The 112416-nt window shown below is 66.9% G+C and carries 114 protein-coding genes (2 of these 114 cut by a window edge); 57 read left to right on the top strand and 57 right to left on the bottom strand.

What is annotated here, in order from left to right:
- Together ACFVBH_RS26130 and ACFVBH_RS26135 are read right to left on the bottom strand one after the other, a co-directional pair.
- Window positions 1-187 carry the beginning of an enoyl-CoA hydratase/isomerase family protein gene (locus tag ACFVBH_RS26130; RefSeq protein WP_379005374.1) on the bottom strand. 611 nt of this gene lie to the left of the window's left edge, so the window shows 187 of its 798 coding nt (coding positions 1-187); the start codon lies at window positions 185-187; its stop codon lies off the left edge, out of view.
- Window positions 188-200: 13 nt separating this feature from the next.
- Complete coding sequence (locus tag ACFVBH_RS26135; RefSeq protein WP_379005376.1) at window positions 201-1016, bottom strand: enoyl-CoA hydratase/isomerase family protein; 816 nt, start codon at window positions 1014-1016, stop codon at window positions 201-203.
- A 112-nt stretch (window positions 1017-1128) separates the two neighbouring features.
- Between ACFVBH_RS26135 and ACFVBH_RS26140 the strand changes: the two genes are divergently transcribed.
- Window positions 1129-1776, top strand: a complete 648-nt coding sequence (locus ACFVBH_RS26140) for a PaaI family thioesterase (RefSeq protein WP_379005378.1) — start codon at window positions 1129-1131, stop codon at window positions 1774-1776.
- A 9-nt stretch (window positions 1777-1785) separates the two neighbouring features.
- On the opposite strand, the gene ACFVBH_RS26145 is transcribed toward ACFVBH_RS26140, so the two are convergent.
- The 11 genes from ACFVBH_RS26145 to fabG all read right to left on the bottom strand — a co-directional run bounded on the left by ACFVBH_RS26145 (window position 1786) and on the right by fabG (window position 12053).
- On the bottom strand, window positions 1786-2685 hold the full coding sequence (locus tag ACFVBH_RS26145; RefSeq protein WP_379005380.1) for a TetR/AcrR family transcriptional regulator: 900 nt from the start codon (window positions 2683-2685) through the stop codon (window positions 1786-1788).
- A gap of 236 nt (window positions 2686-2921) precedes the next feature.
- A complete protein-coding gene (locus ACFVBH_RS26150; RefSeq protein WP_379005382.1) occupies window positions 2922-3356 on the bottom strand; it encodes a hypothetical protein in 435 nt (144 codons plus the stop codon).
- A gap of 36 nt (window positions 3357-3392) precedes the next feature.
- Complete coding sequence (locus ACFVBH_RS26155; RefSeq protein ID WP_379005894.1) at window positions 3393-4115, bottom strand: hypothetical protein; 723 nt, start codon at window positions 4113-4115, stop codon at window positions 3393-3395.
- A gap of 154 nt (window positions 4116-4269) precedes the next feature.
- Window positions 4270-5064: a CbbQ/NirQ/NorQ/GpvN family protein gene (locus ACFVBH_RS26160; protein WP_379005384.1), complete on the bottom strand. Its 795-nt coding sequence runs from the start codon at window positions 5062-5064 to the stop codon at window positions 4270-4272.
- Window positions 5061-6584: a nitric oxide reductase activation protein NorD gene (locus ACFVBH_RS26165; protein WP_379005386.1), complete on the bottom strand. Its 1524-nt coding sequence runs from the start codon at window positions 6582-6584 to the stop codon at window positions 5061-5063. The genes ACFVBH_RS26160 and ACFVBH_RS26165 overlap by 4 nt, the downstream gene beginning before the upstream one ends.
- A gap of 190 nt (window positions 6585-6774) precedes the next feature.
- Window positions 6775-7383, bottom strand: coding sequence for a TetR/AcrR family transcriptional regulator (locus ACFVBH_RS26170; protein ID WP_379005388.1), 609 nt, complete (start codon window positions 7381-7383; stop codon window positions 6775-6777).
- Between the two features lie 193 nt (window positions 7384-7576).
- A complete protein-coding gene (locus tag ACFVBH_RS26175) occupies window positions 7577-8767 on the bottom strand; it encodes an acyl-CoA dehydrogenase family protein (RefSeq protein ID WP_379005390.1) in 1191 nt (396 codons plus the stop codon).
- Window positions 8764-9222, bottom strand: coding sequence for a MaoC family dehydratase (locus tag ACFVBH_RS26180; protein WP_379005392.1), 459 nt, complete (start codon window positions 9220-9222; stop codon window positions 8764-8766). The genes ACFVBH_RS26175 and ACFVBH_RS26180 overlap by 4 nt, the downstream gene beginning before the upstream one ends.
- A complete protein-coding gene (locus ACFVBH_RS26185) occupies window positions 9219-10430 on the bottom strand; it encodes an acetyl-CoA C-acetyltransferase (protein ID WP_379005394.1) in 1212 nt (403 codons plus the stop codon). The genes ACFVBH_RS26180 and ACFVBH_RS26185 overlap by 4 nt, the downstream gene beginning before the upstream one ends.
- Window positions 10423-11310 (bottom strand): MaoC family dehydratase N-terminal domain-containing protein, encoded by an 888-nt coding sequence (locus tag ACFVBH_RS26190; protein WP_379005396.1) that lies wholly within the window; start codon window positions 11308-11310, stop codon window positions 10423-10425. Before ACFVBH_RS26190 ends, ACFVBH_RS26185 begins: the two co-directional genes overlap by 8 nt.
- Window positions 11307-12053 carry a 3-oxoacyl-ACP reductase FabG gene (fabG, locus tag ACFVBH_RS26195; protein WP_379005398.1) on the bottom strand — a complete coding sequence of 249 codons (747 nt, stop codon included), beginning with the start codon at window positions 12051-12053 and terminating at the stop codon, window positions 11307-11309. Before fabG ends, ACFVBH_RS26190 begins: the two co-directional genes overlap by 4 nt.
- Before the next feature lie 220 nt (window positions 12054-12273).
- Between fabG and ACFVBH_RS26200 the strand changes: the two genes are divergently transcribed.
- Both ACFVBH_RS26200 and ACFVBH_RS26205 read left to right on the top strand, forming a co-directional pair.
- Window positions 12274-13083: an NAD(P)-dependent oxidoreductase gene (locus tag ACFVBH_RS26200; protein WP_379005400.1), complete on the top strand. Its 810-nt coding sequence runs from the start codon at window positions 12274-12276 to the stop codon at window positions 13081-13083.
- A 16-nt stretch (window positions 13084-13099) separates the two neighbouring features.
- A complete protein-coding gene (locus ACFVBH_RS26205; protein ID WP_379005402.1) occupies window positions 13100-14632 on the top strand; it encodes an aldehyde dehydrogenase family protein in 1533 nt (510 codons plus the stop codon).
- Between the two features lie 42 nt (window positions 14633-14674).
- On the opposite strand, the gene ACFVBH_RS26210 is transcribed toward ACFVBH_RS26205, so the two are convergent.
- The 6 genes from ACFVBH_RS26210 to ACFVBH_RS26235 form a co-directional block, all read right to left on the bottom strand.
- Window positions 14675-15115 (bottom strand): PaaI family thioesterase, encoded by a 441-nt coding sequence (locus ACFVBH_RS26210; RefSeq protein WP_379005404.1) that lies wholly within the window; start codon window positions 15113-15115, stop codon window positions 14675-14677.
- Complete coding sequence (locus ACFVBH_RS26215) at window positions 15112-16614, bottom strand: class I adenylate-forming enzyme family protein (RefSeq protein WP_379005406.1); 1503 nt, start codon at window positions 16612-16614, stop codon at window positions 15112-15114. Before ACFVBH_RS26215 ends, ACFVBH_RS26210 begins: the two co-directional genes overlap by 4 nt.
- 8 nt (window positions 16615-16622) lie before the next feature.
- The gene (locus ACFVBH_RS26220) at window positions 16623-17342 is read right to left on the bottom strand and encodes a TetR/AcrR family transcriptional regulator (protein WP_379005408.1); all 720 of its coding nucleotides are present in this window, start codon (window positions 17340-17342) and stop codon (window positions 16623-16625) included.
- 42 nt (window positions 17343-17384) lie between these two features.
- A complete protein-coding gene (locus tag ACFVBH_RS26225) occupies window positions 17385-18149 on the bottom strand; it encodes an SDR family NAD(P)-dependent oxidoreductase (RefSeq protein ID WP_379005410.1) in 765 nt (254 codons plus the stop codon).
- Window positions 18150-18186: 37 nt separating this feature from the next.
- Window positions 18187-19398, bottom strand: coding sequence for a cytochrome P450 (locus ACFVBH_RS26230; RefSeq protein WP_379005413.1), 1212 nt, complete (start codon window positions 19396-19398; stop codon window positions 18187-18189).
- Window positions 19399-19510: 112 nt separating this feature from the next.
- Window positions 19511-20302, bottom strand: coding sequence for an SDR family oxidoreductase (locus tag ACFVBH_RS26235; RefSeq protein WP_379005415.1), 792 nt, complete (start codon window positions 20300-20302; stop codon window positions 19511-19513).
- Window positions 20303-20454: 152 nt separating this feature from the next.
- Here ACFVBH_RS26235 and ACFVBH_RS26240 point away from each other — a divergent pair, with 152 nt between their 5' ends.
- From ACFVBH_RS26240 to ACFVBH_RS26285, 10 genes are all read left to right on the top strand, one after another.
- Window positions 20455-21690: a cytochrome P450 gene (locus ACFVBH_RS26240; RefSeq protein WP_379005417.1), complete on the top strand. Its 1236-nt coding sequence runs from the start codon at window positions 20455-20457 to the stop codon at window positions 21688-21690.
- 106 nt (window positions 21691-21796) lie between these two features.
- Entirely contained in the window at window positions 21797-23422 is a 1626-nt protein-coding gene (locus tag ACFVBH_RS26245; RefSeq protein WP_379005419.1) for an AMP-binding protein, read from the top strand.
- Entirely contained in the window at window positions 23423-24250 is an 828-nt protein-coding gene (locus ACFVBH_RS26250) for an amidohydrolase family protein (RefSeq protein WP_379005895.1), read from the top strand.
- Between the two features lie 2 nt (window positions 24251-24252).
- On the top strand, window positions 24253-25305 hold the full coding sequence (locus ACFVBH_RS26255; RefSeq protein WP_379005421.1) for an acyl-CoA dehydrogenase family protein: 1053 nt from the start codon (window positions 24253-24255) through the stop codon (window positions 25303-25305).
- 11 nt (window positions 25306-25316) lie between these two features.
- Complete coding sequence (locus ACFVBH_RS26260) at window positions 25317-26513, top strand: acyl-CoA dehydrogenase family protein (protein ID WP_379005423.1); 1197 nt, start codon at window positions 25317-25319, stop codon at window positions 26511-26513.
- Window positions 26514-26541: 28 nt separating this feature from the next.
- Window positions 26542-28083 (top strand): aldehyde dehydrogenase family protein, encoded by a 1542-nt coding sequence (locus tag ACFVBH_RS26265; protein ID WP_379005425.1) that lies wholly within the window; start codon window positions 26542-26544, stop codon window positions 28081-28083.
- Between the two features lie 17 nt (window positions 28084-28100).
- Window positions 28101-28952, top strand: coding sequence for a mycofactocin-coupled SDR family oxidoreductase (locus tag ACFVBH_RS26270; protein WP_379005427.1), 852 nt, complete (start codon window positions 28101-28103; stop codon window positions 28950-28952).
- On the top strand, window positions 28949-29140 hold the full coding sequence (locus tag ACFVBH_RS26275; protein WP_379005429.1) for a rubredoxin: 192 nt from the start codon (window positions 28949-28951) through the stop codon (window positions 29138-29140). Before ACFVBH_RS26270 ends, ACFVBH_RS26275 begins: the two co-directional genes overlap by 4 nt.
- Window positions 29141-29275: 135 nt before the next feature.
- Entirely contained in the window at window positions 29276-30451 is a 1176-nt protein-coding gene (locus tag ACFVBH_RS26280; protein ID WP_379005431.1) for a thiolase family protein, read from the top strand.
- A gap of 37 nt (window positions 30452-30488) precedes the next feature.
- Window positions 30489-31331 carry an HpcH/HpaI aldolase/citrate lyase family protein gene (locus ACFVBH_RS26285; RefSeq protein ID WP_379005433.1) on the top strand — a complete coding sequence of 281 codons (843 nt, stop codon included), beginning with the start codon at window positions 30489-30491 and terminating at the stop codon, window positions 31329-31331.
- Between the two features lie 15 nt (window positions 31332-31346).
- Here ACFVBH_RS26285 and ACFVBH_RS26290 read toward each other — a convergent pair whose 3' ends face one another.
- Both ACFVBH_RS26290 and ACFVBH_RS26295 read right to left on the bottom strand, forming a co-directional pair.
- Window positions 31347-31793 (bottom strand): hypothetical protein, encoded by a 447-nt coding sequence (locus ACFVBH_RS26290; RefSeq protein WP_379005435.1) that lies wholly within the window; start codon window positions 31791-31793, stop codon window positions 31347-31349.
- Window positions 31794-31929: 136 nt separating this feature from the next.
- A complete protein-coding gene (locus ACFVBH_RS26295; protein ID WP_379005437.1) occupies window positions 31930-32985 on the bottom strand; it encodes a dihydrodipicolinate reductase in 1056 nt (351 codons plus the stop codon).
- A gap of 142 nt (window positions 32986-33127) precedes the next feature.
- On the opposite strand from ACFVBH_RS26295, the gene ACFVBH_RS26300 reads away from it, so the two are divergent.
- The 5 genes from ACFVBH_RS26300 to ACFVBH_RS26320 all read left to right on the top strand — a co-directional run bounded on the left by ACFVBH_RS26300 (window position 33128) and on the right by ACFVBH_RS26320 (window position 37453).
- Complete coding sequence (locus tag ACFVBH_RS26300) at window positions 33128-33706, top strand: TetR/AcrR family transcriptional regulator (protein WP_379005439.1); 579 nt, start codon at window positions 33128-33130, stop codon at window positions 33704-33706.
- 11 nt (window positions 33707-33717) lie between these two features.
- A complete protein-coding gene (locus ACFVBH_RS26305; RefSeq protein ID WP_379005441.1) occupies window positions 33718-34191 on the top strand; it encodes a DUF6640 family protein in 474 nt (157 codons plus the stop codon).
- 231 nt (window positions 34192-34422) lie between these two features.
- Window positions 34423-36042 carry an ATP-binding protein gene (locus tag ACFVBH_RS26310; RefSeq protein WP_379005443.1) on the top strand — a complete coding sequence of 540 codons (1620 nt, stop codon included), beginning with the start codon at window positions 34423-34425 and terminating at the stop codon, window positions 36040-36042.
- The gene (locus ACFVBH_RS26315) at window positions 36042-36494 is read left to right on the top strand and encodes a response regulator (protein WP_379005445.1); all 453 of its coding nucleotides are present in this window, start codon (window positions 36042-36044) and stop codon (window positions 36492-36494) included. The genes ACFVBH_RS26310 and ACFVBH_RS26315 overlap by 1 nt, the downstream gene beginning before the upstream one ends.
- A 119-nt stretch (window positions 36495-36613) precedes the next feature.
- On the top strand, window positions 36614-37453 hold the full coding sequence (locus ACFVBH_RS26320) for a SigB/SigF/SigG family RNA polymerase sigma factor (RefSeq protein ID WP_379005447.1): 840 nt from the start codon (window positions 36614-36616) through the stop codon (window positions 37451-37453).
- A 157-nt stretch (window positions 37454-37610) separates the two neighbouring features.
- Here the strand turns inward: ACFVBH_RS26320 and ACFVBH_RS26325 are convergent, their stop codons facing one another.
- The gene (locus ACFVBH_RS26325) at window positions 37611-37754 is read right to left on the bottom strand and encodes a hypothetical protein (protein ID WP_379005449.1); all 144 of its coding nucleotides are present in this window, start codon (window positions 37752-37754) and stop codon (window positions 37611-37613) included.
- A 193-nt stretch (window positions 37755-37947) separates the two neighbouring features.
- Between ACFVBH_RS26325 and ACFVBH_RS26330 the strand changes: the two genes are divergently transcribed.
- From ACFVBH_RS26330 to ACFVBH_RS26345, 4 genes are read left to right on the top strand one after another with little or no spacing between them, the layout of a single operon-like run.
- Window positions 37948-38385: a phage holin family protein gene (locus tag ACFVBH_RS26330; protein WP_379005451.1), complete on the top strand. Its 438-nt coding sequence runs from the start codon at window positions 37948-37950 to the stop codon at window positions 38383-38385.
- Window positions 38382-38780: a DUF3618 domain-containing protein gene (locus ACFVBH_RS26335; protein ID WP_379005453.1), complete on the top strand. Its 399-nt coding sequence runs from the start codon at window positions 38382-38384 to the stop codon at window positions 38778-38780. Before ACFVBH_RS26330 ends, ACFVBH_RS26335 begins: the two co-directional genes overlap by 4 nt.
- Window positions 38777-39037 (top strand): DUF4235 domain-containing protein, encoded by a 261-nt coding sequence (locus ACFVBH_RS26340; RefSeq protein WP_379005455.1) that lies wholly within the window; start codon window positions 38777-38779, stop codon window positions 39035-39037. The genes ACFVBH_RS26335 and ACFVBH_RS26340 overlap by 4 nt, the downstream gene beginning before the upstream one ends.
- Window positions 39038-39044: 7 nt before the next feature.
- Window positions 39045-40076, top strand: a complete 1032-nt coding sequence (locus ACFVBH_RS26345; protein ID WP_379005457.1) for a YihY/virulence factor BrkB family protein — start codon at window positions 39045-39047, stop codon at window positions 40074-40076.
- A gap of 108 nt (window positions 40077-40184) precedes the next feature.
- Here the strand turns inward: ACFVBH_RS26345 and ACFVBH_RS26350 are convergent, their stop codons facing one another.
- A complete protein-coding gene (locus ACFVBH_RS26350; RefSeq protein ID WP_379005459.1) occupies window positions 40185-40943 on the bottom strand; it encodes a PRC and DUF2382 domain-containing protein in 759 nt (252 codons plus the stop codon).
- 303 nt (window positions 40944-41246) lie between these two features.
- Window positions 41247-41522, bottom strand: a complete 276-nt coding sequence (locus ACFVBH_RS26355) for a GlsB/YeaQ/YmgE family stress response membrane protein (protein WP_354987859.1) — start codon at window positions 41520-41522, stop codon at window positions 41247-41249.
- 136 nt (window positions 41523-41658) lie between these two features.
- Between ACFVBH_RS26355 and ACFVBH_RS26360 the strand changes: the two genes are divergently transcribed.
- Window positions 41659-42561: an alpha/beta hydrolase gene (locus ACFVBH_RS26360; protein ID WP_379005461.1), complete on the top strand. Its 903-nt coding sequence runs from the start codon at window positions 41659-41661 to the stop codon at window positions 42559-42561.
- Window positions 42562-42615: 54 nt separating this feature from the next.
- On the opposite strand, the gene ACFVBH_RS26365 is transcribed toward ACFVBH_RS26360, so the two are convergent.
- On the bottom strand, window positions 42616-42873 hold the full coding sequence (locus ACFVBH_RS26365; RefSeq protein WP_379005463.1) for a hypothetical protein: 258 nt from the start codon (window positions 42871-42873) through the stop codon (window positions 42616-42618).
- Between the two features lie 318 nt (window positions 42874-43191).
- Between ACFVBH_RS26365 and ACFVBH_RS26370 the strand changes: the two genes are divergently transcribed.
- From ACFVBH_RS26370 to ACFVBH_RS26380, 3 genes are all read left to right on the top strand, one after another.
- Window positions 43192-44031, top strand: coding sequence for an MEDS domain-containing protein (locus ACFVBH_RS26370; RefSeq protein WP_379005465.1), 840 nt, complete (start codon window positions 43192-43194; stop codon window positions 44029-44031).
- Entirely contained in the window at window positions 44028-44936 is a 909-nt protein-coding gene (locus ACFVBH_RS26375; RefSeq protein ID WP_379005467.1) for an anti-sigma factor RsbA family regulatory protein, read from the top strand. The genes ACFVBH_RS26370 and ACFVBH_RS26375 overlap by 4 nt, the downstream gene beginning before the upstream one ends.
- Before the next feature lie 240 nt (window positions 44937-45176).
- Window positions 45177-45611, top strand: coding sequence for a response regulator (locus ACFVBH_RS26380; RefSeq protein ID WP_379005896.1), 435 nt, complete (start codon window positions 45177-45179; stop codon window positions 45609-45611).
- A 216-nt stretch (window positions 45612-45827) separates the two neighbouring features.
- On the opposite strand, the gene ACFVBH_RS26385 is transcribed toward ACFVBH_RS26380, so the two are convergent.
- From ACFVBH_RS26385 to ACFVBH_RS26395, 3 genes are all read right to left on the bottom strand, one after another.
- Entirely contained in the window at window positions 45828-46124 is a 297-nt protein-coding gene (locus ACFVBH_RS26385) for an STAS domain-containing protein (RefSeq protein ID WP_379005469.1), read from the bottom strand.
- Entirely contained in the window at window positions 46121-50302 is a 4182-nt protein-coding gene (locus ACFVBH_RS26390) for a SpoIIE family protein phosphatase (protein WP_379005898.1), read from the bottom strand. The genes ACFVBH_RS26385 and ACFVBH_RS26390 overlap by 4 nt, the downstream gene beginning before the upstream one ends.
- 179 nt (window positions 50303-50481) lie before the next feature.
- Window positions 50482-50787 (bottom strand): hypothetical protein, encoded by a 306-nt coding sequence (locus ACFVBH_RS26395; protein ID WP_379005471.1) that lies wholly within the window; start codon window positions 50785-50787, stop codon window positions 50482-50484.
- Between the two features lie 430 nt (window positions 50788-51217).
- Between ACFVBH_RS26395 and ACFVBH_RS26400 the strand changes: the two genes are divergently transcribed.
- On the top strand, window positions 51218-51859 hold the full coding sequence (locus ACFVBH_RS26400) for an LppP/LprE family lipoprotein (RefSeq protein WP_354987867.1): 642 nt from the start codon (window positions 51218-51220) through the stop codon (window positions 51857-51859).
- A 137-nt stretch (window positions 51860-51996) separates the two neighbouring features.
- Here ACFVBH_RS26400 and ACFVBH_RS26405 read toward each other — a convergent pair whose 3' ends face one another.
- Entirely contained in the window at window positions 51997-52917 is a 921-nt protein-coding gene (locus ACFVBH_RS26405; RefSeq protein ID WP_379005473.1) for a LysR family transcriptional regulator, read from the bottom strand.
- Between the two features lie 71 nt (window positions 52918-52988).
- Here ACFVBH_RS26405 and ACFVBH_RS26410 point away from each other — a divergent pair, with 71 nt between their 5' ends.
- A complete protein-coding gene (locus tag ACFVBH_RS26410) occupies window positions 52989-53402 on the top strand; it encodes a nuclear transport factor 2 family protein (protein ID WP_379005475.1) in 414 nt (137 codons plus the stop codon).
- Window positions 53403-53565: 163 nt separating this feature from the next.
- Here the strand turns inward: ACFVBH_RS26410 and ACFVBH_RS26415 are convergent, their stop codons facing one another.
- Complete coding sequence (locus tag ACFVBH_RS26415) at window positions 53566-54801, bottom strand: amidohydrolase family protein (protein WP_379005478.1); 1236 nt, start codon at window positions 54799-54801, stop codon at window positions 53566-53568.
- Window positions 54802-54992: 191 nt separating this feature from the next.
- Between ACFVBH_RS26415 and ACFVBH_RS26420 the strand changes: the two genes are divergently transcribed.
- The 3 genes from ACFVBH_RS26420 to ACFVBH_RS26430 all read left to right on the top strand — a co-directional run bounded on the left by ACFVBH_RS26420 (window position 54993) and on the right by ACFVBH_RS26430 (window position 57246).
- The gene (locus ACFVBH_RS26420) at window positions 54993-56102 is read left to right on the top strand and encodes a hypothetical protein (RefSeq protein WP_379005480.1); all 1110 of its coding nucleotides are present in this window, start codon (window positions 54993-54995) and stop codon (window positions 56100-56102) included.
- Window positions 56103-56314: 212 nt separating this feature from the next.
- Window positions 56315-56455, top strand: a complete 141-nt coding sequence (locus tag ACFVBH_RS26425; RefSeq protein ID WP_379005482.1) for a hypothetical protein — start codon at window positions 56315-56317, stop codon at window positions 56453-56455.
- 383 nt (window positions 56456-56838) lie between these two features.
- On the top strand, window positions 56839-57246 hold the full coding sequence (locus tag ACFVBH_RS26430; RefSeq protein ID WP_379005484.1) for a DUF4333 domain-containing protein: 408 nt from the start codon (window positions 56839-56841) through the stop codon (window positions 57244-57246).
- Window positions 57247-57400: 154 nt separating this feature from the next.
- Here the strand turns inward: ACFVBH_RS26430 and ACFVBH_RS26435 are convergent, their stop codons facing one another.
- The gene (locus ACFVBH_RS26435) at window positions 57401-58228 is read right to left on the bottom strand and encodes an alpha/beta hydrolase (RefSeq protein ID WP_354987873.1); all 828 of its coding nucleotides are present in this window, start codon (window positions 58226-58228) and stop codon (window positions 57401-57403) included.
- A gap of 130 nt (window positions 58229-58358) precedes the next feature.
- On the opposite strand from ACFVBH_RS26435, the gene ACFVBH_RS26440 reads away from it, so the two are divergent.
- A complete protein-coding gene (locus tag ACFVBH_RS26440) occupies window positions 58359-58832 on the top strand; it encodes an adenylate kinase (RefSeq protein WP_379005486.1) in 474 nt (157 codons plus the stop codon).
- A gap of 242 nt (window positions 58833-59074) precedes the next feature.
- Here ACFVBH_RS26440 and ACFVBH_RS26445 read toward each other — a convergent pair whose 3' ends face one another.
- Together ACFVBH_RS26445 and ACFVBH_RS26450 are read right to left on the bottom strand one after the other, a co-directional pair.
- On the bottom strand, window positions 59075-60094 hold the full coding sequence (locus ACFVBH_RS26445; RefSeq protein WP_379005488.1) for a hypothetical protein: 1020 nt from the start codon (window positions 60092-60094) through the stop codon (window positions 59075-59077).
- Window positions 60095-60564: 470 nt separating this feature from the next.
- A complete protein-coding gene (locus ACFVBH_RS26450) occupies window positions 60565-61410 on the bottom strand; it encodes an oxygenase MpaB family protein (RefSeq protein WP_379005490.1) in 846 nt (281 codons plus the stop codon).
- Window positions 61411-61593: 183 nt separating this feature from the next.
- Between ACFVBH_RS26450 and ACFVBH_RS26455 the strand changes: the two genes are divergently transcribed.
- The 4 genes from ACFVBH_RS26455 (at window position 61594) to ACFVBH_RS26470 (ending at window position 68257) form a co-directional block, all read left to right on the top strand.
- A complete protein-coding gene (locus ACFVBH_RS26455; RefSeq protein WP_379005492.1) occupies window positions 61594-63243 on the top strand; it encodes an acyl-CoA synthetase in 1650 nt (549 codons plus the stop codon).
- A 115-nt stretch (window positions 63244-63358) separates the two neighbouring features.
- Window positions 63359-65425 (top strand): nitrate- and nitrite sensing domain-containing protein, encoded by a 2067-nt coding sequence (locus ACFVBH_RS26460; protein WP_379005494.1) that lies wholly within the window; start codon window positions 63359-63361, stop codon window positions 65423-65425.
- Between the two features lie 241 nt (window positions 65426-65666).
- Window positions 65667-66983 (top strand): hypothetical protein, encoded by a 1317-nt coding sequence (locus ACFVBH_RS26465; RefSeq protein WP_379005496.1) that lies wholly within the window; start codon window positions 65667-65669, stop codon window positions 66981-66983.
- A 56-nt stretch (window positions 66984-67039) separates the two neighbouring features.
- Window positions 67040-68257: a helix-turn-helix domain-containing protein gene (locus tag ACFVBH_RS26470; protein ID WP_354987882.1), complete on the top strand. Its 1218-nt coding sequence runs from the start codon at window positions 67040-67042 to the stop codon at window positions 68255-68257.
- Window positions 68258-68388: 131 nt separating this feature from the next.
- On the opposite strand, the gene ACFVBH_RS26475 is transcribed toward ACFVBH_RS26470, so the two are convergent.
- Together ACFVBH_RS26475 and ACFVBH_RS26480 are read right to left on the bottom strand one after the other, a co-directional pair.
- Window positions 68389-69069 carry a helix-turn-helix domain-containing protein gene (locus tag ACFVBH_RS26475; protein WP_354987883.1) on the bottom strand — a complete coding sequence of 227 codons (681 nt, stop codon included), beginning with the start codon at window positions 69067-69069 and terminating at the stop codon, window positions 68389-68391.
- A gap of 206 nt (window positions 69070-69275) precedes the next feature.
- Window positions 69276-70499, bottom strand: coding sequence for an oxygenase MpaB family protein (locus ACFVBH_RS26480; RefSeq protein WP_354987884.1), 1224 nt, complete (start codon window positions 70497-70499; stop codon window positions 69276-69278).
- Between the two features lie 360 nt (window positions 70500-70859).
- On the opposite strand from ACFVBH_RS26480, the gene ACFVBH_RS26485 reads away from it, so the two are divergent.
- On the top strand, window positions 70860-71636 hold the full coding sequence (locus tag ACFVBH_RS26485) for an alpha/beta hydrolase (protein ID WP_354987885.1): 777 nt from the start codon (window positions 70860-70862) through the stop codon (window positions 71634-71636).
- A gap of 15 nt (window positions 71637-71651) precedes the next feature.
- Here ACFVBH_RS26485 and ACFVBH_RS26490 read toward each other — a convergent pair whose 3' ends face one another.
- From ACFVBH_RS26490 to ACFVBH_RS26500, 3 genes are all read right to left on the bottom strand, one after another.
- The gene (locus ACFVBH_RS26490) at window positions 71652-72053 is read right to left on the bottom strand and encodes a hypothetical protein (protein ID WP_354987886.1); all 402 of its coding nucleotides are present in this window, start codon (window positions 72051-72053) and stop codon (window positions 71652-71654) included.
- A 137-nt stretch (window positions 72054-72190) separates the two neighbouring features.
- The gene (locus ACFVBH_RS26495) at window positions 72191-72682 is read right to left on the bottom strand and encodes a hypothetical protein (protein ID WP_379005500.1); all 492 of its coding nucleotides are present in this window, start codon (window positions 72680-72682) and stop codon (window positions 72191-72193) included.
- 80 nt (window positions 72683-72762) lie between these two features.
- Window positions 72763-73614 (bottom strand): SDR family NAD(P)-dependent oxidoreductase, encoded by an 852-nt coding sequence (locus ACFVBH_RS26500; RefSeq protein ID WP_379005502.1) that lies wholly within the window; start codon window positions 73612-73614, stop codon window positions 72763-72765.
- 81 nt (window positions 73615-73695) lie between these two features.
- Between ACFVBH_RS26500 and ACFVBH_RS26505 the strand changes: the two genes are divergently transcribed.
- Genes ACFVBH_RS26505 through ACFVBH_RS26520 form a run of 4 tightly spaced genes read left to right on the top strand, consistent with a single transcriptional unit; the run spans window position 73696 to window position 76270 of the window.
- A complete protein-coding gene (locus ACFVBH_RS26505; protein ID WP_379005504.1) occupies window positions 73696-74106 on the top strand; it encodes a winged helix-turn-helix transcriptional regulator in 411 nt (136 codons plus the stop codon).
- Between the two features lie 29 nt (window positions 74107-74135).
- A complete protein-coding gene (locus ACFVBH_RS26510; protein WP_379005506.1) occupies window positions 74136-74828 on the top strand; it encodes a hypothetical protein in 693 nt (230 codons plus the stop codon).
- A gap of 37 nt (window positions 74829-74865) precedes the next feature.
- Window positions 74866-75672: a serine hydrolase domain-containing protein gene (locus ACFVBH_RS26515; protein WP_379005508.1), complete on the top strand. Its 807-nt coding sequence runs from the start codon at window positions 74866-74868 to the stop codon at window positions 75670-75672.
- A gap of 49 nt (window positions 75673-75721) precedes the next feature.
- Window positions 75722-76270, top strand: coding sequence for a ferritin (locus ACFVBH_RS26520; protein ID WP_354987892.1), 549 nt, complete (start codon window positions 75722-75724; stop codon window positions 76268-76270).
- A 74-nt stretch (window positions 76271-76344) separates the two neighbouring features.
- On the opposite strand, the gene ygiD is transcribed toward ACFVBH_RS26520, so the two are convergent.
- Both ygiD and ACFVBH_RS26530 read right to left on the bottom strand, forming a co-directional pair.
- Window positions 76345-77187 (bottom strand): 4,5-DOPA dioxygenase extradiol, encoded by an 843-nt coding sequence (ygiD, locus tag ACFVBH_RS26525; protein WP_379005510.1) that lies wholly within the window; start codon window positions 77185-77187, stop codon window positions 76345-76347.
- Window positions 77188-77203: 16 nt separating this feature from the next.
- A complete protein-coding gene (locus ACFVBH_RS26530) occupies window positions 77204-78229 on the bottom strand; it encodes a hypothetical protein (protein WP_354987894.1) in 1026 nt (341 codons plus the stop codon).
- A gap of 323 nt (window positions 78230-78552) precedes the next feature.
- Between ACFVBH_RS26530 and ACFVBH_RS26535 the strand changes: the two genes are divergently transcribed.
- The 5 genes from ACFVBH_RS26535 to ACFVBH_RS26555 all read left to right on the top strand — a co-directional run bounded on the left by ACFVBH_RS26535 (window position 78553) and on the right by ACFVBH_RS26555 (window position 82456).
- On the top strand, window positions 78553-79404 hold the full coding sequence (locus ACFVBH_RS26535; RefSeq protein WP_379005513.1) for an NAD(P)-dependent oxidoreductase: 852 nt from the start codon (window positions 78553-78555) through the stop codon (window positions 79402-79404).
- Window positions 79405-80419: 1015 nt separating this feature from the next.
- Entirely contained in the window at window positions 80420-80572 is a 153-nt protein-coding gene (locus ACFVBH_RS26540; RefSeq protein WP_379005515.1) for a hypothetical protein, read from the top strand.
- Window positions 80573-80714: 142 nt separating this feature from the next.
- Window positions 80715-81164, top strand: a complete 450-nt coding sequence (locus ACFVBH_RS26545; protein ID WP_379005517.1) for a hypothetical protein — start codon at window positions 80715-80717, stop codon at window positions 81162-81164.
- A gap of 125 nt (window positions 81165-81289) precedes the next feature.
- Window positions 81290-81520, top strand: coding sequence for a hypothetical protein (locus ACFVBH_RS26550; protein WP_379005519.1), 231 nt, complete (start codon window positions 81290-81292; stop codon window positions 81518-81520).
- Window positions 81521-81568: 48 nt separating this feature from the next.
- Window positions 81569-82456 carry an NAD(P)-dependent oxidoreductase gene (locus ACFVBH_RS26555; protein WP_379005521.1) on the top strand — a complete coding sequence of 296 codons (888 nt, stop codon included), beginning with the start codon at window positions 81569-81571 and terminating at the stop codon, window positions 82454-82456.
- A gap of 25 nt (window positions 82457-82481) precedes the next feature.
- Here ACFVBH_RS26555 and ACFVBH_RS26560 read toward each other — a convergent pair whose 3' ends face one another.
- Together ACFVBH_RS26560 and ACFVBH_RS26565 are read right to left on the bottom strand one after the other, a co-directional pair.
- Window positions 82482-82988 carry an HIT family protein gene (locus tag ACFVBH_RS26560; protein WP_379005523.1) on the bottom strand — a complete coding sequence of 169 codons (507 nt, stop codon included), beginning with the start codon at window positions 82986-82988 and terminating at the stop codon, window positions 82482-82484.
- A gap of 92 nt (window positions 82989-83080) precedes the next feature.
- Window positions 83081-83713: a TetR/AcrR family transcriptional regulator gene (locus tag ACFVBH_RS26565; RefSeq protein WP_379005525.1), complete on the bottom strand. Its 633-nt coding sequence runs from the start codon at window positions 83711-83713 to the stop codon at window positions 83081-83083.
- Between the two features lie 165 nt (window positions 83714-83878).
- On the opposite strand from ACFVBH_RS26565, the gene ACFVBH_RS26570 reads away from it, so the two are divergent.
- From ACFVBH_RS26570 to ACFVBH_RS26580, 3 genes are all read left to right on the top strand, one after another.
- Window positions 83879-85696 carry a multicopper oxidase family protein gene (locus ACFVBH_RS26570; protein WP_379005527.1) on the top strand — a complete coding sequence of 606 codons (1818 nt, stop codon included), beginning with the start codon at window positions 83879-83881 and terminating at the stop codon, window positions 85694-85696.
- A 119-nt stretch (window positions 85697-85815) separates the two neighbouring features.
- The gene (locus ACFVBH_RS26575; RefSeq protein WP_379005529.1) at window positions 85816-87093 is read left to right on the top strand and encodes an oxygenase MpaB family protein; all 1278 of its coding nucleotides are present in this window, start codon (window positions 85816-85818) and stop codon (window positions 87091-87093) included.
- A 42-nt stretch (window positions 87094-87135) separates the two neighbouring features.
- Window positions 87136-88200 (top strand): lipocalin-like domain-containing protein, encoded by a 1065-nt coding sequence (locus tag ACFVBH_RS26580; protein WP_379005531.1) that lies wholly within the window; start codon window positions 87136-87138, stop codon window positions 88198-88200.
- A gap of 447 nt (window positions 88201-88647) precedes the next feature.
- Here ACFVBH_RS26580 and ACFVBH_RS26585 read toward each other — a convergent pair whose 3' ends face one another.
- A complete protein-coding gene (locus tag ACFVBH_RS26585; RefSeq protein WP_379005533.1) occupies window positions 88648-89487 on the bottom strand; it encodes a hypothetical protein in 840 nt (279 codons plus the stop codon).
- 1060 nt (window positions 89488-90547) lie between these two features.
- On the opposite strand from ACFVBH_RS26585, the gene ACFVBH_RS26590 reads away from it, so the two are divergent.
- A complete protein-coding gene (locus ACFVBH_RS26590; RefSeq protein WP_379005535.1) occupies window positions 90548-91462 on the top strand; it encodes a helix-turn-helix domain-containing protein in 915 nt (304 codons plus the stop codon).
- Between the two features lie 560 nt (window positions 91463-92022).
- Here ACFVBH_RS26590 and ACFVBH_RS26595 read toward each other — a convergent pair.
- Window positions 92023-92697, bottom strand: coding sequence for a TetR/AcrR family transcriptional regulator (locus tag ACFVBH_RS26595; RefSeq protein WP_379005537.1), 675 nt, complete (start codon window positions 92695-92697; stop codon window positions 92023-92025).
- A 345-nt stretch (window positions 92698-93042) separates the two neighbouring features.
- Between ACFVBH_RS26595 and ACFVBH_RS26600 the strand changes: the two genes are divergently transcribed.
- Complete coding sequence (locus tag ACFVBH_RS26600) at window positions 93043-93876, top strand: methyltransferase domain-containing protein (RefSeq protein ID WP_379005539.1); 834 nt, start codon at window positions 93043-93045, stop codon at window positions 93874-93876.
- A 177-nt stretch (window positions 93877-94053) separates the two neighbouring features.
- On the opposite strand, the gene ACFVBH_RS26605 is transcribed toward ACFVBH_RS26600, so the two are convergent.
- Complete coding sequence (locus ACFVBH_RS26605) at window positions 94054-95397, bottom strand: hypothetical protein (RefSeq protein ID WP_379005541.1); 1344 nt, start codon at window positions 95395-95397, stop codon at window positions 94054-94056.
- Window positions 95398-95812: 415 nt separating this feature from the next.
- Between ACFVBH_RS26605 and ACFVBH_RS26610 the strand changes: the two genes are divergently transcribed.
- The gene (locus tag ACFVBH_RS26610; protein ID WP_354987910.1) at window positions 95813-97054 is read left to right on the top strand and encodes a hypothetical protein; all 1242 of its coding nucleotides are present in this window, start codon (window positions 95813-95815) and stop codon (window positions 97052-97054) included.
- Between the two features lie 719 nt (window positions 97055-97773).
- Here the strand turns inward: ACFVBH_RS26610 and ACFVBH_RS26615 are convergent.
- Entirely contained in the window at window positions 97774-98118 is a 345-nt protein-coding gene (locus ACFVBH_RS26615) for a hypothetical protein (RefSeq protein WP_379005544.1), read from the bottom strand.
- A gap of 12 nt (window positions 98119-98130) precedes the next feature.
- Between ACFVBH_RS26615 and ACFVBH_RS26620 the strand changes: the two genes are divergently transcribed.
- On the top strand, window positions 98131-98970 hold the full coding sequence (locus tag ACFVBH_RS26620) for a hypothetical protein (protein WP_379005546.1): 840 nt from the start codon (window positions 98131-98133) through the stop codon (window positions 98968-98970).
- Window positions 98971-99096: 126 nt separating this feature from the next.
- On the opposite strand, the gene ACFVBH_RS26625 is transcribed toward ACFVBH_RS26620, so the two are convergent.
- Window positions 99097-100542, bottom strand: coding sequence for an MFS transporter (locus ACFVBH_RS26625; protein WP_379005548.1), 1446 nt, complete (start codon window positions 100540-100542; stop codon window positions 99097-99099).
- 126 nt (window positions 100543-100668) lie between these two features.
- On the opposite strand from ACFVBH_RS26625, the gene ACFVBH_RS26630 reads away from it, so the two are divergent.
- The gene (locus ACFVBH_RS26630) at window positions 100669-101253 is read left to right on the top strand and encodes a TetR/AcrR family transcriptional regulator (RefSeq protein WP_379005550.1); all 585 of its coding nucleotides are present in this window, start codon (window positions 100669-100671) and stop codon (window positions 101251-101253) included.
- Between the two features lie 291 nt (window positions 101254-101544).
- On the opposite strand, the gene cynR is transcribed toward ACFVBH_RS26630, so the two are convergent.
- Window positions 101545-102441, bottom strand: a complete 897-nt coding sequence (cynR, locus tag ACFVBH_RS26635) for a transcriptional regulator CynR (protein ID WP_379005552.1) — start codon at window positions 102439-102441, stop codon at window positions 101545-101547.
- A 110-nt stretch (window positions 102442-102551) separates the two neighbouring features.
- Between cynR and ACFVBH_RS26640 the strand changes: the two genes are divergently transcribed.
- Entirely contained in the window at window positions 102552-103130 is a 579-nt protein-coding gene (locus ACFVBH_RS26640) for a carbonic anhydrase (RefSeq protein WP_379005554.1), read from the top strand.
- A 29-nt stretch (window positions 103131-103159) separates the two neighbouring features.
- Window positions 103160-103630, top strand: coding sequence for a cyanase (gene cynS / locus ACFVBH_RS26645; protein WP_354987917.1), 471 nt, complete (start codon window positions 103160-103162; stop codon window positions 103628-103630).
- A 27-nt stretch (window positions 103631-103657) separates the two neighbouring features.
- On the opposite strand, the gene ACFVBH_RS26650 is transcribed toward cynS, so the two are convergent.
- The 3 genes from ACFVBH_RS26650 to ACFVBH_RS26660 form a co-directional block, all read right to left on the bottom strand.
- On the bottom strand, window positions 103658-105274 hold the full coding sequence (locus ACFVBH_RS26650) for an ATP-binding protein (protein WP_379005556.1): 1617 nt from the start codon (window positions 105272-105274) through the stop codon (window positions 103658-103660).
- 342 nt (window positions 105275-105616) lie between these two features.
- On the bottom strand, window positions 105617-106057 hold the full coding sequence (locus tag ACFVBH_RS26655; RefSeq protein ID WP_354987919.1) for a BLUF domain-containing protein: 441 nt from the start codon (window positions 106055-106057) through the stop codon (window positions 105617-105619).
- 47 nt (window positions 106058-106104) lie between these two features.
- Window positions 106105-106992, bottom strand: coding sequence for a MerR family transcriptional regulator (locus ACFVBH_RS26660; protein ID WP_354987920.1), 888 nt, complete (start codon window positions 106990-106992; stop codon window positions 106105-106107).
- Window positions 106993-107323: 331 nt separating this feature from the next.
- Between ACFVBH_RS26660 and ACFVBH_RS26665 the strand changes: the two genes are divergently transcribed.
- Window positions 107324-107818, top strand: a complete 495-nt coding sequence (locus tag ACFVBH_RS26665) for a DUF6764 family protein (RefSeq protein WP_379005559.1) — start codon at window positions 107324-107326, stop codon at window positions 107816-107818.
- 48 nt (window positions 107819-107866) lie between these two features.
- Here ACFVBH_RS26665 and ACFVBH_RS26670 read toward each other — a convergent pair whose 3' ends face one another.
- The 6 genes in view from ACFVBH_RS26670 to crtI are tightly spaced (at most 4 nt apart) and all read right to left on the bottom strand, a layout consistent with a single transcriptional unit that may run on beyond the window.
- Complete coding sequence (locus ACFVBH_RS26670) at window positions 107867-108880, bottom strand: DUF5914 domain-containing protein (protein ID WP_354987171.1); 1014 nt, start codon at window positions 108878-108880, stop codon at window positions 107867-107869.
- Window positions 108877-110466, bottom strand: coding sequence for an FAD-dependent oxidoreductase (locus ACFVBH_RS26675; RefSeq protein WP_379005562.1), 1590 nt, complete (start codon window positions 110464-110466; stop codon window positions 108877-108879). Before ACFVBH_RS26675 ends, ACFVBH_RS26670 begins: the two co-directional genes overlap by 4 nt.
- Window positions 110463-110795 (bottom strand): lycopene cyclase domain-containing protein, encoded by a 333-nt coding sequence (locus ACFVBH_RS26680; RefSeq protein WP_379005564.1) that lies wholly within the window; start codon window positions 110793-110795, stop codon window positions 110463-110465. The genes ACFVBH_RS26675 and ACFVBH_RS26680 overlap by 4 nt, the downstream gene beginning before the upstream one ends.
- Entirely contained in the window at window positions 110792-111142 is a 351-nt protein-coding gene (locus tag ACFVBH_RS26685; protein WP_354987174.1) for a lycopene cyclase domain-containing protein, read from the bottom strand. The genes ACFVBH_RS26680 and ACFVBH_RS26685 overlap by 4 nt, the downstream gene beginning before the upstream one ends.
- Window positions 111143-111146: 4 nt before the next feature.
- The gene (locus ACFVBH_RS26690) at window positions 111147-112136 is read right to left on the bottom strand and encodes a phytoene/squalene synthase family protein (RefSeq protein WP_379005567.1); all 990 of its coding nucleotides are present in this window, start codon (window positions 112134-112136) and stop codon (window positions 111147-111149) included.
- Window positions 112133-112416, bottom strand: the final stretch of a protein-coding gene (gene crtI, locus ACFVBH_RS26695; protein ID WP_379005569.1) for a phytoene desaturase family protein. Its footprint extends 1237 nt past the window's final position; 284 of the gene's 1521 nt are visible here — the last part of the coding sequence; its start codon lies beyond the right edge, outside the window; its stop codon occupies window positions 112133-112135. Before crtI ends, ACFVBH_RS26690 begins: the two co-directional genes overlap by 4 nt.

Below are 112416 nucleotides of genomic sequence, written 5' to 3' on the forward strand. Positions count from 1 at the left end.
GGCCGGCCGCGCGCAGCACCACCGCGTTGACCGAGTCGTCCAGTTTGACCGTGCGCCATGCCCGGGCCATCTCCTCGCACATCGTGCGATTGAAGGCATTGAGCCGGTCGGGACGGTTCAGCGTGATCGTCGCGACCCGATCCGTGGGATCGATCGCCAGCAGGATGGTCTCGAACTCGGTGCTCATTCGCCTTCTCCGATCATCGGCCGTGGAAGTCCGGTGCGCGCCGTTCCCGGAATGCGGCCAGTCCCTCTTTGAAATCCTGAGTGCGACAAGCCAGTTCGAGATCGAAGAGCTCCTGGTTCAGCGCCTGGGGCAGCGTCGCATGCTGACCGTAGGCCAGGGCCTGTTTGGCGAGTCCGATCGCGATCGTGGGGCCCGAGGCCAACCGGGCGAGCAGATCGGCGGTGGCGGCGTCGAGATCGCCGGCGGGGACCTGGTCGTGAATCAGTCCCCAGTCGGCCGCCCGTGCGCCCGGCACCTTCTCCCCGAGCAGCAGCATCCGTCGTGCCCGGGGGAGCCCGATCAGCCTGGGCAGCAGCCAGGTCGATCCCGAGTCGGGGCTGAAGCCGCGACTCAGGAACGGCTCCCAGAACACGCTGTCCGACGCGGCGATCGTGAAATCCGCGGCCAGGGCCAGGTTGCAGCCCAGTCCCGCGGCCCAGCCGCGCACGCTGCACACGACGGGCAGGTGGATGGTGTGCAGCAACTCCACCACCCGGTGGGCGGTGAGCGGGATACGGCGGACCAGGTCCCCGGTGCGCGGGCGCCGGGCGCGGGAGTTCGAAGCGACCCAGTCGACGCCGGCACAGAAGTCATCGCCCGCGCCGGTCAGATGAATCGCACGCAGCGAGTCGTCGGTGGCCGCATCCGTCAGAGACGCGACGAGCGTCTCGATCATGCTTTGGCTCAGGCTGTTTCGCTGCGCACGGCGATCCAGGGTGAGATGCAGGACTGCTCCGTCCCGAGACGCCGTCACCGATCCAGCTGTTGCGGATTCGGATTCTTCGGACATCTGGCCCCCGTTTCGCGCTCACATAGATGCTCATACTGTTTGACATACGGTAGCCAATACCGTTGTCTTAAGCACAAGATAGCAAGCGGGCGCGGGTGACGAAAGAGGATCTATGGCGAAGAGCGGATTCGGCGCGGAACCCCTCGCGGAGACCGTCGCCGCGGCGAGTGTGCTGCGCCGGCTGACCGGACTGCTACTGGCGCAGGAGCGCCCGCACGCGGGCATGGACGCGATGCTGGCGACATTGGCGGAGTGGGAACGCGATCTCCGGGCGACCGCCCCGGGCGACGACCGGCCCCGCATAGGCGACGAGGCCGATGACACACGGCGGATCTACCTCGGGCACGCCTTCGACATCGGGGCGTACAACCCGGTCTTCCCCGAATACGAGTTCGACCGGATCGAGGACGGGACCGCCTGCGGCAGGGTCACTTTCCCGCTCGCCTACGAAGGGCCACCCGGGTTGGTGCACGGCGGGTTCATCGCGGTGTTCGTCGACTGCGCGACCCAGCACCAGAACTGTGCGGTGGGCCTGTCGGGGAAGACCCGGTCGATGACGGTCACCTATCGCCATCCCACGCCGCTGCTGACCGAGCTGCGCTTCGAGATCGAGCGATCGGTGGGCGAGCGCGGGGTGGACTCGACGCTACGGCTCCACCGGGGGGACGAGTTGCTGTGTGTCGGCGAGGTCAGTGCGGTCGGACTGCGGCCCGCCGAGCTGTCCGGGGCGAGCTTCGGCACCCGCCGGCTCGCCCCGTGAGCATGCGAATCAGTCCGCGGCGACCGTGCGGGCGCGAGTGGTCGTCTTCTTGGCGACGGTCTTGGCGCCGGCCGTCTTCTTGGCGGCGACCTTCTTCGCCGCGGCCTTGACCGGAGCGGCTGCGGCGGGGACCCGCTTGGCCGCAGCCCGTTTCGCCGGAGCCTTCGCGGGGGCGGCCTTCCCGGCCTTCGACTTCGACCCCGTCTCGATCAGGCGACTCGCGTTGTCCAGCACGCAATCCAGGCCGAACTGGAAGTTCCGGTCGTCGGGCGCACCGCTCTGATGCCCCTGCGCCCGGGCCCGGGCGAGCAGCGGGGTGGTCTCGGTCGAGATGGTGAGGTTCTCGTAGTACGCGCTCGGACCCTCGCCGGATTCCTGATTTTTGTCGTGAAGACGTTGCAGCACAACGGATCCGCGGACGTGCAGCTGGACGGCGGAGTAGGTGTCGACCGCGTCCCCGAGCGACAGTCCCGCCTCCATCAGGCTCGCGATCACGCCCTCGGTCTGGGTGGCGCCGACCTGGGCGGCCTCGGCACTCAGGGACGACCTGATCAGGATCAGATCGCAGAGGATGGGGCTGGCCAGGAAGGCCCTGCGCATCGTCCAGGCGTGTTCGGTGAGGGTCTCTCGCCAGTTGCCCGCCTCGATGAAGGGCGGTGGCGCGGAGATATCGTCGACGAGCTGGCCCAGCGCGCGGTCGGTCATCGCGTTGAGCAGGTCGTCCTTCTTGCGGAAATACCAGTAGATACTGGTGACTCCCACATCGAGGTGCTTCCCCAGCATGGGCATGCTCAGGTTGTCCAGACCCACCTCCGCGGCGAGTTCGAACGCGCCCTCGAGGATGTCGTCGGGATTGAGAGACCCTCGCTCGCGACGCGGCCGCTTCTCCACGGTTGCCCGCTTCGCCATGTTTCCGCCACCTTCGTGAAGTTCGATCCCGTGCAACGGTTTGCTGTGCCGGTGCCGCGGGTGCGACTTCGATCGAAGTCACCACAGTAAATGATACCGCGAGTACAACTACATCCTCGCCGGAGCCCGGCCCCGCCGTGTCGCGAACGGCGATCGGGGCGGTGTCCGGGCCCGGTGGTGGTCGCGCAACGTCCTACAGTACGAGCCTCACTGGATCTCAGGGCCGGGAATCGAAATCACTTACCCGCCTTCGCCGCTTCCTCCCGTGCGATCCGCTCCTCGTGGTTGCGCACCAGCTCCCGGAAACCGACGGGCTTCCAGCCGGGTTTGGGCTGCACGCCCCACTCGTCGCGGGCCGTGGTCTGTCCCGCGCCTTCGGCCTTGCCGCCCAGCGGCGGGGCGTTGAAGTCGGTGGGCTGCTCGCATTCGAGGGTGTCGTCGGAATAGCGGACCTTCATCATCTCGCTACAGATCTCGGTCAGAGACAGCGTCGGCCACCCCAACCACAGCGCGAGCGCGGGAACGGTGAACGCGCCCTCGATGACCAGAACGAACAGGCAGACGAACACGCCGCGCTGGACCCACTTGTGAATGCCGGCGGCGGCGGGTGTCGTTCCGAGCGGCAGGCTTTCGGGCGCGGCGCCCTCGGACGGTGATGCTGAAATGCTCATGGTTTCCTCTCGGGGCCGAGGAGTCGGCGGCCGGGTCTAGTCGGAGAAGATCTCGCGATTGACCGTGTGCAGGTAGGGGATCGCCAGGAAGGGTGAGATGTAGAAGATGTCGTAGAGCCACCAGCCGATGACCGGCAGCACCACACCGGCGAACCGGACATCGGCATATACGGTCATGTTCGCGACGTAGCCGACCCAGATCACGACCCCGAACCAGCAGGTGACGATCAGCCACTGGTGTCCCCAGCGCTTCATCTGCAGGAAGGCGATCGCGGCGGCCACGCGCATCGGGAAGACGACCAGAATCAGCGCGACCTCCCAGCCCTTCTCGCCGGGCGCGGACGATCCGCCCACCCACAGCTCGTTGTAGTGCCACCAGTAGCCGCCGTCGAAGAAGTTGCCCCACCCGGCGAAGAACACGCGGGTGACGAGGGTGTGACTGGCGAACAGGTCCAGTACCCAGCCGATGCTGTTGAGGAAGGCGTCGATGAGGATCAGATAGCCGAGCAGCGTCACCAGAATCGGCCGGACCGACAGCCCCGCCTGTTGCGCCCGGCGTTGCAACCAGATGCCGCGCAGGAACAGTGGCAGCCCGGCCAGGCCCAGCACATAGGTGCCCATCAACGCGGTACCGGCGATGAGCCAGCGGTCCGCGCGGCGCTGCGCGTCCCTGCTTTCCGCGTCGTGTTGATCGAGGGCTCCGCCGGATGCGACTCCGGATGACGCGTCGCCGCGGCGGAGGAAGGAGAACGTCGGCATATTCATGGGCGACTACCAGTCTCTGGTGAGGAACATGCGCATCTGAATGACGAACATCAGCAGCAGGTATCCGTAGATGGTGAGTTGGAAGACGATCAGCGCGCGACGGCGCCGGCGGTCCTGTTCGTTCATGGTGGTGTTCTCCCGGGTTGTGCTACAGGGTCGAGCCGTCGGCGAGCAGGCTGGCCGCGGCGATTTCGCGGAGCCCGTCGTGAATGGCGCCGTCGCTGCTCAGTGGTGCGAGGACGCACGCCCGCGCCGCGTCGAGCTCGGTCGCTCCGGCGACGATCAGGCGGGCGGCGGTGACCAGCGTCCGGGTGGACGGGGGCTCGAAGTGGAACACCTCGTCCGCCGCGCGAATAGTGTTGGCGCAGTGCACCAGTCGCTGGGCGACGGGGTGCTCGACGCCGGTCTCCGCGACCACCACGCCGGCCTCGCGATCGGGCGGGAGATAGTCCATCGTGACGGTCACGAAGCGTTGCCGGAACGACGGTTTGAGCTCTTTGAGCGAGCTGCGGAAGGCGGGGTTGTAGGAGCAGACGAGCATGAAGGACTCGGGCGCGTGCACCACTTCGTCGGCGCGGTCGAGAAACAGGGTGCGGCGATGATCGGTGAGCGAGTGCAGGATGGCCAGTGAATCGTGCCGCGCCTCGACTACCTCGTCCAGGTAGCAGATCGCCCCGGCCTTCACGGCACGGGTGAGCGGACCGTCGTTCCAGACCACGTCGCCGCCGGTCACCAGGAATCGACCGACCAGATCCGAGCTGGTGAGATCGTCGTGGCAGCTGATGGTGACCACCGGGCGGCTCAGCAGCCGCCCCATGTGCTCGACGAACCTGGTCTTTCCGCAGCCGGTGGGTCCGTTGAGCATGACCGGAACCTGTTGCGCGAAAGCCTGCTCGAACAGCTGAACCTCGGGTCCGCCGGCGTAGTAGATATCGGATGTCATCTGGCGACCAACTCTCGATGGATATGTGCGAGGACGCGGGGCAACTCGTCCACTCGCCGAATGCGCTGTGAGCGATGGATTCCGAATACCTCGGGCAGCGGATCGACGCGGACGGGCCCGACGCCGATGTAGTAGATCGACACGCCCGCTTCCTCGGCTTCCTCGAGTGCGTGCGCGACATCCGCCCAGGCATAGCGGCCCTCGTACCCCTCGTCGGACATGAGGCCGTCGCCGATGACGATGAGCTGACGCCGCTCGGCGGGTTGTTCCAGCAGCCGCCGGGTCAGGTGGCGCAGGGGCGCGCCGAGCCGGGTGTAGCCGGCGGTGGACAGTCCCGCGGCGCTCGGGTCGAGAAAGTGACCGTCGTGGAAGTCCTTGAGGCAGCGCACATCGACGTGGTGCCGGGTGTTTCCGGTGAACGTGAACAGGGCGTGGCGTTCGCGCGCGAGGGTCATGGCACGCGAGAGCGCGTCGGCGCAGGCGAGTTCCACCTGGAAAACGCGGCCGCCGTGCACACCGAGCGAGGAACTGGCGTCCAGCAGCACGGCGGTGGCGACATCGCGGGAACTGGGCAGCAGTTCGCGAAATACCCGCGCCTCGGTGGGATGCCCGGTGGCGCGGTCGACGAAATGGCTCACGTAGCGGTCGATATCGAGGTCGGACCCGTCCTCGAGACCGACGCGCATGGATCGGTGCGTGTGTTGCTCGAACCAGCGGCGGATGTCCGGGGCGACCGCGGCGACGGGCCGGGCGTGTTTCGCGCGGGCGCGCTCGAGGACCGCCACGTGGTCCCGCAGAAAGTCCGAGGTCCAGAGGTTCCACTCCGGATAGGGAATACCCGCACGCTGATCGGGCCGAATCTCGATGTCGTCGTTCTCGGGGCGGCTCGGCGGCGGGAGGTTGACCGCCCGTGCGCCGCCTTCGCCGCCCACGGGTACCGACGCCGGGCGGCGCGTGTCACTGCGCTGGGATGTCCAGGGCATTCGGCCGTGGACGCGGCGGACCGTCGCGGCCAGCCGGCCGCGAGCGCGCCCGGCCAGCGGCAGTTCGCCGAGTAGCGGATGCTTGGGAAGTTGCTCTCGGGATCGAGCCAAACGCACTGCCCGGGAAATGATTTCGTCGCCGCTCAAATCTTGACCGGAGAGCTCGAGGCCGGGCAGCCGGTGCCGTAGTTCGGGCAGCAGGCCGGGTAGCCGGTCGGCGATCCAGCCCGCCGCGACCCCGCCCTCGACGATCGAGACGGCGCCGCGCTCGCGCGGCGAGAGTTCGTGCAGGGCATAGTCCGCGATGCGTTCCTTCGACGGTGCGCACTGCAGCGCCACCCCGCAGGTCAGGGTGCTCCGGGTCCAGTCGGCGGCGACCGCCGGGTAGGGGACGTGCACGACGGTGTGATCGGCGTTCAGCCCGAATCCGCGCCGTTCCCCGGTCACCAGCCGGACCCCGGTCCGCCGGCGTTCGGAGAACGCGACGGCCGTCAGCGCACAGCTGCGCTCGACCGCCGAGGCATGGGCGTCGGTCATGGCGGATCACCCGAGCAGCGTTGGGCGACAATTGCTTCCACCATGATCAGAAGGTTCCGATATTGCTCATGACCCAGTACCAGAAGGCGATGATCGCGATCACCGCGCCCCAGGCCAGAAGCAGTCGCAGGAGGTCCAGCAGCATGGTCGTGTCTCCGCATCGGTTGGTGTGCGCGTCCGGCCCGGGTGCTCATCGGGGCTCCAGGCTGCGCAGGGTGGTGAGGATGTAGCTGTCCAGGGCGGCCGTTCGGACCGCCTTGGAGCCGGTGGTGGTGGTGAGCAGGGCGTACAGGCCGAGCAGGAAGAACACGGCGCTGTAGTAGGGCTCGACCGCGTTCTGGGCCTCGCCGCGCTCGCCCGCCCGGGCGATCTCCTCGGCCACCAGGGCGATCACGGGATGTTCACGCCAGGTGTCATCGAGTGGTCTGGTCGGCGAGAAGTGCACCGAGAGAAGGTCTTTGAAGAGCAGAGGACCCAATCGGCGTTCGAGGGAGACGATCAACCTGATCGCCTCGGTCAAAGCCGCGGGAAGGTCGTGCGGCGAGGCGAGGAATCGGCCCAGCTCCTTGGCGATCCGGGCTTCCTCGCGCTGCTCCAATTCGAGCAGCACGTGTTCTTTGGTGGGGAAATGGAAGTAGAAGGTTCCGCGCGCCACCCCCGCGGCCTCGACGATGACGGCTATATCGCCGTCGGTGGCGCCGGTCTTCTTGAATTCGGCCACGGCCGCGTCCAGGATCCGGCGCCGAGTCTGCAGGCGCTGAGCCGCTCGGCTCTGTGGCTGTTCCTGAGTTCTGCTCATGGCCGGTTCTTACTTGCGCCGACGACCGGTGTCAAACCAGTGCCGAACTGGCGTTGCTGTATTGCATCGAAAGTGCTTCTGCGACAGTCGATTCAAGTGCTCGTAGTGTCCGTTCGTACTCCCTTATGTTGACAGATGTCAGTGAATCGAGTCAATAGCCGGTTCCCTGTCGGGTGGTAGATCTGCCCGGCGATCACAGCCGGTACTCGGGCAGCACCCCTTTGCCGATGATTCGTTTCTGGATCTCACTGGTGCCCTCGCCGATCAACATGAACGGGGCCTCGCGCATGAGGCGCTCGATCTCGTACTCGGTGGAGTAGCCGTACCCGCCGTGAATGCGGAAGCTGGCACGGGTCACCTCGTTGCAGTATTCGCTGGCAAGGTATTTGGCCATCCCGGCGGCGACGTCGCTGCGCGCCCCGGAGTCCTTCAGACGGGCGGCGTTGACCATCATCAGGTGCGCGGCCTCGACCTTGGTTGCCATCTCCGCCAGGGCGAAGGCGATGGCCTGGTGATCGATGATCGGGCGGCCGAAGGCGGCGCGCTGCTGCGCGTAGCGGGCGCCGAGTTCGAACGCGCGCAGCGCGATTCCGCAGGCGCGCGCCGCGACATTGACTCGCCCGACCTCGACGCCACTCATCATCTGTTTGAAACCCGCGCCGGGGCGGCCCCCGAGTACCGTCGCCGCCGGCGTGCGGTAGTCGTCGAAGAGCAGCTCGGTGGTGTCGATGCCCCGGTACCCCATTTTGGGGATCTTCCCGGGAATGGTCAGGCCCGGGGCGACCGTGCCGAGGCCGGTCGGCTTCTCGACCAGGAAGGCGGTGAGGTTCTCGTGCGGGCGTTCGCTGCCCTCCTCGGTCCGCACGAGCACCGCGACCAGATTGGCGGTGGATCCGTTGGTGAGCCACATCTTCCGGCCGTTGATCGTGTAGTCGCCGGTCTCGTCGCGCACCGCTTTGGTCTTGATGGCGGCGACGTCGGATCCGAGTTCGGGTTCGGACATCGAGAACGCGCCGCGCACCTCGCCCGTGGCCATGCGGGGCAGGTAGCGGCGCTTCTGATCGTCGGTGCCGTGGTGCTGGATCAGGTGCGCCACGATGAAGTGCGTGTTGATCACGCCAGAGACGCTCATCCAGCCGCGAGCGATCTCCTCCACGCACAGCGCGTAGGTCAGCAGGGACTCGCCCAGCCCCCCGTACTCCTCGGCGATGGTGAGCCCGAACAGGCCCATCTCCGCCATGCGGTCGACGATGGCCCCGGGATAGGTGTCGGAGTGTTCGAGGTCCTGGGCGACGGGGATGATCTGCCGGTCCACGAAAGTGCGCACGGCCGCGAGGATCTCGGTCTGTGCGTCGGTCAGGCCCGGGGTCTGCGCCAGCTTCACGACAGCACCACCGTCAGGGTTTCGGCGATACACACAGGTTTGACCTGCCCTTCATTCTCGATGGTCCAGCGGACCGTGAGCACCGTGCGGGTGTCCTGCACCGTGACCTGCGCGATGGTGGCGACGGCTCGAATCGCGGTGCCGGAGCGCACCGGAGCGGGGAAGCGATAGGTGTTGCCGCCGTAATTGATTCGCGCGGAGCCGAAGTCGAGCGCATAGAGCTCCGCGCCCAGTACGGGTAGCAGCGAGAGGGTGAGGTAGCCGTGGGCGATGGTCGCGCCGTACGGGCCGGTGCGCGCCCGATCGGGATCGGTGTGAATCCACTGACCGTCGCCCGTCGTGGCGGCGAAGGAGTCGATCTGCGCCTGGGAGATGGTGCGCCACGGACCGGGTCCGATGGATTCGCCCTGCGCGGCCAGCAATTCGGCCGCCGAACCGAAGACCCGCATGTTCATGCCACCCGCTCGAAGATCGCGGCCAGACCCTGGCCGCCGCCGATGCACATGGTCTCCAAGCCGTATCGCAGTTCGCGCCGGTGCATTTCCCGGGCCAGCGTCGCGAGCATGCGCCCGCCCGTGGCGCCGACCGGATGGCCCAGTGAGATGCCGGAGCCGTGCACGTTGACGCGGTCGAGGTCGTCCGCGCCGAACTTCCACTCACGCAGGACCGCCAGGGCCTGCGCGGCGAACGCTTCGTTGAGCTCGATCAGGTCGATGTCGGACAGAGCGAGCCCGGCGCGGGCCAGGGCGGCATCGGTGGCGGGAACCGGGCCGATGCCCATGATGCCGGGCAGGACCCCCGACACCGCCCAGGATTTGAGCGCCACCAGGGGAGTCAGACCCAGTTCGTGCGCCTTCGCCCGGGTGGTGACCAGGCACATGGCTGCCGCGTCGTTCTGACCGCTGGAGTTGCCCGCCGTCACGGTGGATTCGGGATCCTGCCGGACGCGCATCGGGGTGAGGGCGGCCAGGGCGTCCACGGTGGTGTCGGCGCGGGGGTGTTCGTCGGTGTCGAACACGCTCTTCCTGCCTCGCACGGTGATCGTGGCCGGGATGATCTGTTGCGCGCACGCGCCGCCGGTGATGGCGGCCACGGCACGCTGATGGGAGCGCACCGCGAGCGCGTCCTGCTCCGCGCGCGAGATCTCGTAGGTGCGGCGCAGGTTCTCCGCGGTCTCCACCATGCCGCCGGGTACCGGATAGTGTTGCCCGCCCGCGGTTTCGCGGCCGCGCGCCAGCCCGTCGTGCATACGCACACCGGTGCGGGCGCCACCCCAGCGCATGTCCAGGGAGTAGAACGCGGTGTTGCTCATGCTCTCCGCACCGCCCGCCACGACGACCTCGTTCGCGCCGCCGGCGACCTGCAGGCACGCCTGGATCACCGACTGCAGTCCCGATCCGCAGCGCCGGTCGATCTGCATGCCGCCCACGGTGATCGGCAAGCCGCTGTCGAGGGCCACGACCCGGCCGATGGCCGGGGCCTCGCTGGTGGGGTAGCAGTGTCCGAGGATGACGTCCTCGATGAGTTCCGGGTCGATCCCGGTGCGGTCCAGGAGCCCGCGCAGGGCGATGACGCCGAGTTCCACGGCGGTCTGCTCGCGGAACATCCCGCCGTAGCGGCCGATGGGGGTGCGAACGGGTTCGCAGATCACTGCTTCACGCATGGAATCGCTTTCCGGGAGAGGGGAAGTCGGCGGTCAGGACCGCGTGGACGATGCCGGGGGACGCGTCCGCGGCGGCCAGCTCGAGCGTGACCCCATCGCCGGGTTCGTTCCGACGTCGCACGCGTGCCGGATCCGCGCAGAACAGCGGGGCCAGATTGCGATGTCGCAGTCGCGCCGGGCTCGTGCCGGGGCGTTCGAGCCGGATCACCTCGGCCAGCGCGAGGGTGATGAGCGGGCCGTGCACGACCAGATTCGGGTAGCCCTCCACGGCGGTGGCGTAGGGCCAGTCGTAGTGGATGCGATGGGCATTGGCGGTGGCGGCGCTGAAGCGCATCAACACGGTGGGGTCCGTGCGCAGTTCCCAGTCCCAGCGTCCGGATCTGCGCAGCGGAGCGCCGACGGGCTCCACGGCACGGGGGAGTGCGGACGCCCTCGGTTCGGCGTCGGCGTCGCGGTACAGCAGCTGCTGCCGCTCGACCACCGCCGGGGCATCGCCGTCGGCGAACAGCCGAATCTCCACCTCGACGATCACGAGCGGTCCGCTGCGACCGGACTTGGGCGTCACCGAGGCGACCCTGGCCTCGCGGCGGACGGTCGCGCCGACGTGGATGACACCGTGCCGCTCGACCGTGCCACCGGCGAACATGCGGCGCGGCAGTTCCACGGGCGGCAGGAAATCGCCGCGGGCGGGGTGACCGTCGGGGCCGATCAGCGTGGATACCGGCCAGCGCGCGAGCGCGACCCAGTGCCACAGCGGCGGCAGCGGATCACCGGCCTTCGGTGCGGGCGTGCCGGTGTCGAGCAGAGCGGACAGGGCGGACACCGCGGCCGGGTCGATCACTTCCTCGGACACGACCGTGGACGGCTGCCAGGGGGTCACATGAACCGCCCGCCGGTCACTTCCAGGGTCGTTCCGGTCATGTAGGAGGACATGGCCGAGGCCAGGAAGAGGGCGACCTGGGCGACCTCTTCGGGCTCACCGGCGCGGGACATGGGTATCTCGGCCAGCTTGGAGTCCCACACCTGCTGCGGCATAGCGGTTGTCATCGGCGAGCGGATCAGGCCCGGCGCGATCGCGTTGACGCGCACGCCGTGGCGTGCCGTCTCCTTGGCCGCGGCCTTGGTCAGTCCGATGATGCCCGCTTTGGCGGCGGAGTAGTTGGTCTGCCCGGCCATGCCGACCTTGCCCGAGAGCGAGGAGATGTTGATGATGCTGCCGCCGCCGGGGTTTTCCCGCATGATCTCCGCCGCGGCCCGGGTGCCGTTCCAGGTGCCCTTCAGATGCACCCCGATCACCCGGTCGAAGTCGACCTCGGTCATCTTGCGCATCGAGGCGTCGCGGGTGATGCCCGCGTTGTTCACCATGATGTCCAGGGAGCCGAATTCCGCACGCGCGGTGTCGATCAGGCGGGTGATGTCCGCGGCGTCGGTGACGTCGCAACGCACCGCCCGGACCGCGCCGGGCATCGTCGCGACGGTCTGCAGTCCGGAGGTCACGGCACCGGGATTCAGGTCACCGACCACGACGCGAGCGCCGGCATGCAGGAAAGCGGCGGCGATGGCGTAGCCGATGCCCTGCGCACCGCCGGTGACGACGGCGACGCGATCTGCGAGTAACGACATGTTCGGATCTCTCTTCGGGACTTGCGGATTCGGGCAGAGGGAGTGGCGGACTCGGGGCGGCCGCGATGCGAGGGAGAGCGGGCACGCTTTCCGGCATTGCTATTGAAGCCATTATCGTAAGCGCGACGGGATGATTCCGGAAGACCTCTTCCGGCAGTTGCGGACGGTGTTACGGTTGCCATTACTGGAGTGGATTCGCACAAGTTGCCGGGAGACAGTGATGCCGCAGGTCGTAGGGTTCATCGGGGCCGGGCGAATGGGTGAACCCATGGTCGTGCGGCTGATCGGGGCCGGTCATCGGGTGGTGGTGCTGGCCCGGCGCGCGGAGGTGCGGGAACGCCTGGGCGCGTGCGGAGCCGAGGTCGTGCGGACGATCGCCGAGGTGGCCGAGGCCGCCGATGTGGTCGTCGTGTGCGTGTTCTCGGACCCGCAGCTGATAGACGTACTGGGCGGGCCGTCGGGCCTGCTGGCGACGGCGAAACCGAGCACGATCGTGGTCTCGCACACCACCGGCTCGGTGGGGACGGTGCGCGAGCTGGCCGCGGCCCATCCGGATGGACCGGTGCTACTGGACGGACCGGTGAGCGGCTCCGCGCAGGACATCGCGGCGGGCAGGCTCACGGTGCTGCTGGGCGGTCCCGGCGAGTCGGCCGAGGCCGTGCGCCCGGTGCTCGAGAGCTACTCCGCGCAGATCATCGCGACCGGCGCGCTCGGGACCGCGCTGAACGTGAAACTGGTGAACAACGCCTTGTTCGCGGCGAATTCGCAACTGGTCGCCGAAGCCGCGCGGGTGGGACGTCAGCTCGGCATCGACGATCGCGATCTGCTGCGGGCGCTGAGCGCGTGCAGCGGCGCGAGTCACGCCGCGGAGTCGATTCGGCGCACCGGGGGCCTGGCCGCGTTCGAGAAGGCGGCCGCACCGTTCCTGCGCAAAGACGTCGCCGCGTGCCTCGCCGCGACCGCCGACGCCGGCGCCGACCTCGGTCGCTTGGCCGCGGTGATCCACAACGGCCCGCTCGAGCTCGGCTGAGACCGGGAGGGATCACATGAACCGATCGACAACCGAACCATCCGGTGCGGGAACCGAACCGCACACGCGCGTCATCGCCGTCCCCGCCGACGACGACCCGGATACCCTGGCGGACATCCTGGCCCGCCAGCGCGCGGCGTTCCTGCGGCAGGGCCCGCCGTCCGCGCGGGTGCGCCGCGACCGGATCGATCGCCTGATCTCGATGGTGCTGGACAATCGCGAGGCGTTCACCGACGCGCTCTCCCGGGACTTCGGCACCCGTTCGCGCACCGGCATCCTGTTCGCGGAGATCATGGGGATGCTCTCCTCGCTCGAGCACACCCGGGCGAATCTGGATCGGTGGATGCGCCCGCACAACCCGAGCCGAGCCGCGCGACTCATCGGGGTCCGCGCCGAGGTGCAGCCTTCCCCCCTGGGCGTGGTGGGGATCATCGGTCCCTGGAACTTCCCGCTCGGACTGGTCGTCTGGCCCGCGGTCTCGGCCTTCGCGGCCGGCAATCGGGTCATGATCAAGATGTCCGAAGTCACCTCGCACACGGCACGATTGACCAAAGCCCTGGCGGACGACTACTTCGACCGGGACGTGCTGGCGGTCGTGACCGGCGGCCCCGACGTCGCCGCGGCCTTCGCGAACCTGCGCCTGGACCACATCTTCTTCACGGGGTCCACCCGGGTGGGCCGACTCGTCATGCAGGCCGCCGCGGCGAACCTCGTCCCGGTCACCCTGGAACTCGGCGGGAAGAACCCGGTGGTGGTGGCGCCCGACGCCGACATCGCGCGAGCGGCCCGCCGAATCGCGCGCTCGCGCATGGTCAACGGCGGTCAGGTGTGCGTGTGTCCCGACTACGTCCTGGTGCCCGAGCACCTGATCGAGGAGTTCACCGCGGCCGTGCGGGCCGCGCTGGCGGAGACGTTCCCGGACATCATCGCCAATGACGACTACACCTCGAGTGTCGACGACGCGAACTACGACCGCGTGCTCGCGCTGGTGGACGACGCACGGGCGCGGGGTGCGCGCGTGGAGTCGGTGGAACCCGCCGGGGAGGTCTTGCCGGACAGGCGAACCCGCAAGATCGCGCCCACGGTGGTGCGAGATGTCACCGACGACATGGCGATCACGCGGGAGGAGATATTCGGGCCGGTGCTGGTCATCCGGCCGTACTTGGGCCTGGGTGCGGCGATCGATCATGTGAACGAGCGCCCCGCGCCCCTGGTCGCCTATTGGTTCGGCCCCGACGGCCCCGACTTCCGCACCTTCGTCCGGCACACCCGCAGCGGTGGCGTATCTCGAAACGACTTCGGCATGAACATGTTTCCCGTCGACGCGCCCTTCGGCGGCGTGGGCCACAGCGGGATGGGCGCCTATCACGGCAAGGCGGGCTTCGACACCTTCAGTCACCGCCGCACCGTCGTCGGCAGTGACCTGCCCTGGCCGATCACCAGCGTGGCCGCGCCGCCGTTCAGCGGCGCGCTGCGCGCCCTGGTGGACTTCACCCTGCGCACCGCGCACCGGCGGAGCCGCTCCCGAATAGCGAAGAGCACGTACTGACTCGAACCCGCACCGGCGCGGTTCGCATACGCCGGTGCGGGGTTACGCGTTGGCCGCTCCGGTCGAGGCCGGTGTCTCGATATCCACCGTCGCGAAGCTGACGGTGGCGACGGCCGCAAGTTCGCCGGCGGGCAGGGTCAGCACGTCCACCTGGACGACCACCGATCGTTTGCCCGCGTGGATGATTCGGGTCACGGCTCGGGCCGTGCCGGTGGTGATCGCCCGCAGGTATCGGATGTTCAGGTCGGAGGTCACCACTCCGCCGCGGGGCGGGCGGGTCTCGAGAGCCACGGTGCCCGCCGCGATGTCGGCGAGCATGGCGATCAGGCCGCCCTGGAGGCCGCCCGCGGTATTGACCACGTGCGGCGCGATGGGAATCTCCCAGACCAGCGAGCCGTCCGCGGCGCGCTGCTTGCGAAATCCGATGTGGGACACGAGTTCGCCGATGGCACGGATATCGGTGCGGGCGGTGTCGATGGTCATGCGGGCCTCCCGGGCACGGAATCGGAGCTGTGGAAGTGCCGCCGCACCGCGGCCAGGTCTGGCTTTCCGGACGGGGTGCGCGGGATAGTGTCGACGATCGCCATCTCGGCCGGAATCTCATAGGGCGCGAGCATGTCTCGCAGAAACTCGGCCAGGTCCCGCGCGGTGGCGCGCGCACCGCCGCGCAACTCCACCATCGCCACCGGCGTCTCGCCCAGGCGCGGATCGGGGCGGGCCACCACCGCCGCGCCCAGTACGGCGGGATGGCCCTCGAGCGCGCCGCGCACATCATCGGGCATGATCTTGAACCCGCCGCGGATGATGGCCTGATCGGCGCGGCCCAGGATCCAGAGGAAGCCGTCGGCATCGATACGGGCGAAATCGGTGGTCCGCATCCATTCGGCGTCCGGTCCGAGCTGACCGGGAATGACCTCGAGGAGCCCGGTCTGCCCGGCCTCGAGCACCGAGCCGTCCTCGTCCACCACCCGGAGCCGCGCACCGCCGGTGGCCCGGCCGACACTGCCGCGCTTGGCAGCCCAGTGGCGCTGATGATCGGGCAGCGTCCAGCCGGCCACGCCGCCGCCGAACTCGGTCGCCGCGTAGGAGGTGAGCACCGGAATACCGAACTTCTCGTAGAACGCCTCGGCATCCTCCGCGGACAGCGGCGCGGTGCCCGAGGTTGCGACGCGGACCCCCGCCAGGTCCGCACGGCTCAGCTCCGAGTGCAGCACCATACGCAGGGCGGCGGGCACCAGCGACACCGCTTTCGGGCGATGGGCGCGCACGGCCCGCGCCCAACTGCCGAGCTCGAACCGGGGCAGCAGCACGAACGGCCTTGCCGCGGTGACGCATTGCAGCACACGGAAGATCCCGCCGATATGGACGAGCGGCGCGTTGACGATCGCCACGCCCCGACGGTGTTCGGTCGGTGCGCTCGCACGCTCGGGTTCGGGACCGATCACACTGCGCGCGAGCGTGTCGTAGGTGATGTCGACGCGCTTGGGTGGCCCGGTGGTGCCGCTGGTCAGCATGTGCACGGCCACCCCCGAAGGGGCCGGGCTCGACTGTTGCCACGGCCCGGCGTCGGCGATCTCGATCTCGTCGCCCAGGCCCGCGATGGCGAGCCGGGCGCTGTCGGACCCGGGGGCTACCAGCGCGGTCAGATCCGCTGCCAGGCCGATGACGAGGGGCAGGTGCAGCGCGGCGACATCGGCGCGGGCGCGATCATCGCCGCGAGCCGGGTTGAGCACGACCACGCTGCCCCCGCCGAGCAGGACACCGAGGAAGGCCGCGACGTGCTCCGGGCGATTGCGCAGCAGAATGCCGACCTGTCGCCGGCCGGCCGGATACGCGGCCACCGCCCGGCGAACGCGCTGCGTCAACCCGTCGAGCTGCCGCCAGGAATACCACCGGTCCTCGAACTCTATTGCGCGCGAATCGGGTTCCAGCCGCAGGACATCGGCGATTCGCCTGCTCAGGGCATGGTCTGCGTAGCTCACAGGGTTCCTCACTGGTTCTGCGGACCGGCTTCGATGAGCCGGCTCGCGCGATCGAGAATGCACCGCAGGCCGATCTCGAAGTTGTGCTCGTCGGGCGCGCCCGAGCGGTGCCCCAGGGCCATGGCCGCCGCCAGCAGGGGAGTCGTGTCCGGGTCGATTCGAATCGTGTCGTAGTACGCGCCGACCGAGGTGTGCTGCTCCTTGTTCCTGTCGTAGAGCCGTTGCAGCACAACCGATCCCTGAACGTGCAGATTCACCGCAGAATACGTTCCGAACGCGTCCTCGACCGAGAGTCCGGCCTGCACCAGGCTGGCCACGGTGCGCTCGACCTGCTCGGCGCCCAGCTGGGCGGCGTGCTGGCTCAGCGCGGAGCGGACGAGAATCAGATCGCACATGATGGGATTGGCCAGGAAGGTGCGGCGCATCGCCCGCGCGTGATTGCCCAGGGTGGCGCGCCAATCGGCCGCGTCGACGAAGGGGAAGGGCAGCGCGAAGATGTAACGCCGGACCGCGCGGTCGGTCATGGCGTTGAGCAGATCGTCCTTGCGGCGGAAGTACCAGTAGATGCTGGTGACGCCCACGTCGAGATGCTTGCCGAGCAAGGGCATGCTCAAGCCGTCGATCGAGACCTGTTCGGCGAGTTCGAACGCGCCGTCGATGATGTCGTCGGGGTTGAGGGAGCCGCGCTCGCGTCGTCGCCGCTTGTCACGGTTCGGGGCCGCCATCATCGCTGTTCCACGCGGGCGTCGTTCACCGGGTGATCCTTTCGTTCACATCACCAGGCCGCCGTCGACCGGCAGTACCTGCCCGGTGACGAACGACCCGGCGTCGGAGGCCAGAAATACGAACGCGCCGGCGACCTCATCGGGTTCGGCCCAGCGCCGCAGCGGAATTCGCGCGAGCATCTGTTCGGCGAACCTTGGATCGGTGCGGATGGTCTCGGTCATCGAGGTCGCGGCCGCGGGCGCCAGCGCGTTGACGGTGATCTGCTTGCGCGCCAATTCCTTGGCCAGCGATTTCGTCAGACCGACGATTCCGGCCTTCGCGGTCGAGTAGTTCACCTGCCCCAGCGCGCCGGTCAGGCCCGCGGAGGACGTGACGTTGATGATGCGGCCGGTGCCGTCCACCGGCAGGTGTTCCAGGCTCGCCCGAGCACAGCGGAAAGCGCCCAGGACATGGATATCGAGCATCCGCAGCACCGATTCCTCGGTGGTTTCCCGGAACATCGCGGGCGCGATCGCCCCGGCGTTGTTGACGACGATATGCAATGTGCCGCCGGTCAATCGAGCCGCGGCGGCAGCGGCTTCGGTCGCCGCGCCCGCGTCGCACACATCCAGTGCCGCACCGATGGCCCGGCCACCGCCGGCGGTGATCCGTGCGGCGGTGGCCGCCGCGGCATCGGCGTCGACGTCGGTCACCAGCACCGAAGCGCCATGGGCGGCCAGCGCGGCGGAGACCGCCGCGCCGATGCCGCCGCCCGCGCCGGTGACCAGGGCCGAACGGCCGGACAGGTCGAACAGATTTCGGGCCACCACGGCCGTCTCCTCGAATTGTGTTGGTGTGCGGTGCTGTTCAGGACGCAACGGTGAACGTCACCGGGAGCGACGGGGGAGAGCGGAACGGCTGCCCGAAGATGTGGGGGTCACTGCCGGGCCGCACCTCGATATCCGTCAGCCGGTCGAGCAGGCATTCGATCGCGACCCGCGTCTCCATGCGGGCCAGATGCAGCCCAAGGCAGGTGTGCGCACCCGCGGTGAAACTGATGTGCGGCAGATGGTTACGGGAGATGTCGAACTCCTCGGGCCGCTCCCAGCGCTGCTCGTCGCGATTGGCCGAGCCCAGGCACAGGTCGAGCACCGCGCCCTGCGGGATGTCAACTCCGGCCAGCTCGGTGTCCTCGGTGACGTACCGCTGCACCAGGGTCAGGGGCGTCTCGAATCGCAGGCCCTCTTCGATCGCCATCGGAATCAGATCGCGGTTCTCCCGCAGCGCGCGGAACTGATCCGGATGCCGCAGCAGCAGGTGGAGCAGATTCCCGGAGGACCGGTACGTGGTCTCCAGCCCGGCGGGCAGCAGCAGCCGCAGGAACGAGTAGATGGCTTTGTCGCTCAGTCGTTCACCCTCGATCTCGGCGTTCATCAGATCGGTGATGATGTCGTCGGTCGGATTCGAACGCCGCTGTTCCATCTGGTCGAGGAAGTAGTTCTTCAGATCCTTGGACGCTTCGAGGGCGCGCGGCACCTTGTCCGCGTAGCTGATGATCGCCACCGCGGCCTTGCGAAAGAAGGGCAGGTCCCGCTCCGGCAGGCCGAGCAGGCGCGCGATGACCCGGGTCGGAAACTCGAAGGTGAACTCCCGGATCAGATCGGCGCTGCCGCGGTCGGCGAACTCGTCGATGAGACCGTCGCAGATCGGGCGAACGACCTCGGGTTCCCAGTCCAGCAGCGAATGCGGTTTGAACGCCGTGGCCACCAGTCCCCGATGGGCGCGATGCGCCGGGCCGTTCATGGCCAGGATCGTCGGGCCCATGAAGACGCCGATGGTGGAATCGTAGAGCTGGGAACTGAATACGCGGTTGTTGCGCAGCGCGGCGCTGACCGCCCCGTAGGACACCGCGGCATAGCTGTTCTGCGGCCGCAGCGACTCCGGGGTCCGCGAATAGTCCATGACCGTGCCGCGGAACACCTCTCCTTCGCGCCGGCGGGCGGCGAAATAGGGGTAGGGATCGCGCAGGTCGAGGATGCTCCCGACCGCTGCCGATTTGTCCTGAACAGGGCTGTCCACAGTTCACCTCTGACGTCGTCGAGCCGGAGGGGCTCGCGTACTAGTTCTTACTGTAAGGCATACAGTATATGGGATGAGCAGTCCGGACGCCCGCGCCTCGATGTCGTGTGCGCTACAGCTGGATCGGCGCGCCGGCCGACAGCGGCATGATGAAACCGCCGTCCACGTGGATGTCCTGGCCGTTGACCCAGCCCGCGGCGGGTGAGGACAGGAACTCGATCACCGGCACGACGTCCTCGACGGTGCCGTGCCGCCCGACCGTCGCCTCGACCGAGTCGAGCATGTCCTTGCCCATCGAGGTCTCGAAGTCGACCAGGATCGGGGTCCGGGTCGGCCCGGGGCTCACCGTGTTCACCCGGACGCCGAACTTCTGCCACGCCGGGCCCGCGAGTCTCTTGCTGTAGATGATCGCGGCCTGCTTGGACGTGCTGTACACCGGATACGCGGGATCCTGGCCCGCCTGCCAGGCATCCACCGCGGCGGCGTCGGTCGCCTCGAGCAGGCCGGTCAGATCCGCCATCCGCAACTGCCAGCCGAGCGCGGCGGTGGATGCCACGATGACGATCGAGCCGCCGTGCCGCAGTCGCGGCAGCATCCCCTCGGACAGCATTCGCATGGCGAGATAGTTGACCCGCAGGACATCCCCGGCCGGCGCGGTTCCGGGCACTCCGGCCACGTAAGCCAGTGTGTCCCAACCGGTATCGATCGTCTCGAGCAGATCGGCGATCGCCGACGCGTCCCGCAGGTCGCATTGCGCGTGGCGCGCGGCGGGGGTGTCGCCGGGCCGGAGGTCCACGGCCAGGACGTGGTCGCCGCGCTCGTGGAAGCGGGTAGCGGTCGCCGCGCCGATTCCCGAACCCGCGCCGACCACCACCGTACGCCGTACTGTTGCCTCGTTTTTCACCGTGAACCTCGTTGTTCCGTCGCCCGTAGCCGAGTTATAGAATGCTTGACAGTAAGCCTCACTATAAATCACTCTGGTGGGCGCTACAACGATCTCCGGCCCAGCCCATGGCGTAGATCGAATCGCACGACGACGTATCGAAGGGGTCGTTCATGAGGATGCCGATCGTTGATGACGCCGCGAAGGTGCTGGCGGATCCGACGGCCTACGCCGATGAGACTCGACTGCACACCGCACTCGCGCACCTGCGCGCGGACAACCCGGTCTCGCTGGTGCGGGCGCCCGACTATCAACCGTTCTGGGCCATCACCAAACACGCGGACGTCATGGCGGTCGAGCGGGCCAACCGGCTGTTCACCAACTGGCCCCGGCCGGTGCTGATGACCTCGGCCTCGGACGAGATGCAGCAGGCCGTCGGAATTCGGACCCTGATCCACATGGACGATCCCCAGCACCGGGTGGTGCGCGCCATCGCCGCGGACTGGTTCGGCCCGAAGTCCATGAAGGCCATGGGATTTCGCATCGAAGAACTCGCCAAACGCTACGTGGACAAGATGCGTGACGCGGGCGGGCAGTGCGACTTCGTCCAGGAGGTGTCGGCGCACTTCCCGCTGTATGTGATCATGTCGCTGCTGGGCGTTCCCGAGTCGGACTTCCCGCGGATGCTGAAGCTGACCCAGGAGCTGGTCGGCAGCGACGACGACGAGCTCAAGCGCAGCACGCCCGCGGACGAGACCATGAACTCGCTCCTCGAGATGTTCGCGTACTTCCAGGATCTGACCGCGCGCTGGCGCGAAAACCCCACGGGCGACCTGGGTTCGGTCATCGCCAATGCGCGTATCGACGGCGAGCCGCTCTCGGACGTGGACACCATGTCCTACTACGCCATCATCGCGACCGCCGGCCACGACACGACCAGCAGCAGCATCGCCGGCGGGATGCGGGCCCTGGTCGAGCATGCCGATCAGCGAAACCTGCTGCGGGACAATCCCGAACTGATGCCGCAGGCCACCGAGGAGATCATCCGGTGGGTGACCCCGGTCAAGGCCTTCATGCGCACCGCCGCGCAGGACACCACGGTCAACGGGGTTCCCATCGCGGCCGGCGACTCGCTGCTGCTGTCGTACGCCTCGGCGAACCGGGACGAAGAGGTCTTCGCGGATCCGTTCCGCTTCGACATCGAGCGCGAAGCCAACAAGCACGTGGCGTTCGGATACGGCGTGCACTTCTGTCTCGGCGCCGGCCTGGCCCGCATGGAGATCGGCAAGTTCTTCGCCGAGCTACTGCCACGACTGCAGTCCATCGAGCTCGACGGCGCACCGGAATTGACGGCCACCACGTTCGTCGGCGGCCTCAAGCACCTGCCGGTTCGCTACTCCCTGACCTGACGGCCACCGATATGTGCAGGACGCAACAGATGACGAACGATGCCGCACGGGAGCCGGCCGCGGCCGCGCGGTCCGGCGGTGCGCGACCGATCGCAGGTGAGCCGCGGTGACCGAATGGAGCATCAGCGCTGTCTTCGACGCGATCGCGCAGGCGGTTCCGGACCGGACCATGACGGTGTGCGGGGAGCGGCGGATCACCTTCGCCGAGGGGTCGAGCCGGACCCGTCGCTTCGCGAACTTTCTGGCCGCGAAGGGATTCGGGGTACAGGACACCGGCGCGGAACGCGAGCGCTGGGAGTGTGGGCAGGACCGGATCGCCCTGTTGATGCGCAACGACGTGTATCCCGAGGCGCTGATCGGCTGCCTCAAGGCCCGGGTGGTCCCGGTCAACGTCAACTACCACTACACCGCCACCGAGATCCGGGACCTGCTGGCCTATCTGCGGCCGCGCGGGGTCGTCTTCCATCGCTCGTTCGGTCCGGTGCTGCGCGAGGCCGCCCCGGACGGGGTCGAGGTGTTCATCTCGGTCGAGGACGGCAGCGATGCCGTCGCCCCCGACGGCACAGTGCCTTTCGAGGAAGCGGTGCTCGCGGGGGACCCGGATCGAGTGATCGAGACCTCGCCGGACGATCTGATCATGCTCTGCACCGGCGGCACGACCGGCAGGCCCAAGGGCGTGCTGTGGCGGCAGAGCGACCTGTACGTCGCCTCGATGAACGGCGCGGACCACGACGACGTCTCCGCCCTGCACGCTTTCGCGAAAGCGACCGGGCAGGTGTGGTTCGCGGTCTCGCCGCTGTCACACGCCGCCGGCATCATGACCGCGTTCTCGGGCTTGCTGGCCGGGCAGACCATCGTGCTGTACGACGACCGGAACGGGTTCGACGCCCGCCTGGCCCTCGAGACCGCCGAGCGCGAGCGGGCGGCACTGCTGACCATCGTCGGCGACGCCTACGCCGGTCCCTTGGTTCGAGAGCTTCGGACACGGACGTACGACCTGTCCGCGCTGCTGGTGCTGGGAACCGGCGGTGCGGCCACCAACGCGGTGCACAAACACGATCTGCTCGAGCTGTTGCCGCAGGTGTACCTGGTGGAGGGGTACGGCGCGTCCGAGACCGGCGGCATGGCCTTCGGGCGCAGTCGCAGCGGCGCCGAGGTCGAGACCTTCGCACCCATGGCGGGGGCGGTGGCACTGTCGCACAACCGATCCCGGTTTCTGGAGCCGGGGGAGGACGAGGTCGGCTGGGCCGCCAGGGTCGGCCGGGTACCGCTCGGGTACTTCGCCGATCGCGAGTCCACCGAACGCACGTTCCCGCAGATCGGCGGTCAGCGCGTGGCGGTGCCGGGCGATCGGGCCAGGCTCGACGCGGACGGCTCGATCCGCCTGCTCGGCCGCGATTCGCTGGTGATCAACACCGGGGGCGAGAAGGTGTTCGTGGAGGAGGTCGAAGAGGTGTTGCGCGCGCACCCTGACGTCCGGGACGCGCTGGTGGTCGGGCGGCCCAGTCCGCGGTGGGGCCAGGAAGTCGTGGCGCTGGTGTGCGCGGATCCCGAACACGGCGTCGCCCCGGAAGTGTTGCGGCAGAGCTGCAAAGGCAGTCTCGCCGGTTTCAAGGTGCCCAAGGACATCGTGTACGTGACCGAGATTCGGCGGCTGGGCAACGGCAAGCCGGACTACCGGTGGGCCGCGCGCCGGGTCGGCAGCGATGCCCCGGTACAGGGAGGAGCCTGAATCATGCCGAGAGTCATCGACTGCCTGGCGAACGTGCATTTCGGCGAGCGGGAACAGCCCGGCTGGATGCAGGAGGTCAGGAGCAACTACTTCAAAGGCCCCGAATCGATGTACGCGCAGGTCGATCTCGGCGAACTGATCGACGAGATGGACGAGCAGGGCGTCGAGAAGGCGATCCTGATGTACTCCATGGTGAAGCCGTCGGCCACGGCCTTGAAGTTCGTAGAGGCGCGCCCGGAGCGGTTCGCGCTGGCGGTGAACGGCGTCGATCTTCTCCGCCCGGTCGCCGCGCTGCGCGAACTCGAGTCGCTCGTGCGGGACCTGCCGGTCGCGTATACGACCGTGGGGCCGAGCTTCTGGGGTGACGGCCGGTATCCGCCCACCGATGCCGCGTACTACCCGCTGTACTACAAATGCGCGGAGATGGGCTTGGCGCTGTGCATGAACACCGGCATCCCCGGTCCCCCGATTCCGGGTGAAGTGCAGAACCCGATCTACCTGGACCAGGTCTGCTATCGGTTCCCGGAACTGCGACTGTGCATGATCCACGGCGCGGACCCCTGGTGGGACACCGCCGTCCGGCTCCTGCTCAAGTACGAGAACCTGCGGCTGATGACCTCGGCGTGGTCGCCGAAGCGGTTGCCGGAGAGCCTCATTCACTTCATGCGCACCCGCGGCAGGAACAAGGTGATCTTCGGTTCGGATTGGCCCGTGCTCTCCATGCGCCGGGTCGTTCCCGAGGCGCTCGCCCTCGATCTGCCGCCCGAGGCGCTCGACAACTATCTCTACGAGAACGCCCGAGAGTTCTTCTTCGGCGAGGAGAAATGATCATGGACCGTTACGCATTGCGCAGGCAGGACTACAGCCTGTCCGCGGACCACACCGAACTGCGGGGCGCGTACGCCAAATTCTTCAAGGCGCGCTGCCCGATCGAGGTGGTGCGCGCCGCCGAGGCGAGCGGCTTCGACAAGAACCTGTGGGAGCAGCTGTGCGCCACCGGCGCGACGACCATGGCGCTGCCCGAAGCGGCCGGCGGTGACGGTGCCTCGCTGGTCGACCTGACCCTGGTCGCCGAGGAACTGGGCCGGAGCCTGGCCCCGGTGCCGTGGATCGATCACGTCTGCACGGCACGGCTGCTCGCCCGGCTCGGCGCGCTGGACCCCGCGACCGAGGCCACCGCAGACGTCGTGCACGGCCGCGCCATCGTGGCCTTCGACGCGCGGATCGGCGCGAGTTCGGGCGGCAGGCTCATCGGGTCGGGCGCGATCGCCGATCACCTCGTCATCCGCGACGGTGACGAGATCGTGCGGTTGAGCTTCGACACGCGTCCGGCGAAGGTCGACAATCTCGGCCGCCTGCCGATGGCCTGGGTCGATCCGGCCGCCGCGGACCGCCGCGAGGTGCTGGCCACCGGCCCCGAGGCGATCGCGCACTACGAACTGGCACAGGACGAATGGCGTCTGCTCACCGCCGCGGCCCTGGTCGGGCTGGTCGAGGAGACCGCGCGCATCGCCGCGGAGTTCGCCAAGACCCGCTACACGATGGGCGTGGCGATCTCGACCCTGCAGGGCATTTCGCATCCGCTGGCCAATATCGCGGTCGTCGTGCAGGGCGCCGGGGCGCTCGTGCACCGGGCCGCCTGGTTCCTCGACAACGAGCCCGGGGTACAGCCCGGCCTCGCCGCCGCGGCCTTCGTCTACATCACGGAGGAGGCGGCGCGCGCGGCCACCATGGCCGTGCACGTGCAGGGCGGGCTCGGCGTGACCACCGAGTCCGCAGCCTCGGCGTATCTGCTGCGCGCCCGGGGCTGGCCGCTGGCCGGCGGCGATCCGGCGGCCGGCGCGGCACGGGTCGCCGAATTGTTCGCTGCGGCACAGGGATAGGACGGATTCGAATGGATTTCTCAACGGTCGAGCTCGGCGCCGACGAACTCGCCTTCCGCGGGGGGGTGCGCAGCTTCCTCGCCACCCATGTCACCGACGACGTGCGCCGCCGGGACCGGGAGACGGGCGACAACTTCGACGAGGGCGTGCACCTGGCGATGGGTGCGGACGGCTGGCTGGCCGCCGAACTCGACACCCCCGAGCAGGGCGGCCTGACCCGGGTGCAGCGGCGAATCTGGGACCTGGAGAAGCGCCGGGCGCACGTCCCGTGGGTCACCTGGGGCACCACCATCATCGTGTCGAAATCGGTGGAGCAGTTCGGATCTCCCGAACTGCGGGAAGAGGTGCTGCCGCGCGTGCGCAGCGGTGAGGTCCGGTTGTGCCTGGGCTACACCGAACCCGAAGGCGGATCCGATGTGGCGACGTCCAAGACCCGGGCGGTGCGCGACGGGGATCAGTGGATCATCAACGGCTCCAAGATGTTCACGACCGGCGCGCACAACTGCCAGTACGCGTTCCTGATCACCAACACCGATCCCGAGGCCCGAAAGCACAAGAGCCTCACCATGTTCCTGGTTCCGCTCGACACCCCGGGCATCGAGATCCAGGGCCTGCGCACCGTGGACGGCGATCGGACCAACATCGTGTACTACACCGATGTCCGGATCGACGACAGGTACCGGCTCGGTGCGGTGAACAACGGCTGGAGTGTGCTGATGGAGCCGCTCAGCATCGAGCACGGCGCGCTCGCCGCCGCACCGGACGGGCTCGCGGACGTCTCGGTGATGGTGCACCAGGGCACGATGATGGCCGTCGCCGCCGACCGGATCGCAGCCGTGGCCGCCCGCCCGGGCCCCGACGGGCGCCGCCTGCTGGACGACGGGGCCACCTCGTATCGGCTGGGCCGCAGCATCGCTCGCATCGAGGCGGCGCTGTCCGCACCGGCCATGTTCGGGCGAGTCGCCATCGCGCAGGCCATGCGCGACGTCTCGCCGGAGCTGATGGATCTGCTCGGCGCGGCCGCGGCGCTGCCCGTCGACGCCGAGGGCGCGATCGACGCCGGCGGCGCGGAGTACCTGTACCGCTGGGCTCCGTTGTGCGGCATCTACGGCGGCACCCTCGAGGTCTTCCGCAATCTGATCGCCCAGCACGTCCTGGGGCTCGGGCGGCCCCATTACGCGCCGGCCGTCGCCGCCAAGGCCGGCTGAGCGCGGCCGACGTGGATCAGGAGGCAGTATGAGCGACACCGTCGGGGAGCGTTCCGCCCCGGTGCTCGAGGTGAATCGCCTGGCGGCCGCGAACGCCGAGTCCCGGATGCTGATCGCCGGCGAGTTGGTGGCGGCGGCGTCGGGAGCGGTGTTCGACAACCTGAGCCCGGCCACCGGCGCGGTGCTGGGCACCACCGCCGCGGCCGAGTCGCGGGATATGGATCGCGCGATCGCGGCCGCGCGGCGCGCGTTCGACGAGACCGACTGGCCGACGAACCGGGAGCTGCGCAAGCGCTGCCTGGGGCAGCTCCAGAGCGCGCTCGAGGGAGACCTGGAAGCCCTGCGCACCGAGCTGGTGGCCGAGGCCGGCTGTCCGGTGATGACCACGGGCAATGCCCAGCTGGAATGGCCGCTCGCGGAAGCGCTGCGCTATCCGGCCGGATTGATCGACGACTTCGGCTGGGAGCGAGAGCTTTCCGGCGGCGGGCTCTTCGGGCCGCGCAACGTCCGCACCGTCGTACAGGAACCGGTGGGTGTGGTCGCGGCGATCTGCCCGTCCAACTTCCCGCTGGAGGTCGTCCTCAACAAGCTGGGCCCGGCGCTGGCGGCCGGAAACACCGTGCTGCTCAAGCCCGATCCGAACACCCCGTGGAACGCCACCCGGCTCGGCAGGCTGATCGCCGAGCACACCGATTTCCCGCCCGGCGTCGTCAACGTGGTGCCCACCCCGTCCAACGAGGTGGCCGCGCTGGCGGCGACCGATCCGCGAGTCGACCTGATCTCCTTCACCGGTTCGACCGCCGTCGGCCGCACGCTGATGCGGCTGGGCGCGGACACCGTGAAGCGGACCTTCCTGGAGCTGGGCGGAAAATCCGCCCTGATCGTGCTCGAGGACGCCGATCCGGTCGCGGCGGTGCGCAGTGCGGTCGGCGTGTGCGTGCACGCCGGGCAGGCGTGCGCCGCCACCAGTCGAATGCTGGTGCACCACTCGATCTTCGAGGACATGGTCGGCGCCGTCGCGGCCGCGTTCGACGCGGTTCCGCTCGGGGACCCGGCCCTGCCCGACACCCTGGTCGGTCCGGTGATCAGCGCCGCACAGCAGCGGCGCGTCCTCGACGCGACCACGCGGGGGATCGATGACGGCGCGGAGCTGGTGACCGGAGGCGGTGTGCCGCGGGGGCTTCCGGACTATCTGGCAGGCGGGCACTTCGTGCGCCCCGCCGTGTTCGTCTGCCCGGACCCGAGGATCGCGCTCGCACGGGAGGAGATCTTCGGTCCGGTGCTGGTGATGATCCCGTTCACCGATGACGACGACGCGGTTCGCATCGCGAACGACACCGGCTACGGGCTCGCCGGTGCGGTCCTGTCCCGCTCGACGGAGCGGGCCATGGGGATCGCGCGGCGGGTGCGCACCGGGGCGATCGGGGTCAACGGCGGCATGTTCTACGGCGCCGATGCCCCGTTCGGTGGTTTCAAGAACAGCGGAGTCGGCCGCCAATGCGGACTCGAAGGGTTCCAGCAGTACCTCGAGACCAAGACCATCGGCTGCCGAATTCCCCGGCAGCACTGACAGATAGGAAGCACCCGGTGGGAAAACTGGACAACAAGGTCGCCGTGATCTCGGGGGCCGCCCGCGGGCAGGGCCGCTCGCACGCGGTGAATCTGGCCGCGGAGGGCGCGAGCATCATCGCCCTGGACATCTGCGCCGACCTCGAGGGCAACACCTATCCGCTCGCGCGCCCGGAGGACCTCGAGGAGACCGTCGCGCTCGTCGAAAAGCACGGCGTCCGTGCGCATCCGGTGATCGTCGACGTCCGGGAGCGCACCGCGGTGTGGGACGCGGTGGCCGCGGGCGTGCAGGCGCTGGGGCGGCTCGACGTGGTCGTGGCCAACGCCGGGATCGCCGCGATGGGCAGTGGCCAGACCATGCGGTCGTGGTCCGACACCATCGACACCGATCTGGTCGGCGTATTCAATGTCATCCAGGCCAGCCTGCCGTACCTGGGGCCGGGCGCGTCCATCATCGCGACCGGTTCGCTGGCCGCGCAATTGGGCAGCTCCACCAAGCAGGGACCTGGCGGGTCCGCGTACAGCCTCGCGAAACAGGTTGTGGCGCACTACGTCAACGATCTCGCGGTGCAGCTGGCCAAGCAGTCGATCCGGGTGAATGCCGTGCACCCGACGAACGTCAACACCGACATGCTGCACAACGAGGGTATGTACCGGGTCTTCCGGCCGGACCTGCCGTCGCCGACCAGGGCGGAGGCCGAGGCCGCGTTCCCGGCGATGCAGGCCATGCCCGTGCCGTACATCGAGCCGCAGGACGTGTCGGATCTGGTGGTGTTCCTGGCCTCGGAATCGTCCCGCTACATCACCGGGAGCCAGCTGCGCGTGGACGCGGGCGGGTTCGTCAAGGCCAAGACTTGGAAGCCCGCATGAGCGAGACCACCACCGCCTATCGGCTGTTCCGTTGCCTGGTATGCCAATTCGAATACGACGAGGAGGTCGGCCGGCCCGAGGACGGCATCGCGCCCGGAACCCGCTGGGACGATATTCCCGAGGACTGGTCGTGCCCGGACTGCGGGGCCGCCAAGGCCGATTTCGAGATGGTCGAGGTGCGGCGGTGACGGCACCGCTCGACGAGAGCCGGGATATCACCCGGATAGCCGCTGCGGCTGTGTGATTCGTCGCTTCGCCCGCTGGTCCCACCCCCATTGCGGGCAACCCCGAGGGGGAGCCCGCACAGTTCGAAGGTAGAGAAGATGGTTCAACCTGTCATAGTCAGCGCGGTCCGCACCGCGATCGGGCGATCGTTCAAGGGCTCGCTGGTCAACGTGCCGTCCGAGACGCTCGCGACCACCATCGTGACCGAAGCGGTCCGGCGTTCGGGTATCGACCCGGCGCTGGTCGACGACGTGATTCTGGCCGAATTGAATTACGGCGGCGGCGATCTCGCGCGCTACGCCGCCGTGGCGTCCGGTATGACGAGTGTTCCGGGGCAGGCGGTGAACAGGCACTGCGCGGGCAGCCTGACCGCCATCGCCAACGCGGCCGCACACGTCGGTGTGGGCGCGGAGCGGGTGATCGTCGCCGGGGGCGTGCAATCACTGTCGACAGCGCCGATCATGAAGTGGCGGGTGCCGGGAGTCGAGTTCGAGTTCAAGGAGCCGTGGATCCCGCCGTCGCATCCCGAGACCCCGGACGCGCCGACGCTCGATATGGCGATAACGGTCGGCTGGAACACCGCCAAGGCGGTGGGGATCAGCCGCGCGGAGATGGATGCCTGGGCGGCGCGCTCGCATCAGCGTGCGATCGACGCGATCGACGCGGGCAAGTTCCAGGACGAGATCGTGTCCCTGAAGGCGCAGTTGCCCGACGGTTCGATCGTCGACTTCGCGGTGGACGAGCATCCGCGCCGGGGCACCACGGTCGAGCGGCTGGCCGCGCTGCCGGTCCTGCATCCGGAGATCGACGGCTTCTCGATCACGGCGGGCAACAGCAGCGGCATCAACGACGCCGCGGCCGCGGTCACGGTCGTCGGCGACGATGTCGCCGCCGCACAGGGCGTCGAGGTACTGGCGAAGGTGCGTGCCTGGGCCAATGTCGCGGTGACCCCGCGCGACAACGGTCTGGCCGCCAGTGCCGTGATCGGCAAGGTGCTGGGCCGGGCCGGACTCGCGGTCGGCGATGTGACGCTGTGGGAGATCAACGAAGCGTTCGCGTCGACCCCGATCGCGGCGGTCCGGGAACACGGCATGGACGAGGAGCTGGTGAACTTCTCCGGCAGCGGATGCAGTCTCGGGCATCCGATCTCGGCCTCGGGCGCGCGGATGGTCACCACGCTGATCTACGAGTTGCGCCGCCGCGGCGGGGGCGTCGGCGTGGCCGCGATGTGCGCCGGCGGGGGACAGGGCGGAGCGCTGGTCATCGAGGTCTGAGCCCGCCCGCTTCGGCAGTACGAGAGAAGGACGCCCTGTGTCGCAGCCGGATTCGGACCGCCGACCGCTCGCGGCCGCGAGATCGTTCCTGTTCGTCCCCGGTCATCGGCCCGAGCTCTTCGCCAAAGCGGCGGACAGCGCGGCGGAGGTGATCATCCTCGATCTCGAGGACGCGGTGGGTCCCGGCGACAAGGACGCGGCGCGGGATCACGTGCGGAATCGGCTCGCCGGCGGATCCCGCGCGGTCGTTCGCGTCAACGCCCCGGGAACGCGCTGGCATGACGATGACGTCGCGGCGGTGGGCCGGCTCGCGTGGGCGCTCATGGTGCCCAAGAGCGAGCGACCCGCCGACCTGCGGGCACTGTCGGGGTGCGGATCCGCGCTGATACCGCTGCTGGAGACCGCGGCCGGCATCGCGCGAGCCGAAAGCCTCTGTGCCGTGCCAGCGGTGGTGCGCCCGGCATTCGGCAGCATCGATCTCGCCGCACAGCTGGGTGTGCGGCCGGACAGCCACGAGGCGCTGCGGTACGCGCGGTCCGCGGTCGTCCTCGCCGCGGCCGCGGCGGGAGTCGCACCGCCGATCGACGGGGTGACCTCCACGCTGGACGACCCCGCGGTGCTCGGCGCGGACATCGATCATGCACGGCTACTCGGCTTCACGGCGAAGATGTGCGTCCATCCACGTCAGGCGCCGTTGATCAATGCGGGTTTCCATCCCACGCCGGAGGAAATCGCCTGGGCGCGAACGGTCATGGCGGCAGCGCCGGCAGATGGATCGGTGACCGCGATAGGCGGTGAGATGATCGACCGGCCGGTGCTGCTGCGCGCCGAAGCCATACTGGCGAGCGTCGACATCCCGGTGTCCCGGCACCGGGGGTGAACACCCGCGGGCCCGTCAGGCGACCAGTCTGCCGGACTCCAGCGGGGCGAAGAACGCGCTCATTCCGTGGGCGTTCAGCGCGTCGCCGAGCGCGACGAAATCGTAGGCGTCGGCCGACTTCGGGCCGGTTCGGCCGATCGGCGCCAGTGCTTCGTGAACACCGTGGGAGAGCACGGCCGCACGGATCCGATCCAGCTCCCCGTCGGTGTCAGCCGGTGATTTCCCGGCCTGTTCGAGGATCAGGTGCAGACACAGCTGTTGGGCGGGCGTGATCGGATCCGGCAGGCGTCGCGCGGCCAGGGCGGCATCGAGGGCATCGAAGGTCTGCGCGACGTAGTAGAGGAAAACCGGCCGCGGGCTGTGCGGGATTCGAGCCCGCACCTGATCCGCGAGCCGGTCACCGCTGTCTCGCAAGGCCTGCGCGATCCGCTCCTGGAGAACAGGGGATTCTTTGCCGCTCATATCTTCTCCTGACCGCGACGGTCCGGCACGGAGGTCCGGATTGTCATCGATCAGTGTCCCAGCCAGCAGAAGTCAAGTCAACTGTAAGTACGACGGTAACGTGCTGTCCGGGCATCCGCGGGGCACGATCGCGCGATCAGCGTGCCAGGTCCGGGTGCGCGCGCCCGGTGACCACGGGCATCTCGACGAACGTCAGCAGACCCGGTTCGGCGGCGCACACGTACGGGATCGAATTCACGCAGTGCGCCGCCGTCACGACGATGCCGGGATTGCGCTCCAGACCGGCCGCCACGCTGGTCGGGTGCCAGCCGTGAATCGTCACCTGGCAGTCGGGATCACCCTTGACCTCGACCTCGAACCGGACGCCGCCGTCGCCGTACTTCCACGGCGGGTCGAGGTGCTCATCGCCCATCAACCAGTTGACCGCGACCCGGACGACCTTGACCTCGCCGATGAACGCCTCCCACGCGAAGCGCTGAGCGGCAACCTGACCCGGTTCGATCGTGCCGATCGGGGACTCGATCGGCGCGGTCGCGACCGCCACCTCACGACTGCTGCGGATCTCGGCGTCGGCGAAACCGAGCGTGTCCAGGCACATCCGCACCGACTGATCGAACCCGTTGTCCAGCAGCGCGAGCATCGGACCGTTCATCGCGTCCTGCGGCGACTGACCGAAACCCATGAGGTGGCGCACGACATCGGGGGCGTCGTAGGTGCGGATGTCCGAGTACTCCTCACCACGAACGAACGTGATGGCACTGGACAATCCGGTGAAGAACAGCGGCTGCTGCTCGGTGGCGCCGCCCGGGTCGATCCCGGTCCCGTGCAGGGTCACCCCGCCCTCGAGCGCGGGAGCGGCCATTCGCTCCTTCTCCTGCGCGGTCGGCCAGAACCAGCCCAGCGGTGTCACGACGTTCTTGCCCGACCGCAGAATCCCCGCCACCTCTTTGGGATTCGGCATCAGGGGCGAATACAGGACGCAGTCGGCATCGATGGCGAGGATCTCCTCGATGCTGTTGGTGGCGATGACCCCGATCGGCCCGATCCCGGCCAGCTCACCGGCGTCCCGCCCGGCCTTGTCCGCCGAGTGGACCCAGCACCCGACGAGCTCGAGTTCGGGGTGCAGCTGGATCTGGCCGATCGCGGCCCGGCCGAGCCCACCGGTGGCCCACTGGATCACTCGCAGAGTCATGCGAGAAATAGAACAGGTTTCAATACTGGGCGTCAAGGCTCGGTTGGGCGCGAGCGGCCGCCTGTCCCCGGGTGCGAGCCGCCCCGAAGTTCGATACAGTTTGTCTCGAATCTTTGAAACAATACGTCTCATAAGGAGAGTCGTGCGGCCACCCGATCCCCGGACCGTGCGCAGTCGCGACACCGCGCTCGTGTCGGCGCGCGAGCTGCTGATCGAACAGGGCCTGTCCGGCCTCACCCACGGCGCGGTCGCGGCCCGCAGCGGAATCAGCCGGGCCACCCTGTATCGGCTCTGGCCCGAGGCCCCGGACCTGGTCCGCGCCACCGTCGTTCAGCACATCACGCTGTCCCGGCCGCCGCGGACCGGCGAACTGCGCGCCGATCTGCGCGCGGCGCTGTCCGCGACCCACGCGATGCTGCACGAACCGGCGGTCGAGCAGGGGATGCGGGTGATCGTCGAACGCGCCGGGGTCGACCCCGGATTCGCGGCGGTCAAAGACGCGCTGTACCGGACCGGCACCGAGCCCGTCCGCGAGATCCTGACCGCCGCCGTGACCGAGGGCGACCTCCCACCCGACCTCGATGTCGATCTGGCCCTGGACCAGCTGCACGGGCCGCTGTTCTTCCGGCGACTGATAGCCAACCGCCCCTTCGACCTCGAGTACACGTGGTCGGTCGTCGACGACTTTCTCCGGGCCAATCCGAAACCCGCACTCCAGTAGAGGAATCCACCATGACGTCGCTCGAGCCCGACAGACTCGCCGTCCCGAGAATTCTCGCGGTCGTCGTCGCGATCGCGACCGCCTTCGGCGCGGTGCTCGCCGACCTCGTGGTTCCGGCCGGCGCGGCCCAGCATCTGCACAACGACGCCTGGCCACCGCACGCGAAGTTCCATGACGCGCAATACATCGCCATGACGGTGCTGCTCAGCGCGATCGCCGTCGCGCTGCTCCTGCGCCGTAACGCCCGATCCCGCGCCGACCTCCGGCTGGCCTGCGCGATCCTGTCCACTCCTTGGCTGGCGCTGCTGAGCGCCCCGCTCTTCCCCGGCACCGCCGTCCACGACCCCGAGTTCGACAACCCCGCTGTCCTGGGCCTGCATCCTCAGGTGTTCATGGCGGTGGTCCTGCTGATTCTCCTGCTGATCGCCGTAATTCTCGGCACTCGCGTCGGCGCGAAACCCGCCGGGCCGGCTGCCGGCCGGTGAAGCACACCGGCGGTCCGCGCCCGCGAGGACCGGCGTTCGGATCCGGTCACTCGGCTCTCCTCCGACCGGCTACGCTTCGGGGATCTCGCGGTCCAGCCGGCGGCTGTTGAGTTCGATCAGGCGCGGCCGTGGATGCTGCCGCGCGGAAACGAGGAACTCCGTGACGCAGTGCCCGACAGCCGGAGATCCGCGGCACGGCAGGACCGCTCTTCGGAACGCGGGCACTCACCGATGACCACACCGCGAGACCGATCACGGGGAGTCGGGCGGTTCACCGTCGCGACGTGGTTCCAGGTGGTGCTCGGGGTGATGGGCATCGTGGTGCTGGTGGGCGCGGGTGCGGGTGCGCAGGTCATCGGCAATACCAACGTGGCCACCGACCGGGTGCTGAACCGCACGCAGCCGGCGTTGGTGCAGGCGACTCGTTTACAGGGCGCGTTCCTCGATCAGGAGACCGGTGTGCGGGGGTACGCGCTGACCGGGGATCGGCAGTTCCTCGAGCCGTACACCGCGGGGCTGGAGCGGCAAACCCATGCCGCGGAACAGATCCGGGCGCTGGTATCCGAGTCGCCGCAACTGCTGGCCGATCTGGACGCGGTGCAACGGGCCGCGGACTCCTGGCGCAGCGAATACGCGCTCGCCGGCACTGCCGCGGCGACGGTGCCCGCGGGTTCGACGGTCCGGGGCAAAGCTCTCTTCGATGAACTCCGGGCCCGCCTCGATACCCAGGAACAGGGCCTGCGCACCGCGATCGCCGCGGACCGCGCGGCACTCGAACACGCCCGCGCGCTGCGCAATTGGGTCCTCGGTCTGATGGTGGCGGTCACCTTGCTGACCGGGGTCATCCTGACCTGGTTCGTTCGCCGTCTGGTGGCGCGGCCGCTGTCGCAGTTGGCGAAGGCGTCGTTGCGGGTCGCCGACGGTGATTTCGAGCATCACATCGAGGTCGCCGGTCCCGCCGATGTCGCGACGGTCGCGGACGCGGTGGAACGGATGCGCGGGCAGGTCGTCGCGGAACTGGACTCCTCGCGGGCGCAGGAAGCGCTGCTGTCCGAGCAGAAGGACGTGCTCGACGCGCAGGCCGAGGACCTGCGGCGATCCAACAGCGAACTCGAACAGTTCGCGTACGTGGCCTCGCACGATCTGCAGGAGCCGCTGCGCAAGGTCGCCTCGTTCTGTCAGCTGCTCGAAAAGCGTTACGGCACCCAACTGGACGACCGCGGCAAGCAGTACATCCACTTCGCGGTCGACGGCGCCAAACGCATGCAGACCCTGATCAACGACCTGCTCACGTTCTCTCGCGTCGGGCGCGACACCGCCACCGCCGCGGTGGTGGACCTCGGCGCGTGCCTGAACAACGCTGTCGGCGATCTGGGTTCGGTGATCGACGACTCCGGCGCCCGGCTAGAGCTGCCCGAACTGCTGCCGCGAGTCAACGGGGACTCGACATTGCTGAGCATGCTGTGGCAGAACCTGATATCCAATGCCATCAAGTTCCGGTCACCGGACCGGACACCGCTCGTGCGGGTCGCCTGCGAACTCGATCCGGAAGCGCGCATGTGGGTCGTGACGGTGACCGACAACGGGATCGGGATCGAACCCGAGTTCGCCGAGCAGGTGTTCGTGATCTTCCAGCGGCTGCACGCCAAGGATGTGTACGCCGGCACCGGGATCGGACTGGCGGTGTGCCGCAAGATCGTCGAGTACCACGGCGGCACGATCGGGATCGACACCGCGTACACCGGCGGGACGCGTTTCCGGTTCACCCTGCCCGTCTCGGCCGAGAACGACGATCACTCGACTACCACCCCTGATTCGACCGCTGTTGCCCTCGAAGGAGTTCCGCTGTGATGACCACCCGTGTGCGACCCGCCGACATCCTGCTCGTGGAGGACGACCCGGGCGACGAGCTCATGACCATCGAGGCGTTCGAGGAACACGGCATCGGCAGCACCTTGCACGTGGCGCGGGACGGAAAGGAAGCCCTGGACTTCCTGTTCCGGCGCGGCGAGCACCTGCACGCACCGCGGCCGGACCTGATCCTGCTGGATCTGAACCTGCCCAAATACAGTGGCCGCCAGGTGCTTTCCTCGATCCGCGCGGACGCCGATCTGGCCACCATCCCCGTGGTGATCCTGAGCACATCCTCGGCACAGGACGACATCGTGACCTGCTACCGCATGTTCGCCAACGCGTACGTCACGAAACCCACCGACCTGGACGACTACACCAACGCCGTGGCCCGCATCGACGAATTCTTCGCTCAGCTCGCACAACTGCCGCACCGCCCGGGCCGCTCCTGAACCCGCGGTGGGGGTCACGGAAACCCCTGCGGCAAAGTTGCTGACGTGTGCGGTGTTTGAACGGATCGATTCTGGCAATGCCCGAGATGCCAACACCCATTCGCACCCGAGGAACCGTGATGTCACCCGAACACGCAGTATCGATCGGCCACACACGCAGCGCACGCGGTCGCGGCGACTCGTACGACAACCTCGAACCCCTCCTGCGTGAGCTCGCGGACCTGACCGCCGGCAGCCCCGAACACGCCGCGCTGCGGCAGTCGGTGATCGAGAAGGCGCTGCCGCTGGGCGAGCACATCGCCCAGCGCTACAGCGGGCGCGGTGTCGAGTACGAGGATCTGGCCCAGATCGCCGCGTGCGGGGTGATCCTGGCGGTGGATCGTTTCGACCCCACCGTGGGCGCCTCGTTCCTGGGTTTCGCGATCCCGACGGTGATGGGCGAGGTGAAGCGGTATTTCCGGGACAGCACCTGGGCGGTGCGGGTACCGCGCCGGATCAAGGAGCTGCGCCAGCAGCTCAGCGTCGCGATTCCCGAACTCGCGCAACGCCTGGACCGCGATCCCACCGCCCGCGAGCTCGCCGAACACCTGGACACCGACCTCACCGAGGTCACCCAGGCGTTGATCGCCAACAACGCCTACACCACCCAGTCCCTGGACGCCCGTTCGCAATCCGACGACGGTGACGCCACCCCGATGATCGCTCCCGCGCGCCTGTCCGTGGTCGAGGAGGGATACGCGCTGATGGAGGATTCGATCACCATCGGCCCCCTGCTGGGGACGCTGTCCGAACGGGAGCAGCGGATCCTGCGCATGCGGTTCGGCCAGGAGATGAGCCAGGCCGAGATCGCGAAGGTCCTGGGCGTGTCCCAGATGCAGGTCTCGCGCCTGCTGGCCCAGACCCTGAAGAAGTTGCGCGACCAGGCCGTGGACTCCGAACTCGCCCAACAGATCGCCTGAGGACATCGGCGCCGCACACCCGGGGCGGGTGTGCGGCGCCGGCGCTGTGTATTGGTCTGGCGCACCGTGGAATTGGATTCATTTCGGGACCCCTCGCGAACGGTGCTCGCGGGGCTCCGGCGTGGCGGTTGGCCACGCCCGGCGTTCCGGTCCGGTTCTACTGCTGACCCGTCTGCTCGGCGGCGGCGCGACGCGCCTCCTCGAGATCCTTGCGAAGCCTGTCGGCCGTCGCCGTGTCGCCGGCGTCTTCGGCGGTGGTGATGTCCTGGTGCAGTTGGGCGACGACGTTTTCGATTTCCATTTTCCAACCTCCCGCGTAGTTCATTGGTCGGCCACACCGCGATCGGCAGCGGATGACCACTACGTCGGCTACCCGACATGATCAAGCACAAACACCCGCCGCGCCGCCGCGCCGACGGTCTGTTTCGAGCCGTCACGGGCCTGTTTCGAGTCATAGCCGCCGGGTAATCGCCGACGAACAGGAGGTGAGAGGCATGACACCCACTTCGGACCCCCGCCCCGATTCCGCGACGGTGACCCTCGAGAACGACAGGCGCTCACTGAGCGAACTCGTCGACACCGCCGGCGCACAGCTGACCAGGCTGGTCCGCGACGAGATGGCACTTGCCCGAATAGAGATGCGGGACAAGGGCATAGGCATGGCCAAGGGCGCCGGTATCGCGGGCGCCGGTGGGCTGCTGGCGTTCTACGGCGGCGGCTCGCTGACCGCCGCGGCGATTCTGGCTCTGGCGCTCGTGCTGCCCGCGTGGGCCGCCGCGCTGATCGTATCGGCGGTGCTGTTCGTGCTCGGCGCGATAGCGGCGCTGGCCGGCAAGAAGACGGTCGAGAAGGCGGCGCCTCCGGTGCCCGCCACGGCGATCAAGGACGTCCGGCAGGACGTCGAGGTACTAGAGAACAGGACTCATCGATGAGCGACGACACACCACGCCCGGAGAACGATCCGAGTGAGGTCGCGCGGTTGCGGGCGGACCGCGACCAGGCCCGCCAGGAACTCGGCGACACCGTGGCCGAACTCGCGGACAAGGTCGACGTACGCGCGCGAGCGGAGGACAAGGTCCACGACACTGCCGAGGCCGCTCGCGAACATGCGAGCGAGGCGGCTCAGCAGGCGCGCGAGGTCGCCGAGAACGTGCGCGTCAGCGCCGGGCAGGTGGCCGATCGCGCTGTGGCCGCGACGCCGGAACCGGTGCGCGAGAAGAGCAGTCAGGCGGTCGCGGCCGCCCGGCGGAATCCGGTGCCCGTCGCGGTCGCGCTGGTGTCCGGTGCGGCGCTGATCTGGTGGACGCGGCGTCGGAGGCGCGCGTGAACACCCTGTACAAGCCCGTCGGAATGGTCGTGAGCGTGCTCGGCGGCGTCGCGGCCAACCTCGTGTTCGCCCAGGTTTGGCGGCGAGTGAGCGGTGAGGACCAGGCCCCGAGCGCCACCGCGCGCGACTACGGCTGGCAGGAGGTGCTGGTCGCCGCGGCGCTGCAGGGCGCGATCTTCGGCGTGGTGAAGGCGTCGATCGACCGCGCGGGCGCCTCGGGCTATCAGCGGCTGACGGGCACCTGGCCCGGGAAGTGAGCCGAGCATGACCGCCGCGGATCACCCGGCGTCGACCGGTACCGGAGCTCGGCCGGACCTGGACGCCGATCACCCGGACAGTCCGGCCGACCTGTCGAAACCGTCGTTGATCGCGGTGGTCAAGCGTGCGGGCCGAGAGTTTCAGCGCGACAACCTGACCGATCTGGCGGCGTCGCTGACCTACTACGCGATGCTGTCGATCGTGCCCGGGCTGATCGTGCTCGTCTCGCTGCTGGGCCTGCTCGGACCCGATGCCACCGACGAACTCATGGTTCAGGTCCGTGAACTCGCGCCGGGCTCGAGCGCGGACTTCGTGCAAACGCTCATCGACCAGGCCCAGGCCAACAAGAGCGGCGCCGGACTCGGCGCGGTCCTGGGTCTGGCGATCGCGCTGTGGTCGGCGTCGAGCTACGTCGCCGCCTTCATGCGCGCCTCCAACGTCATCTACGACATCGGTGAGGGGCGGCCGATCTGGAAGACCACGCCCATCCGGCTCGGCGTCACCGTCCTGGCGGTGATTCTGCTGTTGCTCAGCGCGGTGATCGTGGTGGTGAGCGGGCCGATCGCGCGGCAGGTCGGCGACTTCCTCGGACTCGGGGAGACCACGGTACTGGTGTGGAACATCGCCAAGTGGCCCGTGCTCTTCGTCCTGGTCTCGGTACTGCTGGCAATCCTGTTCTGGGCCAGCCCCAATGCGAAACAGGGCGGCGTGAAATGGATCAGCCCCGGCGGCGTGATCGCGGTCCTGATCTGGGTGATCGTCTCGGGCGGTTTCGCCGTCTACGTCGCCAACTTCTCGTCCTATGACAAGACCTACGGGTCACTCGCCGGTGTGGTGATCTTTCTGGTGTGGCTGTGGCTCACCAACATCGCGCTGCTACTGGGCGCCGAGATCAACGCCGAACTGGATCACGGTCGCGCCATCGCCGAAGGTCTACCCGAAGAGGTCTCACCCTTCGCCGTACCGCGCGATACCCGCAAGCTCGATCCGCTGGATCAGGATGCGATCGACGAGGCGAAAGCCGCTCGGCAGGAGTGATTTTCGCCCGACGCGGTGCGGTAGAGCCTGCTCATCGCTGCTGCGGGGACCGGCCCGCGCCGGGTTCCGGAGTCTTCCCTTACTCCGGAACCCGGCGCCGCCGTTGGGCTATCGCTTCCGCTTCGGGTCCTTGTCGACGCCTTCGGTCTCGAAGCGTTCCTTGCGCACGGTGCCGGACACGGTCTCGCTGTCCTGCACCTCGTCTACCGCGAGGCGGACGCGCTCGACCGGTACCGCCTCCGTGGTCACCGTGACCCGGTCCTCGTGCAGGACCACCTCGGTCTCCTGTTCACCGAAGTCCGTGGTCCCGACCGCGGTGGGATCGGTGATCGGCTCCCGTTCGAGGTGTACCTCCTCGTGTGTGGTGGGCACCTTGATGGTCTGTTCCTCGGTGACCACGTACTTGCGCAGGCGGGCCGTGCCGGACTCGGCGCGGTCCTTGTGCACCTCGAGGTGTTCCTCGGAGCGGACGAGTCCCTCGTCGCCGCCGCGCATCCCACGCCGCTCATCAACGCCCTCAGCTGCCGGATCGGCGAACGCGTCCCAGCCCGCACGTTGCGGGTCGACGTGGTAGTGCACGAACAGCTGCTGTTCCTCGTCGGCGGTGATCTCGTGGTCCATGGGGATGTGCGGCGCGGACCTCACCTCCTCCTTGTCGACCTGCACCTGCAGCTGGTCCGACCCCGCCCGATGCTGCGCACCGGCCAGGGGCACGAGGGAGTCGTCGTGGAAGAGGCCGGTGGACACCGCCGCCCACGTCGGCGCGCCCGAAGCGTTATCGATGTAGATCTGCTTCACCTTGCCGATCTTGTCGCCGCCCCGGTCGTACACGGAGTTACCGATGATTTCGTCGAGCAAACCGGTCATGATTCCTCCTCGATCTTCGAATGATTCGATGTCCCCGCGCAGGCGCGGGGTGTTCTCGGAAGGAGATTGACTAGCGATCGAACTGTCCGCTCGGCTTCGCGACAGCGAAACCAGCGACACTCCCGCAACTACCCGGGCTATCGCGGGACAAACGTCGTGAACCGGCAGAAGCCGGCCGGGGGCGTCTAGAAGGTGGGCATGAACGTGCGCAATGCGCCGGGGTAACAATTCGTGCTCGCAGACGAGTGCGGGGCCGCACGGTTGACACCGTGCAGCCCCGCACCGTGCGGTGTGGCGTGCGCGTCAGCGCATCGCGCCGCGGCGGCCGGTAACCAGGCCGACGAGGAACAGCAGCAGCACCGCGCCACCCAGGCAGGTGAAAAAGCTGAACCACAGGCCGCCGCCCTCGACATCCACGCCCAGCAGCTTCAGCAGGAACCCGCCGAGCAGTCCGCCGATGATTCCGACGACGATGTTCAGCAGAATGCCTTGCTGGGCATCGGTCTTCATGATCTTGCTGCCGATCCAGCCGGCCAGCCCGCCGATGATGATCCACCCCAGGATTCCCAGTCCGAGCATCGCGCCGCTCCTTTCCTCGATGTCAGCCCGTGTTCGACGGGCTGTGTGTCCGGTCGGTGCATACCCGTCTCCACGGATGTAAACCAGTGACAAACACGGCCGTTTCACGCACTCCGCGGCGGGCATTCGACTCGTGATGTTGGATGATCCCGATCTGCTCGATTTCGTACGCGGCATGCGTGAGAGTTACTGGACCTCGATGCCGGACGCCGGCGCGCCCGACCCCGTCGGGGACGTGCGCAGGCTGGCCATTCCGGCCACCGAGCCGGAGCGCTGTATCACGGTGCGCGCCTATCGCCCGCTCACGGACGCCGACCGCCTGCCCGTCATGGTGTTCGTGCACGGCGGCGGCTTCATCTCCGGCGACCTGGATACCCATGACGTACTGTGCCGGGCTCTGGCGAACCGCGCCGAGCTACTGGTCGTTGCCGTGGACTGGAGACTCGCGCCGGAGCATCGGTTCCCGGCCGGGCTCGAAGACGTGCTCGCGGTGCTGGACTGGGTCGGCGACAACAGCGAAGAGCTCCGGGCGGATACCACCCGGCTGGTGCTGTGCGGCGACAGCGCCGGCGGAACGCTCACCGCGGCCGCCACCGCTATCGCCCGTGACCGACGGCATCCCCGCGTGGCCGGCCAGGTGCTGTTCTATCCCAGCCTCTGCGCCGCGATGGATACCGCATCGTGGAAACAGCTCGGGGACAAACGATTTCCGCCCAGAGAACTCAACAGGCTCGCGTTACAGGCCTATCTTCCGGACGGAGTCAGCACCGACGACCCGCGGGTGTCACCGCTGCGCGGCGACCACGCCGGCCTCCCGCCCACGCTGATCCTCGTCGGTGAACACGATCCGCTGCTCGACGAAAACCTCGCCTACGCCCAAGCATTGCTCGCGGCCGGGGTGCCCGTCGTGCACCGCGTCGTGCCCGGGGCAGAGCACGGTTTCGCACAGTTCTTCAAGGACACGGACACCCATCGGCGAGGTGAGTCCGCTCTTGCCGACGCGGTCTCGTTCCTCCGCGATGTGACCGCGATCCGGTGATCACCCGATCGGGCGACACCGGTCAGTCCTCGATACCGTTGCCGGACAAGCTATTCAGATCTCGGCGTCGCGATCGGTGTGATGCGCACATCGGCGAGAGAACGTCTCCACCCATGCCGCGGATTCGGATTCGTCCTCGCCTGTCGCCGGTCGCCGGGCTGCGATGACGTTGTCGGCCCGTCGCGAGCGGGGATTGGCGGCCCGCGCGGCCTGAATGCGCACGCACCAGGACACATAGTCGGGAACGCTCATCCCGGCAGCCTCGGCCGCCTCGGCGAGCACCTCCCACTCCTGTTCCCCCACCGTCACCACTACGTCGCGGGTTCCTGTCGCCGCCGCACCGGGCTTCGGGACTCGCCCGTTCGTGGCCGCGTTCACTTGTGCTCGGTGGGGGTGGTGCGCGGGACGGCGGCCGAAGCTTCCTCGCCGGTTACCGCGATACAACTGCCCTTGCTCCTCATGACGTGCTCCTTTCGAAGACGCCTGCACGCGCCCGCGGCGCGGGCCCGGTAGCGTCCGGCCTGAGTACCGCCCTCGACGCCCGCCAAACACCATGCACCGAAGCTTCGCCCGCTCGTCCGGGGGATCGGCATGCAGTGCCGCGATGTGGGCGGGGCTACACTCACCCGAGTGCGTCGGTCATCGGTCATTCAGCAAGCGCAGGGCATGGGTATCCATGACCATGCCTGCTGGGCGTTCGATGAACCGGGCGAGTTCCGGCTTCGCGCAAGCGAATTCCTCGGCGAGGGGCTCCGACTGGGCTGCCGGGTCTGGTACATCGCTTCCGGCGATGCCGGCGCGCTGGCCGGGGACCTGGAGAGTCTGCCCGGGTGGAACGAGGCGCTGCGCACGGGTGGAGCGCAAGTGGTTTCGATCGAGGACGTCTACGAGCCCGGGGCCCCGGTGATCGGCGACGAGCAGGTCCGCACCTATGCCGCCGCGACCGAGGCGGCAATCGCCGCCGGCTTCAGCGGGCTGCGCGTCGCGGCCGATACGACTCCACTGGTTCGCACCCCAGCCCAGCTCGCGGCGTTCGTGCGTTACGAATACCTGGCCGACCGTTTGATGGCCGCACAACCGTTTTCGGCGATGTGCGCCTACGACCGCGGCGCGGTGGGTGCCGCCGCTGTGATGCGGCTGGCCTCGGTGCACCCGAATACCAACGTGCACACGCAATTCCGCATCTTCGGAGCTACGGCACACGCGGCCGCGATCGTGGGCGAAGTCGACGGCTCCTGCGGCGAACTCTTCGGATCCACCCTCGCCGGAATCGAGCCGGATCCCGAGAACGGGTGCGTGCGAGTCGACGCGACGAGGCTGAGCTTTCTGGACCACAACGGCCTCTTACGCCTCGCCGCCTACGCGGAATCCCGGGACGCCGAACTGGTCGTGCAGACGGCATGGCCAGGGGTCGCGCGCCTGGCCGAATTGCTGGAACTGCCGAATGTGCGAGTGGAGGACGGGGTTTGACGTACTCGCACGGACATCCCGCATATTTCTACCGCACCGACCGGCAGTACCTCGACGGCATCGTTCCCTTCCTGACCGAATCGCAGGACCCCGTCGCCGCGGCCGTGCCCCCCGCCCGGCTCGAGCTGCTGCGCACGGTTGTGGATCCCGCCGCGGTGACGTTGATCGACATGAGTGTCGCCGGGCGCAACCCCGGCCGGATCATCCCGGGTGTGATGCGCGCGTTCGCCGACAAGCATCCCGATCGGCACGTGCGGATTGTGGGAGAACCGATCTGGGCCGGCCGCACCGCCTTCGAGTATCCCGCGTGCGCGCAGCACGAAGCGTTGATCAACCTCGCGTTCGCCGGCCGCGCGGTCACGATCCTGTGCCCCTACGATGTCTCGGCGCTGGACGCGATCGCGATCGCCGACGCCCGCCAGAACCATCCGGAAATCTGGGAGCCGGAGCGTCGCTACACGAGCGAGTGCTACGACCCGAAGGCCGTCATCGACCGCTACAACCAGCCGCTCCCGTGCCCAGGCTCCGCACCCGACATGATCGTTTCCGGCCCGGGCGATGTAGGCGCGGCACGCCATCTCGCAGCGGAAAAGGCTGCGCTGCTGGGACTTTCACCCGAGCGGATACCCGACCTCGAGCTCATAGCCACCGAACTGGTGACCAACGGCATCGCGCACGGCGACAGCCCCTGCCACCTGTGGCTGTACCGGGACGAGCGGAGCCTGATCTGCCAGACCCGCGACGGCGGTTACATCGCGGACCCGCTCGCCGGGCGGCACCCGCCGCAGCGGGGCCAGTTCGGCGGCCGCGGCCTGCTGCTGGTGCATCAGCTGTGCGATCTGTTCCGAACACACACCACACCGGGGCAAACCACGCAGTACGCGGTGCTGGACCTGGCGGGTTGACCGGTCCTCGCGGGGGGCGGGATTCATCACGTTCCGCGGACGGGCCGATTGTGAACCGCGGAGTAGCTCGATCCGAACCGTGGAGATTGTTTCGCTCGACCCTAACCGGGAATACGCTGGCAACCGGCAAGATCCAAACGGCAACGCAGCGGATGTCGACGGACTCACGATGATTTGCTGTGGCGACGCGGTTTTCAACAGGACCGTGCCCGAGGTGAAGGGAGGACACTCGTGGCAGCCATGGGTCGTCCGATCGATATCCTGCTCGTCGAAGACGATCCGGGCGATGAGTTGATCACCCGAGAAGCGTTCACGGACAACAAGATACACAACACCCTGCACGTGGTCCGCGACGGCCTCCAGGCCCTGGATTTCCTGTTCCGCACCGGCGAGTACGCCGATGCTCCGCGCCCGGACCTGGTGCTGCTGGATCTGCAGCTGCCCGGATGCGACGGCCGTGAGGTTCTCACGCGAATCCGCGCCGACCGGGAACTGGCGGCGATCCCGGTCATCGTATTGACCGCCTCGGCGGCCGAGTCCGACATTCTGCGCAGCTACCGGCTCGCCGCGAACGCCTATGTCACCAAGCCGGTCGAGATCGAGGAGTTCACCGCCGCGCTGCGCAAGATCGAGGACTTCTTCCTTACTGTCGTGCGGTTGCCCGAGCACGACTGAGCTCGAGGTCGCGACCGTGGTGGAGTCGGCAGCCCGCCTGTTCGATCTCGACTACTTCTCCCGAGCTCGCTTCCCGCGCCGGCCAGTAGCCCAGGACGGTCCCGGGCAGTAGCGGATGCGCGTACATCAGCCGGCACCTGGCGGTCGAGGCGTTCTCCGGCGTTCCGCCGATCGTGCTGACGCGCAGGGTGTGCGCATCCTGACCGCCGGTGGCGGTCAGGTGATCGTGACGAGTTCGGTGATCCCGCTGACATCGAGCACGGCGGTGAGCATCGGATTGGCGATCAGCTCGATATGGTCGGCGTACTCGAAGAGGATTTCGATGGTTCCGCTGTCGATGAATTGCACTCGGCGAAAGTCGATGACGACATGGCCGGTATGCGGCTGTGCGACGGCGTCGGACACGGCGTGACGAAAGGCGCCGTTGTTGGTCATGTCGATTTCACCGTCGGCGGTCACAACGACCGCACCATCGTCACGGTGGTCGACATCCAGAGTGAGATGCGTCGTCATGACTGAATCCTTGCCTGCAGATGGACGGTGGTACCGGAGTCGCCGGGGCACACTTGCACGTCGTGCATGAGCGACCGCATCATGTCCAGGCCGCGGCCGCGGTAGGGCCTATCGGATGCCTGTGGTGGTCGCCAGACGCCGGTGTCGGTGATGGTGAGGCGCACCTGATCGACGAGCGCGGTGGCGGACACCCGGATCAGGCCGTCGGGCCGCTCACGGTGTCCGTGCTCGATGGCGTTGCTGACCGCCTCACTGGCCGAGAACAAGACGTTGAACGCTTGTGTCTCGTCGAGCCCACACCGGCCGAGCCAGTTCCGCAACGACTCACGAACGTCGGCGAGGTTGTCGCCCTGCGCGGCGAACTCCAGGCGCAGGGGCGCAGGTTGGCGAAAGAGCAGTAATGCGACATCGTCTTCGTAGCCGTCGTCAGGCGTCATGCCCGCCATCACCGCGGTCGCCAGCTCCTCCGGGGTTTGTTCCGAACCAGCGCGCACCAAGGCTCCGGCGGCCTCGATGCCTTCGGAGAGCGAGCGTCGGCGGCGTTCGACCAGACCGTCGGTGTAGAGCAAGAGCGTCGATCGCGGGGGAAGTCTGACGCCGGCCTCCGAGCGACTGTGCTCCGGTCGCACGCCCAGTGGCAGCGACCGCGCCTGCCGCAGGTGAGTGGTCACGCCGTCGGCATGCATCAGAATCGGTGGCGGGTGTCCGGCGGAGGCGTAGACCAGTTCGCCGGTATCGGGATCGAGAACGCCACAGAACACCGTCGTGCATTTCGCGCCCGGTAGGCGTGCGGCGAACCTGTCGAGCGCTGTCAGGGTGCGGGCAGGTTGCGGGTGTTCCAACAGCAACGCCCGGCAGGCGCTGCGCAGCTGCCCCATCACCGTGGCGGCGGCCAGGCCGTGGCCGACACAATCACCGACAACCAGCGCGATGCGACCGTCGTCGAGATCGACCACGTCGTACCAGTCGCCACCGACCTGAAGTGGACGCGTCGCGGGCTGATACCGCACCGCGAAATCGGGCGGCAGCTGGCTGGGACCGAGCATCGCGTGCTGCAACGCGAGAGCGGTTTCCCGTTGCAGCTGCAACTGGTGGGCACGCGCCAGGCCTTGCCCGAGCCGTCCACCCAGAATCGCCAGCGAGGTCCGATCTTCCACGCTCAACGATCGTTGTTCACTCATCTCGATCCACAACACGAGCACTCCATCGGGGTGTCGCATCGCAATGCCCACGCATGTGGCCTGATGGATCACCGCGGTGAGAGGCTCCCCGTCACGCACCGCGGTGATGACGTCGCGGACCGGGGCCGCAAGGTCCGCCCACGAGATCGCTTCTCCGGCGGCGACGATGGTCGGCTCGGACGCGGCGCTGACGGTCATGGCGGGGATGACAAGGCCGGTCGGCTCGGGGAAGACGAGGGCAAGCACCCGGCGTGCGTGCCAGATGTCGCGCAGCTCGACCACCACACCGGCCAGTGCCTCGGCGATGGAATCGGATTGGGCGAGTTGGCTGTTCACCGCGGCCAGGGCCGTTTGGTACTGCTCCTGGTAATGCTCGGCGGACACGTCTCGGAACGTGCCGACGAATACTCGCTGTCCGGTATCGGGGTCCCGCACCGGGTTGGCGGTGGCCGCGATCCACAGCACGTGTGCGTCGCGGTGCAGCACCGGCAGCACGTGCTGCCCGGCCCGAGCGAGAGCCAGCGCGTCCGCGATGGGAAGGGGAGTGTCATCGGGTTGATCCCCGGGCGCGACATGCCGAGCCGGATGCAAAGGCAAGCTCTCCGGGCGAACCCCGACGATCTCGCTGAACGCGTTGTTGATCTCGATGATCACGCCGTCTTCGTCGCAGATGAAAAACGCTTCGTGCAGCGAATCCACGAGCGCCGCACGCCAGCGAGCATGATGGTTGCGCAGCCGGTTCAAATCAACGATCGCCCGAACGCGCGCCAGAAGCTCGGCCGCGGCGAACGGTTTGACCAGGTAGTCGTCGGCTCCGACCTCGAGGCCTTCGATCGCAGCCTCCTGCCCTGCTCTGGCGGAGAGCAACAGCACCGGCACCGCGGCGGTACGCGACTCGGCGCGTAACGCGCGCACCAGCTCGAGTCCGCCCAGCCCGGGCATCATGATGTCGCTGACCAGCAAGTGCGGAACCTCCGCCCGCACGGCCCGCAGCGCGTGCAGACCATCACCGACTGCTTGCACGTCATAGCCGGCACCGCTGAGCAGCCGCACGAGATACTCGCGCATGTCGGCATTGTCGTCGGCGACGATCACGCGCCCCGCGCCGCCGACCGCCGTGGCAACGTCCGCGGTGACGTCCGGCTTCGAGCCGGGCGACGCACCGTCGCTGGGCAGCCAGCGCATAGCCTCCTGCAGATACTGGTCCGCCACAACGGCGTCGGTCGCGATGGCGGTGGCAGCGAGCGCTTGTGAGGGCAGGTGGGCCGACCCGAACGGCAGCAGGACGGTGAAGGTGGTTCCCGCCTCCTCCCGGCTGCTCGCGGAGATGGTGCCGCCGTGCAGTTCGACCAACTCGCGTACCAGAGCGAGTCCGATACCGCTGCCTTCGTGCGAGCGTGCTCGCGTCGTGGCGATTCGATGAAACCGCTCGAACAATCGGGGCATCTCGTGAGCGGGGACTCCGACCCCGGTATCGCTGACCGTGACTTTCGCGTGGCTTGCATCGCGCCCTACCACGACGCGCACAGACCCGGCGAAGGTGAACTTCAGGGCATTCGACAGCAGGTTGAAGATGATCTTCTCCCACATGCCCGCATCGAGATAGACCGGCTCGTCGAGTGGCGTGCAGTCCACCACGAACTCCAAACCCGCTCTGGCCATGGCAGATTCGAAGACACTGGCAAAGTCGGTCGTGATTGTGGCCAGATCGGTTGGCGCATAACGGGCCTGCATGCGCCCGGCTTCCAGACGAGAGAAGTCCAGCAGAGATGCCACGAGTTTGTTGAGCCGTAACCCGTTGCGGTGCACGAGCTCCAGTGCCTCGAGGGCATCGTCGCCGAGATCACCGCGCCGGCGCAGTTCCGCAACGGGACCCATGATCAAAGTCAACGGTGTGCGAAATTCATGACTGATATTGGAGAAGAACAGGGTCTTCACCCGGTCGAGTTCGGCCAGCTCCTCGGCCCGCCGCTGCTGCGCTTGAAAACTGCGTGCACTGGCGATGCCGGCCGCCAGATGCCCGGCCACCAGAGAGATGAATCCACGATGATCGTCGTCGAGTGCCCGGAATCTGTTGAGCCCGGTCACCAGAAAACCGTAGGGCTCACCGCCTTGCCGACCCAGCGGCACAGCCAGCGCCTGGGCCGGTGGTTGTGGCCATGCCCCACGCGGCACATCCGTCAACGCCGCGTCGGCCAGATCGACCAAAGCCGAATTTCCCTGCCGCAGTTCACTAATGGGCCACACCGCCTGATCCGCGGGCCCGAGAGTCAGCGGTGCCAACGCATGTCCGGCTTGCACACCACTGGTTCCCGCCAGCGTGGCCGCGCCATTGCTGTCGAACATATAGCTCGCGGTAAAAGGAAAATCGAAGGGATTGTTCGCGAACTGCTTCTCCGCGAATCTCAGCACCTGTTCTTCGGTCTGGATCACGCTGGGGTCGGAACCGAGATCGCGCAGCGACGCCATGCGTCGTTCACTGATGACCCGCTCGGTCTCTTCGCTGACCACGCACAGCATCCCCACCACCGCGCCGGCGTCATCACGTAACGGGCTGTAGGAGAAGGTGTGGTAGCTCTCCTCGGTATAACCGGAACGCTCCACGAACAGCAGGAGCGCTTCGTCCCAGGTGGCCTCGCCCGTGCTCAGCACGGTAGCGGTACGCGACTCGATGTCGTCCCAGATCTCGGCCCACACTTCACTGGCCGGTCGGCCCAACGCCCACGGGTATTTGCGACCCAGCGAGTCACGGCGGTAGGCGGCGTTGCAGAAGAACGTGAGCTGCGGCCCCCACCCCATCCACATCGAAAACCGTGACGACAACAGGATGTTCACCGCCGTCTGAAGACTCACCGGCCACTCGGAGACCGGCCCCAGTGGAGTCGCGTCCCAGTCCACCCGAGACAGATCGTGCCCGATTTCCTGGTCCGCGCCGAAGATTCCACCCCACGGTTCCGGCGTCGATCGACCAGGCCCATCGGACTCACCCGAACGCATGCGGTCCACCTTTGTCTCGGCGCGGCTATGAGCGCTCACCGTACCGCGCTCGCGCGACGGCGCATCCATCGATCTCACTGGAGCATGATGCGGCGGGCGATATGCCTCGGATCAAAGTCACAGTGACGTATGGCCTCGGTCGGCGAATCCCTGACAGCGGTCCGTGGTCTTCAGCGCGGTCATTCCGGACCGACGATCCATTCGATCTGATGGACAATGCCGTTCTCGAGCAAATAGCGATCCATCTCGAGGTCGAGAAACGTTGCGGGATCGTTCATTCTGGCCCGGTACTCACGAGCCTGCACGCGCCCGTCCACGAGGATCCGGACATTGGAGTACCGGCGCACCCCCAACGGAGTCACGAACTCGCGGTACATCTTCCACCCGTTTTCGGGGGTTTCGCCCCGCGCGTGAGCCGCCCTCAGCTCGAATGCGAGCTGTAGCTCGCCGGGATCGAGGTCGTCGAACGGATTCGTCTCGTTCATGGCCGACTTCCATTCGTGCCGTTCGAGTCCCGTGCCGAGCATCGGATACGAACTCGGCACGAAATCCTCTGTGCTGCACAATGCTACTCATAGTCGGTGACATGTCCGCCGAGGTTTCGGGACGGAGGAGCCCCTCATCCGCCGTGGGCAGTCTCTACGTGAGGATTTTCAGCGTGTGACTGCCGTTGAGCGCCGATCGCGACGCCGGAGGACCCTCTGCGGCCACAAACGTGCGATGTCACCCGCTGCCATCGTGCGCGGCACCGCGCCATGCGGCAACATCGCGCTGTCGGCTGAATTGCACACTTCGACGCGGGACCGATCGCGCGATAGCGCCCGGGTCGACTTCCGTTAACAGGTGCCCGCGCCCCGACAATTTGGGTCGAATGCCCGATACCGTTGTGCCGGAATCGTTTCTACGCTGGTTCCCATGAAGAGAATCGTTGGCATTGTCGCGGTCGTGGCCGCACTCGCCCTGACCACCGCCTGTCAGGACGACGTGACGACGCAGCCGCAGCCGTCCGCGCCGGGCTCCACCGTGGCCACCCAACCCGGTGGGTCCGCACCCGGCGGTTCCGGATCGGGGGGCGGCGGGTCCGAACCGGGTACCACCTCCCCGGCAGGGAACAAGGCGCCCGCCACCGCCGGGCACGGCCTGTGCCTGGATGTGAACTCCGGGGTGGTCAATGCCGCGCTGCAGAAGCTCGGGCCCGGGGTCGGCGGCGAGAACTACACCGTGGAGAGCGGTACCGATGCCGCGCTCGGTGAGTGCCCGGATCTGCTGTGGGCGTTGGCCGGAACGCCGCGCGGGACCGCCAGCTCGCCGTGGCACGTCCTGCTGTTCAACCACGACGGCTACCTGGGGACCGCCACGAAGAAGGCGACCTCGTACACCTCGGTGGTCGGCTCCGGCGATCGCACCGTCCAGGTGCAGTACCGCTGGCTCACCGGCAACGACGCCAACTGCTGCCCGTCCGGCGGCCCGACGGTCATCACCCTGACGTTGGGCTCGGACGGCCGGACCGTCACCCCGGATCAGGACTTCCCGGCCGAGGTGACCGCGCCGCGCTAGCGACCGCCGCGCAGCCGAATGGTTCGGCCCGGCAACATGATCGACGACAGCACCCGGATGGGGCATGCATCCGGGTGCTGTTCCGTGTCCCGGGCGGCGGGGACCGCGGCGGCCTTCTGGTCGTCCGACCTCTTCGGCTACTCGCGCAGTCGCCGCCGTACTCGTGCCGACAGCTGTGCAGCGCTGTCCGCCAGGGCTTCGGTAAACAGACCCCGGTACGCGATTTCGTCCGTGCCGGTGGGTGTAGCGAGGGTGACCGGACGGATTGCTCGCGGGTGGTCTATGCCGACCACGGCGATGGTGGGCGGCAGGGCCGGCACGGCGATACCGGGCACGATCGTCGCGCCGAGTCCGGCGGCCACCAGCCCGAGTTTGGCCATCCAGTCGCGCACTCCGAACCGGATATCGGGTTCCCAGGGGCTGTCGGCCCAGGCGCCGAGCAATGTGGCGCGCACGTCCGCCGACCCTGCCACCCACCGCAGGTCACGCAGTTCGGCGGGTGAGACCTGGCCACGGCCGGCGAGTCGGTGATCGTGCGGGACCGCTACCAGGAGTGGGTCGTTCACCAGCGTGATGAGCGAGACCCCGTCGGGTGTGCGGTCCGGCAGCGTCACGACGGCGACGTCGAGCCGGCCGCGCGCGAGGGCGGTCAGCAAGCTCGCGCTCGAACCCTCTCGCGGAACAACGCGGAGCCGGGGATCGGCCGTTGTGACCGCCGCGATGGCGTCGGGTACGAGCGCGGCCATCGCGGTGGAGAACGCGCCGACGCGCAGGCGTCCTCCACGCGAGCCGTCGAGGTCGCCCAGTGCTTGGCGCGCGGCGTCGAGTTCGCTGAACACGCCCTCCGCGTGCCGGACCACCAGGCGTCCGGCCTCGGTGAGGACGACACCGCGGGCATGGCGCTCGAACAAGGGCCGCCCCGCGGCCTGTTCCATGAGCGCCACCTGCCGCGATACGGCTGATTGGGTGTATCCGAGCCACTCTGCCGCGGTGGAGAACGAGCCGTATCGGGTGACCGCGCGCACCACCCGCAAGCCGACCAGGGTGAACTCAGCCATGCGTGATCCTGATATCTGTTGTGCGAAAGAGTCGATTGTCGCATGGCTGCGCCGGTGACAGCATCGTCGGCATGGAGAACATGCAGAAGGCGAACAGGGCGCTGCTCACCCGGATTTTCGAGCGCATGGCGCAGGGTGACATGCGAGCGCTCAGCGAGGCGATGGCCCAGGACTTCCGGTGGATATTTCCTGGCTCGTGGTCGTGGGCAGGCACCTGGGAGTCGAGAGAGGCTGTGGTGCACGGGTTGCTGCGGCCGTTGATGAGCCAGCTCGATCACACCTACCGGATGAGCGCGGACTTCGTGCTCGCCGACGGCGACCGCGTGGTCGTGCAGGCGACCGGGAACGGAACGACCACCGCGGGGCAGGCCTACCCGCAGAAGTACTGCTTCGTCTTCCGGGTAACCGAGGGCAAGCTCACCGAGGTCATCGAGCACTGCGACACCGCGCTCGTGGAACGAGTACTCACCCCGCCGACGCGATAGGCGATCCTTCGCGGCCTCACCGGTGACGGTCCCGGCGCGCGTCGTGTCGAGTCCGCCGCTACCGTCCGGATTTGCGCGTTCATCTCCGAGCCGGTCGTCCGCGAGACCCGGCCGCGCCCGCTGGTTCGGCGAGTTCGCTACGGATTCGTGTCCGTTCGATACATCACTCGCTCGGCTCCGCGTACACCACGCCTTCCTTCATCACGAAGTCCACCTTGCCGGTCACCTCGATGTCGGCGAACGGGTCGCCCGGCATCGCGACTATGTCGGCGATCTTGCCCTTGGCCAGCACACCGAGGTCGTCGAGCCCCAGGAGTTCGGCGGCCACGCTGGTGGCTGCGCGGAGCGCGCGGACCGGGGTGATCCCGTTGGAGACCATCGCGGGAAACTCGCGCCAGTTCTCGGCGTGCGGGAACATCCCGGCGTCGGTGCCGAAGGCTATTCGCACCTCGCTGGCGGCGATCAGGTCCGCGCCGTCCAGCAGGGTTTTGTGGTGTTGGTGGAACTTGCGGCGTTTGAATGCCGGTTTGCCCGCCCAGAATTCGTCGTCGTCGACGTGGCGGGCGTCCTGGAGGACCGTGAACTGGGTGGGGATCAGGAAGACGCCGTGGTCGGTCATCATCTGGAGGGAGGTCGCGTTGGCGAGATTGCCGTGTTCGATGCTGCGGACACCCGCGCGCACCGCGCGTTTGATGCCTTCGGCGCCGTAGCAGTGCGGGGTCGCGGGGCGACCTAGGTCCTTGGCGGTGGCGACCAGGATGTTCATTTCCTCCTGGCTGTAGGTGGTGTGCGAGGGATCGTCCGACGGGCTGGAGAAGCCGCCGGTCGCGCCGAACTTGATCCAGTCCGCCCCCGCCCGGATTTCCTGGCGTACCCGGGTGCGGATCTCGTCCTCGCCGTCGGCGGCTGCCATTTCCAGAACACGATGCGGCCCTTGTAGATTCGCGTCGAGGATCGCGCTGAAGTCGCCGTGGCCGCCGCGGGCGGAGATCAGGTGCGGCGCGACCAGCATGCGCGGGCCGACGATCTTGCCGGTGGCGATGGCGTCGCGCAGATCCAGGACGCTGAAGCCTGGGTCCGCGCCCATGAGGTCCCGGATCGTGGTGAATCCGTTGAGCAGCAGGGTCCGCAGCGTGGCCAGCGAGCGCAACGCGACGGCGGTGGGGGAGAGGGTGAGGGCGGAGACCAGGTCCGGTGTCACGGTCACGTGGGTGTGGCAGTCCATGAAACCGGGGGTCACGGTGTGCCCGCTCAGGTCGATCACCTGCGTGTCCGGGGGAGCGGTGAGTTTCGCTCCGATCGCGGCGATGCGATCCGCGTCGACGAGGATGTCGCGGGGGCCCGCGGGTTTGTCGGTCAATCCGTCCCAGAGATTCGCGCCACGCAGGAGAACGGCCATGGTCATCCTCTCGAATCCGCCGATTGCAGTGCGCCGAGCCGATCACTCGAATTCGGAATGCGAACGTATGTTCCCAGGAGAATGTGGTGCGGGGAACATAGATGAGTTCCCCGTCGCGCGGTGACTATATGACTTCGTGACGTTCACCTTCTAGCTTCGGGATGACAGTAATCCACCTCAGAAGGGTCGACATGCTGCACACCGATATTCCCTCCCGATCCGAACTCGAAGCTCTGGTCAACGCCTCCGCGCCGTGGTCCGTGTCGATCTACACCCCGACCGAAGCCGATACCGCGAGCCCGGAGGAGAACCGCATCGCGTTCTCCAATCAGACGCGCGAGGCCCTGGAACTGGTGGAAGACCGGAAAGCGCGATCGTCCCTGGCCGAGGAACTCGAGGATCTGATCGATGACGAGGACTTCTGGCGTTTTCAATCGCGCACATTGGTCGTGCACGCCACTCCCGAACGCATGCGCACTTTTCGAATTCCCAATCGACTCGAGGCCGGCGTCACCGTCGGCGAGCGATTCTTCGTCAAGCCACTGTTGCGGGCGGTCACCTTCCCGCAGTCCGCGTTCGTCCTGGCACTCGCCGAGGGCGCGGTCCGGCTGGTGGAGATCACCCCGGATAGTCCGGCCGCCGAGGTGCGCGTCCCCGGGCTGCCGACCAGTGCCGCCGATTACGCGCGCAAGTCGTCGCTGAGCGGTCGCGCACCCAAGGGCCGGATTCAGGGCACCGAAGGCCGCAAGCTCCGCGTCCGTCAGTACGCGCGGGCGGTGGACCAGGAGTTACGGGACCTGCTGACCGGGCGTGACCTGCCGCTGATCCTCGCGGCGGCCGAGCCGATCGCGGGACTGTTCAGATCGGTCAACAGCTACGACGGGCTGCTCGAGGAGACAATCGCGGGCAATCCCGAACACCTCACCGACGAGGAGCTCGCGACCCGGGCGCGGGCGATCCTGGACGAGCACTACGCGCGGGAACTGGCCGACCTGCGGAGTCTGTTCGAGCTACGCCGGTCCGAGGGCCGCGGCACGACGGATCTGTCCGATATCGCACGCGCCGCGACGTTCGGCATCATCGACACCCTGCTGGTGGATATCGATGCGACCATTCACGGCACGATCGCGGAGTCGGACGGATCCCTTACGCTAGCAACGGAATCGGAGGCGGATACACCGGGTGTCGTCGACGAGATCGCCAGGCGCGTCCTGCTGTCCAGCGGCCGGGTGCTGGCGGTGCGTGCCGCCGATATCCCGGACTCGGCGCCCGCCGCGGCGATCCTGCGTTACGCGATGTGAGCGGAATTGCCGACCGTTTCGGGCGACCTGTCAGCAAACCGGTCGTTCGGCCGGTTGTGTTGCCGTTCGAGCCTCACTGTCATCCACGTGAACGCTAACCGTTACCTGACGGAAAACCGGCAGCAAAACTACTGATCGATCATGAATAGGTCGGCATCAGCCGACTGACCGTAAGCCTGACCGGTTAACTCCACTCAGAAGGAGCGTTTCTCGTGCGGGTAATCAACGAGGCCGACATCCCGACTCGCGAAAAATCGCAGGGACCCGTCGTGGCCGTGTGGCCGGACCCCAGTCCCTTGAGTCAGTGGTGGGACGCGATCATGGACGGCGATCCCGCCGCGGCCGGCCGATAGATAGTTCACGTATCCCGCCGCCGGTGGCGCGGGCGGTCCGGACGCCTTGCAGCTGATAGGCATCCGGACCGTCCCGGGTCCGGACAGCGGCGACGTCGCAGGGCGCCGGTGCGATGCGGGCCGAGCACGACAGCGGGAGTCTGATTTTCGCTGCCGCACCCCGCGGGGGTGCATTCACCGGCGCCGACACGCGAGTCACCTTGTACCACTTGCTGTCCGGACGTTCCGAAGCTAACGCATCCGGGCATTCGCCCGGGTGGCGTTTGCCCCCGAGCCCGGCAATTCGGCACTCCTAGTCGGTGACATGACACAAACTGGTCGCTTGACGCAGTCGCTTCGCGTCCTCCCGGGGTTCCTGCCGCCCGGATGCGAGGATGACGGTCATGACCGCGCCCACCCCACAGCGTCCACAACCGGTGCGCCCGTTGCTGATCGTGTTGGTGGTCTGTGCTCTCGTCGGCACGGCCTCGCTGGTGGCGATCGTGTCGTTGCTGGTTCGGGACCGCAGCGACGAATCCCCGGCGGCCGCGCCTCTTTCGCCGGCGGCGACCACGACCACCGAGGTTCCGATCCCCGGGCTGAATCAGGCGAGTGTGGAGCGCGGCGTCGTGAAGGTCCTGCGTGACAGCTACGGCATCGAAGACGTGCGCGAGATGCGCTGCCCGGAGGGAATGACCGTGTCGGTGGGCGCGGAGTACGAATGCGCGGCCACCGTCGGCGGGGAGCCGAAGACCGTGCTGGTCCGGGTGACCCGGGTCGACGGGACGTACGAAGTGGGCCGGCCCCGCTGAGCACACCCGAGCCGAGGCGTCGCCTACATGGTGGTCCAGGTGCGATCGGCGACAGCCCAGCCGCACCGCACACCCGGTATCAACCTGAATGGACAACCGGGTGCGGGTGGGCGGAACCTCGAAATGAGTGCCGCGTGCGAAGGATCTTCGGGACCTACGCCTTCAAGAAGGTCAGTAGGTCGTTGTTGAAGCGCTCCTTGTCGCCGGGGACCATGGCGATGCCGTGCGAACCGCCTTCGTAGACCGTCAGCGTCGCGTCGGGGATCAGGGTCACGCCTTTGCGGGCCGTCGCGTCGATGGGGACCACTTGATCGTCGTCGCCGTGGATGAGCAGGGTGGGGACGTCGAACTTCTTCAGGTCGTCGGTGAAGTCCGTGTAGGCGAACGCGTCCACGCAGGCCACGCCGGCCTGGATGTTCTCCTGCATCGCCATCAGCCAGAACGCGTCCTTGTTGCCCGGGGTGGCTTTGGTTCCCTCGCGGTTCGCGCTGAAGAACCCTTCGGCGGTCTCGTGCCAGAACTGGGAGCGCTCATTGATGATCCCGCTCTTGATCTGGTCGAACACCGACTCGGGCACGCCTTCGGGATTCTGCGGCGTCTGCACCATCAGCGGGGGAATCGCGGACAGCAACACCGCCGAACGCACCCGGTCGGTGCCGTGTTTGCCGATGTAGCGGGCCAATTCGCCGCCGCCCATCGAATGCGCCACCAGCGTCACGTCCCGAACATCGAGGTGGTCCAGCAGATCGCGCAGGTCATCGGCGAAAGTATCGAAGTCGTAGCCGGTCCACGGCTGGTCCGACCGCCCGTGCCCGCGCCGATCGTGTGCGATGCCGCGGAAGCCGTGGTCGGCAACCCATTTCATCTGGTCTTCCCAGGCATCGGCGTTCAACGGCCACCCGTGGATGAAAACCACCGGGCGACCCGAGCCCCAATCCTTGTAGTGGATTCCGACTCCGTCACGCGTCGTACACACAGGCATGAATCCTCCTAATACGGTGAACCGGACTAGATGGTCATTGCGAGACGCCAACCAACGCTAGGAGCGGATCCGGCGGCGAACAACGTGTCGGCGGACACTGTTACCGAATGGCAAAGGGGAGAGGCCGGGTATGAACAGGGTGGTGGTGCTCGGTCGAGGCGGGGCGGGCAAGTCCACGTTCGCGGTACGGCTCGGCGCGGTTACCGGGCTGCCCGTAATCGAACTGGACAAGCATTTCTGGTCCCCCGACCTCACGCCGCTGTCCGGCGATCAGTGGGAGAGCGTCCAGCAACGACTGACGGCCACGAACAGCTGGATCCTCGACGGCGATCTCGGCCCGTACGACGTCCTCGGCACTCGTCTCGGGGCCGCCGACACCGTCGTCGTGCTGGACTTCGTGCTCTGGCGATGCGCCTGGCGCGCGGCCCGTCGCTCCCACGAGAACTTGGTCTTCTGGCGCTGGCTGATCGGGTACCGGCGACGCAGCCTGCCCGTCGCCATGGCCGCGATTGCCGAGCACGCGCCGGCCGCGGAGGTCCATGTGCTGCGCACCCCGCGCCAGGTTGACGAATTCCTTTCGGGGCCAACGGCTTCGGCACCGTGAATGTCCGCTGCGGAGCAGGTGATGTACCGGTTGATCTTCGCCACCGTGCGCCTGTCGACGCACCTTCAGCAGCGGCGGCAGTGCCGGAGAATCCGTTCGACATCAAATCTGTCCCGAGAATAGTTCTGTCCGAACAACTTTGCTCCCGATGTCCGGGCTTGCCAACCAATTGGGCCGACGGTGTGATGCCACACGTCCGCAAGGGCGTTTCAGCGGTCGAATATCAGGTGACTACACAAAGGTCATATATGGTGTAGCGGTATTAGATCGCTATCAACCCACCGGGCGCTCGGCAGCGTCCTCGGTTCGAATCTGATCAGAGGTGTCCCCCCTGCGGAATGCTCGATCAGTTGACCGTGCACTATACTCAGATCTTTTTCTGTGCGAGCGCTCCATTGAGCCGTGGTGCCGTGCATTACGCGGATATCGTGGTAGTCACGGAGAGCATATACGTGTCCCTCGTACACATGCCTGGAATCGATCAGCGAGCCGTTTGGATAACGCAATGCCCACAGATCGTAGTCGGAGCTGACCGGACGTCGCCGGCCATCGCGGCCCAGGTCGTACACCGCGCCAGTATCGTCAACATCAAGTGATCGGGATTGTGGAGAATTCCATTCCTGCAGCCGCATCAAATATCGCTTTTCAAGGGTTCCCCACTGCTCGTCCGACACTCCGTTTGGCCTGTCGGGAAGACGTGGATCGTAAATGCCCACCAAGCCGAGGTTCGCATGATCGGCACCGAGTACGACATCCAAATAAGTGATGGTCTTGTTCTTTATTTCCCGAGGTTTCGGCACCGAAATCCCAGACCTCAGCCATTTTATGCTATCAGGATTCGCTGGTCGCATATCGATAATAATATTACGGGTTTGCGCTGCCCTTTGTATTTTTATCTGATCCGAGGTCAAGATCCCGAACTTTTTCTCAATTTCTTCCGACGTGAGCTCTGCATCTAATCTCCGCGAGACGGAAATTTTATTGAGAATCCGAGCTAACTTGTCGGGCGCTAAGGGTTCTTCTTCGCCAGAACTGTTGCTGAACGCCGAATCCGTAGTACGTTTCGTGGTGGACAAAATATCGCATTGCTGAATGCATTGTCTCGCCGCGTTTTCTGCTTCCGTCAGCGCAGTTGCGGGCCTGCGTAGACCATCATCCGCGAAGTCATTCACCAAGCGCTTGTTGACTGCTGCCCATTCTCTCAAGTCGAGAGCCAGGCGCTCTGCAAGACCACGAAATGCAGCGGTTACGTCGCGATGCATTCATACCTCGACTGGGCGTCGTGGGGTCATCTCCGACGTATTTCCCGAAATTCGGTGGATCCGACTGACCCGGCCAGGTGCCCCATGGATGGAGCGGCCGACGGGAAGCCCGAACGGCTGATCCACTAAATTGGCCACCGCGACCAGAGGCAGGACGACCACCCGATTCGGAACGGGGCCCAACCCCGCATCCGAGAATTCCTTCATCTGCTCCCACGCCTCGTCCGCGAACACCTGCGTCGCCAAGAACACTTACCCCCAGCAACCTGATTGGCCCCAACCGCAGCAAAGCAACAGTCGAGTCGGTCCGCAGCGCGAGATGCTTCTCTGGCACATTGCTGTTCATTGTCGCGGTCGTTGTCTGCGCACGCTGGCCATCGGGTCCCCACCGAGTGGGAGCGGCAAACCAGCGTCGCGCGACGCACTGTTAAGTTATCGACGATTCCAACACTTAAGGCTGATTCCAAGAGCTAGACCAACGGCTTTCCTGCAGCGCGGCGGCGACGCATGTCGCGGAGATAGGTGTCGAGGGGGTAGAGGCGCCAGCGCTCGGGCAGGCGCTGCATGACGCGGCCGATGCTGCGCATGACGACCTCGAAGGCCCGCTGGCGGCGGGGGCCCCAGTCCAGGCCGAGCTGATCCCGAAAGTGTTGCGGGAGAAAGCCGGTGGTGAAGAACCGGTTCAGCCGGCGCAGCGCAAGGCGGCGGCCGCGGCCGTAGGGCGCGAGATCGACGACCTGATCGAGCAGGTAAACCTTGACCTCGGCGTCGAAGGAGAGTTCGGGAAGTTTGTTCTGCCAGTAGCGGGCGAAGGTGGCGCGGTCGGCGGGCCACTGTTCGGGCCGCATCTGCAACGTCGTGCCGAAGCGAGCAGCGTGGCGATAGAGGGTGTCGGCGAACTCGTCGTCGGGCGGGCCGTACAGCAGGGTCAGCGCGTCGGCCACCCCGCGGTAGATGCAGGCCGCCACCCAGAGCTGCAGGTTCGGGTCGAAAGCGTTGTAGGAGACCACACTTCCCGGGCTCGACCGCACGTGCCGGTGCGAGGTGTTCGTCGCGGCGCGGTAGGCGGCGCGGTCCTCGTCGGTGCCCAGCATCGCCACCGCGAGGTAGGTCAGCGTCGTGCGTCCACGCTTGGCCGGGCGCAGGGCGTAACTGCCGCTGGACACGGTGCTTTCCACGACGCCGCGCCCGACGGGCGGCAGGCTCAGCTGCATGATCACGTTGGCCGGGCCGCCCAGCAGTGCCCCGGCGCCCGCGAGATACGGGCGCGCGTCAGCGGCGGATTCGGCGGCGGAGTTCTCTATCGGTAGTGCCATCACAACCCTGCGAATCGATGAGATAAGTAGGGTTAAAGTCTCTCAGAGCGACCCGGGTCAGGCAACGGACCATGGAACCAGAACTCGATATTAAGTGAATGACAATTCTCACCTTGCGCTACGCTTCGGGCATTCAGTGGCGCCCGGCGCGGATGCGTCCGGGCCGCGGCGAGTGGAGAACCGATGGGAATCACCAAGCAATCACCGCGTCAGGTGCTGCGCACCCTGACCGATTCGGCGGCGGCCCTGGCGGTGCTGAACAAACGCGGGATGCTCGAGCTGCGCGACCCCCGCGAGATCGTTCGATCACTGCGCGACGCCGAAGTGTTCGGCCCGTTCGTCACCGTGCTGAACCATTCCGTGCGGCGAAACCCGCACTCGGTGGCCATCATCGACGAACGCGGTCCGCTGACCTTCGCACAGCTCGACAAACAGGCCGACGCGCTGGCGGCCGGACTGGCCGCGGCGGGGCTGCGGCCGGGTGCGGTCGTGGCGACGCTGTGCCGTGACCATCGCGGCATGGTGCTCGCGCTGCTCGCGGCGGGCCGGCTGGGTGCGCGCGTGGTCCTGATGAACACCGGTTTCGCCAAACCACAGTTCGCCGATGTGGTGCAGCGCGAGCAGGTCGCGATGGTTCTGCACGACAGCGAGTTCCTCGATCTGCTCGCCGCCATCCCGGCCGCGATTCCCCGCGTGCTGACCTGGGTCGACGCCGAGGACAAGGTCGATCGCCGGGCGGTCACCACCGACGTGCTGATCGCCACCCACGACGGCGGTTCGGTCCCGGCGCCCGAAAACCCCGGCGGCATCGTCATTCTGACCAGCGGAACCACCGGAACCCCCAAAGGCGCTCCGCGCGACAAGGTTTCACCCCTGCAGTCGGCGCAGTTCCTGGATCGGGTGCCGCTGCCGCGCGAGAACACCTTCGTCATGGCCGCGCCGATCTTCCACGGCACCGGACTGTCACAGCTCACCCTGGGCTGGGGCCTGGGCAACGCGATCGTGTTCCAGCAGCGCAGGTTCGACGCCCGCCGCACCCTGGCCAATATCGCCGAATATCGCGCCGCGGCACTGATTCTGGTGCCGACCATGCTGCAGCGCATCGTCGATCTGGGCCCCGAGGTGCTCGCCGAATACGACACCTCGTCACTGCGGGTGATCTTCGCCGCCGGCTCGTCGGTGTCCCCGGACCTGAGCCTGCGCACGGCCGAGGCCTTCGGCGATGTGCTGTACAACCTGTACGCCTCCACCGAGGTCGCGGTCGCCGCGGTGGCGACACCGCAGGATCTGCGCGCGGCCCCCGGAACGGTGGGCCGCCCGCCCGTCGGCTGCCGGGTGGCCCTGTACGACGACAAGCGCAAGAAGATCAGCGAAGCGGGCGTGATCGGCACCATCTTCGTATCCAGCGGACTGAGTTTCGGCGGGTACACCGACGGACGGCACAAGGAGATCGTCGACGGTCTGCTCTGCAGCGGCGATATCGGCCATTTCGACGCCGACGGACGGCTGTTCATCGACGGCCGCGATGACGACATGATCGTGTCCGGCGGCGAGAACGTCTATCCGCTCGAAGTGGAGAACCTACTCGCCGGGCGACCGGATGTGTTCGAGGCCGCGGTGATCGGGGTCGCCGATCGGGAGTTCGGAAAGCGGCTGCGGGCCTTCGTCGTTCGCGCACCCGAGGCCACGACCACGGCCGAGGAGATCCGGGAGTACGTCAAATCCAATCTCGCACGGCACAAGGTGCCCCGGGACGTGGTGTTCATCGACGAACTGCCGCGCAACGCCACCGGGAAACTGGTGCGGAGCCGGCTCGAGGCGATCACGGACTGACCGAGCCGCGGCGGTGCGCCGCCGCCATCGCTTGGCCGTCCTGTCCAGAACAGCGACGGCCAAGTTGGATGAACTGTCCTATCGGTGCGGAGCGACGCAGATCACACTTCGCGGAATGTCAGATGTCGCAGCGGCTTCGAAGGCCGACGATCTCGAGCGGGCCGCATTCACCTGGAAATCACTGCTCGCGGGGCGCGGTGGCCGGGACGGCAAGGTTTCGGGTGGCAGGTTCGGGGTGCGCGCACGCCTGCTGACGATCGTGCTCGTACCGAGCCTGACCTTGCTCGGCGCGGGTGTCGGCGCCGCCGGATACCTCATCCTCGCGGGCCGGGACGCGCGGCAGTGGGCCGAATTGGCCAGTGCCACGCTGGGTCCGGCGGTGCGGATGGTGCAGGCGTTCCAGGAGGAACGCCGCCTGTCCGTGCTGCACATCGGCGGCGACGAATCGGTCGCCGTGTATCTGACCACCGCCCGCCAGCGCTCGGACGACGCGCTGCTCAAGCTCCGGCAGCAGGGGATCGACGCGGCCCGGATGCGGGCCGACTTCGCCACCGACATCAGCGGATACGACAAGCTGTACGAGCAGCTGCCGGGGCTGCGGGCAGCCGTGGACCGTCGGGTGATGGCCCCGCAACCCGTCGTGGCGGTGTTCGGGTCCATCATCGACGTCATCATGTCCGCCACGCTCCTGGCCGGGCGTGCGGCCCCGTCCTCGGATGTGGCCACCGAACTGTCCAAGGGACTCGGTCCCTTGCGGGCCAGTGAGGCGCTCTCGCGCGCCGGTGCGCTGGCCTCGGTCTTCGACACGCTGAGTGTGGAGCACTTCGTCGAGTTCAGCAATGAGGTCGGCGAGTTGCGCGCCGAAATGAGCTTCGCCACCGGCATTCTGGCGGGGCCCAGGCTCGACCAGCTGAACGAGCTGCTGGGCGGCGAGGACTGGCGCGGTGTCTTCGCGTTCCAGAACGAGCTGCTGGGCCGCGGGGCGAAGTCCACCGCCGCGGACAAGCCCCGCGGCGATGCGTCGGCCGACGAGACCGACGCGCTGGCCGCGGGTATGCGGATCCAGACCAAGCTGGTCGCGCTCTGGGAGGGCCAGACCCGCGACGCGCAGGATATCGCGGTGCGTAATTCCGAAGCCACGCAGCGCAACTCACTGCTCGGCGGGCTCGCGGCGATGAGTATCGCGATCCTGGGGTTCCTCGTGGTGTTGCAGTTGGCCAACCGGCTCATCGCGCGCATGCACCGGTTGCGGGTGCAGACCTTGGAGCTGGCCGATCACCATCTGCCCCAGGCGATGCGGCGCGTCGAAGCGGATCCCTCGGCCCGCACCGACACGCAGCAGCGGCTGGATTTCGGCACCGACGAGATCGGTCAGGTCGCCGACGCCTTCAATCGCGCGCACGGCGCCGCGCTCGCGGCGGTGTTCGCCGAGGCGAAGCTCCGCGCCGGGGTGAACTCCGTCTTCGTCAACATCGCCCAGCGCAGCCAGGTGATCGTGCACAAGCAGCTCGAGATTCTCGACTCGGCGGAACAGCGCGAGGAGAGCCCGGATCGTCTGGACCTGCTGTTCCGGCTGGATCATCTGGCGACCCGGGCCCGGCGCAACGCGGAGAACCTGATCATTCTCGGTGGCGGCACCCCCGGACGGCGCTGGCGAAAGCCGGTGCCGCTCATCGACATCGCGCGCAGCGCGGTCGCCGAGAGCGTGGACTACCGCCGGATCTCGGTGGCGAAGATGCCCGATGTGCACCTCGGTGGCGCGATGGTCGCGGACCTGATCCACATCCTGGCCGAACTCATGGACAACGCCACCGCCTTCTCTCCGCCCGAGTCGCGGGTGGAGGTCACGGGGCGGATCGTGGGCAAGGGCGCGGTCATCGAGATCGTCGATCAGGGCCTGGGCATCCCCGACGCGGACGTGGAGATGCACAACGCGCTGCTGGCGCAGCCGCCCAGCTTCAGCCTCGAGACTCTCGTCGAGGACGGCAGACTGGGGTTGTTCGTCATCGCGACCGTCGCTGCCAGGCACCGCATTTCGGTGCGGCTGCGGGAATCGCCGTTCGGCGGGATCTGTGCGATCGTGCTGATCCCGACGCAGCTGATGGGTATGGGCGCGCCCGAGGCGGCGACGATGGGGCACGGCCCGCACGGCGTACCGGGGCAGGCGAGTCTAAGTTACTGACGCTTCTCACATTGGTTCGCTCAGAGAAGGCGGCAGATCCCTCCGCGAGCGCGGATAACATGCCTTGTACAAGGCAGATTGAAAACGTCAATTTGCAACACCGCATGATTCCCGTGCGCTATGTTGGTGAAGATTCCGCACAATGTGTAGATTGGAAGCAGCTCGGCGGCCATCCCGCTCCGCGCAGCAACATGGGGGTGGCCGCCGAGCTGTCGAAGGGATGCGGCGCGCCGGTCCGCGGATGATCGCGTCGCGCCGTCCCGACCGGCGCGTGATGCCCGAATTTTGCCGCCCCTTATCGGGTGTCACGCGCCCGGTCATCGCCATCGATTCCCACTACCGCAGGACAACGTCGTTCGCCCATCGCCCGGAAGATCCCATGACAGAGCACTCCACCGCCGCGAACGACCTGCTGTCCGATGCCTGGCGCATTCTGAGCGGGTTTCATCCGGAGTTGTCGGACTTCCTGCGCGGATCCAGCGTGGAAGAGCTCGAGCGACCGGACGGCGGCGCGCTGCGCATGTTCAAGGAATGCGGGGCCACCGGACTGATCGTCGCGAAGAGCGCCGGGGGAATTGGGGCCTCGGCCGAGCAGATGGCGCACATATACCGTGCCATCGGCTCGCGTGCGCCCTCGCTCGCGGTCGCCTCGTCGTTCCATCACATGTCCCTGGCGGCCCTGATCGAGCTGACGGCCGCGGGTCCCGCGGCCGAGCGTGAGACGGTGCAGTTTCTGCTGGCCGCGGGCGCGCTGGTGACCTCGGGGTTCGTCGAGGACATACCCGGCGGCGGCCGGACCCTGCCCGCCACCACCCGCGTGCGCGGGGAGGGGAACCGCCTGCTGGTGGACGGCTACATCCGACCGTGCTCGATGGCGCGGTCGATGGATCTGGTGCTGTGTCCCAACGAATTCCATGGCGCGGGTCTGGGCATCGCCGTGGTGGCCGCGGGTTCGCCGGGGCTGTACCCGAGCCGGTCGTGGAACAGCCCGCTGTTGCGCGCGACCGAGACCGAGGAGCTCGTGCTCACCGGGGCGCCGGCGGCGGCGCTGCTGTTCGGTTCCGAAGCGGCGCAGCCCGACATCGAGCGCATCGCGCAATCCTGGTCGTCCATGCTGGTGGTGGCTTCGTATCTGGGTATGGCGACCGCGCTGATGCAGCGGGTGCTCGACCTCGGGGTCCGCGATCCGGGATCGTTCGCGTCGGCGGCCGCGGCGGTCGAGTCATCCTGGAGCGCGCTGCTTTTCGCATGTCGCGAGTTCGACGCCGGTGCGCGCGACACCGCCGCGGCGGTGCGGATCATGTACGTGCGATGCGCCCTGCGCGACAATCTGTCCCGCATCGCGGCCCATCTCATCGAGTCGATGGGCGCGGGTGCGTTCGGCGACAACTTCGAAATGCCCTACCTCGCGGGATGCTTGCACGCGCTGGCACTGCACCTGCCCAGCCGCGGTCGCATCGCCTCGCACCTGTACGAGTTCCATCGCAGCGGCGCCTTCGATCCGCCGATCCCGCCACCGTCCGCCGACCGGGCACCGGGTGAGCGGGTTGCACACTAGCGTTGGCCCTCTGCTCGACATCATCGGTTGCACTATCTGATCGGCCCGCGGGAAACATGACCACATCGACCATCACCGAGGCGGGGACGGCCTGGCTGCGCCGCCTGGTGCCCGATCTGCTGGACCACAATCAGCTCGAAACGATCGTCGCCTACACCGACGAACACATACTGCGCGACGTCCCCGAGATCGACACCAAGGTCCTGCGCGCGAACCTGCACGCGAGCTCGCTGGCGCTGGGGCGCACGATGCTGCCCGGGCTCGTCACCGGCCTCACACCCAGTGATCTGCCGGACGAAGCGCATGTGCTGGCCGAATCGCTGGCCTATGCCGGATTGGATCTGCGGATCCTGCTGCGTATCTATCGATCCGGGCAGCAGGCGATGATTCGCGCACTGTCCGATCAGATCAAGCGATCCGCGCTCGAGCCCGGTGTGGCGGGGGAGCTGGTCATGCATTCGGCGGCGTGCGTCGCGGACTGGGCGGGCACGTCGGTGGAGACGTTGAGCGGTGTGTTCGCCGCCGAGCACACCGTGGACCACGCGGGCCGGTTCGCGCGTCGCCGGGTCACCGTGCGGGCGATCGTCGCGGGCGCGCCCATCGATCCGACCGTGGCGCAGCATCGGCTCGGCTACGTCCTGGACGACGCGCACCTGGGGTATGTGCTGTGGCTCGACGACGACGCTCCCGGCACGCTCGCCGATCTCGAACGCACCGCCCAGCGCATCGCCGCGCACCTGGACGCGCGCGGCTGTTTCACCCTGGCCTGCGGTCCCCGGGCGCTGTGGGCGTGGGCTCGCACCGCCCGCCACGCCAGTGTCGAGGTGTCGCGGATCGCGGCCGAGGGGCCGGTGCGCGCGGCGTTCGGGCTGTCCGCACCCGGCATCGCGGGGTTCCGCCGTACCCACCTGGAAGCCCTTGCCGCCCAGCGCATGCTGCGGCTGGCCGCGCGCCCGGGCCATATCGTGCTGTACGACTCGATCGAGCTCGAATACCTGATCGGGCAGAACCCGGAGGCCATGCGTACCTTCGTCGAACGCGAGCTGCACGGGCTGCTCGGCGCCGATCCGACCGCGGTTCGCCTGCGCGAGACCCTGGGCTGCTACCTGGAGTCGATGTGCAGCATCGAGTCGACCGCCAGGGAGCTGAGCGTGCACCGCAATACGGTCCGCTACCGCCTCGAGCAGATCGAGCAGCTGCTGGGGCACCCGGTGGACAGCCGCCGTCTCAAACTGGAGGTGGCGCTCAGATGCGCTGCCTCGCTGACCGATTGACCGAGCGCGCGGGCATGTTCCACCCGGTGTGCCGGGCCGCGCGGCGTCGGGCCCCGGGAGGGGAGTGCCCGGCGTCGTGCCGGCGGTACGCGGTGCGAAAACCGCTGCGGGGATGCGGAAGACGGCCTCGCTCAGTGCGCGGGACGCGGTTCGAGCATCGGGACCAGGAAGTCCCGCGCCAGGCCCGCCAACTGCTCGTCGTCCTCGATGTCGACGATCTGGCTCGGGATCGCCAGGAACGAGGCGCAGATCCGGACCATCACCTCGGCGACGACCTCGATCCGCACGTCGCGGGAGATCGTGCCGGCGCGCTGTTCCTGGCGCAGCTGCAGGACCACGAACTCGCGGACCATGGCGACCGCGCGCCCGCCGTCGCCGATGAGCGAGGCGATGAACTGGTCCGGTTCGGCGGCGATCATGGTGCCTATCAACGGGTTTCCGCGAAAGGTGCGCAGGGAGCTGACGAAGCCCTGCACCACGCGCTCACCGGGAGTCTCGGCTTCGGCGATGTCGATGAGGAACTGGTCGAAGTAGCGGCGGAACTCGCGCAGGATGACCTGTTCGACCAGGTCGTCCTTGGTGACGAAACGCCGGTAGACGGTGATGCGCGAGACGCCCGCCTGGCGGGCGACGTCCTCCATGGTCGAGCGCTGGATGCCCCACTTCTGGAAGCGTTCGTCCGCGGCGTCGAGGATGCGGGTCCGCACCGGGTCGGTGTCGTCGGCGGTGTCGGTGGCCTGCACGGCGGCGAGGTACGCGCGTTCGAGGAGCGACTTCGCGAGGGGCGTGGGGTGTACGTGCTCGGATTCCACCGATGTCCTCCTGCGACAGCTCAACTGGCGTTCACTGACCGATGACGCCGCCATCGCGTTCCGGGTGTGCAATCACGTGGCATAGTGCACATCGTCGATGATACGTCCGGGCGTTAACTGTTTCGCAGTCGGTATTCGAGGGGGCGAGGCCGGCGAAGAGTAGCGATCTGGTTCGCCGGCCCCGGCGCCGCTCGGACGTGCTCGAATCAGCGGTTGGTCAGCGGGATTTCGATGCTGACCGGCATGCGCAGCTCGGCCAGGTACCACATGGCGAACTGGCGCAGGAACTCGTCGAACATCCAGTAGGGGATGTCGACCACGGGCGCGATGTTCAGCGCGCCCTCGCGCACCGCGACGAACGGCCCCCACGCCACTTCCAGCAGCGGGCTCCAGACGGGCTCGCGCGGGATGTGGAGCCAGTCAGCGATCTTGTTGCCCATGACGTATCGGGTGAACGCGCCCAGGATGCCGCGGCTGAGCAGGCTCAGATCGAGGTTGGCGCCGAGGTTGAGCAGCTGGTCGGCCAGGTTGATGCCTTCGGCGGTCGGCGCGAGTACCGGGTCCAGGACCTGCTGGGCCTGGGACTCGGCCTGGCCCCACGAGGCGGGGATGTATTCGTCGCGAATGCCGATCAGGTGCCCCGCCAGCTGCCAACTGTGCAGGTAGCCTTCGGATTCGGCGGTCGGGATGCGGACCTGCCAGGCGTTGAGGGTGCGCATGATGGTGGTGGCCAGGCTGTGCCAGGTGACCATGAGATCGTCCTGGCTGATGGGGGTGACCCCGGCGGGCCAGTACGGCGACTGCGGCAGCAGGTTGCGCACGGCCGCGTGGATGATGCGGGTCTTGACGCAGGTCACGATCATTTCGCCGTCGGTGCCGTAGGCGTTGACGGTGCCGATGTCGTAGCCGAACTTGGCGGTTTTGGCGATGCGGTCCTTCAGGTGTGAGCCGCCGCGCGAGTAGTAGACCGCCAGGGCCTCGTGCGGGATGACCGTCGACATCATGCCGCTGGCGAAGGCGTAGAGCACTCCGAGGTAGAGCCCGCGCTTCTTGTTGAATTCGAAGGAGCTGGCGAGCTTGCCGTGGTCGGCCCAGGACGGGAGTTGGCGGGCGTGCTCGATGAAGGAGGCGAACTCTTTCGGGAGCCCGGCCGGCAGCGGCTGCCCGTTGTGAGTCCAGCCGGCCAGCAGCTGGTTCACCCGGGGAACGTCCTCGTTGTTCATCACCGTGGCCAGCACCGAGTCGGCGTCGGGGTCGAACAGCGTCAACGGGTCCGCGCCGCCGCCGCTGCCGACGATCGAATCGTTCGGCGACCACGTCCACGGTTCTGCTCGCGCGGTTCGCGCTACCAGTGCCATGGCGCCGGCCGCGCCCAGAAGCCCGCCGCCGACGCGCAATGCGTCACGCCTGCCGAGTTGGTGTGCACCCATGCCATTCCCTCTTCATTGAGTCTTTGATACAAAGACACGCGAGGCGTATCAATGTATCTTCACTACAGCACACCGTGACTGCCATCACAACCTCCGGATTCGGACACCTGCTCGGAAAGATCTCCCGCTAGCGACCGGCAACGCGCCGCGACCGAGCGGGGCTGGGGCACAGGGTCTTCCGGCGGGGCGTTGTTGACCGTCACACCGAAAACGAAAGCGAAGGACCGCGTGATGAACCTGTGGGTTGTCGTTCAGAATCTGCTCAACCAGCTCGATCTGGGATCCTCCGGGAGCAGCGGGCCGAGGTACTGACCGCGTGGCGTCCCCGTGTGACCGGTTACCACGAAGGAGAATTCCGGTATGAGAACTGGAGCAAAGGCCGCGGCGACGGCACTGAGTCTGGCAGCGGCGAGCGCGGTGCTGGCCGGTCCGGCCGCCGCCGAACCGGCAAAGCCCACAATCGTTTTGGTGCACGGCGCGTTCGCCGACGCCACCAGCTGGGACGGAGTCGCGAGCGGCCTGCGCGCCGACGGGTACCGAGTCGTGGTGCCCGACAATCCGTTACGCGGGCCCGGCAGCGATGCCGCGGCCATCGAACGGACGCTGGCCGGGATCGACGGGCCGATCGTGCTGGTCGGACATTCCTACGGTGGCGCGGTGATCACCAATGTCGATGATCCGGACGTGAAGTCGCTGGTCTATATCGCGGCGTTCGGGCCGCAGCAGAACGAGCCCGCCGCCGTGGCGATCAACCCGCTGCAGTTCCCCGGAAGTCGTCTGCTGCCACCGGCGTTGGCGGTGAAGCCCTCCGAGTCCGGTCTGGACGCCTACGTCGAGCCCGCGTACTTCCACGACCTGTTCGCCCAGGACGTGAGCCCGGCGACGGCGGCGAACATGGTCGCGCATCAGAAGTCCGCGGCGGTGATCGGCAATGTCGAGCTGTCCGGCCCGGCGGCGTGGACGAAGACGCCGAGCTGGTATCTGGTCTCGGCTCAGGACCGCGTGATTCCGCCCGCCGCACAGCGTTTCCTGGCGCAGCGGATGAACGCGCACACCAGCGAGGTCGATGCCTCACACGCCTCGCTGGTGTCCCAACCGGCCGCGGTCGTGGCCGTCATCGAGGAGGCGGCCGGGTAGGAGCCTCGGGGTCGATCAGGCCGGGCGCCAGGTGCTGATCGCCCAGATCACCACGATGTCGAGGGCGATGATCACGATCGACCACCACGGGTAGTACGGCAGCCAGAGGAAGTTCGCGACCAGCGAGATCCCCACGATCGTGATGGCCGCGACGCGGCCCCAGGTGGCGCCGGAGATCAGGCCGGCGGCGCTGAGGATCAGCACCGCGCCCAGCGCGACGTGGATCCAGCCCCAGGTGCTGATGTCGAACTGGTAGGTGTAGTTCGCGCCCACGACGAACAGGTCGTCGTCGATGACCGCGGCGATGCCCTGCAACAGGGAGAGCACGCCGAGCACCATCAGCAGGATCGCGGCGCCGATCGAGGTTCCGGCCGAGAAAGCCTGGCGTCCGGAATGGTCGGTTACGGGTGTGGTCATGCCGATTCCCCTCTCCGGCGGGGCGCGGTTGCGGCCCCGCAGCGGTTGCGATCATCGCGCGGGGGCGGGGCGCGGCGCTTCATCCGATCCGGGTGATTGCGCCGACCGCCTCCGGACCGGTGCGGCTCGCCGTGGTCTCAGGACGGGGGATCGGTGTCCTGGACACGGGGAAAGAGGTGGTCGAAGCCGATGGCGAACGAGTTGTCGCGGGGGTCGACCATGACGGTGAAGGTGTGCCCGCGGACCAGTTCTCGATGGTGATCCAGGGTGCAAACGGCGGTGAAGGCGGTGAATCGGTCACCGCTGATCTCGACGGTGAGATCGGCGGTGTCCGGGTTCTCGCCACCGGCGCGAATCTCGTCGACCGAGATGATCCGGGCTGTTCCCGGGACGCCGGCGGATTGGAATCTGCGTTCGTTGGCGCGCCATTGGACGGTGCTCACCACCAGCGCCACGCCGATGGGAAGGGTGATCACGCCCGTGCACAGGCCGTCCGCCCACCCGCCGCCGGTGAGTGCGAGCAGTGGGCCGAGTGCTATCAGGACCACCCCGATCAGGTACGTGAACGCGCCCGCACGCGGGCCTATGAGTTCGACCTGACTCGGTTCGTCGTTCTCGGCGGCGGTCATGCGGCGGTGCCCTGTTCGATCTCGTCGTTGATTCTTCACCGGTGCTTCGGGGACGGACCCCGCCCTGCTGCCTATGAATCCTATTCAGCGGTAACAGCATTGGAAAGCAGTTGCCGTGTGAGCACGACGAGTCGTTCGGCGGCTGCCGGATCGAGGGTTGCCAGGTCGAGCGGCAGGGTTTTGCCACGGTCGATCGCGGTCAGACCGGCGGCCGGCGGGTAGTCGAGGAAGCCGTGGATCGGCTCCACTGATTGCTCGACCGTGCGGGCGAACAGGACGGCGGCGGTGCGGATGAACGCGCGGGCCGGGGCGGGAAGTGGGCCGAGGTCACCGCTTTTGGTGAATCCCGGGTGGTAGAGGACATAGGGGATGGGGTCTCGGGGCTGGTTGGCGTAGGACGCGCCGAGTAGATCGTTGGCACGGCCGGCCTGGAGCTGGGCGCGAACGGTGCTGTAGCCCTGCGCGAGTTGCAGATCGTCCCAGTAGATCTTGCCCGCGGTGACACCGACGCCCGCCACGTTGACGATCACCGGATGCGCGCTGCGCGACAGCAGCGGGGCGAGTTCGTGGCCGAGCAGGTAGCGGCTGAGGTAATAGAGCGCGAAGGTCCGCTCGAGCCCGTCCGCGGTCAGTGTGCGCCGCCGTGATTGGCGGTTCGCGAACAGGCACAGCGCGTCGATCACCTCGTATCGACCGGCTATGTCGCGGATGGCGGTGCGGGTGTGCGCGATGCCGGAGAGGTCGGCGCGGATGAACTCGAGCCGGTCGCCCGCGCCGATTCGGCGCGCCTCGGCGGAGATTCGCGCACCCTTGGCGGGGTTGCTGCCGATCACGAGCACGCGATCGCCGCGCTCGAGCCGCGCCAGCGCGAGTGCGCGCCCCATGCCGTCGGTGCCGCCGCTGATGACGATGACGCGGGGTGTTGTGGACAAGGCGAAGTCCTTCCGGTGGTTACCGATGGTGCGTACTGGCATCATCGGTAACCGAGAACTCCCGGGGAAGAAGGCAGTTTCATGTCCGCTGCGAACATCGATGTTCCCTCCATGGTCAGCGCGGATTTGCCGAGCCCGGTCCCGGCCCGGGAGTACGAGGAGTGCGCGGTGACCGATGTCCTGCGCCGCGTCGGCGACAAGTGGTCGATCCTGGTGATCGTGCTGCTGGGCAAACGCCCCCACCGCTTCAACGAACTCCACCGCGGGATCGAGACGATCAGCCAGCGGATGCTGACTCGCACGCTGCGCGCCCTGACACACGACGGCCTGGTCCGCCGCGAGGTGTTCCCGACGACCCCGCCGACCGTCGAATACAGCCTCACCCCGCTCGGCCGCTCGCTGCTCACACCACTGTCCGCCCTGGCCGACTGGGCGGTGGAGCATCAACCGCAGATCGCAGCGGCCCGAGCGACGAACGACGCGGCCGTCTGACATCGACCGGTGCTGATTTACTGGCCTCCGTGAGAGTTCGGGACGCGGGCAAGCGATTCTGGTATCTGCGGCGGCGGTTCGCGCCGTGGCGGCGGGTGACGCAGCCGTTCCATATCGCCATCGAGAACACGTATTTTCGGTACGAGGTACCTGTGGGGGCGGCGGTGGGTCCGGGGGTCGAGGAGGGGCGACCTCCGACGCCGCGGACCATTCGCAAAGAGCGGCGGCAGCGTGAGCGCGAGGAGAAGCTGGAGGGGCTCAGCGGGTGGGAATGGGTGTGGAAGCTGCCCTTTCTGCTGGTGTTCCTATTGGTGATCGTTGTGCTCGGGCAGGCGCTCGAGTTGCTGGCGTTGGTGCTGTGGTTTGTGCTTTTCGCTGCCTCGCTCGTCGAGATGGCCGCGCAGGTGGTTGTCGGTGTGCCATTGCTGGTGGCACGGATGTTCGGGGTGGTGAGCACGCGCGTCGATGTTTTTCGGGAGCAGGGAAACCACTTGGCGTCGCTGACGGTGTTGCGTGTGCCGGGTTACTGGCGGGCCGGGCGACTCGTCTCCGTGCTGGCGGAACACCGGCGTACGGCGGATCGGCCGTTCGACCCGATTCACGATCCACAGGTTTCAATGCTGTTGCGGGAGTACGAAACCGTGGTGGTCAGCCATGCGAGTCTCTACGCCGAGGCCCAGGCATACGCGCCGATGGCAGAGCCGCGGCATCGCCGTGGATGACGAGCCGGTGCGGGAGTCCCCTCGGTTCGAGGGGGAGGTGGATGGCGTCGTCCCGATCTACAGCGTCGCCAAGATCTTCACCGCCGCCGCGGCGCTGCTGCTGTTCGAGGAGTCCGATCCGATCGGATCCTTGACCTCCGTTGCTCCCCGGTTCGCCGGTATCACCGTCGGCGATCTGCTCACTCATCGCTCCGGGCTCGGCGACTACGGCGCTTGGCCGGACTACGCCGACGCGGTCGCACGACGGGAAACGCCTTGGCCCGCAGAACTTCTGCTGGATCGAGTCACGATGAATCCGCCCGGGCAATTTCACTACTCGAACATCGGCTACTTCCTGATCCGCCGGGCACTCGAAGACGCCTGTGGTGGAACGTTTTTCGAGGCGCTCGACAATGCCGTGCTCGAACCCCTCGGGGTACCGGCGTTTCCATTCGCACACCTCGAGGATTGGGGGCGGTGCGCGCCGTCGACGGTGCCCGACGTCTCGAACTATCACCCGGGCTGGGTCTATTCGGGAACCTTTGCCGCGACGGCGAATTCGGCCGCGCGGGGGCTCTCGCGGCTGATGTCCGGCGGGCTCGGGGACATTGGACCGCGGATGGCCCGCACATATCCCGTGACAGCGCCTGGACATCCATGGACCGAACCGGGTTACGGCTCGGGATTGATGACCGACGGCCGGCCGCCGACCGTGGTGGGTCACGGTGGCGACGGCCCGGGCTTCACACTGTTCATCGCGTCCACGATCGACGGCCGGCGGGCGCGCGGTGTCGCGGTTCCCACTGAAATCGGCTCCACCGGTCTGGTGGTCGCGAGCGATCCGAGTTTAGGCTCTCCTCAATGAGGATCGGCTTATATGAAGTGCATTCCAGCGTGCGTTTATCCTGCTTTTCATGCCAACAGGAACTGATGTCAAGCACAGCAAGTTTCAGGCTCTACTGCAGGACCAGATCCGCCACGATCTGAATATCGAGCATCAGTATCGCTCGATCGCGGCGTGGTTCGACAACGCCGACCTGCCCGTCCTCGCCGGGTACTTCTACCGGCAGGCGGTCACCGAACGCAATCACGCGATGATGATCGCGCGCTACCTCATGGATCACGATATCTCGGTGGACTGGCGGGGTATCGATTCCGCGAAGTCCACGTTCTCCTCGGCCGAGGAGGCGGTGACGCTGGCGGCGACGATCGAGCGCGAAACCACCGCGCAAATCGTGAACCTGGCCGCGGCCGCGCGCGAGGGCGGCGATTACCAGGGTGAGCAGTTCACCCAATGGTTCCTGAAGGAGCAGCAGAGGGAATTGGCGACGATGACGACGCTGGTCGTCGTCGCCAAGCGCGCCGCCGGGAACATGTTCGATCTGGAGGAATTCGTGTCCCGTGAGATGTCCGGTCCCAAGGACGCGTCGGGTGCGCCGTCGGCGGCGGGCGGAACTCTCTAAAGCTCTTTTCCCTCAGGCAAACCGCGGCAGGCCCGATTCATCTCGGGCCTGCCGCCGTATTTTCGGCACATGCCTCAGGCATTGGTGTTGTCGGCGGGAATTCCTTCGGGGAATGGGGCGGCGCTGGCGTCGGTACTCGCTTGCGGACAGTCGATATCGAGGGTGTACGCGGTCATCGACAGCGAGCCGAGGGCGCATCCGTCGACGAGCACGTCCGCGTTGCCGCCGGACGCCGCGGCCAATCCCGCCAGATACAGCAGTGGGAGGAAATGGTCCGGGGTCGGTACGGAGGCCTCGAAGTCCTCGTGCCCGACCAGGTTCAAGATATCGGCGGGACGATTCACCATCAGATCCATGGCGCTCGCGTCGAATCGCCGTGCCCAGTCGAAACCGCTGTCGGGGTACCGCGGATCGATGCTCCGCAGGTTGTGCACCACATTGCCGCTGCCCAGCACCAGAATCCCCCGTGCGCGCAGCTCGGCCAGCCTGGCGCCCAGATCGAAGTGATAGCCGAAATCCTTGTCGCCGTTGATGCTCAGCTGCACGACCGGAATATCGGCGTCGGGAAACGCGTGCCGCAGGACCGACCAGGAGCCGTGGTCGATGCCCCAGCTGTCGGTGTCCGCACCCACCCACGTGGGTTCGACGGCGTCACTGATCTCCTCGAGCAGCTCGGGCATACCGGGTGCCGGGTACTGCACCTCGAACAACTCCCGCGGAAATCCGTAGAAGTCGTGAATGGTCCTGGGCCGCGCCATGACGGTGACCGCGGTGGCGTTGATGTACCAGTGCGCGGACACCACCAGAATGGCGCGCGGGCGCGGCACCGAGAGCCCGAACGCGCGCCACGTGGCGGTGTAGCGGTTGAGCTCGAGCGCGTTCATCGGGCTGCCGTGCCCGATGAAGGCCGCGGGCATCACGGACGCCGGGTCCTTAGCGAGCACTGGGATCGACCGCCTTCTCGGATAGGGCACGCGGAACGCGTTGTCCGTCATGTGGATCGGTGGCGGCATCGAGGGCCGCGTTGGTCGTGTGCAATTGTTCCAGCGTCGAGCGGTGCCGGCGCTGGAAATCCTCGCGCGCCCATCCCCTGCGGAACGAGACGAACGACTTCCCACTTTCCAGCTGCCAGGTGTACCAGAACAGATACGGGATGGTGAGAACGAAATTGACTACGCCCCAGGTGATCCACACGTCGTTGTCGAACCAGCCGTCCGAGGGCATGACGGTGGGGAAGATGTTGTAGATGGCGATCACGAGCATGAGGACGGGCAACGTGTAGATGCGCGCCATGATGTAGAGCTCGGGACGGCGTTTGACCAGCGGGTAGATCTCGGCGACAGCGAGAATGCAGATGCTGGCGGCGAAATGCTCTTCTTCGGGCGGGTACCCGCCGAAGGTGAAGCAGAGGTTCCAGGTGGTGTAGAGGAAGTTCCAGGCCATGGTGGTGTAGGCGACGAGTTCGGCATTGCGACCGGGCAGGATTTCCCAGAAGCGCGGACTGTACGGGATGGTCAGGCACAGGCCGAGCCCGACGGCCGCGTTCCAGTAGTTGCCGATCTCGGCGTCGCGCAGGGTGGCCTCGGCGATGTTGAGGAACAGGATCGCGTAGGGAAACCACAAGAACCGCGGATTGCGCAGCAGATCCCAGATCCGGCCCGGGCGTTGTTCGGCGACCGCGATGCGCATCGCCCCGACGATGGTCAGGGGGATCAGCACCGACAGGATCTTCGCCCAGGAGAACCAGTTGACCAGGCCGATATCGCGTCCCGGGCCCCAGATCCACAGCGGGAAGGTGAGCAGCGACAGGCCCCAAACCCACATCGCCGGGCGCGGATGCTTGCGCATGAAGTCCACGATCAGCCACAGGATCGCGCAGAACACCAGCATCGACACCGCTGTGACCCAGGTGAAGGGAGCCGGGTCGCCGGAGACCGCTTCGGAGGCCGCCGAGATCATCGTTCCGCCTTTCCATCGCGAACATCGATACATCGGGGGCGACCGGGTGCGTCCCTGTGGGAATCGTCGGTCATCGGTCGCCGGACTTGGTCGCGACTCGCCGACTTGGTTAGCTGAACATTCACCACTGCGCCGGAGGCTCAGGTGGACCGAAGGAAGCAGGATCGGCGCGGTCGTCGTAAGTCCTTTCTCGGGTAGCCATCGCGTCAGGCTCTCAGAGAGCACAGTTGCGCTTGCTGTAAATTTGCCATCGATGGGCGGTTGCCCGCCCCGCCGTTGTGAACGAATTGTGCCCGGCCAGAATTCGACCGAACGGAGATGCGATGACGGCGATTGCGGTGATCGGGGTGGGCGACATGGGGGCGGAGATGATTCCGCACCTCGTGGGCGCCGGGCACGAGGTGACGGCCTTCGACGTCGACCCCGACCGGAACCGGTTGGCGAGCGAACGTGGCGCGCAGGTGGCATCCTCGGGCGCGGCCGCGGCCAAGGGAGCCGAGATCGTTCTGGGCCTGGTCATGTCCGATCAGCTCGACGCGGCGTTCAACGGACCGGGCGGGGTGTTCGAGGGGATCGGCCCGGACGCGATCGTGGTGGTGACCTCGACGACGACACCGCAGGTGCTCGAACAGGTCCGGGCGCACGCTCCCCAGGGCACCCGGGTGCTCGACGCGCCGATCGTCGGCGGGGTGCGGTACGCCCGCGAGCGCGCGGTGACCTTCCTGGTCGGCGGCCCGGCCGCCACCGTCACCGCCGTGACCCCGGTCCTGTCCGAGCTCGGTCATGTACGCCACGTCGGCGACGCGGGGGCGGGAGTGGCCTACAAGCTGATCACCAATGTCGCGGTGATGGCCGCCGAGGCGGGGCTGCGCGAAGCCCTGGACCTGGCCGACGTGTTCGGCATGGACTATGACACCGCACTCGACCTGATGGCGGTGGGCCCGATGGCGCCGGTGGTGACCCGCGCTCGCGACACCACGAACCCCCGCCCCCTGCGCCGCTCGGCCCAGGACGACGACACCCTGCTGTCGTCGGTCCCCGATCCGGCGTCCGTGCTGCCGATCTCCCATGCGGCCCGGGGCCGGCTCTGGGAGGCGGTGAACCAGGATCCGGGCTTCGAGCCCGACTTCGTGGATCTGACGCGGAAAACTACTGCACGACAGCCATATCGATAGGAAGTCGCGGCGCAATCAGCCCCGAGCAGCCGGTTTCATGCAGAAGTGAGATGTCCGGAATTGGTAGCTCTCTGCGGGCTTCCGTTTGGCCGAGAAGGAGTCGGATCGCCATGGCGTGGTTCCGAGCTGGTGGACAAGGGCCTCGCCCCAGGTCTCGAAGAGGCACATGGGGCGCGACCCTCGTATCGGCTCGGACACCGGGAAGGTTCCATGCTGCGCCGACATCTGATCCCACACCACCGGGCGGCCCTTCGGCCAGCGTCGATATCCGATCGTGCCGCAATCGCAAGGACCCGGCGTTCGCGCTGGCGGTGTTCAGCCGTTCTCTGCGGAACGGTGACAGTACACAGCGGCTACGCCTTCGGGCTGTCCCAGATCCCGCCCGCGGGGCCGATGGCAATCTGGGTGGAGTGACCTGCGGCCTCGATTCCCGAGACCCGCGTCGAGATCGACACCGGACCGCTGCCCCAGGCCGCTGATCGAGTCCAGGTGCTGTGTCCCGACAGCCCGGTTCAGCGTGGACCTCGGCCCTCGCGGGGCGCCCGGAGCTGCACCTGGCGGCTGGTTCGTGAAGGCGGTCGGCTGGCCGCTCGCCACCGGGCCGGCGCTGAGATCACATGCAAATGGCTACTTTTCGGTAACCTGACATGCGCGGTATCGGACACGCCGACATCGCGTGCCGATCAGCACCGATTTCCTGCGGCGACGGGGAGTTCGTTCTAGCCTGTGCGCGGGTGCCACATGATCATCGAACCCTCACACGGCGGATTCGCCGGGTGAACGGCTACCGCCGGGCGTGCGATGGTCGGCAGGTATTCCCGGGTCGCCCCGCCCAATGGTGGTCCCGGGGAGGCCGGCCTGCAACCGGCCCCCGCGGTTAACCCTGTCGGCGGGCGCGAGGACAGAACGGTAGAACACTCGGCCTCGTGCCCGTCGACGGCATGTCCAGCATTTCACGTACGCCCCGTCGGATCTGCGGATATCGGGGCTGTCCACCCAACTTGGGGGTTGCACGATGACGGCTGCGAACACGACCGGTGCGGGCCGGTTGCTGATTCAGATCCTGAACCGCTACGACACTCTCGACGAATTCCTGGCTCACATCCGCCAGGGCATCGACGCGCCTACCGACCAGTTGCCGCGGGTGCATCCCGACGATCAGGGTTGAGCGCTCAACGGACCAGGCGTGCCAGGGTGTCAGGTTGCGGCACTGCGCCTTTCGGACGAGGGGGACGGAGTCTGGCCAGACCACAGAATCATGGGCGGCCGACTCCATTTGAAGCGTGCAGTTTTCAGTTAATCTCCCCATCATGGTCGACCCCCGCATTGCCGGCACCGCTCTGATCGCGCTCGCGCTGCCAATTCTGTTCGCTCCCAACGCCACTGCGGAAGTCAGCTCGATCGCGGTGCTCGACGAATCCATGTACGAGACCTGTGGCGAGGCATCGAACGGGTGCACGGTCCTGGTGACGGCCACCGGCGCCGACAAGGAAGACCTGCTCACCGTGTCCATCAATGGCGTGGTGGTGAGTGAGCGGACGCCCGTCTACAGCCACCTCAGATCGAAGTATGTCGTGGAATTGAGCTGGAGACCCACCGCTGCGGGGACCTACACCTTGACCGCCACTCAGGGAACTTCCACTCGGACAACTCGGTTCACCGTGTGCCCCGAGATTCTGGCGAGCACCGGGTCGGCCCCCTTCGCCGCCTGCAAGGTTACCGCCGGCTCTGCCGAAGCCGCAGGCTCCGCGGCCGGGTAGCCCGCTTCGGGGACTCCGCGAGGGATATCCCGCACCGTGCCGCGAGCAGGCCTTCGCGGACCGCGATCGCCGCCCACGTCGAGCCGCTGTCACTGACCTGGACCCGGGACGACACGGCCGCCCTGGTGATCCGCGAGATCGGCGGTCAGCGCTGCTACAGGGTGGATGTATACCTCCCGACCGATCACGACCTCACCAGTGGCACATACCCATCCACGGGTGCGCTCGGTGACATCTCCACAATGCTGACCAGTCCTGAGCAGTACGCCGCCGGGCAAGTGGCCCGCCTGCGCTCGATCGGCATCGACGGGATTCGCCGGCAAGGGTTCGAAATCGCCTGCCCGGCAACGCTCTGACGTTGAGCGCTTGACCTGAACCTATATTGAGCTCCTAACGTCCGCTCCATGAACGCGAACAGGAACTCGAAGTCAACGACGGTAGCGGTTCTAGGGTTGGGCGAGATGGGTTCGGCGCTGGCCGCCGCGCTCGTGGACGCCGGTTATCCGGTGACGGTGTGGAACCGGACGCCGGACAAGGCTGACGCGCTGGTGGCCAGGGGCGCGCTCCGGGCTGTGGCGCCCGAGGGTGCGGCGGGTGCGGCCGAGGTTGTGATCATCAACGTCAAGGGCGGCGCGGCGGCGCGGGAGCTGCTGCGCACGACGGGGCCGGTCTTGAAGGGACGAACGGTCATCGACTTGACGGACGGCTCGTCCGAAGAGTCGAGAGCCACAGGGGAATTGGCGTCCGAGCACGGTGCGGGGTACCTGCACGGCCAGATAATGACGATCGCGCCGGCGATCGGCTCGCCGGACGCTGTGGTCTTCTACAGCGGCTCCCACGACGTCTTCGCCCGGAACGAAGCGGTGCTACGGGTGCTCGGCGGCCGCGCCACCCACGTCTCTCCCGACCCGGGCGTATCCGTGCTCTACGGAATGGCGGTCCACGACATCATGTGGGGCCTGCTGAACGGATTCCTGCACGCGGCAGCACTTCTGGGCGCCGCGGGCCTCCCGGTCGGCGATTTCACCAAAATCGCGGAGCCGTCCCTGACCGCTCTCCCGTCGCTGTTCCCGATGCTGGCGGGCGAGATCGACCGCGCGGAGTTCGCCACACCCTACGGCGCCCTCCGCCACCACCTACCGTCTCTCGACGACCTGCTCACCGAAAGCCGCACCCGCGGCATCGATATCGACCTACCCACGGCCACCCGCGACCTAGTGGCCGAGGCTCTCGAAGCGGGCTACGGCCACGACAGCTACGCCCGACTGGTCGAGCGCTTCGGCCGGGGGTAGCCGCTCCACAGCGTGGATGAACGGATCACTCGGAGCGGCCCGCCTCGCCACCGGTGGATCGGTTGCCCGCCGGACGCCCGAAGTAGTCGCGCAGCTTGTCGGTATAGGCCCACCGTTGTTCACCGGGCACAAACCCGGGCAGCGGGCGGGACATGTACAGATCGTCGCCGTGGTAGCGGGGGAAGACGTGCACGTGGTAGTGCCAGACGTCCTGTCCGCCTGCGGGTTCGTTGTGCTGGCGGGTCGATACCCCGGCGCAGCCGTACGTGGCTCGCATCGCCACGGCGACCTCGCGGACCACGTCGTGTACCGCGTGCCCGTATTCGGCGGGCAGGTCGTACAGATTCTCGTGGTGGGCGTTCGGGATCACCAGGACGTTTCCGTGGTTGTTCGGCCACCAGCGGGAGGCGGTGAAGGCGGTGGCGTGAGCGGTGCGCAGCACGATGTCGCGCGGGGTGTCGAGGGGAGTCTCGCCGCCGGCGAGCAGGAAGCAGAACGGGCAGTCGTAGCCGGCGGGTTCATGATTGTGCACGATTGCCCAAACCTACTGCACCACTGCCGCTTCGAAGGTCAGGTGCTCGAGATATCGAACGCCCCTCGTTTCGCGGAGCGCGGAACTGCGGACTACGACTCCCGGGTGAGTAGCAGGGACAGCACCGCGCGGACCTCGTTCTGGGCGGGGATCGGGAGGCTGCCGCGGCCGTGGATGAAGCCGATGCCGAGGTAGACCATCGCGCCCGCGCGCAGGCGGGCGGCCTCGGGGTCGAAGCCGAGCTCGGACAGGGCCGTGCGGATCGTGTCGAAGATCCGTTTGTCGAGTTCGCGGACCGCGGTTTCCACGCTGGGGTGGGTGCGGCTCCATTCGCGGACCGTGGCCTCTACGAGCCAGTCGCGTTCGACGAGCATCGTGGCCATGGCCTCGAGGCGTTGCTCGATCGGCATCGACTCGACCGTCGCGACGTTGGCGATCACCACGGCCTGGTTGGCGCTCCAGCGGTCGGCCATGGCGTTCTCGAGTTGGCCTATGTCGTCGAAGTGCCAGTAGAAGCTGCCCTTGGTGACGCCGAGCGCCTCGCACAGGCGGGGGATGCGGACCGCGGTCGGGCCCTCCTGCGCGAGCAGGGTCAGGGCTCCGTCGATCCAATCGTCGTAGGACAGGCGGGGGCCGCGGCCGCCGGGTTTGGCGCCGCGCTGCTGGGCTTCGGCCTTCTTGGATTTGCGCGGGGCGGCGGGGGTGCGCGGGGGCTCGATGGTCATGGGCGGCGGGGCCTGTGGGTCATCTGCACACCTCGATCGTAGAAGGCGGGGCGTCGAGGGCCGGTGGACGAACCCGTCAAGTAACCATTCTCGAAAGTACGGTCTACTGTACCCGAAGGTATGGAGTGGCGTTCGGATACGCCCTCACCAGAAGGGTTGAGCACGATGGACGGCACTTTCGACCGGCGCGGGCTGTTGCGCGGCGGGATCATCGGCACCGCGGCAGTGGCACTGTCCTGGAACGGAATTCGATCCGCGAGCGCGCCACCGAGCCCGCTGATCTTCCATTCCCCCGAACTCACCCCGTTCGTCGACGACCTGCCGAGATTGCCCGTGATATCCGGGCGCGAACTGCACGTCACCGCCGCCACGACCACCCACCGCTTCCATCGCGACCTGCCCGAATCACCCGCGATGGGGTACAGCGGCATGGGATACCTGGGCCCGACGATCGAACATCGCGCGGGCACCCCACTCACCGTGCGGTTCCGCAACGAGCTCGGCCCGCACCCGTTCGCGGCGGACCTGGACACCACCGTCCACGGCGTCCACGACGGCTTCCGCACCGCGCCCCCGACCGTGCTGCACCTGCACGGCGGAGTCACTCCACCCGACAGCGACGGACATCCCGAACGCCCCGTGTACCCGGGACAGCACGCCGTGCACGAGTACCCGTTCCCGCAGCACGCGGCCGGGCTCTGGTACCACGACCACGCGATGGGCATCACCCGCGCCAACGTCTACGCGGGCCTGGCCGGAATGGTGCTGCTGCGCGACGAATTCGACACCGGCGCCGCCGACAACCCGCTCCGATTGCCGGCGGGGGAGTTCGAAGTGCCACTGGTGTTGCAGGAGAAGATCTTCGACGCCGACGGCCGGCAGAGCCTGCGCACGACACCGGTGGTGCCGCAGGGCTCCTGGGAGGGCGGCGGCGTCGGGGATGTGGGGGTGGTCAACGGCAAGGTCTGGCCGAACATGGATGTGGCACGCGGGCTGTACCGCTTCCGCGCGCTGAACGCGGCCTCGTACAGCGTGTGGAATCTGTTCTTCGGCAACCGGATGCGGTTCTGGGTGATCGGCAACGACCACGGCGTGCTGGACGCGCCGGTGCCGGTGACCGAGTTCCTGCTGGCCCCGGGCGAGCGCGTGGATCTGCTGGTCGACTTCTCGGGGCTCGCACCGGGGGAGACGGTGGAGTTGCGCAATGATCTCGCCCCGCCGTTCCAGGCCGCGGTGCTGGGCGAGGTCGCGATGGAGTTGTTCTGCCGATTCCGCGCCGAGGATCGCATCGGCTGCACGCTGCCGGTGCCGGTTCGGCTGCGCGGCGGTCCGGGACTGCCGGACATGCTGCCGCCCTTGGCTTCTCCGTCGATGATCCGCAACGTCACCGTCAGCCAGCCGTACGAGGTGCGGATGCCGCCGTCGATCATGTCGTTGAACAACCTGCGGTACAGCAGCTCCGAGATCGAGATGCCCCGGCAGGGCACGGTCGAGCAGTGGAACATCATCAACATCACCCCGGATCCGCATCCCATCCACATCCACCTGGTGACGTTCCGGATCCTGGATCGCACGGTCTTGCGGACCGTGGATTACCAGGTAGCCAATCCGCAACCGCCGGTGGGGGAGAAGTGGACACCGGCACCGGACGGATTCCTCAGCGGCGCACCGATTCCCGCCGAGGAGTGGGAATCGGGCTGGAAGGACGTCGTCCGGACCGACGGCGGCACCGTCACCCGCATCATCGTGCGATTCCCGACGGCCGCGGAACTCGGATTCGATCCGGACGCGGCGTTCGCGCGGGTGCCGGGGGAGCAGGCCCCGGCTTCCGTTCCGGCGGCGCCGCATTCACCACACGGTGCGGGCGTGCACCCGGTGCACGACGGTCCGCACACCGATGAGCTTCGCGGTTACGTCTGGCATTGCCATCTGCTCGATCACGAGGACCACGACATGATGCTGCGTTTTCGGATCGTGCCGTGAGCACGGCGGAACCCCCTCCCGCATTTCCATACTTTTGAGTACGGTGGGAGGTACCTTTCAGTATGTTGAGGTGGTCGTCCCCGATAGGTGATCGCGGGATTCGAACGGAAGGATCACCCATGTCAGTGGATATCCCGTCGGTGCCCGCGACAACGCCAGCCCGCTGCCCCAGCGCCTTTCGTTTTTGGCAAGCCCGCGACACCCCCGCGGCCCGGCGGCTGGATCGCCTGCTCACCACGCTCACCGGGAGCGGGGCGTTCCCCACCGACGAGCAGGCGCACGCCCTGTGCGCGGACCTGTTCACCGGCGACCCGGTCGCCGAGCGCTTCGTGGCCGCGGTCATGCACGGCGAGATCGGCCGGGTGCGCGGTCGGGCGATGCTCGAGACCGCCCTCGAATCAGGCATCGACGCGGTACCCGACGCCCCGGCCGAGATGCGGGAACTGTTCGCCGAGTTCGAAACCGAGCCGGACTGGCTGCGCCCGGAGCTGGTCGAACAGGGTGCGGCCATCTGGCGGCGCTGGGGCACAATGCTTTTCAGCTTCGCCGGCGCGGAAACCCTGGAGGTGTACACCGAGGCTGCGGTGGCGACACCGCTCTCACTCGCCGGCGGGTACGCGGGAGACAGCGCGCTGCGGCGGTTTCTCGAGACCTGCCGGTTCTGGATCGACGTCTCACAGCCGGGTGCGCTGCTGACCCCGGGGTCGCCGGGCCGGGCCACCGCGATGAAGGTGCGGGTCATGCACGTCTCGGTGCGAGCCAAGGTCGCCGAGCACCCGGAATGGGACACCGAGCGGTGGGGGCTGCCGATCAGCCAGACGTATCAGCTGCTGACCCTGCTCGCGGGCAGCGTCACGCCCGGCATGGGCCTGTGGCTGCTCGGCTATCAGACCACACCGTCGGAAATCCGTGCGCTGCTGCACTTTCAGCGATACATGGGTCATCTGCTCGGGGTTCGGGTGCAGTGGTATCCCGAGACGATCGTCGATTCGCTGCGGGTGCTGGCCATGACGGTCATCGCCCGCTCCTTCGACGCCGGACAGCACGGTGCGGAGCTGATCGAGTCCTACCCGGAGGCATTCGCGCCGCGGCCCAACCAGCAGGGGTGGGCGCGGGTGCGCGCGGCCTACAACTACCGGATCAACTCGGTGTACGCGGCCATGTACATGGCTCCCGGCACCCGGCGCGGCTACCGGATGCCACCGGCCTTCCCGTGGATTCTCATCCCCGTCGCACGGTTTCCCCTCATCACCGCGATGGAGATCGCGCGGCGCGTCTGCCCGCCGTTCGCGCGCGTGCACGAGCGGGTCATGAGCAAGCATCGCGAGAACTGGTATCGAGCCCAGATGTCCGGGCGGGAAGCGCAATTCGACGCCAGCGGTGCGCTGCGACGCTGAACGGCTTCTCCGAATCCCTTCTTTCCCAAGGATGTACAAGCTATGCCGAGTACCGCGATAACCGAGGCGTGGAACGGTCCCGGCCGCCGCGACGGCGACCTGACCACGGTTGCCCCGCACGACAACGGCCTGCACCCGTCACCGAGCCGGGCGGCCTTCGAACACTGGTATTTCGACGCCCTGCTGGACAGCGGCCACGTGGTGGTCGGGTTCCTGATCAAGCGCCGCCCCGAGGATCTGCCGTGGGCCAAGCCGTGGGTGGAGTTGATCGTCTACAACCCCGACGGCGAGCGCAGGCAGGCCGCTCGACGCTATCCCGTTGCGGAGACGAGCTTTTCGGCGGACGGCTGCGACGTGCGGATAGGGGAGAACACCGCCCGGTCGGAGTTCACACCCGGGGAGCTCCCGAAACACCATGTGCGCCTTGCCGAGGACGGGCTGGTCTTCGACCTGACCTTCGAGAACGAAACTCCCGCGTGGATGCCCGGTAAGGGCGAGACCAGCTTCGGTGCGGGGGAGATCTTCGGCTGGGTGGTCGGAGCCCCGCGGGCTCGCGTCCACGGCACGGTGGAGATCGACGGGACGAAGCTCGAGGTCACCGGACGCGGCTACGCCGACCACAATTGGGGCGTCGGCGACATGAAGCGCGTCATCGACCGCTGGCACTGGGGGCGGCTGTACACCGACGAGTACTCGCTGCTGTTCGCCAATGTGCTGACCCAGCCTCGGCGCGGAGGACACGCGATCGCCCCGCTGATGCTGGCTCGCGGTGACCAGGTGCTGCTGTCGACGGGGGAGACCGTGCTGACCGAAGGACCCACCCGCTTCGACGCGACCGCCGGCCGGGAGTACCCGGAGTGGGTCCACCTGGAAGTGCCGGGCCAACTCGAACTACGGCTGACCGTGAACACGGTGATCCACGCCCACGACCTGCTCGACGACGTTCCGTTCATCCGGGCCAAGCCGCTCCGCCCGCTGCTGCACAGGGCGATCGGCCACCCGGCCTACTTCAGGTTCCAGTCCGCCTTCGAGCTGTCGATCCACCACGAGGACACCGTGGAACGCCACTCCGGAACGACGCTGCACGAACTCGTCGCGCTGCGCTGACATCGGTATCGAATCCGGCCGGGTACCGCCACCCGTTGACCGGAGCGGGTGCGGCGAGCGGTCCGGATTCCAGTTACCGGGTGCGCACCGATCAGGGGTTCCAATAGCAACGGCGCAGAACAACGAAGTTCGTATAGCTGCTGGGTCAGGCAGGGTCGCGCAAGTCTTGATGCGAGACTGGCAATTCGTGCGTGGCTGCTGGCAAAGTTGTGATCGGCAGCTGGGAGATGCGGGTTCGTGCCGATGACAAGGTGTCGTATCCGCGACACCTTGTTCTGATCACAACTCCGTTTGCGTCCCGGCTTCACTGGGGTCAGTGCGTGCAACAGGTACCGCGGCTCGTGAGCTGGCGAGGTCGATCTCCCTGAGTCGCGGTTAGGTGCGATTCATATCAGCAGTTTCAAGGATTCGCGGAACCCGCTCGTCCGACAGGCAATTGTGCTGAATTCACTCAGCTTTGCCAGGCAGACCGAACCTGACCGACCCCGGTCCTAAACTATCCCATAGTCTTTCAGACCGGCGCAGGAATTCGTCATGGAGTCCGTAAATTGACGCATACATATTACCGATCAGCTCGCGGGCGACGTCTCGAGGTATCTCACCGCAGATAAGCTGATGGTATACGGTCGAATACGCGTCGTAATTGGGTATGATAATTTCCGGCCCACCGTTGATCAGCGTCCGAGCGCGCGAGGCCATCCGCTCGATTTCCGCGTCCCCTTCGTCTCTGATCGCTTCCAGCTTGTCTTGCGCGGCCCATTCCTCGCGCGTTTTACCTTCGAATGGAATATACTCTGGGGAATACGTGTCTTGGTGAGCGTGGCCCACTTCGTGAGCGAGCACTGATACCGCGCCAAGCGTATCTCCCTTAAATCGGCCGTCAATAGTAATTCCACCTCCAGGCAAAGTGGAACTGCCGCTACCTGCGTCCCCGTATCTTATTGTCCGACCATATCTCTCCAAGTCTGAAATCCTTCGCGCCAGCACAGGATCGTATTTTCTCACGAATTCTTTCACTGCAAGCCACTCTTGAGTCATCGCATTGGCGGCGACGCTCGGTGCCAGTACTCTGGATTCGTCCGTTATGTCGACTGAGTTTGCGTCCCGATCTCCTGAACCTCGACTACGACTCACTGCAAGCCCGGCCAAATAGTCTTCGCGCGAGAAGCCACCTGTGATCTCGTCCAGATATCTACTGACTTTTCGATTGTTAGCGGAGAGGGTATGTCCTATTGAGCCGGGCGCAGGACCAAGCAATATTTTCAAGCGTTCACAGATCTTGTCCATGACTATCACCAAAATGTTCGTCAATTGACCTGAATCGATCCTTACACTCGGCCCAGCCTGAAACACGATACGCGTTGCTACGAAGACGGATAGTTCCCGCTCCAGGGTCTGATCTCACCGCCGAAAGAATCCAGCGCACTGACTACTCGCAAACTTCTCCAATGGCGCGACACTACGTTACCATCGCCTGGACTATAACGCAGAAGGGACAGAAGCTCGGAACACCTCACTCACAATACTACGGTCGGACCAGCCGTATGATCGAAAGGTTAAGGTCAGAGGTTCAGGATATCGATCGCAATGCTACCCCTAGGTGACGAGAGCGACCTCGATCTGAGTCTGTTCCTCATCGGAGAGATGACAAGTTCGTTGACCATTGCCGGGCTGTCCGTTCTCAACAGTTATGCAAAGTCTGTTGGTACACTACGACGTCTCAGTCTGGCATCCCGCTCGCCCGCATGGCCACTATGATTCCCGCTGATGGGAACTGGATCTGGGACGCATCGGCCGTTTCCACCGCGGCGTGCTGCTCGTCAAATCCCCGGGCATCGCCGCCCAGGCTCATCCAGCACCGTTTTTCAGGACCAGCGCCCGTCGCCCGACGCCGCCGGGGGCCGGCAAGCCTCGCCGCCCGTGACGCAATGTCGGTAATCACCGGCGCCATGGCACGAGAATTCGAGGTCAAGTAGGCGAACCGGCGGCCGGTGCGATTCTTGGCGGGCGTACTCGTGTGCTTCGATCTCGCACCGTTTCATTCGAACTTCGCGCGGATCACTAGCAAGCACCAGTCCCAATATCTCTGAGAGAGAGTGCCCGTTTCACAAGGTTGATTGGCCCACGTTCGCTACGATGCTATGACCTGTCGACCGGTGGGGGACGGGTGAGAAGCATTGCCGGGGAGTATGTTCCGAGCACGGAGGCAGTGCTGACGCATCAGCATCGATGAAAGGCGCCGCAACTGCTCGAGAACCCCGTCGGGCACAAGCGCTCGACCCGCCTATCGCCGGCGTCTGCGCACGCGGTGCCGAACACTTCGATCGAAGTGCGGTCGACACCGGGCGTGGCGCCCCTCGAAGCGTTCGAGCAATGGGAGGACGCGCTCTCGCGTACGTATGTTCCCTTCGCCATCAGCCGTCCGCAGCCCACGCCGTTCCGCGGTCGGATCAGGTTCGCAACCTACGACTCGGTGCGGGTGTCCACGGTCGAAGCCGATGAGCACGATGTTCACCGAACCGCCCGTGGCACAGAGGATCCGACGACACCGGTGCTGTGGGCAACGTTCTCCCTGAACGCCCGGGGAAGTCTCCGGCACGCGGGCAGGACCGCCGAGTACGCACCCGGTGGATTGCTGTTCTACGACAGCGCCCGCCCGATGCACGCGCGCTTCGAAGGTGCATGGGGGCTGTGCGTGGTGCAGATGCCACTCGATGATGTCCTCGACCGAACCGGATTGCCCCTGGGCAGGCTTCCGACCGGTGTCCGGATCCCCGCGGTGGGAGCGGTCGGCATCGCGGAGACCTTCTTCCGCGGACTGCTGGACTTGGAAGACGCCGACCCACTGGCGGCCGGCGTCCTGGGGGAACACGCGAGCGACCTGATGTCGTCCCTGGTCCTGCTGTCGACCGACCGCCCGGTCGTCGGCCAGCCGGCCAAGGCGATGATGCGCGAGCAGGTCCTGACGTTCGTGAAGCGCCACTACGCCGATCCGAATCTGAATGCCGACCAGATCGCCCAGGCGTGCGCGATGTCACGCAGCACTCTCTTCCGCCTGTTCGAGGGCGACGGTCAAGGCGTGGCGGACCTAATCCGCCGCCGCAGGATCTCTCACGCGAAGGTCCTACTACGCCTACCTCCCACGCGGTCGATGGCCGCGGTCGCTTCGGCATCAGGGTTCACCTCCGAACGCACTTTCCATCGAAGCTTCCAGAAGGAAGCCGGCATGACTCCGGGTGAGTACAGGACACTGCACGGTTGAAATACTTACAGCAGCCGCAAGCGTCACGGAATACTCTGTTACCCAGGCTGACTGTCACAGTGAAGCAGGTCGGCAAGAAAAAGTAGGCCAACGCAAACTATAAAGCCGGGCAAATTGGCCAGATCCAGGTCGTCCATATCGAGCGCGCGCACCTGTGCCACGCCTGGACCGACATCGAGGCGGTTCAAACTCTAGTGGTCCACATACTCCCGCAGCCTTGAGCAGGCCCACTTGATCGCGATAACCGAGCTGCTCCTAGGTGCCGTGGTCGACGTGGACCACAGTACGCTTCGCTCAACTCTCCGAACCGGAGATAGGTATGGAAGTATCGGACGCCGACCCGAGTGGAATCGATCATTGCACCGGCTAGGCCGCGAGCAGCCGCGTCGGAGCGACACTGCGCGAGCGCCGCATCGCGTGCAGCTCGTGAGCACGGCGCATATTGCCGCAGCGGGCAGTTAGGCGCTTGCGATTGTCAGCGAGTGGCTGGTAGGCGGTTGCTCGCACGCTCGACACGCGACCCGACGGTCAAGAGCAGGATCCGCGGCGACGCGCCCATGTCAGGCGCGTCGGGCGTACGCCTGGAAGCCGTCGCAGAGCGCGGTCAGACCCGTGTGGAGCAGGTGCTCGGGCTCGAGCAGATTGCCGGCACCCGTGCCGTGCAGCTCGGCCAGCGCCGGTGGGGTCGGCCAGCGCGGTGCACCCGCGAGCAGAGCGCCGAGGCCCGAACAGTCCGCCGGCTCAACGTCACGGTGCACCAGTAGCCGGGCGCTGACCTGCTGCAGCGCCACGCCTGCGGTGAAGCTCCAGACCGACAGCGACATCCGGGTGCCCTCCCTGGCATCAACCCCGAGATCTCCTGTGAAGCCCTCGACCAGCCAACTCAGTACGATCAGACTGTGTTCGCCAAAGTTGTAGCGCGGCATCGCGAACGTGAACAACACCCACGGATGTTTCTGGTACAGGTACCAATCCACCTCGGCGGCAATCTGGACCCGATCGCGCCAGGTCCAGGACTGGCTCTCAGGGGAGGGGTAGGGATTGCGGCGCGAGACCTCATCGGTCATGGCAGCCAGCAGCGCGTCCTTGTTAGGCACGTGCCGGTACAGCGACATGGCCCCGGCACCCATTCGTTCGGCGATGCGCCGCATCGAGATTCCGTCGATCCCGGATTCGTCAGCCACTGCGATGGCCGCATCGACTATGGCGGCACGGGTGAGCTTGGCCTCGGTCATCGGACGAGTGCTTTCTTCTCTTGGGTGGCTGCGTGTTCTCTGCACTCCGGCTCGCGTGCGATATGTCGTCGCCGAGCGCGAGACTCTCGTTGCCGTGAGTTATTCGCCGAGATGTTGCTTCCCGGTCCGCAAGAACTCGGTTCCGTCATGCACCGTCGTCCCACGACCATAGGATGCCTGACCACGCGATCTTGGCGGACCTAATCGAGAAAGTCGGCCGAAAGCTGGATCGAGAGAAGTCTTCAGCGGTCCCACAACCGATTACGCTACCGTCAACTTCGACGCGGGCGGTACCACCAAATATGGGAACTCGTGGGCGGCGGACGTTGGTTAGCATCCGTTGCCATGACGAGCACCGCGAGAATCTTTACGTCTCTCGATATTCAGGCGTGCCTACACGACCGAGAACGAGTTGATCTATTCAGCCGGGCAATTGCCGAGGTCGTCCGCCCTGGCGATGTGGTCGTCGATGCGGGCAGCGGCACCGGACTGCTCGGAATGCTGGCCGTGCGCGCTGGCGCTCGACGGGCCTACTGCATCGAGATCAACGAAGAGTACTTGGATGTCATCGCGGGCCATGCCCTTCTCAACGGTATGAGCGATCAAATCGTCGTCGTCGCTGGCGACGCGGCTGCCATCGATCTTCCTGAGTCAGTGGATGTGCTGATCAGCGAAGTAATCAGTGCCGGATTCTTCTACGAGCCACAGCTCCAGATATTGGCTAATCTTCAACGATTTTTGAAGCCGAACAGCACTGTGATCCCGACACGGATGGTCAATGGCATCGAACTCGTTGCTGCGCAGGAGAAGCTTTACGGCTTGAACTTCGGGTTTGGTACACGATATCATGCACTACCCGGTGATCGGACGCTGTCGACTCAAGCATTATATTCCGATGTCGACTTCCGTGACAACATCACTACGTCCATTACGGCAGGAGGTTCACTTACGGGAACAGGAGACGGGATCGCCAACGCCGTACGAATTCCGTACCAGTTGTATCTGACACCGTCTCTTCTGAGAAAAGAGCCAACCGAGTTCCTCCTGAATCCGCAAGTAGTATTTCTAGCCGAGCCGATCGAAGTGAAGGCCGGCTGCTGCTATGAATTTCACCTGCGGTATGAGGCGGGAGCGTCACCAATGACTCTCGAGGTAGATCTGGCATTAACAGTATCGTGAGGTAAAAGTGGTCTATATGTCCACACAAGATGTGGGCCCGGTCCCTGCATAGATACCTCAGGCCAGCAGAGCGCCGTCCTTGAGTCAGTTCCTACGCACCCGGCGCGGCGGCAAAACATGCAATGCGTGCGGCACCGGGCAGCTTTGATGAAGCGAGTGTGGTATCTCTTTTCCGTATTATCGATTCTTACGCCCAACGACTACCGCCATGCCTTCGTAGCCTTTGCGTATCAGCACAGGACCGTCACGACCGATCCGCCGATAGTGACAGAGCCCATACTTGTCATAGTTCTCTTGAATTTGCTCCATCGACAAGCTAATCGCGGGAAAGAATGTTCGTTCGCCCGCGAAATAGCCGCGCGACCCGAGCATGTGGGCAACTATAAACAAGCCATTCGCTTTCACTGAGCCCATCAGAGATGCGACGGAATCTTCGAACTCGCTCTCGTCGTCCGTAATCGATTCGCTGACGAAGAACGATAGCACGGTGTCGTATCGATTCGGCTGAAGTTCATAGATGCTCCCACGTCTCACCGACGACAGAAATTTTACCTTTTGCAGGTCTGCAGGGACCCCTAGAGACCGAATATGTTCCTCGAAGAGCCTCCATTTAGCCTGTTGCTCGTCGTCATGGCTATCGAGTATCCGCCGTAGATATTCGAGATTTGGTGCAGCGACATCGATCAGTTCCAGACGGCCATCGTTGGCGATGAACGGGCTCACCATGAGCGCCGGATATAAATTCGGTCCGGATCCAACATCAGCTACTGATTGCATGCTACCGGGCTTGATGTTCATTTCTTGCAGCGTGTTGATGACGAAATCTATGATTTCGCGATCCTCGGAAAGGATTTTGCGACCGTAGTTACGTTCGACGTATTCCTCAGCGTCAAACTCGTCCCAGTCACTTTTAACATCCGGTAGATGAGAGAAGTATATGTGGTCGATGCGGTCAATCAACCAGGCATATGGGGTGGCGCGGATAATGTCCAAAGCCTGCCGTTCGGGCGTGATGAATCGATCAGGCAGGATGGTCAGCAGCCGAGGTGTGTAGAGTTTGTCCGCGGTGCCGTGAACACACGATATCGCGGGTCGGCCGAAGACACCCAGTCTAAGCATATACCAGGTGGCAATCAAAAGTGAGCACGGATATTTTCCGCGTGTCCGCCGGTAGGCAATGATGCCGCGTTCGAGCCTTCGGTTGCCAATAAGTTTGACCAATTTCGAGCACAGCTTAACCAGCTCCGATTCGAGAACCACGACATCAGGTCGGGCTTGGTTTAGATCGAGCTGCTGAAGGAATTCGGCCATATCGAATTCCTCGATGGGGACGTCCGTGCTGTAGTCATCAACAAGCACTATCTTTACGGCGTCGCTACCGATCGACCCTCTATGAAGCTCTGCAATGCCACGTAAGTGTTGCAATGAAAAGCTCTCATCGGTATAGATATGCGCGTATTCCACTCCCAGGCATCCGGCCGCTGAAAGGGTTCGAACTTTTTCCTGTTCGCGGGGTTCCATATCACCAATCTCTGACGGAGCGCTCGGCCAATTGACGAAATTGCCAAGGCAACTCGTGGACGACTACTGAACCGGCCGCCAGATAGGTTAAGTGCGAATCGCTCCGGGGGCAATGCCGCTATTCCCACTACTGAGGGTCTACGCCGTTGGCGAGCACAGCGCCGACGGCCGCCACGACTACAGCAGGCACTCGTTGCGGCGCGCACAAGCTTGCGCACTGTTCCCAACCACGAAGCCAGGCATCGAGACTGGCTATAGTCCAAAAGAATTTGACCCATTTTCGAGAGAGGTCTCTGGGGTTTAGTGACAAGCGCAACCGGAAGCCGGGCCCCTGAGCACGGGATACATCAATGGATCTGAGTACGCGTCGTCCCACTGTGTATATCGATAGGCGCGGCCAGCCTGGGGGAGCGCGATGAGCTTGCTCGCCTGGGACAACTATCGGCGTGTGTTCGCTCCTGCGGGCGCTCGAGCGCTGGTGGCTGCTGGCGTGATGGCGCGAGCAAGCCTCTCAACTGTGGGTTTGGGGATCCTGCAGTTGATTTCAGAGACCCGCGGCGGTTATGCCTTCGCCGGCTTCGCATGTGGTGTGTACATGGTGTGTGCCGCGTTGGGTGGTTTATTTTGGGGCAGAATCGCCGATTTTCGCGGACAACGGTGGGTTTTGCACCGCACTGCGACGGTCCTGGCAGTAGGTTCCTTCGGAATCCTGTTGTTCACCTCGACGGACTCATCGGGCTTGGACCTCATCACGGCGGCTGCCATCACCGGTGCGGGCATCCCCCCGGCTGGTGCCATGGTTCGGGCACGATGGACCATTTTGCACGCAAAGACACCTTCGCTGGGAGTCGCCTATTCGTTGGAAGCCTCACTCGAAGAGGTCCTGTTCACGTCCGGGCCTCCAGCCATGGGTTTTCTCAACCTGATCAATCCCTACGTTGGACTTCCGATCGTGATCACGATAAACCTGATCGGCATGCTCTGGCTGGCAGCGCAACCGGGCACCGAACCACCCATCGATCTCTTGGCCCCTCGTCAGCAGAACGTAATTATACTGGTGCGGGGCATGCCGATACTGTTTGTGGCCTCATTCGGATTCGGCGGAATGTTGGGTGCCCTCGACGTTGCCGTCCTGGCGTTCGCAGCAATGGAAGGGCATGAGCAGATCGGCTTGCTTGCGTTGGCGCTCTGGGCAGCGACCAGCGCGATCGGCGGTATGGTCTATGGCGCGATGCGCGATACGGGCGCCAACTATCGCCGTTTCGTTGTCGCAGTGACGATTGTGTGGGTTGCGTTGCTCCCGCTGACGGTTGTCCGAGACCTGACCCAATTGACCGTTCTCTTGGCTATCGGCGGGACCTTCATGGCACCCGCCATGGCAATTCTCACCGGACTAGCCGAGCAGATTAGCCACAGAAGGTCGATCACGCTGGTTCTGGCCTGGATCTCTACCAGCGCCGGCTTGGGTGTAGCTGCGGGAACAATGATCCAAGGTTGGGCACAAGGCTGGGTAGGCGAGCGGCCGATGTTCCTCGTATCTCTCGCATTCGCCTCCCTATCTGTGACGGTTGCATGGAGGGGAGCTTCGTCCCTACAACCACCCAGCCCCCCACGCGCGATAAGTACCACGCCCTGGTTCGACAACGGGACGAGTTGATCCAAGATCACACCACCGCCGGTCACATCGGGGTTGCTTGCCGACTCCGGGTTAGTACCGGGCGATGCACGGTTGACATATTCTGTCGTGCGCAGGAACGGATTGCTCTCTTGCACAGAGCAAATCGTCACAGTGACGTATTCGGTCAAGGTTCCCGAGCGAGGGCAATGACCTACATCGGCGCACAGCGGTGAGTGTCGGCAGAGCGGCCCGAACCGACAGCAAGTCCCAAGCCGACCCTCAACCCGTCAGCCACCGGAATCCTCGGTTGCGACCGCGAAAGAAGTTGCCACCCAACGCCATACAAGTGCCGATAATCTATCTTATGTCAATCTGTACGAATCCTCGCCACCCGGCCTCGTGCACATGAACACCCCGCATACCTTCCCTGCCGTGTATCGACACAAGAGGTGGGTTTCTCTTATCAAAAAGTGTTCTAACACAGCAGGACCGAGATCGCATATAGACCTCGGCGCGACAGGTACCGAGCGCGCTCAGCCGACCTGAGTCCAGTCGGTGAGCACACCCGTCAGTGGTGGTGGGACTGGCCGGTCGCACCACCGACGACAAAGTAGAGTCCTGCCACCGGCGTCGCCTCGGCAACGGTTGTGCTCGCCCGGCAAGGATACCGAAATATAGGAGGACCTGATCAAGCTCGTTACCTCGATTGAGGACGGGGGGATCGTCCACCAAGCTCGGGACATTTCCGGCAGAATCTGTCATAGGGTCGCGGGGCCATTACCGCTGTTCCGTTCTTCGGCGTCCTCGTTACCGGCGAACACCGCCATCAACTGCCAGACCCGTGCGGCTCGGATCTCGAAGAGGTCGAGGGCGCTGTCGTCGTCTTGGAAGGTTGACGGCTCGGCAATAGGGGCAGCAAAATTTTGATGGACGGGTTTCGTAGTGGTTCGCTCGTCGCCGAAATGCTGCAGGCGGCCAAACGCATTGCTGAGGCGATTGTTCAGAAGGCGATCCCACAGATCATCAAAACGCATGCTGAATTTCCGCGCGAGGTACGGAAAATTCTGGAACAAGTCGAGCAGGTGGATGGGCGGCTCGTACATGACATTGGCTCTATGTTCGGCGCCGGTTCGCGGGGGCCGGATGCAGTAGTCAGCAATGACCCGTTCTACGCGAGGCGGAAGTCCCTGTTCTTCGACGAGGATCCGGTACAGCGGGCTGCTGCGCGGGCAAGGTGGCGGGACGAGCTCGTGGCGCTGGTGTCTCAAGGACGCCATGAGCAGGCAGATCGTGAATTCGGGCGCGTGTTGGGCCTGCCGGAATACAGGTTTCATGGCGTTCCGAAGGATGATCGGCCGCAGGAGCAGTTCGCTGCGGATGGGTTGGTATCGAAGGTTGCAGGGCGTTTTGGTGGGCGAGAAGAGGTGTACCCGCCGGAGCCTTCGGAGCTGAGGTATCTGACCTGGGCCAAGGGGGCGTTGAACCTGGGTCCCGGTGATGTCGTTGTGGATGTCGGTTCCGGCACCGGCAAGGCCATCGACTTCTTCGGGATGTTCACCGATGCGAAGAGGGTGTACGGGATCGAGATCGAACCCGATTTTGCGGCGTTCGCCAATAGGCACGCGGCAGAGCTGGGGTTGCATCATGTCCGGACCCTGAACACGGATATCCTCACGGGTTGTCTCCCCGACGACGTCACGGCTGTCTATTTCTTTGAACCGTTCGGTTCGACCGAGGGCAATGATGCGGTGGGGACGTTTGCGAACAATCTGGTGGAAGTCGGCGAGCATAGGCCATTGAAGGTCGCTGTGAAGAGTGCGAACCTGGCGGAGCGTTTGCAGGAAAGTGGTGTCTTTTCTTTGCGTGATGAGATGTCATTCCCGTATGTCATCAACGGCGAGGTCAAGGCATCGTCCTGGAAGTTGTTCACCAGTGACCTGGCTGCCGGGCCGTGATGGTGGGAGCAGTCGGGTTTGCCATACAGAGATCGTCACGCGTCGATAGGGAGCCGGGAGCCGCGCAGGTGCGGGCGAGTGCGTCGACAGTTCGACCGGCCTCACTCGTCGGAATCTTCCCACGTGTCATCGGGTAACCGGTTGGAGGTTTCGGAAGGTCAGGGCGACGACGAAGGTCAGGGTCGCGATCGCGGCCGCGGCCGCGAAGGCGGTGGTCATCCCGCCCACCAGGGCGTGCTGTGCCGTGCCGCCGGCGGCGCGGGACGCGGTGCCGAAGATCGTGACCAGGATGGCCAGGCCCAGGGCCGCGCCGGTTTGTTGCAGGGTTTGTAGAGCGCCGCCGGCCGCGCCTGCCTCGTGGGGTTCGACATTCGACATGATGATGACGTTCAGGGGTGAAACCGCCAGGCCGAGGCCGAAACCCAGCAGAATCATCGCGACGAACAGCAGCGGGAAGTAGCCGCTGTCGGCGGTCAGTTGGGTGAGCAGGGCCAGGCCTGCGACCATCGACGCGCTGCCGGTCATGGCGAGGGGCTTCGGGCCGAAGCGCGGCAGCAGGCGTGGGATCGTGCGGATCATGGCGAACATCAGGACCGCCGTCGGCAGGAACGCGAAACCGGTTGCCAGGGAGCTCAATCCGAGCACGTCCTGCAGGAACTGGGTGAGGAAGAAGAACATCGACATGCCTGCCATGGGCGCGAGGAACATGCTGGCGTAGGCGGCGGCACGATTGCGGTCGGCGAACAGGCGCAGGGGCAACAGGGGCTGGGCCGCACGGGACTCGATCAGCAGGAAGGCGGCGATCAGGATGGCGCCTACGGCCAGGGAGATGTCGGTGGTCGCGTTGCCCCAGCCGTGCGATGCGGCACTGATGAACCCGTAGACCAGGGCGGTCACACCGGTGGTGGCGGTGATCGCGCCGGGCAGGTCCAGGTGTGCCTGCTGGCGGTCGACTCTGGGCAGGTAGCGCAGCGCGAGCACCATGACCGCCAGGCCGAACGGCACATTGATGAACAGCACCGACCGCCAGCTCAGCCATTCGGTGAGCAGGCCGCCGACGATCAGGCCGATGGCGAAACCGGCGCTGGACATGCCGGAGAACAACGCCAGCACGCGAATTCGAGCCTTGGGTTCGCGGAAGGTGGTGGTCAGGAGCGCGAGCGTATTCGGCGCCGCCATGGCCGCGCCGACACCCTGGGCAACCCGCGCGATGAGCAGCCATGCCGCCGAGGGCGCGAAACCGCCCGCGAGCGAGGCCAGGGTGAACAGGGTCGCGCCCGCGAGGAAGAGCGTGCGGCGACCGAACAGGTCCCCGGCGCGCCCGCCCAGCAGCAGCAATCCGCCGAAGGCCAGGGTGTACGCGTTCATCACCCAGGACAGGCTGGTCGGGCTGAAATCCAGATCGGCTTGAATGCGCGGCAGCGCCACATTCATCACCGTGATGTCCAGGACGATCATCAATTGGCAGGTCAGCAGGACGGCCAGCACGATGCCGGACCGGGATCCCCGATTTTCGGGGACAACGACCTGGCTCCCGGAGGCAGCGCCGTTCGAAGAAAGTGTGGTCGACAAGGGAAGCTCCATCGAATGGGAATCAAACGGAGGTATCCTCCGCTTACGATAGAGCTATCATATGGAGGGCTCCTCCATTTACGCAAGCCTATCCGGAGGGTCCATCCGTTTTCTAGTGGAGGGTTCGTGGGAGCACCGCCGACGGAGAAGCCGATGCGCGCGGACGCGCGCCGCAACTACGAGCGGATCGTGACGGCCGCTCAGCAGGCATTCGCCGAACAGGGCCCGGACGCGCCACTGGAGGAGATCGCGCGCCGGGCGGGCGTCGGCATCGGCACCCTCTACCGCCACTTCCCCAATCGCGAGACCCTGATCGAAGCCGTCTACCGTTCCAGCATCGAGCAGTTGAGCCAGCGCGCTCATGAGCTGCTCGAAGAACACTCCCCCGCTACAGCTTTCGAGTACTGGTTGCGCGAACAGGTGCAATGGGTGATGGACAACCGCGTCCTGGCCACCACCCTCAAAGCCGGCATGGATCACAACACCCCGACCTTCCAGCTGTGCCGCACCGCGATCGTCGGCGCGGCCGCCACCCTGCTGCAGGCAGCCCAGGACGCGGGCGCGATCCGCACCGACATCGAGCCTCGCGACCTGCTCCGATTCGGGCACGGAATTGGAGTCGCCTGCGAGACCACTCCCGACGCGGCCGAACGCCTCATCGCGGTGACACTCGACGGGCTGCGCACCGCACCCGCCGCCGACGGGCACTGATCGGGCGACTCGCCCGGCCGACCTCGAGCGGCGGACCTCCCTGGTCTGGGGCCGAGAAGGTGATGGGATCGGTCCGGGTATAGCTCGGTACCGGAGTTCAGGTGTATGACATCAGCGAGATTAAATTCATAAATGCGCATAGTTCTATTTTTTGATCTAAACAAGACGCCGAAAGACAGCTCATCGCTTCGAGTCCGAGCCGCGCAGTGGATCGGCGGCGTTGGCGACCGACAGAGGCGGCCTGACGACCGAAAGTGGCAGTCGAGATACGTATTCCGTTGCCGGGGAACGCTATTGCGACGTTGGATCGATTGCCGGTCTCCGCAGAGCGGTGAGCCGGTGGAACGCCCGCGCCGCCGCGGACCGATAGGCGCCTGACCTCTGGAGCAGGACCGCGGTGCGGGTGGGCAGGGGCGGGTCGAGCGGGACCGCCGTCAGGTCGGGGTGTTCGCGGGTGATCGCGTCGGGCAGCACCGTGGCCAGGGTTGTGCGGGTGACTATCTCGATCACCGCCTGAATCGAGTTGGCTTCCACCGAGATCGACGGGGTCACCGCGTGTTCGCGAAGGTAGGTGTCGATGTGTGCGCGGGTCGCGAAGTCCGCGTTGAGCAGGGCCAGATCGAAGCCGGACAGGGCCGCCACCGGGACCGATGCGGGGGTGTTCGAAGTGCGTGACAGGACCAGGTTCAGGGACTCGGCGAACAGCGGTTCGGCGTCGATCCCGGGCAGGTGGGTTCCGGCGAAGGCGATGCCGAGGTCGAGATCGTCTCCCAGCAGGGCGGATTCGATGGCGTCCTGGCTGGTTTCGCGGATGTCCACGCTGACGCCGGGATAGCGCTCGCACATCTCGGCCACGAGCGGGCCGAGCAGGTAGGCGGTGAAGCTCGGGGTCACCGCCACGCGGAGGTGACCGCGGGTGAGGTCTTCGACATCGCGGACCGCGCGCTCGGCGGCGTCCAGCTCGCTCAGCGCGGCGCGGGCGTGGCGTGCGTACAGCTCCCCCGCGTCGGTGAGGCGGACCGCGCGTCCGCTGCGGTCCAGCAGGGGCGTGCCGACCATGCGCTCGAGCTGGCGGATCTGTTGCGAGAGCGTGGGCTGGGACAGGTGCAGGTCGGTGGCCGCGCGGGTGAAGTTGCCGTGCTCGGCCACCGCGAGCAGGTAGCGGAGATGGCGGATTTCCGGGGCCATCGCGCAAGTATAGACAGCATCGATCGAGACGATCGATAGCAAGTCTTGGACTCTATAGACAGTGGTCATACACAGTTGTTGTATCGATCCGAGACAGCGAAGGAGAGGCCGTGAACAACCTCAGCGAGGGTGTCCAGCGCTTCCAGCACGAGATCTTTCCGGGCAAGGCCGAACTGTTCGAGCGATTGGCCGGCGCCCACCACCCGGGCGCGTTGTTCATCGGCTGCTCGGACGCGCGGGTGGTGCCCGAACTGATCACCTCCGCCGACGCCGGTGACCTGTTCGTCATCCGCACCGCGGGCAACCTCGTTCCCGCCTACTCCCCCACCGAGATCGGCGGGGTCACCGCGAGCATCGAGTACGCGGTGTCGGTGCTCGGGGTGAGCGACATCGTGGTCTGCGGGCACTCCGCGTGCGGCGCGATGACGGCCCTGGCCCAGGACCACGATCTGAGCGCGGTACCCGCGGTCGCCCGATGGCTGCGGCACGCCGACCCCGCGATGGCGCGGATGCGCTCGCACGGAGGTGCGCCGAGCGTGCCGGAGTTGGTGCGCCACAACGTCGCCGCGCAGCTGGCGAACCTGGCCACCCACCCCTCGGTCGCCGCCGCGCGGATCGAGCGGGACCTGACCCTGCACGGCTGGGTCTTCGACATCCCCACCGGCGCGATCGATCCGATCGCGGCCTGAAATCCCACCAGCACAAGGAGAAACACATCATGATTCACGCCCATCTGACCCCCGCCGCACGCGCCGCCGTCACCGAGGCCGCGGTCACGGCCAAGATCACCAAGAACCTGTCCTGGCAGCAGATCGCCGACGTCTCGGGCTTGTCGGTCGCGTACACCACCGCCGCGCTGCTGGGTCAGCATCCGCTACCCGAACAGGCCGCCGTCGCGGTGGCGGAGCTGCTCGAGCTGGACTCCGACGCCGCCGCGGCGTTGCAGGCCATTCCTGTGCGCGGCTCGATTCCCGGTGGCGTGCCGACCGATCCGACGATCTACCGCTTCTACGAGATGTTGCAGGTCTACGGCACCACGCTCAAGGCGCTGGTCCACGAACAGTTCGGTGACGGCATCATCAGCGCGATCAACTTCCGGCTCAGCGTGGACAAGGTCGCCGATCCGGACGGCGGGGAACGTGCGGTGATCACCCTCGACGGCAAGTACCTGCCGACGAAACCCTTCTGATCCGAACCAGGTCCGACACGGGGACACTCACGACCGGATCTCCCCGTTCACCGCGCCGACGGGCTCGAGCCGGTCGGAGGTGGCGAGGGTGAACACGAACCGCGTGCCGCCGGTGTACTCGGTGTCGATCCACATCCTGCCGCCGTGGAACTCGACTATCTTGCGGCACAGGGACAATCCGATGCCGGTGCCGCTGTACTCGTCCCGGCTGTGCAGGCGCTGGAAGATCACGAACACCTTGTCCGCGAATTCCGGGGCGATCCCGATGCCGTTGTCGGAGAAGCTCACCCGGCAACCGGGGGTGTCTCCGGGTTCGGGTTCGCAGTCGATCGTGATCGTGGGTTCCTGGTCGGGGCGGCGGAACTTGATGGCGTTGGTCAGCAGGTTCTGCCAGAGCATGATCAGCAGGGTCGGGTCGCCGACCAGTTCGGGCAATCGCTCGGGGCGGTGCAGGCGCATCCCCGCCTCGTCGGCGGCGGTCGAGACGTTGGCCAGGGCCTTGTCCAGGGCGCGGCCCAGGTCGGTCGGCACCATGTGCTCGTTCACGCGGCCGACGCGGGAGAAGGTGAGCAGATCGTTGATCAGCACCTGCATCCGCTTCGCGCCGTCGACCGCGAATCCGATGTATTGCCTGGCTCGATCGTCGAGTTGGTCGCCGTACCGCTTCTCCAGTAGCTGACAGAAGGAGGCCACCTTGCGCAGGGGCTCCTGGAGGTCGTGCGATGCGACGTAGGCGAACTGCTCGAGTTCGGCGTTGGACCGCCGCAACTCCGCCGCTTGCGCGTCGAGATCGGCGGCCTGGTCGGCCAGCGCGATCTCCTTGACGCGCGCGGACTCTAGTTCGGTGACGATGCGCTCGCGCATCGACTCCACCGCCCCGGCCATGTTCGAGACCTCCGTGGGCCCCTGCACGGTGATCCGATGCCCGAAGTCGCCGTCGGCGACCCGGCGGGACGCCTTTTCCAGCGCGGTGAGCGGGCGTACCACCAGCCGGCGCACCAGCACCGTCAGCATCACGGTGGTGATCAGGAAGGCCACGAGCATTCCGGCGAGCGTGGCGTCGCGCACCGTGCGCTTGTGCACGAGGTCGGCGCGATCGGCCCGCTCGGTGGCGGCGAGTTGGGCGTTCTGGGTGGCGAAGTCGTCGCGCAGCCTGTCGAACGCGGCCTGACCGCGGTTGATCGTCGCGGTGTCCACCGGCGTCGGTGCGCCGGGCGTCACCGCGGCGATCCGAGGTTCGGCGTAATCACGCCGCCAAGCCGCCGCGGACCGCTCCACGGCGTCGAGACCGGCGAGCAGATCGGCTCTGCCCTGCAACAGGTTCCGCAAGCGCTCGGTGGCTCGCGTCTGTTCCTGGGTGCCGACGGTGAACGGCTCGAGGAACACCGGGTCCGCGCCCAGGATGTATCCCCGAACCCCCGTTTGCTGATCCACCAGCGCACCTTGGAGCCGATAGGCCTCGGTGACAGCGGGCTGGATCTGCTTGTTGATCCGGTCGGACACCCGGGCGGTGTGCGAGGTGGCGACCGCCGACAGGACCGCGCCGACCCCCACCACCAGCACCATTGCCAGCAGCACCAGTCCGAACCACGACTGCACCCGCCAACGCCGAATCCAGTTCGCAGGTGTCGCGGGTGTGCTCATCGGTGCTCTTCTCGTGCCGGGGCGGTCAGGCAACAGGTACAGGACCCTGAGCCATACTGCCAATCGTCCGGACTTACGAGGAACGTTTCCGGTCCACCGGTGGACGCGACTCGCCGACCACGCCGGATGGCCAGGATTCGCGTCCCGATACGAACCGTGGGTCACCGGCCCCGCGCTCAGGGATTGTCGATCACACCTCACCGGGCCGGCCGGATACGGACCTCTGTCGAAATCCTGTGTCCCACAACCCCATGACCGGTGCTTTACCTCGGCGACGCGGTCGCGCCGGATGCGTCGTTCTCGATGCGGAAGCCTCGGCGGGCCGTCCCGGCTCGGCCGCTGCTACACACCTGTGTCGCTGTGCGGGTCACCATCCGCGGCGATTACCCGCAACGCGGCCGCCGGGTCGGTGAGCGGGTCCCCCATGTCCTCGGCAACGGTGCGTCCGGGAGTCACCTGCGGCATCTCCTGGTGCTGTAGCCGGGTGAACTTCATCGACCATCCCGAGAACCGCCGCCCGGCGACCGCACCCCGCTGCACCACCGTCAGATCCCGGTGCAGCTCGTCGCGGCAGATCCGCGCGTAGGTTTCCTCCACCGCGTCCTGTTCGCCTTCGAGTACCTGGACGAAACCCGCCCTGTCGTCGCCCCACAGCAGGTAGACCAGCAGGCCGGTGACATCGGCCGCGGCGTTGAGTTCCCGGGCCCGCCCGAGCAGGATGCCCACCTCGGTCTCGCTCAGGACGAAACAGGCCGTGCTGGAGTAGGTGAGCGAATAGGGCATGGCCAATCTTTAGCACAGCTTCGAAACGGGCCGTGCGTGCGCGTCGGTCAGCCGGTGCGATCCGCGAGGGCGGCGGGCTTGTCCGGCTGCCGCTCCCCGGACAGTTCGGTGACGGCGTCGGGAAGGGTCTGGAGTACCCGGGTGCCGGGCGGCAGGGAGATGCCGGTCCACCCGGGCCCGGCGGGGTATATGCGGGCCGATGAACCGACCACCGCGAGCAGTGCGGGATCCGCGGTGTCGGGAGCCTGCGACCACAGCACGACCGAGCTGCGGCGGGTTCGGCGGGTGAGCGCCGTCGAGAGGGCGGACGCCGGCAGGTTCGGGCCGAGCATGTCGGCGTGTACGCCTTTTTCGGCGAGGGCCGCCCGGAGTATTTCGATTGGCAGGGAATGGAACTCGCCGGGAGCGCAGGCGAGGATGACCGCGCCGGACACCACTCGGCTCGGGGCGGGCGTGACACGGTGGAGCGCGTTGACCACCGCCCAGGAAAGCAGGTGTTCCACGTCGATGCAGCCTTCCCCCTCCCCCTGTCTGGCCAGGATCTGTGCGAACGCCGGGCGGCAGAGGTCGTCCCAGGTGCCGGCCACGCCGTGTTGTCTGAGGTGGGATTCGAGCAGGTCCATCACCCGGGGGGAATCCAGGTGGAACGCCGCGTCCAGGAGTGCGTCGATCGACTCGGCGGGGCGGGCCACCGGGTGGGCCGAGGTGACCGCTCTGGCCGCGCTGGCGGGGCTGGCGCCTTGGCGGACCAGGGCGAGCATCCGGGCCGCGGCGTCGATATCGGCGCGGGAGTACAGGCGGTGTCTGCCGGAGCGATATTGCTGGGGGCCGATGCCGTAGCGCTGGTTCCAGCTGCGCAAGGTTGCCACCGGCATTCCGAGCTGCTCGGCCACCACCCGGACCGGGTACACCTCCTGCTCGCGGACACCGGTCACGACGCCCCTCCTTCCAGCTGTGCGCTGCCTGTTACGGCCGACAGCGCTCGTTGAAGATTATCTCTCGCGGGGGCTGTCGATTCCACGGTGGGACGTGGGATCCCCGCTGTGCGGTGGATGCGTGCTGGGGAATAGCCGATAGCAAGCGGGATTGATGCATCGTTTTTGCATCGTAATTGAGCTAGGGTGGAAAACACCGAACGCACCCGGACGGGTGCGGAGCATTCCTGAAAAGCACACCGAATCCTTTGGACTGGAAGACATCTCGTGATTCGCCATCGCATCACGCCGCGCGGCGCGGTGCCGGGGTGATCACTCGTAGGAGTACGTCATGAACGCTTCAGCCATTTCCCGTCGCACCGCGGCCACCCTCGCCGGGGCCGCTCCGATCATGTTCGCGCTGTTCCTGAACGCACCCCAGGCCGCGGCGGACACCACCGCCTGCCCCGCTCCGGGCACCGCCGCGACGGCGAATTCCGCCGGGGGCGCCCAGTGCTCGGCCAGCAGCACCGGGGGCGCGGCCGCCGCCTACGGGCTCGACGGCAGGGCCAGCGCCGATGCCGATCCGACCAGCCTGTCGCTGGCCATCGCCCAGGGTGGCGGCACCGCCACCTCGGATGCCGCGACCCTGACCGGGCCGGCGGCGATCGCGATCGGACCGGGCTCGACCGTCACCGCGGTCGGGGTTCGTCCCGGGTTGTCGATCGGCATCGCCGGTCCGGGCGCGACGGTGTCCATCACCGGAACGGCGGGACCGACCTGCACCGGCGGCGTCGGCTTCGCCGGCGATTTCCAGACCCTGCAGGGTTGTCTCTCGCTGGGCTGATTCCACCGAGGTCGGCCGTGGCGTCGTGCGCACGATGCCACGGCCGCTCTATGTCTGATGTGTGCGCAACGCGTACCGGCGTTCGGCGTAGACGAGATCGTCGCGCCACAACCGATTCGCCGTGTGGTTCATCATCGGCCGTAGCAACGGCAGTGCCCGGCGCGCGTACTGGAATCCGGGTCGCTCGGAGGTCGCGATGGTCGTTTCCACGACGGCCGTGCGAGCCCGCCCGTCCGGCCCGGAACCCAGTGGGGTGGCGTGGGTTTCGACCACGCTCCCCTGCCCCTCCCCCGCGACGATGCGCATCACGATCGTGCGCGGATCCGGGCAGGTGAACTCCGCCTGCACCGGTACCCCGAGCCTGCGCGTCACCCGGAAGGTCACCGCCAGGACGAACCGATGATTCTCCTCGGTGATCCCGTCGCGGGGCGGCGTCGAGGTGACCTCCAGTCGCGCAAAGGAATAGGGGTGGAACCAGGACCCGTGCCACGGATCGAGCCGGTTGGCGATGATGTCGCGGGGCTCGCACACCCCGATCAGCCGGGTCACCGCGTGCACCCGGGTGTCGGCGGGGCGCTCACCCAGGATCGGCGCGTCCGTCGGCTCTTCCCCGCCGACGGAATCCATACGCACCCAGGCCAATACACCGTCATCGTGAGCCGGGTAGGGACACCATCGCGACGCGTCCTCCCCGGGCCCGACCCGCAGTCCGTGCCACCGGCAGATCAGGGCGTCGTTCTCGACCTCGGCCGTGGCCAGCGCGGCCCCCAGATGCGGGCACGCACCGGGTCCGGCGTGCAGGGCGCCCGCGTCGTCGCGCCACAGCACCACCTCTTTGCCGCCGACCTTAGCCCCGAACGGGCGATCGCGGCCGATCGCGGAGGCCGCGGCGACGGCGTACCAGTTCCCGGACGGGCGCTGCTGGGACCAGCGCAGCGCCGCGGTGATCACCCCGGGATCCGCGTCCTCGTAGGTGGGCTGCTGCCGCGCCCACTTCTCGGGTGCGAACCGTTGCAGCGGCGACCTGTCGGGCCAATTGACGAGTGCGCTGCGAATGCTCATCGGGCTTGCCTTTCGCGGGTCGCGAGGGTTCGCAGGAACGTCGAACGTCCCTGCGCGGGAACCGAATGCAGGGTGTGCCCGGCCGCGCCCCACTCGCGCAACAGCGCGTTGGCCGCCATCCAGCCGGTGGTCGCGGCCCGTTCCATCAGGGCGACCGGCAGATCGGCGCGAATGCCGTCGCCGGCCAGCACCAGGCGCGGGTGCGGAGTCTGTACGCCGGGGCGGGGTGCGAAATCGCCCGGGGAGAAGCGCGGGCAATCCTGCCGCCACAGCATGGACTCCCCCACGATGGTCGCCGCGGCCGTCTCCGGATACATCGCGTGCAGCCGCGCCAGCAGCCGGTCGCGGATCGCGGCGCGTTCCCGCGGTTCCGGGACCGTCTCGGCCACGGCATAGGCGTGCAGTTCCACGACGCTGCCCCCGGTGGCCGCCGCCCACTGCGCGGCCTGCTTCTCGTAGCGGTCGACCACGCTGATGTTGTCGAGCGGGTCCAGCCCGCCGGTGCCCAGGAAACAGGTGCGGTCCGCACGCACCGGCCGGTCCAGCCAGAGCCGCTGCACCGCGAACGCGGGGGCGACGGCGGTGCCCGCCACCCGCGCGCGCCAGTCGGCATCGCCCAGATCCGGCGACGATTCGACGAGGCGGCGCAGGCCGGTGTTGTCGGTCGCCAGCACGAGGGCGTCGACGCTCGAGGTCGCGCCCGAGTCGTCGGTGAGGCGGAAGCCCGCACCCTCGCGCTCGACGCGCTCGACGCGAACACCCCGGGTGAATCGGACCGTGCCCGGCCGCTGCGCACTGGCCGGCCCGGTGAGGTACCGCTCGAGCGGCGTCCACAGGCTGACGTCGAAGTTGTCCCGCGCGACGTCGAACACCAGCCCCTCGCTCGAGCCGAGGAAGTAGATGTGGAACATCGCCGCCAGCTCGGCGGCGGACATGCGCCGGGGTTCGATGAAGAAACTGCGGGAGAACACCTCGAACGCCAGATGCCGCGCCGATTCGGGAAAGTTGATCTCCCGCAGGAACGTGTCGGCGTCGAGGTGATCGATCCATTCGTAGATGCCCGGCACCGAGACCGCGGCCAGCGGTGCGGCCGCGCGCGGGTCCATCCGGATCAGATCGCGCACCCGGAAGGTCGGGCTGCGCAGCGCGAACGCCAGTGCGTTCCACGGTGGTGTGCGCGGCAGGCCGCGGAAGGTGTCGCGGCGGCCGTGGGCGTCGACCAGCGGGTAGTCGTCGAGCCTGCGCAGGCGATCGAGGCCGGGATCGGTGCGCCCCAGCAGTTTTCGCAGGTTGTAGTACTGAGCGAAGAACGCGTGGAAGCCACGGTTCATGGCGACCTCGGTGCCGTCGGGCAGGCGCTCGTTCCACGCGCCGACCCGCCCGCCCAGATACCGTTCGCGTTCGATGACTTCGACGGTGCACCCGCGTTCGGCCAGCCCGGTCGCGGCGGCCAGCCCGGCGATCCCGGCGCCGACGACGGCCACCCGGGGTGCGGGTCCGAGTTCGGTGAGGTCGCGGTGGCCCGGGGCGGCCGGGTAGCGGACGCGGCGGCGATCGCGCCCGAGTCCATCGTGCGGCACGGTCATCGTTGCTCGCCGATCCCGCGCTGTCGCGCGCGTTCCCAGCCGAGCAGGCACGAGGTGACCAGGGCGAATCCGAACAAGTAGTCCTCCACCGGGATGTCCCATGGGAATCGAAGTCCGAGAATGTGATCCGGGTTGTACACCACGATCGGGGTCGGGCCGGCGGTGAGCAGGCCGTCGACCAGGATCTGAAAGCTGAAGACGATCACCATGGTGATCCAGTACGCCGGGCGCCGGAACAGACCGGTGTGCAGCAGCTTCGACTCGATCAGGCAGACGGTCACGACGGCGATGATCGCCGGAAGCGTGTATCCCACCCCGGTGAAGTTCATCGCCGCGTCGCCTTGTCGGCGCTGCCGAGTCGGCGGCGCGCTACCCCGAGCAGGTGTTCGACCGCGACAAAGGTGAGCAGACCGCACACCGGCACCACCACGAAGAACAGCAGTTCCTCGAGCGGCATCGATCCGGGCAGCCGCACCCCCAGGGTGAATCGGGAGTTGAAACTCCACACCCCCGCGGCGATGGCGATCAGATCCCAGACCACGAACAGCGCCGCGGCGGGCCACAGTGCCGCGAGCAGCAGCCGCGGCCGCCGGTAGACGCCGGGACCGAGGAACTCCAGCGGGGCGGTGATGACCAGGCAGCCCAGCAGGATCAGCAGGTAGTGCCAGTGCTCCACGACCTCACCTCCGCTCCCCCGGCTCGCCCGTCTCGATCGACGGCGCCCGGACGCCCGGCACCGCGTGGGGGCCGTCCACGCGGCGCGCACGCCACGCGCGTACGAAACCCGCTGTCCCGACCCGTAACCGGCGGCCGGTGCCGACCCGCGCGCGGCGGCCGAACACTTCGAAGTCCGCGGCCTCGATGCGATCGAGGATCTCCCCGTACAGCACCGCGGCGGTGTCGACGCAGGGCCGTGAGCGCGGGGCGAGCAGTTCGGTGCCGTGCCGGGCGTGCGCGTAGATGCCGCGGGTGATGGCGAGCTGTTCGGCGAGCGCGGCCCGGACCTTCGGGTCCACCTGGCCCCGGCTCCGGCACCACAGCAGCAGTTCGCGGTCCACGCCGTGCGCGGCGAGTTCGTCGACGGGCAGGTAGACGCGATCGCGGGCGAGGTCCTCGTCCACATCGCGCAGGAAGTTGGTGAGCTGGAACGCTTTTCCGAGTGCGGCCGCGTACGGCGCGGCCGCCTCGACGGACTCCACGGTTCCCAGGATCGGCAGCAGCTGCATGCCGATGACCTCCGCAGAGCCGTAGACGTAGGTGTCCAGGGCGGCTCGATCCGGGTAGTCGGTAATCGTGAGGTCCATGCGCATCGAGGTCAGGAACGCGTCGAACAGGTCGCCGGGAATCCGGTAGGCCCGCGCGGTGTGCAGGACGGCGGCCAGCACCGGATCACCCCCGGCGTCGGCCGAGCTGAACTGCCAGGCGAGGGTGTCCAGGCGGCTCGCCCGGTCGGCCGCGGTCAGCGCCGGGTCGAATTCATCCAGAATGTCGTCGGCCCGCCGGGCGAAGCCGTACAGGGCGTGCACGGCGGGGCGCTGGTCCGGCGCGAGCAGCCGGGTCGCGAGGAAGAAGGTCTTGCCGTGGGCGGCGTTGAGTTCGCGGCAGCGCGAATACGACTCGCGCAGGCCGGGTTCGGTGATCCCCGCGGCGTCGAGCTCGGCGCGCGTCATTTGCGCAGCCCGACGCCGGCGTCACCCGTGGTGACGGTGCTGCGCTCGCGCTGACCTGTGACCCGGTCGGCGGCCAGCCGCCCGGAGATCAGGACCGGCGGGATTCCCACCCCGGGTACCGTCGACCCGCCCGCGAGCACGACGTTCTCGATACCGCGAATCATGTTGGCGGGCCGGAACGGACCGGTCTGGGAGAAGGTGTGCGCCAGCGCGAACGGGCTGCCCGCCAGCATGTCCCGCCGGGCCCAGTCGGCGGGGGTGACCACGTCGAGGACCTCGA

Source organism: Nocardia sp. NPDC057668 (genome assembly GCF_042799795.1).
Classification (GTDB): Bacteria; Actinomycetota; Actinomycetes; order Mycobacteriales; family Mycobacteriaceae; genus Nocardia.

Coding starts and splice junctions, on each gene's coding strand:
- ACFVBH_RS26265 (WP_379005425.1), top strand. CDS start 26,542: ATGAGCGACACCGTCGGGGAGCGTTCCGCCCCGGTGCTCGAGGTGAAT.
- ACFVBH_RS26140 (WP_379005378.1), top strand. CDS start 1,129: ATGGCGAAGAGCGGATTCGGCGCGGAACCCCTCGCGGAGACCGTCGCC.
- ACFVBH_RS26145 (WP_379005380.1), bottom strand. CDS start 2,685: ATGGCGAAGCGGGCAACCGTGGAGAAGCGGCCGCGTCGCGAGCGAGGG.
- ACFVBH_RS26295 (WP_379005437.1), bottom strand. CDS start 32,985: ATGACTCTGCGAGTGATCCAGTGGGCCACCGGTGGGCTCGGCCGGGCC.
- ACFVBH_RS26170 (WP_379005388.1), bottom strand. CDS start 7,383: ATGAGCAGAACTCAGGAACAGCCACAGAGCCGAGCGGCTCAGCGCCTG.
- ygiD (WP_379005510.1), bottom strand. CDS start 77,187: ATGCCCGCGGCCTTCATCGGGCACGGCAGCCCGATGAACGCGCTCGAG.
- ACFVBH_RS26575 (WP_379005529.1), top strand. CDS start 85,816: ATGTCAGTGGATATCCCGTCGGTGCCCGCGACAACGCCAGCCCGCTGC.
- ACFVBH_RS26355 (WP_354987859.1), bottom strand. CDS start 41,522: ATGCTCGGACTGGGAATCCTGGGGTGGATCATCATCGGCGGGCTGGCC.
- ACFVBH_RS26200 (WP_379005400.1), top strand. CDS start 12,274: ATGCCGCAGGTCGTAGGGTTCATCGGGGCCGGGCGAATGGGTGAACCC.
- ACFVBH_RS26545 (WP_379005517.1), top strand. CDS start 80,715: ATGGTCGACCCCCGCATTGCCGGCACCGCTCTGATCGCGCTCGCGCTG.
- ACFVBH_RS26620 (WP_379005546.1), top strand. CDS start 98,131: ATGTTCGGCGCCGGTTCGCGGGGGCCGGATGCAGTAGTCAGCAATGAC.
- ACFVBH_RS26435 (WP_354987873.1), bottom strand. CDS start 58,228: ATGCCTGTGTGTACGACGCGTGACGGAGTCGGAATCCACTACAAGGAT.
- ACFVBH_RS26605 (WP_379005541.1), bottom strand. CDS start 95,397: ATGGAACCCCGCGAACAGGAAAAAGTTCGAACCCTTTCAGCGGCCGGA.
- ACFVBH_RS26505 (WP_379005504.1), top strand. CDS start 73,696: ATGTCCGCTGCGAACATCGATGTTCCCTCCATGGTCAGCGCGGATTTG.
- ACFVBH_RS26290 (WP_379005435.1), bottom strand. CDS start 31,793: ATGAGCGGCAAAGAATCCCCTGTTCTCCAGGAGCGGATCGCGCAGGCC.
- ACFVBH_RS26325 (WP_379005449.1), bottom strand. CDS start 37,754: ATGGAAATCGAAAACGTCGTCGCCCAACTGCACCAGGACATCACCACC.
- ACFVBH_RS26305 (WP_379005441.1), top strand. CDS start 33,718: ATGACGTCGCTCGAGCCCGACAGACTCGCCGTCCCGAGAATTCTCGCG.
- ACFVBH_RS26420 (WP_379005480.1), top strand. CDS start 54,993: ATGCTGCACACCGATATTCCCTCCCGATCCGAACTCGAAGCTCTGGTC.
- ACFVBH_RS26350 (WP_379005459.1), bottom strand. CDS start 40,943: ATGACCGGTTTGCTCGACGAAATCATCGGTAACTCCGTGTACGACCGG.
- ACFVBH_RS26155 (WP_379005894.1), bottom strand. CDS start 4,115: ATGCCGACGTTCTCCTTCCTCCGCCGCGGCGACGCGTCATCCGGAGTC.
- ACFVBH_RS26310 (WP_379005443.1), top strand. CDS start 34,423: ATGACCACACCGCGAGACCGATCACGGGGAGTCGGGCGGTTCACCGTC.
- ACFVBH_RS26255 (WP_379005421.1), top strand. CDS start 24,253: ATGGACCGTTACGCATTGCGCAGGCAGGACTACAGCCTGTCCGCGGAC.
- ACFVBH_RS26470 (WP_354987882.1), top strand. CDS start 67,040: ATGACCACATCGACCATCACCGAGGCGGGGACGGCCTGGCTGCGCCGC.
- ACFVBH_RS26665 (WP_379005559.1), top strand. CDS start 107,324: ATGAACGCTTCAGCCATTTCCCGTCGCACCGCGGCCACCCTCGCCGGG.
- ACFVBH_RS26395 (WP_379005471.1), bottom strand. CDS start 50,787: ATGAACGAGACGAATCCGTTCGACGACCTCGATCCCGGCGAGCTACAG.
- ACFVBH_RS26275 (WP_379005429.1), top strand. CDS start 28,949: ATGAGCGAGACCACCACCGCCTATCGGCTGTTCCGTTGCCTGGTATGC.
- ACFVBH_RS26610 (WP_354987910.1), top strand. CDS start 95,813: ATGAGCTTGCTCGCCTGGGACAACTATCGGCGTGTGTTCGCTCCTGCG.
- fabG (WP_379005398.1), bottom strand. CDS start 12,053: ATGTCGTTACTCGCAGATCGCGTCGCCGTCGTCACCGGCGGTGCGCAG.
- ACFVBH_RS26490 (WP_354987886.1), bottom strand. CDS start 72,053: ATGACCACACCCGTAACCGACCATTCCGGACGCCAGGCTTTCTCGGCC.
- ACFVBH_RS26460 (WP_379005494.1), top strand. CDS start 63,359: ATGTCAGATGTCGCAGCGGCTTCGAAGGCCGACGATCTCGAGCGGGCC.
- ACFVBH_RS26655 (WP_354987919.1), bottom strand. CDS start 106,057: ATGCCCTATTCGCTCACCTACTCCAGCACGGCCTGTTTCGTCCTGAGC.
- ACFVBH_RS26615 (WP_379005544.1), bottom strand. CDS start 98,118: ATGTACGAGCCGCCCATCCACCTGCTCGACTTGTTCCAGAATTTTCCG.
- ACFVBH_RS26315 (WP_379005445.1), top strand. CDS start 36,042: ATGACCACCCGTGTGCGACCCGCCGACATCCTGCTCGTGGAGGACGAC.
- ACFVBH_RS26320 (WP_379005447.1), top strand. CDS start 36,614: ATGTCACCCGAACACGCAGTATCGATCGGCCACACACGCAGCGCACGC.
- cynS (WP_354987917.1), top strand. CDS start 103,160: ATGATTCACGCCCATCTGACCCCCGCCGCACGCGCCGCCGTCACCGAG.
- ACFVBH_RS26465 (WP_379005496.1), top strand. CDS start 65,667: ATGATCGCGTCGCGCCGTCCCGACCGGCGCGTGATGCCCGAATTTTGC.
- ACFVBH_RS26385 (WP_379005469.1), bottom strand. CDS start 46,124: ATGACGACGCATCTCACTCTGGATGTCGACCACCGTGACGATGGTGCG.
- ACFVBH_RS26445 (WP_379005488.1), bottom strand. CDS start 60,094: ATGCATCGCGACGTAACCGCTGCATTTCGTGGTCTTGCAGAGCGCCTG.
- ACFVBH_RS26495 (WP_379005500.1), bottom strand. CDS start 72,682: ATGACCGCCGCCGAGAACGACGAACCGAGTCAGGTCGAACTCATAGGC.
- ACFVBH_RS26280 (WP_379005431.1), top strand. CDS start 29,276: ATGGTTCAACCTGTCATAGTCAGCGCGGTCCGCACCGCGATCGGGCGA.
- ACFVBH_RS26165 (WP_379005386.1), bottom strand. CDS start 6,584: ATGACCGACGCCCATGCCTCGGCGGTCGAGCGCAGCTGTGCGCTGACG.
- ACFVBH_RS26415 (WP_379005478.1), bottom strand. CDS start 54,801: ATGGCCGTTCTCCTGCGTGGCGCGAATCTCTGGGACGGATTGACCGAC.
- ACFVBH_RS26400 (WP_354987867.1), top strand. CDS start 51,218: ATGAAGAGAATCGTTGGCATTGTCGCGGTCGTGGCCGCACTCGCCCTG.
- ACFVBH_RS26485 (WP_354987885.1), top strand. CDS start 70,860: ATGAGAACTGGAGCAAAGGCCGCGGCGACGGCACTGAGTCTGGCAGCG.
- ACFVBH_RS26430 (WP_379005484.1), top strand. CDS start 56,839: ATGACCGCGCCCACCCCACAGCGTCCACAACCGGTGCGCCCGTTGCTG.
- ACFVBH_RS26580 (WP_379005531.1), top strand. CDS start 87,136: ATGCCGAGTACCGCGATAACCGAGGCGTGGAACGGTCCCGGCCGCCGC.
- ACFVBH_RS26345 (WP_379005457.1), top strand. CDS start 39,045: ATGACCGCCGCGGATCACCCGGCGTCGACCGGTACCGGAGCTCGGCCG.
- ACFVBH_RS26210 (WP_379005404.1), bottom strand. CDS start 15,115: ATGACCATCGACACCGCCCGCACCGATATCCGTGCCATCGGCGAACTC.
- ACFVBH_RS26205 (WP_379005402.1), top strand. CDS start 13,100: ATGAACCGATCGACAACCGAACCATCCGGTGCGGGAACCGAACCGCAC.
- ACFVBH_RS26150 (WP_379005382.1), bottom strand. CDS start 3,356: ATGAGCATTTCAGCATCACCGTCCGAGGGCGCCGCGCCCGAAAGCCTG.
- ACFVBH_RS26540 (WP_379005515.1), top strand. CDS start 80,420: ATGACGGCTGCGAACACGACCGGTGCGGGCCGGTTGCTGATTCAGATC.
- ACFVBH_RS26360 (WP_379005461.1), top strand. CDS start 41,659: ATGTTGGATGATCCCGATCTGCTCGATTTCGTACGCGGCATGCGTGAG.
- ACFVBH_RS26240 (WP_379005417.1), top strand. CDS start 20,455: ATGAGGATGCCGATCGTTGATGACGCCGCGAAGGTGCTGGCGGATCCG.
- ACFVBH_RS26600 (WP_379005539.1), top strand. CDS start 93,043: ATGACGAGCACCGCGAGAATCTTTACGTCTCTCGATATTCAGGCGTGC.
- ACFVBH_RS26530 (WP_354987894.1), bottom strand. CDS start 78,229: ATGATCTCGGCGGCCTCCGAAGCGGTCTCCGGCGACCCGGCTCCCTTC.
- ACFVBH_RS26690 (WP_379005567.1), bottom strand. CDS start 112,136: ATGACGCGCGCCGAGCTCGACGCCGCGGGGATCACCGAACCCGGCCTG.
- ACFVBH_RS26330 (WP_379005451.1), top strand. CDS start 37,948: ATGACACCCACTTCGGACCCCCGCCCCGATTCCGCGACGGTGACCCTC.
- ACFVBH_RS26410 (WP_379005475.1), top strand. CDS start 52,989: ATGGAGAACATGCAGAAGGCGAACAGGGCGCTGCTCACCCGGATTTTC.
- ACFVBH_RS26650 (WP_379005556.1), bottom strand. CDS start 105,274: ATGAGCACACCCGCGACACCTGCGAACTGGATTCGGCGTTGGCGGGTG.
- ACFVBH_RS26565 (WP_379005525.1), bottom strand. CDS start 83,713: ATGACCATCGAGCCCCCGCGCACCCCCGCCGCCCCGCGCAAATCCAAG.
- ACFVBH_RS26440 (WP_379005486.1), top strand. CDS start 58,359: ATGAACAGGGTGGTGGTGCTCGGTCGAGGCGGGGCGGGCAAGTCCACG.
- ACFVBH_RS26535 (WP_379005513.1), top strand. CDS start 78,553: ATGACGGCGATTGCGGTGATCGGGGTGGGCGACATGGGGGCGGAGATG.
- ACFVBH_RS26335 (WP_379005453.1), top strand. CDS start 38,382: ATGAGCGACGACACACCACGCCCGGAGAACGATCCGAGTGAGGTCGCG.
- ACFVBH_RS26480 (WP_354987884.1), bottom strand. CDS start 70,499: ATGGGTGCACACCAACTCGGCAGGCGTGACGCATTGCGCGTCGGCGGC.
- ACFVBH_RS26135 (WP_379005376.1), bottom strand. CDS start 1,016: ATGTCCGAAGAATCCGAATCCGCAACAGCTGGATCGGTGACGGCGTCT.
- ACFVBH_RS26180 (WP_379005392.1), bottom strand. CDS start 9,222: ATGAACATGCGGGTCTTCGGTTCGGCGGCCGAATTGCTGGCCGCGCAG.
- ACFVBH_RS26585 (WP_379005533.1), bottom strand. CDS start 89,487: ATGGACAAGATCTGTGAACGCTTGAAAATATTGCTTGGTCCTGCGCCC.
- ACFVBH_RS26555 (WP_379005521.1), top strand. CDS start 81,569: ATGAACGCGAACAGGAACTCGAAGTCAACGACGGTAGCGGTTCTAGGG.
- ACFVBH_RS26450 (WP_379005490.1), bottom strand. CDS start 61,410: ATGGCACTACCGATAGAGAACTCCGCCGCCGAATCCGCCGCTGACGCG.
- ACFVBH_RS26260 (WP_379005423.1), top strand. CDS start 25,317: ATGGATTTCTCAACGGTCGAGCTCGGCGCCGACGAACTCGCCTTCCGC.
- ACFVBH_RS26520 (WP_354987892.1), top strand. CDS start 75,722: ATGCCAACAGGAACTGATGTCAAGCACAGCAAGTTTCAGGCTCTACTG.
- ACFVBH_RS26570 (WP_379005527.1), top strand. CDS start 83,879: ATGGACGGCACTTTCGACCGGCGCGGGCTGTTGCGCGGCGGGATCATC.
- ACFVBH_RS26595 (WP_379005537.1), bottom strand. CDS start 92,697: ATGACCGAGGCCAAGCTCACCCGTGCCGCCATAGTCGATGCGGCCATC.
- ACFVBH_RS26405 (WP_379005473.1), bottom strand. CDS start 52,917: ATGGCTGAGTTCACCCTGGTCGGCTTGCGGGTGGTGCGCGCGGTCACC.
- ACFVBH_RS26380 (WP_379005896.1), top strand. CDS start 45,177: ATGGGTCGTCCGATCGATATCCTGCTCGTCGAAGACGATCCGGGCGAT.
- ACFVBH_RS26455 (WP_379005492.1), top strand. CDS start 61,594: ATGGGAATCACCAAGCAATCACCGCGTCAGGTGCTGCGCACCCTGACC.
- ACFVBH_RS26160 (WP_379005384.1), bottom strand. CDS start 5,064: ATGACATCCGATATCTACTACGCCGGCGGACCCGAGGTTCAGCTGTTC.
- cynR (WP_379005552.1), bottom strand. CDS start 102,441: ATGGCCCCGGAAATCCGCCATCTCCGCTACCTGCTCGCGGTGGCCGAG.
- ACFVBH_RS26680 (WP_379005564.1), bottom strand. CDS start 110,795: ATGAACTTCACCGGGGTGGGATACACGCTTCCGGCGATCATCGCCGTC.
- ACFVBH_RS26675 (WP_379005562.1), bottom strand. CDS start 110,466: ATGACCGTGCCGCACGATGGACTCGGGCGCGATCGCCGCCGCGTCCGC.
- ACFVBH_RS26185 (WP_379005394.1), bottom strand. CDS start 10,430: ATGCGTGAAGCAGTGATCTGCGAACCCGTTCGCACCCCCATCGGCCGC.
- ACFVBH_RS26390 (WP_379005898.1), bottom strand. CDS start 50,302: ATGCGTTCGGGTGAGTCCGATGGGCCTGGTCGATCGACGCCGGAACCG.
- ACFVBH_RS26220 (WP_379005408.1), bottom strand. CDS start 17,342: ATGATGGCGGCCCCGAACCGTGACAAGCGGCGACGACGCGAGCGCGGC.
- ACFVBH_RS26670 (WP_354987171.1), bottom strand. CDS start 108,880: ATGAGCATTCGCAGCGCACTCGTCAATTGGCCCGACAGGTCGCCGCTG.